109 protein-coding genes, 4 tRNA genes and 6 pseudogenes (2 of these 119 cut by a window edge) are annotated in these 115,343 nt (G+C 35.1%); 60 read left to right on the top strand and 59 right to left on the bottom strand.

The window, feature by feature from the left end; translation table 11 throughout:
* On the bottom strand, positions 1-400 hold the 5' portion of the coding sequence (gltX, locus tag AAGD68_RS05390; RefSeq protein WP_264687925.1) for a glutamate--tRNA ligase. 923 nt of this gene lie to the left of the window's left edge; 400 of the gene's 1,323 nt are visible here — the first part of the coding sequence; its start codon is at positions 398-400; its stop codon lies off the left edge, out of view.
* Between the two features lie 78 nt (positions 401-478).
* Between gltX and AAGD68_RS05385 the strand changes: the two genes are divergently transcribed.
* The 4 genes from AAGD68_RS05385 (at position 479) to AAGD68_RS05370 (ending at position 4,578) form a co-directional block, all read left to right on the top strand.
* Entirely contained in the window at positions 479-625 is a 147-nt protein-coding gene (locus AAGD68_RS05385; RefSeq protein WP_264687924.1) for a hypothetical protein, read from the top strand.
* Between the two features lie 4 nt (positions 626-629).
* Positions 630-2,627 (top strand): NAD-dependent DNA ligase LigA, encoded by a 1,998-nt coding sequence (ligA, locus tag AAGD68_RS05380; RefSeq protein ID WP_265045094.1) that lies wholly within the window; start codon positions 630-632, stop codon positions 2,625-2,627.
* Positions 2,628-2,971: 344 nt separating this feature from the next.
* Positions 2,972-3,865, top strand: coding sequence for an Rpn family recombination-promoting nuclease/putative transposase (locus tag AAGD68_RS05375; protein ID WP_341814168.1), 894 nt, complete (start codon positions 2,972-2,974; stop codon positions 3,863-3,865).
* A gap of 326 nt (positions 3,866-4,191) precedes the next feature.
* Positions 4,192-4,578 carry a hypothetical protein gene (locus AAGD68_RS05370; protein WP_264687921.1) on the top strand — a complete coding sequence of 129 codons (387 nt, stop codon included), beginning with the start codon at positions 4,192-4,194 and terminating at the stop codon, positions 4,576-4,578.
* Here the strand turns inward: AAGD68_RS05370 and dapA are convergent.
* From dapA to AAGD68_RS05315, 11 genes are all read right to left on the bottom strand, one after another.
* Positions 4,568-5,500, bottom strand: a complete 933-nt coding sequence (dapA, locus tag AAGD68_RS05365; protein WP_253309202.1) for a 4-hydroxy-tetrahydrodipicolinate synthase — start codon at positions 5,498-5,500, stop codon at positions 4,568-4,570. The two genes, AAGD68_RS05370 and dapA, sit on opposite strands and share 11 nt — an antisense overlap.
* A 9-nt stretch (positions 5,501-5,509) precedes the next feature.
* Complete coding sequence (gene ssb, locus AAGD68_RS05360) at positions 5,510-5,983, bottom strand: single-stranded DNA-binding protein (protein ID WP_341814167.1); 474 nt, start codon at positions 5,981-5,983, stop codon at positions 5,510-5,512.
* 67 nt (positions 5,984-6,050) lie between these two features.
* A tRNA-Arg gene (locus AAGD68_RS05355) sits at positions 6,051-6,124 on the bottom strand.
* A 110-nt stretch (positions 6,125-6,234) separates the two neighbouring features.
* A complete protein-coding gene (locus tag AAGD68_RS05350; RefSeq protein WP_253309204.1) occupies positions 6,235-7,050 on the bottom strand; it encodes a hypothetical protein in 816 nt (271 codons plus the stop codon).
* Positions 7,051-7,054: 4 nt separating this feature from the next.
* Entirely contained in the window at positions 7,055-7,663 is a 609-nt protein-coding gene (locus tag AAGD68_RS05345; RefSeq protein ID WP_265045088.1) for a hypothetical protein, read from the bottom strand.
* A 4-nt stretch (positions 7,664-7,667) separates the two neighbouring features.
* Positions 7,668-9,107 (bottom strand): hypothetical protein, encoded by a 1,440-nt coding sequence (locus AAGD68_RS05340; protein ID WP_253309206.1) that lies wholly within the window; start codon positions 9,105-9,107, stop codon positions 7,668-7,670.
* A 205-nt stretch (positions 9,108-9,312) separates the two neighbouring features.
* Positions 9,313-9,438: a hypothetical protein gene (locus AAGD68_RS05335; protein WP_264687919.1), complete on the bottom strand. Its 126-nt coding sequence runs from the start codon at positions 9,436-9,438 to the stop codon at positions 9,313-9,315.
* Positions 9,431-11,176, bottom strand: a complete 1,746-nt coding sequence (locus AAGD68_RS05330; RefSeq protein WP_264735926.1) for a type I secretion system permease/ATPase — start codon at positions 11,174-11,176, stop codon at positions 9,431-9,433. Before AAGD68_RS05330 ends, AAGD68_RS05335 begins: the two co-directional genes overlap by 8 nt.
* 558 nt (positions 11,177-11,734) lie before the next feature.
* A complete protein-coding gene (gene tsaD / locus AAGD68_RS05325) occupies positions 11,735-12,742 on the bottom strand; it encodes a tRNA (adenosine(37)-N6)-threonylcarbamoyltransferase complex transferase subunit TsaD (protein WP_341814166.1) in 1,008 nt (335 codons plus the stop codon).
* Between the two features lie 234 nt (positions 12,743-12,976).
* The gene (locus AAGD68_RS05320) at positions 12,977-13,267 is read right to left on the bottom strand and encodes a GIY-YIG nuclease family protein (RefSeq protein WP_253309210.1); all 291 of its coding nucleotides are present in this window, start codon (positions 13,265-13,267) and stop codon (positions 12,977-12,979) included.
* A 191-nt stretch (positions 13,268-13,458) separates the two neighbouring features.
* On the bottom strand, positions 13,459-14,196 hold the full coding sequence (locus AAGD68_RS05315; protein ID WP_264735927.1) for a hypothetical protein: 738 nt from the start codon (positions 14,194-14,196) through the stop codon (positions 13,459-13,461).
* Between the two features lie 858 nt (positions 14,197-15,054).
* Between AAGD68_RS05315 and AAGD68_RS05310 the strand changes: the two genes are divergently transcribed.
* Positions 15,055-15,663, top strand: coding sequence for a superoxide dismutase (locus AAGD68_RS05310; RefSeq protein ID WP_264687915.1), 609 nt, complete (start codon positions 15,055-15,057; stop codon positions 15,661-15,663).
* Between the two features lies 1 nt (position 15,664).
* On the top strand, positions 15,665-16,948 hold the full coding sequence (locus AAGD68_RS05305; protein WP_253309213.1) for a M16 family metallopeptidase: 1,284 nt from the start codon (positions 15,665-15,667) through the stop codon (positions 16,946-16,948).
* Between the two features lie 19 nt (positions 16,949-16,967).
* Here AAGD68_RS05305 and AAGD68_RS05300 read toward each other — a convergent pair.
* Positions 16,968-17,513, bottom strand: a pseudogene (locus tag AAGD68_RS05300) (IS256-like element ISWpi15 family transposase); the annotation flags it as partial.
* Between the two features lie 223 nt (positions 17,514-17,736).
* On the opposite strand from AAGD68_RS05300, the pseudogene AAGD68_RS05295 reads away from it, so the two are divergent.
* Positions 17,737-18,752, top strand: a pseudogene (locus tag AAGD68_RS05295) (IS110 family transposase).
* 530 nt (positions 18,753-19,282) lie between these two features.
* On the opposite strand, the gene AAGD68_RS05290 reads toward AAGD68_RS05295, so the two are convergent.
* Positions 19,283-19,501 (bottom strand): hypothetical protein, encoded by a 219-nt coding sequence (locus AAGD68_RS05290; RefSeq protein ID WP_309166896.1) that lies wholly within the window; start codon positions 19,499-19,501, stop codon positions 19,283-19,285.
* A gap of 513 nt (positions 19,502-20,014) precedes the next feature.
* Between AAGD68_RS05290 and AAGD68_RS05285 the strand changes: the two genes are divergently transcribed.
* From AAGD68_RS05285 to uvrC, 10 genes are all read left to right on the top strand, one after another.
* On the top strand, positions 20,015-20,665 hold the full coding sequence (locus AAGD68_RS05285; RefSeq protein ID WP_341814387.1) for a protocatechuate 3,4-dioxygenase: 651 nt from the start codon (positions 20,015-20,017) through the stop codon (positions 20,663-20,665).
* 96 nt (positions 20,666-20,761) lie between these two features.
* Positions 20,762-22,264 (top strand): leucyl aminopeptidase, encoded by a 1,503-nt coding sequence (locus AAGD68_RS05280; RefSeq protein WP_264732578.1) that lies wholly within the window; start codon positions 20,762-20,764, stop codon positions 22,262-22,264.
* A 245-nt stretch (positions 22,265-22,509) separates the two neighbouring features.
* Positions 22,510-22,722 (top strand): hypothetical protein, encoded by a 213-nt coding sequence (locus AAGD68_RS05275; protein WP_265045004.1) that lies wholly within the window; start codon positions 22,510-22,512, stop codon positions 22,720-22,722.
* Positions 22,723-22,727: 5 nt separating this feature from the next.
* A complete protein-coding gene (nuoG, locus tag AAGD68_RS05270; RefSeq protein ID WP_265016757.1) occupies positions 22,728-24,776 on the top strand; it encodes an NADH-quinone oxidoreductase subunit NuoG in 2,049 nt (682 codons plus the stop codon).
* Positions 24,760-25,785 carry an NADH-quinone oxidoreductase subunit NuoH gene (gene nuoH / locus AAGD68_RS05265; RefSeq protein WP_264687804.1) on the top strand — a complete coding sequence of 342 codons (1,026 nt, stop codon included), beginning with the start codon at positions 24,760-24,762 and terminating at the stop codon, positions 25,783-25,785. Before nuoG ends, nuoH begins: the two co-directional genes overlap by 17 nt.
* On the top strand, positions 25,778-26,776 hold the full coding sequence (gene hemB, locus AAGD68_RS05260) for a porphobilinogen synthase (RefSeq protein ID WP_265045006.1): 999 nt from the start codon (positions 25,778-25,780) through the stop codon (positions 26,774-26,776). Before nuoH ends, hemB begins: the two co-directional genes overlap by 8 nt.
* 683 nt (positions 26,777-27,459) lie before the next feature.
* The gene (locus AAGD68_RS05255) at positions 27,460-28,218 is read left to right on the top strand and encodes a phosphatidylglycerophosphatase (RefSeq protein ID WP_253307312.1); all 759 of its coding nucleotides are present in this window, start codon (positions 27,460-27,462) and stop codon (positions 28,216-28,218) included.
* Between the two features lie 44 nt (positions 28,219-28,262).
* On the top strand, positions 28,263-29,102 hold the full coding sequence (locus AAGD68_RS05250; protein WP_341814165.1) for a glycine--tRNA ligase subunit alpha: 840 nt from the start codon (positions 28,263-28,265) through the stop codon (positions 29,100-29,102).
* Between the two features lie 3 nt (positions 29,103-29,105).
* Entirely contained in the window at positions 29,106-31,199 is a 2,094-nt protein-coding gene (gene glyS, locus AAGD68_RS05245) for a glycine--tRNA ligase subunit beta (RefSeq protein ID WP_253307314.1), read from the top strand.
* A gap of 7 nt (positions 31,200-31,206) precedes the next feature.
* On the top strand, positions 31,207-33,027 hold the full coding sequence (gene uvrC / locus AAGD68_RS05240; RefSeq protein WP_253307315.1) for an excinuclease ABC subunit UvrC: 1,821 nt from the start codon (positions 31,207-31,209) through the stop codon (positions 33,025-33,027).
* 50 nt (positions 33,028-33,077) lie between these two features.
* Here uvrC and AAGD68_RS05235 read toward each other — a convergent pair whose 3' ends face one another.
* The 3 genes from AAGD68_RS05235 to AAGD68_RS05225 all read right to left on the bottom strand — a co-directional run bounded on the left by AAGD68_RS05235 (position 33,078) and on the right by AAGD68_RS05225 (position 36,365).
* A complete protein-coding gene (locus AAGD68_RS05235; protein ID WP_253307316.1) occupies positions 33,078-33,683 on the bottom strand; it encodes a CvpA family protein in 606 nt (201 codons plus the stop codon).
* 57 nt (positions 33,684-33,740) lie between these two features.
* The gene (locus AAGD68_RS05230; protein WP_264687809.1) at positions 33,741-34,337 is read right to left on the bottom strand and encodes a riboflavin synthase; all 597 of its coding nucleotides are present in this window, start codon (positions 34,335-34,337) and stop codon (positions 33,741-33,743) included.
* A 240-nt stretch (positions 34,338-34,577) separates the two neighbouring features.
* Complete coding sequence (locus tag AAGD68_RS05225; RefSeq protein WP_264687810.1) at positions 34,578-36,365, bottom strand: hypothetical protein; 1,788 nt, start codon at positions 36,363-36,365, stop codon at positions 34,578-34,580.
* Between the two features lie 145 nt (positions 36,366-36,510).
* Between AAGD68_RS05225 and pheS the strand changes: the two genes are divergently transcribed.
* The 12 genes from pheS (at position 36,511) to ruvC (ending at position 44,484) form a co-directional block, all read left to right on the top strand.
* Positions 36,511-37,554, top strand: coding sequence for a phenylalanine--tRNA ligase subunit alpha (gene pheS, locus AAGD68_RS05220; RefSeq protein WP_265017357.1), 1,044 nt, complete (start codon positions 36,511-36,513; stop codon positions 37,552-37,554).
* Positions 37,555-38,847 (top strand): bifunctional UDP-N-acetylglucosamine diphosphorylase/glucosamine-1-phosphate N-acetyltransferase GlmU, encoded by a 1,293-nt coding sequence (gene glmU / locus AAGD68_RS05215; RefSeq protein ID WP_253307320.1) that lies wholly within the window; start codon positions 37,555-37,557, stop codon positions 38,845-38,847.
* 71 nt (positions 38,848-38,918) lie between these two features.
* The gene (locus tag AAGD68_RS05210; RefSeq protein WP_264687812.1) at positions 38,919-39,386 is read left to right on the top strand and encodes a P44/Msp2 family outer membrane protein; all 468 of its coding nucleotides are present in this window, start codon (positions 38,919-38,921) and stop codon (positions 39,384-39,386) included.
* A gap of 330 nt (positions 39,387-39,716) precedes the next feature.
* Positions 39,717-40,019, top strand: a complete 303-nt coding sequence (gene rplU, locus AAGD68_RS05205; protein WP_096617066.1) for a 50S ribosomal protein L21 — start codon at positions 39,717-39,719, stop codon at positions 40,017-40,019.
* A gap of 10 nt (positions 40,020-40,029) precedes the next feature.
* Positions 40,030-40,299, top strand: coding sequence for a 50S ribosomal protein L27 (rpmA, locus tag AAGD68_RS05200; RefSeq protein WP_096617064.1), 270 nt, complete (start codon positions 40,030-40,032; stop codon positions 40,297-40,299).
* Between the two features lie 9 nt (positions 40,300-40,308).
* Positions 40,309-40,385, top strand: a tRNA-Ile gene (locus tag AAGD68_RS05195).
* 63 nt (positions 40,386-40,448) lie between these two features.
* Positions 40,449-41,621 (top strand): methionine adenosyltransferase, encoded by a 1,173-nt coding sequence (metK, locus tag AAGD68_RS05190; protein WP_265045015.1) that lies wholly within the window; start codon positions 40,449-40,451, stop codon positions 41,619-41,621.
* A 125-nt stretch (positions 41,622-41,746) separates the two neighbouring features.
* Complete coding sequence (locus tag AAGD68_RS05185) at positions 41,747-42,100, top strand: hypothetical protein (RefSeq protein WP_341814164.1); 354 nt, start codon at positions 41,747-41,749, stop codon at positions 42,098-42,100.
* Positions 42,097-42,420 carry a hypothetical protein gene (locus AAGD68_RS05180; RefSeq protein ID WP_265045020.1) on the top strand — a complete coding sequence of 108 codons (324 nt, stop codon included), beginning with the start codon at positions 42,097-42,099 and terminating at the stop codon, positions 42,418-42,420. Before AAGD68_RS05185 ends, AAGD68_RS05180 begins: the two co-directional genes overlap by 4 nt.
* A 40-nt stretch (positions 42,421-42,460) precedes the next feature.
* Entirely contained in the window at positions 42,461-43,120 is a 660-nt protein-coding gene (locus AAGD68_RS05175) for a TenA family transcriptional regulator (RefSeq protein ID WP_341816373.1), read from the top strand.
* Positions 43,121-43,167: 47 nt separating this feature from the next.
* A complete protein-coding gene (locus AAGD68_RS05170; RefSeq protein ID WP_341814163.1) occupies positions 43,168-43,995 on the top strand; it encodes a cytochrome c oxidase subunit 3 in 828 nt (275 codons plus the stop codon).
* Complete coding sequence (gene ruvC / locus AAGD68_RS05165; protein WP_253309367.1) at positions 43,996-44,484, top strand: crossover junction endodeoxyribonuclease RuvC; 489 nt, start codon at positions 43,996-43,998, stop codon at positions 44,482-44,484.
* A gap of 44 nt (positions 44,485-44,528) precedes the next feature.
* Here ruvC and ruvX read toward each other — a convergent pair whose 3' ends face one another.
* Positions 44,529-44,996, bottom strand: a complete 468-nt coding sequence (gene ruvX / locus AAGD68_RS05160) for a Holliday junction resolvase RuvX (protein ID WP_341814162.1) — start codon at positions 44,994-44,996, stop codon at positions 44,529-44,531.
* Between the two features lie 374 nt (positions 44,997-45,370).
* Between ruvX and gatB the strand changes: the two genes are divergently transcribed.
* Together gatB and AAGD68_RS05150 are read left to right on the top strand one after the other, a co-directional pair.
* On the top strand, positions 45,371-46,795 hold the full coding sequence (gene gatB / locus AAGD68_RS05155; RefSeq protein WP_264687817.1) for an Asp-tRNA(Asn)/Glu-tRNA(Gln) amidotransferase subunit GatB: 1,425 nt from the start codon (positions 45,371-45,373) through the stop codon (positions 46,793-46,795).
* 132 nt (positions 46,796-46,927) lie between these two features.
* The gene (locus AAGD68_RS05150) at positions 46,928-48,454 is read left to right on the top strand and encodes a hypothetical protein (protein ID WP_341814161.1); all 1,527 of its coding nucleotides are present in this window, start codon (positions 46,928-46,930) and stop codon (positions 48,452-48,454) included.
* Positions 48,455-48,643: 189 nt separating this feature from the next.
* Here AAGD68_RS05150 and AAGD68_RS05145 read toward each other — a convergent pair.
* A pseudogene (locus AAGD68_RS05145) lies at positions 48,644-49,659 on the bottom strand (IS110 family transposase).
* Between the two features lie 361 nt (positions 49,660-50,020).
* Positions 50,021-50,848, bottom strand: coding sequence for a hypothetical protein (locus AAGD68_RS05140; RefSeq protein WP_253309896.1), 828 nt, complete (start codon positions 50,846-50,848; stop codon positions 50,021-50,023).
* A gap of 160 nt (positions 50,849-51,008) precedes the next feature.
* Here AAGD68_RS05140 and AAGD68_RS05135 point away from each other — a divergent pair, with 160 nt between their 5' ends.
* From AAGD68_RS05135 to AAGD68_RS05120, 4 genes are read left to right on the top strand one after another with little or no spacing between them, the layout of a single operon-like run.
* A complete protein-coding gene (locus AAGD68_RS05135) occupies positions 51,009-51,647 on the top strand; it encodes an HAD family hydrolase (protein ID WP_253309895.1) in 639 nt (212 codons plus the stop codon).
* Complete coding sequence (locus tag AAGD68_RS05130; RefSeq protein WP_253309894.1) at positions 51,647-52,141, top strand: RDD family protein; 495 nt, start codon at positions 51,647-51,649, stop codon at positions 52,139-52,141. Before AAGD68_RS05135 ends, AAGD68_RS05130 begins: the two co-directional genes overlap by 1 nt.
* A gap of 59 nt (positions 52,142-52,200) precedes the next feature.
* Positions 52,201-52,677: a bacterioferritin gene (gene bfr / locus AAGD68_RS05125; RefSeq protein ID WP_253309893.1), complete on the top strand. Its 477-nt coding sequence runs from the start codon at positions 52,201-52,203 to the stop codon at positions 52,675-52,677.
* A gap of 1 nt (position 52,678) precedes the next feature.
* Complete coding sequence (locus AAGD68_RS05120) at positions 52,679-53,296, top strand: SURF1 family protein (RefSeq protein WP_341814160.1); 618 nt, start codon at positions 52,679-52,681, stop codon at positions 53,294-53,296.
* Between the two features lie 30 nt (positions 53,297-53,326).
* Here AAGD68_RS05120 and AAGD68_RS05115 read toward each other — a convergent pair whose 3' ends face one another.
* Positions 53,327-55,045 carry a monovalent cation:proton antiporter-2 (CPA2) family protein gene (locus AAGD68_RS05115; RefSeq protein ID WP_264688048.1) on the bottom strand — a complete coding sequence of 573 codons (1,719 nt, stop codon included), beginning with the start codon at positions 55,043-55,045 and terminating at the stop codon, positions 53,327-53,329.
* 5 nt (positions 55,046-55,050) lie between these two features.
* Positions 55,051-55,623 (bottom strand): thioredoxin family protein, encoded by a 573-nt coding sequence (locus AAGD68_RS05110; protein WP_182367219.1) that lies wholly within the window; start codon positions 55,621-55,623, stop codon positions 55,051-55,053.
* Between the two features lie 108 nt (positions 55,624-55,731).
* Between AAGD68_RS05110 and tmk the strand changes: the two genes are divergently transcribed.
* Complete coding sequence (gene tmk, locus AAGD68_RS05105; protein WP_253302246.1) at positions 55,732-56,334, top strand: dTMP kinase; 603 nt, start codon at positions 55,732-55,734, stop codon at positions 56,332-56,334.
* Positions 56,335-56,359: 25 nt separating this feature from the next.
* Here tmk and AAGD68_RS05100 read toward each other — a convergent pair whose 3' ends face one another.
* From AAGD68_RS05100 to AAGD68_RS05075, 6 genes and pseudogenes are all read right to left on the bottom strand, one after another.
* A complete protein-coding gene (locus AAGD68_RS05100; protein ID WP_264688046.1) occupies positions 56,360-57,037 on the bottom strand; it encodes a hypothetical protein in 678 nt (225 codons plus the stop codon).
* 159 nt (positions 57,038-57,196) lie between these two features.
* Positions 57,197-59,029, bottom strand: coding sequence for an ATP-dependent zinc metalloprotease FtsH (ftsH, locus tag AAGD68_RS05095; protein ID WP_264731997.1), 1,833 nt, complete (start codon positions 59,027-59,029; stop codon positions 57,197-57,199).
* Between the two features lie 12 nt (positions 59,030-59,041).
* Positions 59,042-59,212, bottom strand: a pseudogene (locus AAGD68_RS05090) (tRNA(Ile)-lysidine synthetase); the annotation flags it as partial.
* Between the two features lie 82 nt (positions 59,213-59,294).
* Entirely contained in the window at positions 59,295-60,254 is a 960-nt protein-coding gene (locus AAGD68_RS05085; protein WP_341814159.1) for an ATP-binding protein, read from the bottom strand.
* A gap of 208 nt (positions 60,255-60,462) precedes the next feature.
* A complete protein-coding gene (gene tilS, locus AAGD68_RS05080) occupies positions 60,463-61,749 on the bottom strand; it encodes a tRNA lysidine(34) synthetase TilS (RefSeq protein WP_264688043.1) in 1,287 nt (428 codons plus the stop codon).
* 142 nt (positions 61,750-61,891) lie between these two features.
* The gene (locus AAGD68_RS05075) at positions 61,892-62,371 is read right to left on the bottom strand and encodes an OmpA family protein (protein ID WP_265016724.1); all 480 of its coding nucleotides are present in this window, start codon (positions 62,369-62,371) and stop codon (positions 61,892-61,894) included.
* A 270-nt stretch (positions 62,372-62,641) separates the two neighbouring features.
* Here AAGD68_RS05075 and AAGD68_RS05070 point away from each other — a divergent pair, with 270 nt between their 5' ends.
* The 5 genes from AAGD68_RS05070 to ppa all read left to right on the top strand — a co-directional run bounded on the left by AAGD68_RS05070 (position 62,642) and on the right by ppa (position 68,489).
* Positions 62,642-64,057 (top strand): carboxypeptidase, encoded by a 1,416-nt coding sequence (locus AAGD68_RS05070; RefSeq protein WP_341814158.1) that lies wholly within the window; start codon positions 62,642-62,644, stop codon positions 64,055-64,057.
* A 20-nt stretch (positions 64,058-64,077) separates the two neighbouring features.
* On the top strand, positions 64,078-65,154 hold the full coding sequence (locus tag AAGD68_RS05065; RefSeq protein WP_253309829.1) for a rod shape-determining protein: 1,077 nt from the start codon (positions 64,078-64,080) through the stop codon (positions 65,152-65,154).
* A 317-nt stretch (positions 65,155-65,471) separates the two neighbouring features.
* Positions 65,472-66,584, top strand: a complete 1,113-nt coding sequence (gene mnmA, locus AAGD68_RS05060; protein WP_253309830.1) for a tRNA 2-thiouridine(34) synthase MnmA — start codon at positions 65,472-65,474, stop codon at positions 66,582-66,584.
* A gap of 107 nt (positions 66,585-66,691) precedes the next feature.
* The gene (locus AAGD68_RS05055) at positions 66,692-67,912 is read left to right on the top strand and encodes a hypothetical protein (RefSeq protein ID WP_265016722.1); all 1,221 of its coding nucleotides are present in this window, start codon (positions 66,692-66,694) and stop codon (positions 67,910-67,912) included.
* 70 nt (positions 67,913-67,982) lie between these two features.
* On the top strand, positions 67,983-68,489 hold the full coding sequence (gene ppa / locus AAGD68_RS05050) for an inorganic diphosphatase (RefSeq protein ID WP_182183735.1): 507 nt from the start codon (positions 67,983-67,985) through the stop codon (positions 68,487-68,489).
* 71 nt (positions 68,490-68,560) lie between these two features.
* Here ppa and AAGD68_RS05045 read toward each other — a convergent pair whose 3' ends face one another.
* A complete protein-coding gene (locus tag AAGD68_RS05045) occupies positions 68,561-68,692 on the bottom strand; it encodes a hypothetical protein (protein WP_264688037.1) in 132 nt (43 codons plus the stop codon).
* Positions 68,693-68,753: 61 nt separating this feature from the next.
* Complete coding sequence (locus tag AAGD68_RS05040; protein ID WP_264688036.1) at positions 68,754-68,897, bottom strand: hypothetical protein; 144 nt, start codon at positions 68,895-68,897, stop codon at positions 68,754-68,756.
* Between the two features lie 99 nt (positions 68,898-68,996).
* Here AAGD68_RS05040 and AAGD68_RS05035 point away from each other — a divergent pair.
* The 4 genes from AAGD68_RS05035 (at position 68,997) to AAGD68_RS05020 (ending at position 71,651) form a co-directional block, all read left to right on the top strand.
* Positions 68,997-69,087: transfer RNA gene (locus tag AAGD68_RS05035), tRNA-Ser, on the top strand.
* Between the two features lie 167 nt (positions 69,088-69,254).
* Positions 69,255-70,400 (top strand): SurA N-terminal domain-containing protein, encoded by a 1,146-nt coding sequence (locus AAGD68_RS05030; protein WP_264688035.1) that lies wholly within the window; start codon positions 69,255-69,257, stop codon positions 70,398-70,400.
* A 95-nt stretch (positions 70,401-70,495) separates the two neighbouring features.
* Positions 70,496-71,116, top strand: coding sequence for an oxidoreductase (locus AAGD68_RS05025; RefSeq protein WP_253309835.1), 621 nt, complete (start codon positions 70,496-70,498; stop codon positions 71,114-71,116).
* Complete coding sequence (locus AAGD68_RS05020) at positions 71,100-71,651, top strand: 5-formyltetrahydrofolate cyclo-ligase (RefSeq protein WP_253309836.1); 552 nt, start codon at positions 71,100-71,102, stop codon at positions 71,649-71,651. The genes AAGD68_RS05025 and AAGD68_RS05020 overlap by 17 nt, the downstream gene beginning before the upstream one ends.
* 53 nt (positions 71,652-71,704) lie before the next feature.
* On the opposite strand, the gene AAGD68_RS05015 is transcribed toward AAGD68_RS05020, so the two are convergent.
* Positions 71,705-72,601, bottom strand: coding sequence for a hypothetical protein (locus AAGD68_RS05015; RefSeq protein ID WP_373457559.1), 897 nt, complete (start codon positions 72,599-72,601; stop codon positions 71,705-71,707).
* Positions 72,602-72,875: 274 nt separating this feature from the next.
* Here AAGD68_RS05015 and elbB point away from each other — a divergent pair, with 274 nt between their 5' ends.
* Both elbB and AAGD68_RS05005 read left to right on the top strand, forming a co-directional pair.
* Positions 72,876-73,583: an isoprenoid biosynthesis glyoxalase ElbB gene (gene elbB / locus AAGD68_RS05010; RefSeq protein ID WP_253307279.1), complete on the top strand. Its 708-nt coding sequence runs from the start codon at positions 72,876-72,878 to the stop codon at positions 73,581-73,583.
* A gap of 178 nt (positions 73,584-73,761) precedes the next feature.
* The gene (locus tag AAGD68_RS05005; protein ID WP_253307278.1) at positions 73,762-74,070 is read left to right on the top strand and encodes a hypothetical protein; all 309 of its coding nucleotides are present in this window, start codon (positions 73,762-73,764) and stop codon (positions 74,068-74,070) included.
* Positions 74,071-74,072: 2 nt separating this feature from the next.
* Here AAGD68_RS05005 and AAGD68_RS05000 read toward each other — a convergent pair whose 3' ends face one another.
* Entirely contained in the window at positions 74,073-75,698 is a 1,626-nt protein-coding gene (locus AAGD68_RS05000) for a peptidoglycan D,D-transpeptidase FtsI family protein (protein ID WP_253307277.1), read from the bottom strand.
* A gap of 20 nt (positions 75,699-75,718) precedes the next feature.
* Here AAGD68_RS05000 and ispH point away from each other — a divergent pair, with 20 nt between their 5' ends.
* Positions 75,719-76,648, top strand: coding sequence for a 4-hydroxy-3-methylbut-2-enyl diphosphate reductase (ispH, locus tag AAGD68_RS04995; RefSeq protein WP_253310009.1), 930 nt, complete (start codon positions 75,719-75,721; stop codon positions 76,646-76,648).
* A gap of 1,246 nt (positions 76,649-77,894) precedes the next feature.
* Here the strand turns inward: ispH and AAGD68_RS04990 are convergent.
* From AAGD68_RS04990 to rlmB, 5 genes are all read right to left on the bottom strand, one after another.
* Positions 77,895-78,872, bottom strand: a complete 978-nt coding sequence (locus AAGD68_RS04990; RefSeq protein ID WP_265016719.1) for a quinone oxidoreductase family protein — start codon at positions 78,870-78,872, stop codon at positions 77,895-77,897.
* A 99-nt stretch (positions 78,873-78,971) separates the two neighbouring features.
* Positions 78,972-79,286, bottom strand: coding sequence for a GIY-YIG nuclease family protein (locus AAGD68_RS04985; RefSeq protein ID WP_253307275.1), 315 nt, complete (start codon positions 79,284-79,286; stop codon positions 78,972-78,974).
* 143 nt (positions 79,287-79,429) lie between these two features.
* Entirely contained in the window at positions 79,430-79,966 is a 537-nt protein-coding gene (locus AAGD68_RS04980; RefSeq protein WP_253307274.1) for a cytochrome c oxidase assembly protein, read from the bottom strand.
* A complete protein-coding gene (locus AAGD68_RS04975; protein ID WP_264688029.1) occupies positions 79,967-80,689 on the bottom strand; it encodes a Bax inhibitor-1/YccA family protein in 723 nt (240 codons plus the stop codon).
* An 80-nt stretch (positions 80,690-80,769) separates the two neighbouring features.
* Positions 80,770-81,534 carry a 23S rRNA (guanosine(2251)-2'-O)-methyltransferase RlmB gene (gene rlmB / locus AAGD68_RS04970; protein ID WP_253307272.1) on the bottom strand — a complete coding sequence of 255 codons (765 nt, stop codon included), beginning with the start codon at positions 81,532-81,534 and terminating at the stop codon, positions 80,770-80,772.
* A gap of 92 nt (positions 81,535-81,626) precedes the next feature.
* Here rlmB and AAGD68_RS04965 point away from each other — a divergent pair, with 92 nt between their 5' ends.
* Positions 81,627-82,121, top strand: a complete 495-nt coding sequence (locus tag AAGD68_RS04965) for a Smr/MutS family protein (RefSeq protein ID WP_264688028.1) — start codon at positions 81,627-81,629, stop codon at positions 82,119-82,121.
* A gap of 890 nt (positions 82,122-83,011) precedes the next feature.
* Here the strand turns inward: AAGD68_RS04965 and AAGD68_RS04960 are convergent.
* The 3 genes from AAGD68_RS04960 to rpmF are packed head-to-tail and all read right to left on the bottom strand — an operon-like array spanning position 83,012 to position 85,191.
* Positions 83,012-83,968, bottom strand: coding sequence for a beta-ketoacyl-ACP synthase III (locus AAGD68_RS04960; RefSeq protein ID WP_264688027.1), 957 nt, complete (start codon positions 83,966-83,968; stop codon positions 83,012-83,014).
* The gene (plsX, locus tag AAGD68_RS04955; protein ID WP_253310008.1) at positions 83,961-84,998 is read right to left on the bottom strand and encodes a phosphate acyltransferase PlsX; all 1,038 of its coding nucleotides are present in this window, start codon (positions 84,996-84,998) and stop codon (positions 83,961-83,963) included. The genes AAGD68_RS04960 and plsX overlap by 8 nt, the downstream gene beginning before the upstream one ends.
* A 10-nt stretch (positions 84,999-85,008) precedes the next feature.
* Entirely contained in the window at positions 85,009-85,191 is a 183-nt protein-coding gene (rpmF, locus tag AAGD68_RS04950) for a 50S ribosomal protein L32 (RefSeq protein ID WP_010962967.1), read from the bottom strand.
* A gap of 330 nt (positions 85,192-85,521) precedes the next feature.
* Between rpmF and AAGD68_RS04945 the strand changes: the two genes are divergently transcribed.
* From AAGD68_RS04945 to AAGD68_RS04925, 5 genes and pseudogenes are all read left to right on the top strand, one after another.
* Positions 85,522-86,304 (top strand): MlaE family ABC transporter permease, encoded by a 783-nt coding sequence (locus tag AAGD68_RS04945; RefSeq protein ID WP_264731954.1) that lies wholly within the window; start codon positions 85,522-85,524, stop codon positions 86,302-86,304.
* Positions 86,297-87,001 carry an ABC transporter ATP-binding protein gene (locus AAGD68_RS04940; RefSeq protein WP_264688025.1) on the top strand — a complete coding sequence of 235 codons (705 nt, stop codon included), beginning with the start codon at positions 86,297-86,299 and terminating at the stop codon, positions 86,999-87,001. The genes AAGD68_RS04945 and AAGD68_RS04940 overlap by 8 nt, the downstream gene beginning before the upstream one ends.
* 266 nt (positions 87,002-87,267) lie before the next feature.
* Positions 87,268-87,765 (top strand): hypothetical protein, encoded by a 498-nt coding sequence (locus AAGD68_RS04935; protein WP_264688024.1) that lies wholly within the window; start codon positions 87,268-87,270, stop codon positions 87,763-87,765.
* Between the two features lie 73 nt (positions 87,766-87,838).
* A complete protein-coding gene (gene dxr, locus AAGD68_RS04930; protein ID WP_264688023.1) occupies positions 87,839-89,011 on the top strand; it encodes a 1-deoxy-D-xylulose-5-phosphate reductoisomerase in 1,173 nt (390 codons plus the stop codon).
* 243 nt (positions 89,012-89,254) lie between these two features.
* Positions 89,255-90,362, top strand: a pseudogene (locus tag AAGD68_RS04925) (transposase).
* A 410-nt stretch (positions 90,363-90,772) separates the two neighbouring features.
* Here the strand turns inward: AAGD68_RS04925 and AAGD68_RS04920 are convergent.
* From AAGD68_RS04920 to AAGD68_RS04910, 3 genes are all read right to left on the bottom strand, one after another.
* Complete coding sequence (locus AAGD68_RS04920) at positions 90,773-90,895, bottom strand: hypothetical protein (protein ID WP_264688022.1); 123 nt, start codon at positions 90,893-90,895, stop codon at positions 90,773-90,775.
* 43 nt (positions 90,896-90,938) lie between these two features.
* Positions 90,939-91,778, bottom strand: coding sequence for a hypothetical protein (locus AAGD68_RS04915; protein ID WP_265045063.1), 840 nt, complete (start codon positions 91,776-91,778; stop codon positions 90,939-90,941).
* 80 nt (positions 91,779-91,858) lie between these two features.
* Positions 91,859-93,262: an NAD(P)H-dependent flavin oxidoreductase gene (locus AAGD68_RS04910; protein ID WP_341814157.1), complete on the bottom strand. Its 1,404-nt coding sequence runs from the start codon at positions 93,260-93,262 to the stop codon at positions 91,859-91,861.
* A 166-nt stretch (positions 93,263-93,428) separates the two neighbouring features.
* Here AAGD68_RS04910 and coaE point away from each other — a divergent pair, with 166 nt between their 5' ends.
* A complete protein-coding gene (gene coaE, locus AAGD68_RS04905) occupies positions 93,429-94,016 on the top strand; it encodes a dephospho-CoA kinase (RefSeq protein WP_253307192.1) in 588 nt (195 codons plus the stop codon).
* A 353-nt stretch (positions 94,017-94,369) separates the two neighbouring features.
* On the opposite strand, the gene AAGD68_RS04900 is transcribed toward coaE, so the two are convergent.
* The 5 genes from AAGD68_RS04900 to AAGD68_RS04885 all read right to left on the bottom strand — a co-directional run bounded on the left by AAGD68_RS04900 (position 94,370) and on the right by AAGD68_RS04885 (position 97,552).
* Positions 94,370-95,548: a ribonuclease D gene (locus AAGD68_RS04900; protein WP_253307194.1), complete on the bottom strand. Its 1,179-nt coding sequence runs from the start codon at positions 95,546-95,548 to the stop codon at positions 94,370-94,372.
* A 74-nt stretch (positions 95,549-95,622) separates the two neighbouring features.
* Complete coding sequence (locus AAGD68_RS06780; RefSeq protein ID WP_353270857.1) at positions 95,623-95,751, bottom strand: IS3 family transposase; 129 nt, start codon at positions 95,749-95,751, stop codon at positions 95,623-95,625.
* A complete protein-coding gene (locus AAGD68_RS04895; RefSeq protein WP_253307195.1) occupies positions 95,748-95,981 on the bottom strand; it encodes a DDE-type integrase/transposase/recombinase in 234 nt (77 codons plus the stop codon). Before AAGD68_RS04895 ends, AAGD68_RS06780 begins: the two co-directional genes overlap by 4 nt.
* 3 nt (positions 95,982-95,984) lie before the next feature.
* Positions 95,985-96,182: a transposase gene (locus tag AAGD68_RS04890; RefSeq protein ID WP_264688017.1), complete on the bottom strand. Its 198-nt coding sequence runs from the start codon at positions 96,180-96,182 to the stop codon at positions 95,985-95,987.
* A 659-nt stretch (positions 96,183-96,841) separates the two neighbouring features.
* Positions 96,842-97,552 (bottom strand): class II aldolase/adducin family protein, encoded by a 711-nt coding sequence (locus AAGD68_RS04885; protein WP_265045065.1) that lies wholly within the window; start codon positions 97,550-97,552, stop codon positions 96,842-96,844.
* 280 nt (positions 97,553-97,832) lie between these two features.
* Between AAGD68_RS04885 and AAGD68_RS04880 the strand changes: the two genes are divergently transcribed.
* Positions 97,833-98,456 (top strand): AAA family ATPase, encoded by a 624-nt coding sequence (locus tag AAGD68_RS04880; protein WP_341814156.1) that lies wholly within the window; start codon positions 97,833-97,835, stop codon positions 98,454-98,456.
* Here the strand turns inward: AAGD68_RS04880 and tsaB are convergent.
* Positions 98,451-99,053 (bottom strand): tRNA (adenosine(37)-N6)-threonylcarbamoyltransferase complex dimerization subunit type 1 TsaB, encoded by a 603-nt coding sequence (gene tsaB, locus AAGD68_RS04875; RefSeq protein WP_264688015.1) that lies wholly within the window; start codon positions 99,051-99,053, stop codon positions 98,451-98,453. The genes AAGD68_RS04880 and tsaB overlap by 6 nt on opposite strands.
* Positions 99,053-100,183, bottom strand: a complete 1,131-nt coding sequence (locus AAGD68_RS04870) for a cation:dicarboxylate symporter family transporter (RefSeq protein ID WP_320109612.1) — start codon at positions 100,181-100,183, stop codon at positions 99,053-99,055. Before AAGD68_RS04870 ends, tsaB begins: the two co-directional genes overlap by 1 nt.
* A gap of 33 nt (positions 100,184-100,216) precedes the next feature.
* Between AAGD68_RS04870 and AAGD68_RS04865 the strand changes: the two genes are divergently transcribed.
* Positions 100,217-100,498 carry a hypothetical protein gene (locus tag AAGD68_RS04865; protein WP_341814155.1) on the top strand — a complete coding sequence of 94 codons (282 nt, stop codon included), beginning with the start codon at positions 100,217-100,219 and terminating at the stop codon, positions 100,496-100,498.
* Here AAGD68_RS04865 and AAGD68_RS04860 read toward each other — a convergent pair.
* Complete coding sequence (locus tag AAGD68_RS04860) at positions 100,447-101,436, bottom strand: ribonucleotide-diphosphate reductase subunit beta (protein ID WP_253307200.1); 990 nt, start codon at positions 101,434-101,436, stop codon at positions 100,447-100,449. The two genes, AAGD68_RS04865 and AAGD68_RS04860, sit on opposite strands and share 52 nt — an antisense overlap.
* Before the next feature lie 130 nt (positions 101,437-101,566).
* Here AAGD68_RS04860 and AAGD68_RS04855 point away from each other — a divergent pair, with 130 nt between their 5' ends.
* Complete coding sequence (locus AAGD68_RS04855) at positions 101,567-101,905, top strand: outer membrane protein assembly factor BamE (protein WP_341814154.1); 339 nt, start codon at positions 101,567-101,569, stop codon at positions 101,903-101,905.
* A 54-nt stretch (positions 101,906-101,959) separates the two neighbouring features.
* Here the strand turns inward: AAGD68_RS04855 and AAGD68_RS04850 are convergent, their stop codons facing one another.
* On the bottom strand, positions 101,960-102,082 hold the full coding sequence (locus AAGD68_RS04850; RefSeq protein ID WP_264688014.1) for a hypothetical protein: 123 nt from the start codon (positions 102,080-102,082) through the stop codon (positions 101,960-101,962).
* Between the two features lie 54 nt (positions 102,083-102,136).
* Positions 102,137-102,763 carry a hypothetical protein gene (locus AAGD68_RS04845; RefSeq protein ID WP_265045069.1) on the bottom strand — a complete coding sequence of 209 codons (627 nt, stop codon included), beginning with the start codon at positions 102,761-102,763 and terminating at the stop codon, positions 102,137-102,139.
* 142 nt (positions 102,764-102,905) lie between these two features.
* Here AAGD68_RS04845 and recO point away from each other — a divergent pair, with 142 nt between their 5' ends.
* Positions 102,906-103,628 carry a DNA repair protein RecO gene (gene recO, locus AAGD68_RS04840; RefSeq protein WP_253307186.1) on the top strand — a complete coding sequence of 241 codons (723 nt, stop codon included), beginning with the start codon at positions 102,906-102,908 and terminating at the stop codon, positions 103,626-103,628.
* Positions 103,629-103,772: 144 nt separating this feature from the next.
* Here recO and AAGD68_RS04835 read toward each other — a convergent pair whose 3' ends face one another.
* The 5 genes and pseudogenes from AAGD68_RS04835 to AAGD68_RS04815 form a co-directional block, all read right to left on the bottom strand.
* Complete coding sequence (locus tag AAGD68_RS04835; protein ID WP_264688012.1) at positions 103,773-105,155, bottom strand: PleD family two-component system response regulator; 1,383 nt, start codon at positions 105,153-105,155, stop codon at positions 103,773-103,775.
* Positions 105,127-105,423 (bottom strand): hypothetical protein, encoded by a 297-nt coding sequence (locus AAGD68_RS04830; RefSeq protein WP_253307184.1) that lies wholly within the window; start codon positions 105,421-105,423, stop codon positions 105,127-105,129. Before AAGD68_RS04830 ends, AAGD68_RS04835 begins: the two co-directional genes overlap by 29 nt.
* A 5-nt stretch (positions 105,424-105,428) precedes the next feature.
* Complete coding sequence (locus AAGD68_RS04825) at positions 105,429-110,135, bottom strand: NAD-glutamate dehydrogenase (RefSeq protein ID WP_341814153.1); 4,707 nt, start codon at positions 110,133-110,135, stop codon at positions 105,429-105,431.
* Between the two features lie 26 nt (positions 110,136-110,161).
* Positions 110,162-112,825 carry an ATP-dependent chaperone ClpB gene (gene clpB, locus AAGD68_RS04820; protein ID WP_341814152.1) on the bottom strand — a complete coding sequence of 888 codons (2,664 nt, stop codon included), beginning with the start codon at positions 112,823-112,825 and terminating at the stop codon, positions 110,162-110,164.
* A 119-nt stretch (positions 112,826-112,944) separates the two neighbouring features.
* A pseudogene (locus tag AAGD68_RS04815) lies at positions 112,945-113,100 on the bottom strand (transposase); the annotation flags it as partial.
* 1,310 nt (positions 113,101-114,410) lie between these two features.
* Between AAGD68_RS04815 and AAGD68_RS04810 the strand changes: the two are divergent.
* Positions 114,411-114,484: transfer RNA gene (locus AAGD68_RS04810), tRNA-Arg, on the top strand.
* An 8-nt stretch (positions 114,485-114,492) separates the two neighbouring features.
* Here AAGD68_RS04810 and AAGD68_RS04805 read toward each other — a convergent pair.
* Positions 114,493-115,343 carry the 3' portion of a complex I NDUFA9 subunit family protein gene (locus AAGD68_RS04805; RefSeq protein ID WP_265045072.1) on the bottom strand. 100 nt of this gene lie beyond the right edge of the window, so only the last 851 of its 951 coding nucleotides appear in the window; its start codon lies off the right edge, out of view — the gene reads right to left on this strand; it ends in the stop codon at positions 114,493-114,495.

Genomic DNA, 115,343 nt, shown 5'->3' with positions numbered 1-115,343 from the left:
CATAATGAATTTTCTCTTGCTCAGTTAGAAGTAACGCGCTTCTGTCATATACCGGGGGAAGTCCTTGTTTTAACTGCAATTTTCGTTTAATGTCTAACTCTTCTCTTGTTTCATAGCATGCATAAACATGCCCTTCTTTTATTAACTGCAAAAACACCTCATTGTAACGCTCAAAGCGCTCTGATTGCTTAAAACTTGCATCCCAATCTATGCCAATCCATTTTAGGTCTTCTATGATATTATTTATATATTTGACATCTGAACGCTGAAGGTCAGTATCATCAAAACGGAGTAGAAATTTTCCATTTTGATTACGTGTGTACATCCAACAAACCAAAGCAGTCCGTACGTTTCCTACGTGGAGATAGCCAGTTGGGCTTGGAGCGAATCTTGTTAGCATTTAAATAGCAATATTGTAAAATAATAACTTATTTACTCTAATTTATTTTAATTTTATATAAATATACGGCTAAAGCAAGTGAGATCTGCTAATACAATTGAGCAAGAGAAGAATAAGTATGGCTATAGCATTGTGGCACCTTTGATATTTGATGGATTAAGACCATATGATAAATTCAAGAAAATTCACAACTTGACGACAAAGGCTAATGTAGCATCATATTGATATCATGACTAACTTAGAAAAGATGAGAGAAAAACTGCAAGATCAAATAAATTATCATAATGTTTTGTATCACCAAAAAAATAAGCCAGAAATAAGTGATGCTGAATATGATGAACTGAAGAAAAAGTTAGCTGAAATAGAGGCACAATTTCCAGAAATTTATGCAACACAAGATAGTGTTGGTGCTCCACCTGATGAGAGGTTTTCTAAGGTGGAACATCAAGAACCTATGCTTTCTCTTGAGAATGCTTATGATGAACAAGATGTAGAGAAATTTTTGTCTAAAATAAAGAGGTTTTTAATTGAGGACAAAATAGAGATATTATGTGAGCCAAAAATTGATGGGTTGTCGTTTTCTGCAATTTATGAGGATGGGAGATTTGTTAAAGCTGCAACTCGAGGTGACGGTTTTTTAGGGGAAGATGTCACTCACAATGTTGCAACAATAAAAGGCTTTCCTAAGTTTTTGCAAGGCGTGCAAGGAAGACTAGAAGTAAGAGGTGAAATATACATCAGTAACAGCGACTTTTTAAAGTTAAATGAAAACGATGAATTTGCCAATCCTCGAAATGCAGCTGCTGGTTCTCTAAAGCAATTGGATGCAAACATTACAGCAAGTAGACCACTTAGATATTTTGCTTATTCTTTGATTGGTGGAGCAGAGAAAAGTCAAAGTGAAATACTAAATAAGCTTGAGGCACTTGGTTTTTGCGTAAATGAGCATCAGTCCTTAACGAGTAGTTTGGATGGAATGCTGAAGTTCTATAACGAGGTCTATAATTGTCGCTATAACTTGGATTATGATATTGATGGAATAGTCTATAAAGTAAATGATTTGGTACTACAAAATCGTCTAGGGAATACTCACAAAGCACCGCGCTCAGCACTTGCATACAAGTTTTCTGCGGTTTATGCAAAAACAAAGTTAAATAAGATATTTATACAGGTGGGCAGAACAGGGGTTTTAACTCCAGTTGCAGATTTAGTGCCAGTCAATATTGGTGGGGTGCTAGTTAGTAGAGCAAGTCTGCATAACCAAGATGAGATAAAACGTAAAGACATAAGAGAGGGAGATATTGTAACAATCAAAAGGGCAGGAGATGTAATTCCCCAGATCGTTGAAGTAAGCAGAGATTCTCGTCTTCCAAATACACCTGAATTTGTGTTTCCTGGAGTATGCCCTGAATGTGGTAGTAAAGTACGTCAGGTTGAGGGAGAGGCGGCAGTAAGATGTCCTGAGGAATTTGCCTGTAAAGCTCAAATAATAGAAAAACTAAAGCATTTTGTATCGAAAGATGCATTTGACATTGTTGGCCTTGGTGATAAGCAGATAGAGTTTTTTTACGACCTTGATCTGATAAAACAAATCCATGATATTTTTACTTTAGAAGAAAAATTGGATGAATTTAATCTGGAAGGACAGTCTGGCTGGGGCGAGAAATCTATAGCTAATTTGTTAAATTCTATACAAAGCAGAAGGGTAATAACTCTAGATAGGTTTATATTTTCTTTAGGTATTAGATTTATTGGCCAAGTTGCAGCAGAATTGCTTGCAGATTATTATGTTTCTTATTATAATTGGTATAATTCGATGATTGAACTGTCATCAGATAATACTGAGCTAGTCGGTATAGACGGCATAGGAAAAAAAGGGGCTGAATCTTTGGAATCATTTTTTTCTAAGGAACATAACATCAAAATGTTAAATGATCTTACTGCTTGTCTTCAAATTCTTCCTGTGAACTCCAACTCTAGTGACTCTGTTTTAAATAATAAAATTATAGTGTTTACTGGTAAGCTACTTGCTATGAGTAGAGGAGAGGCAAAAGTAAGAGCCAAAACTCTAGGAGCAAAGGTCAGCTCACATCTTTCTGCTAAAACTGACTACCTAATTGCAGGAGAAAAACCAGGATCCAAATATAAAAAGGCAGTGGAATTAGGTGTAGAAATTTTAGATGAAGACCAGTGGCATAAAGTGATAAGTTTGGGAGTGTTCAAATAACATTTGGATTGTATATTAAATCAAAGTTGCAAGACTATAATGAGCAAGCTGTTAATTGGATTGATTGGATTACCACAAAAAAACTCCTTTCTTTCTCTCCATTTTTTCTGGGTAAGGTCATGGTGCTGGTACAGGTCCTATAGCTGACCCAAGCAACACGTCATACCGCGATTTATTCGCAGTATCTCAGCATAGATTCCGCTAACAAGTAGCGGAATGACGAATTTTTGTTTTTCAAATTATCGGTAAACCTAAGTCACTTTAGCTATAGCTATCTTCAAAAATATGGTTGAATAATTGTTAATAATAGTGTATAATTATTAATATTTTCAAGCATTTTTGCCATGGCTCTTTCAAAATTTCTCGATCCTCGCAATGATTTGTGTTTCAAAAAAATCTTTGGAACGGAAAAAAATAAGAATATCCTGATCCACTTTTTGAACGATATTTTAGGGTTTACTGAGATAAATGCAATACAAGAAGTTGAGTTTCTTAGCACTATTATGGATCCCGAAGTTGCCTCTGATAAACAAAGTATTGTTGATGTTCTCTGCAAGGATTCTCATGGAAATAGATATATAGCAGAAATGCAGCTCGCTAGAGACAAGGGCTTCGAAAAACGCGCTCAATTATATGCCGCTAAAGCCTACTCAAGACAATTAGATAAATCTGGCAACTACATTGATTTAAAGAAAGTCTTCTTTATTGCTATTTCCAATTGTAACTTACTTCCTGAAGAAGTTGGTTATATCTCTACTCATAATATACGTGATATAAAAACCAACGGCCATTACTTAAAAGATTTTCAATTTGTCTTTATTGAGTTACCTAAATTTACAAAAAGCAAAGTAGAACAGCTAGAAAGCATAGTAGATCGTTGGCTATTTTTCTTTAAATATGCTGAAGAAACGACAGATGAAGATCTAAAGAAAATTGCAGAAAAAGCGCCAATAATAAAGCTAGCATATGATGAATTAGACAAGTTTCGTTGGAACGAAAAAGATTTAGTAGCTTACGAAGAAAGAATAATGGATCTACGGAAAGAAGAAGCCATTCTTGAATACAGACTTGATCTTGCTGAAGAGAAAGGTATACAAAAAGGTATAGAGAAAGGAAAAATTGAAGGGAAAATTGAAGTCGCAAAAGCAATGCTGGCTAATAATGTTGATGTCAACACTATTGTCAAGTTTACTGGCCTTTCTATTAGTGAGATTGAAGAATTAAGTGGAAATCTGTGAACGGTTACGGATTGATTGGATTACCACAAAAAAACTCCTTTCTTTCTCTCCATTTTTTCTGGGTAAGGTCATGGTGCTGGTACAGGTCCTATAGCTGACCCAAGCAACACGTCATACCGCGATTCATTCGCGGTATCTCGGCATAGATTCCACTAACTAGTAGCGGAATGACGAATTTGTCGTTTTTCAAATCGTCGGTAAACCTAAAAAAGTTTGCATCATATGCAGCAATAGCCATAGGGTCTGTAGGGCTTATAGCTAGTATCACAGCTCTTAAATATTGTCCTAGTTTACCGCCTTTGATCGCAGGGGGGATGATTGGCTCTATGCTCCCGCTAGTTGCGTGTACGCTTGTTGGCATTTTATTGCTTATAGATAGAAGCTCTCTCGATAAAATATACGGTAATATATATGACCAAAAAAAGATAAATGAAAAAGCTGAATTGTTTGATAAATTGAGTAAGTGTGTTTTACCTCTTATAGCAGGGGCTGTTGTTTCTTTTGGAGTTGGAGCAGGTTTAGCTGCCCTTGGCCTTGAATCGCCCCTAGCTATAGCCGTCTTAGCTGCAGTAGCATGCAAAGTTATTATGTCACTTTTTAGTGCAATAACTGAACGCTCTTCTTCTCCACCAACACCACCAGGTAGCTCGGTTGACAGCGGTGTGAAAGTTAATGGTGCTAGTGCAGGTTGTGTTCCTAGCCCTAGTCATTAGTCAGTTCTTTCCATCCAAGAATCATTTTATTGGCTTGCCTCAATTTTTCAACAGAAGGCAAGTCTTCTGTGCTGAGTGGTAGGCGGACAGTTTGATGTTCTATAAGACCAATATCATGCAAAAGTGCTTTAGTGGGTATTGGGTTGCTGGCAATAAATAGAGCTTTGCAAGCTTGTTGCCAGATATCTGTTGAACTTTTCATGTCATTTCCTGTCATTTGAGGAGTTGTTTTTTTTCTAGTTACGTGCTGGAATGACAGTAGGCATTGCTTAACATATTCATGTGCTACATGTGGCCAAACATTGGAAGCAACGGAAACCAGACCAGCCGCACCATAAGCGGCCATATCGGATATCATATTATCATCTCCGTAAAAGACCTCAATATTTGGAGCAACTTTCTTATACTGAGCTAAAGTATCAACGGTGCCACTTGAATCTTTGATAGCCCAAAATTTTTCGTGGCTGGATAAGTTGCGTACAGTTTCAGCGTGAAGACTCACTCCTGCTCTCGATGGAATATTGTAAAACATAGCCGGCACATGTGCTTTCTCAAGCAGCTTTTCAAACCATAAAGTCTGCCCCATAATTCCGGGCTTTGCATAAATGGGAGTTGTCATTAGATAGCCATGAATAGGCATACCCTTGCAAAAATCAAGCCATTCAAGAGTTTGATATAGATTCACTCCTGGTACACCAATTATAATTTTCGTATTTAATTTTAGCTTACATACAAATTCAACTAATGTACGCTTTTCAGAATCAGTAAGCGATAGGCCTTCACCTGTGCTACCCAGTAACACTACGCCATTTTCAGCTTCAGCTTGTATTGTAAGTAAACGCTGCAAACTGCGGTAATCTATGTCATCCCCATTGCAATTAAAAGGAGTAACACAAGCAGTCCATAAAAATATAAATTTCAATTTAAATTGTTAAAATGGTATTTCATCGTCGATTAGTTCATCTTTTATATCGTTGTTAAAACTTTCGTGCTTATTTTTTTGTTCTGTTTCATTTTGCTTGTATTCACTTGGCTTGTAATCGGAATTTGGTCGCGAATCCAAGAGAGTAAGAGCGCTATTAAAATTATATAGAACCACCTCTGTTGTGTATCTTTCACTACCGTTTTGGTCAGTCCATTTTCTAGTTCTCAAAGAACCTTCAACATAAACTTTACTGCCTTTGCGTGCAAAATCTTTGACGATTTTTACTAATCCTTCACTAAAAATTACAATATTATGCCATTCTGTCTTTTCAGAGCGCATACCGGAAAGTTTGTCAGTCCAACTTTCAGACGTGGCTATTGAAAAACTTGCCATCTCTTTTCCATTTTGTGTAGTCCTAATTTCAGGATCTTTTCCTAAATTACCAACTAATATGACTTTGTTTATGGTACCACCAGACATAATTATGCTCTAAATAAATCCCTTTATTATCTTATGTGAAAGTACTATTGTCAAATTTAATTAAAAGTGCGCTTGGAGGGATTCGAACCCACGGCCTTTGCCTCCGGAGGGCAACGCTCTATCCAACTGAGCTACAAGCGCATATATAGCTACCCACCCGCGGTATCTATGTTGAGATCCCGCTAACGAGCAGCGGGATGACGGTTTTTCAAATTGTCGGTAAACCTAAGTCACTTTGGCTATATACTAAATTATTTAATAGATAAGCTATCCAAGTCAAATTTTTGTTTTGGATAAAGCGTAAACATAACACTCCCATGTCCAAGATATACATTTTGAGAATCATTCGCATGCTTTTTTATTGCTTTTTGATCTACGGCCCATACAAAAGTCACACAATTTTCAGTGACTGAGTGCACCTTTAAGTCCTTAGTATTTATAAACAGCTTTCCATTTACCCATATTTTCCATGTATCGGAAGAAAGATATAAAATTGAGTCTAAACTCACTACCTTACAGTTGAAATTATCTGATACCTCCTCTTTTGCAGCTCTTGAAGACCGTAAATTGAACTTTTCCATTTCATTGACCATTCTATTAACTGGCTCTTCATCAAAAAAAATGCTTTTTACGTTACTATATTGTGACAAAACGTCAAAGTCACTTTCCACTGCTTCTCTTATTATATCGTCCCGATCTGTATAGCTTAGTTTTTGATTGTTAATAAAGAAACACTCTTTTGCACGCAAATTTGCTATATCAATAAAATCATCGATTTCTTGATTGCCAACTTTAAGAATACTTTCAAAATATCTTTTTTCTATCATCATTCCATACTGAGAATGATGACAAACCATTTCATCATCACCTTGTTTTTCTATATATACGCATAAATTTCCACTATTTAATCCTAATATTTTATGCTCAATAAAATCTTCATTGCCAATATATTGTCGGCAAGAATACTCCTTACAAATTTCTATGCTTTCTATGATATCTTCACAACTGCAATATGCATTAACATTGGAAATGAGTAGCGTAAAAATAAAAAACAGCTTTATGTTCATCACCTTATCTACTTAATATAGTATACCAATCAAAGACTATATTAACTCTCACTATCTCTATCATATTACCATTCAAAATTTGATTCATAGTTGCAGCATCAATATTTCTCTGCTTGTTTAAAATAAGAGATTTGATCATAACATAACCGGGCAGATTTGGAATAGACTGTAGAAATAAAAAAATATGCTTATCGCTGATTGAACTTAAATTTAGGACCACTTCACTTTTTATTACTTTTGTGCGTTCACTTTTGTTGTGGAGCTCAACTTCTTCGGGTATAGAAATTGATATTTCAGGTTCTAATATATAGTACTTTTTATATAACCTGCTAAGCTCGAAATTTAAATTTGCAATGTATCTGCTACTGTGTAAATTTGAAGAAGAAATTTTTTTCCATAAATCTAGGTTTTTATTTAGAACAACTTCCTTTTTTTGAATTCCAGTAATCTGTAAATTAATAGAACGTATTTTATCAATCGCAATTTGGTTTTTATTATAAACCTTTTTGTTATAGATAACAACATATGTTAATAACCCTATTAATCCAACAGATAATAACAAACACGATATAAACTGAATTGTAGCTTTTCTTTTTAATTGAGAGATAGTCATTAATCTACATTGCCTCTCCTATTTCAACATCAATAGATAGATTTTGCCCTTTAGCAGCAGGTAAGTTAGAAATATTAATGTCATAGGTACGAAAATTATCGTTTAAATTTTTTCGTAGTTTCTCGTATTGATAGGAAATATTTTTACCGGATCGAAAATTAAACCTTAAAGTTGTGGTAATATAACTTTTTGCCTCATTATAATTCCATTCAAATGATCGAAGCTCTATACCTGGTACTTTTAACTTTTCTACATACTTAACTTGTGTAAGAGGAGAGTATTCTATTTTTGATAAAATATTATTGATATTAATAAAATCATAAATTTCATCTATTTTTTTTACATTATAGCTTTGGCTAAGTTTTGTTAATTGGTTATTTAAGGTGCTCTGCTTTGCGGATAAATTATCAGCGACACTGAAGTTTGAATACAAATTTAGCAAACAAAGGGCGTTAATTACGACTAAAACCAAAGCGAAGTATAGAAAAATTTGAGGAGAGTTTAAATAAAGATAATTGAATAGATAAAATTCTTTAGTTTCCTTTGTATTAAAAATAGCTGCTAATTTATTCTTAAAGCTGTGAAACAAAATTATGGTATCGCAAAAGTTATCTTTTTCACTTATAGCTAGTTCTGCTCCTAATAGTTTGCCTAACTCATATGGAGTTAATATGTTCACACTGTTCTCTGAAAAATTTATGACTGATAAACTAGCTTTAATATCTTCTGACACTATGATGCAAAGGTCGATAGGGTTATTTTTTTCAAACCCAAACTTAGTTAAGGATCGAATAGTATCTTGCACTTCCTGATATATTCCACCAGCAATAATTCCTGGTAAATTATCATTAGTAAATGGTACTAAACGCGTAAATATCATTTTATTCTCTTTAAGAACCACTTGTCTATAGCCTCCCGTTTTAGTTGCAGCAACTATAATTTTCCAATTATTAGGATCTTTATGTAGAATCTTTTTTGTTATATTACTTATTTCTATAGGAAACATTAATATTCCCTTAAAGTTGGAGCCTATCTCAATAAACACATTCAACCAATATTCTACTAAATGCTTTGCTTTTGATGAAACAAGAAGATAGCACCAGTTTTGATTGAATTTGTTTGGCTTCTCAACCAAAAAAACTGAACTTATGTCATTATTACGAGAAAAATGCTCCATCTTTGTTTTTGCTGATAGATAGGCACTAATCTTGTTTGCCCTTGTAATAAACTGTAGCGAGTAATTTTGATCTGCATGATTAAGCACCAGGTATAAAGGTGCTTTTTTGTCTGATGAAAGACATGAAATTAAATCGGAAACTGCTTTATCGTTTTTGCCCTTAACAAAATACCTTTTATTTAAAGTATTATTTTTAAAATATAGTAACATTATGCCTTCTTCTCCAATAGAAAGCATAAACTTACTTTTGGATTTTGAACTAAACATATTAACAAAGCATATACTTATCTAGAATTAAAAAGGCAATTTATTGAAATTCATTAAACGTTAGAGGGAAATATTGTTATAAATTTTCGCAGCAACATTATTTATATTATAATTTTTTTATAAAATCACTACTAATATTAAGCTATTTAATTAATAAATTAAGAAAACTCATTAATTAGAAATATACACTATCTGCCGATTAACTTTAATTAATAGGAGTTATTAATCTATTTACTATTCTTGTAATATTATTTCTAATGGTAAACATTTCTAGTAATACTGGAACAGTTGTTATTTCAGATACAGAATTTAGTGTAAGTAAACTAACCATTTGCTGAAGAGCGCTCATCTTCTTTGGTATTTGATGATGGAGCAACTAATTTGCTCAAAATCTCATCTTTTGGTCCCATAGCGTAAATGACACCATCTGACATGAGGATCACCTTATCAACTACGGACAATAACGGTAGCTTGTGAGTGATGATAACAGTAGTAGTATTTTGCTTTCTTGCAATGCCAATTGCATTAATTAAGCATGCCTCTCCATTGCTATCTAAGTTAGCGTTTGGTTCATCAAGTACTAAAAGTTTTGTGTGACCATAAAAAGCTCTGGCAAGTCCAAGAAGCTGTTTTTGGCCGCCAGAGAGCGTTACTCCTCCAGGACCTCCTATTGTTGTATCATATCCATTTGGTAAGCTTAGTATTAGTTCATGTATTCCTGCAATTTTTGCTGCTTTGATTATTTCTTCAGGATTTGGATCTGGTCTCATGCGAGCAATATTAGCTTTGACACTAGTGTTAAATAACTCAATATCTTGAGGTAAGTAGCCAACATAATTACCAAAATTTTCTCGATTCCAAGTATATACATCAGCGCCATCTAGTCTGACTACACCAGATATTGGCTTCCATACACCAACAGTTAATTTTGCGATAGTGGATTTACCAGAAGCACTTGCACCAATCACACCTACTACGTCCCCTGGTTCTATAATAAATGATATTCCTTTTACTGTTGGCTTATTGCTTCCATAAGGAGTAAAAAATACTCTATCAAATTCCAATTTTCCTTCAGGTTCTGGTAGAGCCATCGTTTGCTCTCTTTTTGGTGATGTTAATATAAGTCTTTGTAGCCTTCCATATGACATTCTAGCCTGATTTAAAAACTTCCAAGTATGAACCGCAGCGTCAAATGGTGCTAATACTCTACCCATTAAAATTGAAGCAGCGATGATGCTACCAGCAGTTTTATGAGCTGTAATTGCAAGTAATGCACCTGTTCCAATTACTGATATTTGCAGAGTTGAGCGCAAAAACTTAGTGATTCCAGTAATTACATTAGAGCGATTTTGTGCTTTAATTTGCATTGCTCGATTCTGATCATTTCGTTTACACCAATCAGAGACTATGAATTCTGACATGCCCATAGCTTCAACTACTTCTGCATTTCTTGTTGCAACATCTATAGCATTGATATTCCGTATAGTTTCTTCGTTGGTTTCTTGTAATATTCGTTTAGTGGCAAGTTCATTCCATATTGCCATAGAGACTAATATAATGATTCCAGCAATAGCTATAAACCCCGTGGAGGTGTGTATCATGAAAATCACAACAAGGTAAATTAACGACCATGGAGTATCAAACAGTGAGAATATACCATTTCCTGTAATGAAATTTTTTATTACCCCGAGATCTCGTATTGCTTCACCACTTGAAGTTGAGCTCTGCACTGACGTTAGCCTGATTGACCTTACTATCAGATCTGGTGTTGCAGTTTTATCGATCCAATCACCTATTTTTGCCATGGCTAAATATCGACAAGTTTCAAGCATTGCAGAACATGCAAATGCAGATAAAGTGATAATTGTCAGCATAGTTAGTGTTGATACACTTTCGCTTGATATCACCCGATCAAGCACTTGAGAGGTATAAAGTGGTAGAAATAACATTAATAAATTGATTCCCGCACTAAACCAAAAGATAAACCAAAATGCACTTTTGCATTTTTCTAGGCAAATATATAGAGTACTTTGCTTCAATTCTTTTTTTATTGATGGCGTAATTTCCACAATCTTCCTCTTAATTTAATTACATGCACCATATACAATTTTTATTACAAAAATATTAATAACGGCAGTTAGCCTGCTTTAAGTGAGTAAAATATTAATATATGTGAATAGGAAATATAAACAATGGTAAAAAGAAGTATAGTTAATATTTCCTTCATTGCCTATAGCTGAGCTACGTCATACCGCCGCGGCGCTAACAAGAGATCCCGCTAACAAGCAGCGGGATGACGAGGTATAAACCATCGTCATGCAGCCGCAAACCGTCATACCGCGATTTATTCGCGGTATCTCATCCGCTAACAAGCAGCGGAATGACAGCAATCCTACGTCATACCGCCACGGCGCTAACAAGAGATCCCGCTAACACGTAGCGGGATGACGGTTGTCAGGGTAGCTGTCATCCCTTGTGGAAATTGTTCTCAAATCACAATGTTCGTACAGCTATAGATTCATTCGCGGCGTAGATTCCGCTAACACGTAGCGGAATGACGAATTTGTCGTTTTTCAAATCGTCGGTAAACCTAAGTCACTTTAGCTATAATTCAGAATTGAGAGTTTTTAATAACTTTCTAACTCCCACTTAGGTCTTGGTGCAAAATTAAGTGGATCTATATAATTCTTCTGTAACCTTTCAATTCCTGCCCATCCAACCATTACTGCATTGTCTGTACATAGATTATTAGGGGGGAAAAATATGTTTAAGTTTATGTGTTCTTTCAGTTTTTCTCTCAAAAAATTATTTGCTGCAACTCCGCCGGTAATCACAAAGTCATTGATTTTGATATTTAAAGATTCGGCCATAATAATCGCATTACTAACCCTGTCCAGCAGTATGTCACTAATACACTCTTGAAACGAAGCACACACATCACACACATCTTGCTCGCTCATTTCGAGTTTCTGCACTAAGTTTTTTACTGCTGTCTTGATTCCAGAAAACGAAAAGTTACATCCAGAACGTTTTATCATCGCCCTTGGCAGTTTAAATCTTGCACCATTGCCTTTTTTAGCTAACTTTTCAATTAATGGCCCTCCGGGATAGCTTAAACCCAGCATCTTAGCAACTTTATCAAATGCTTCTCCTAACGAGTCATCAAGTGTCCCCCCGAGTTTAATATATTTACCTACATCCTGTGCAATTAAAAATTGACAGTGACCACCTGACATTAATAGAACTAAAAACGGAAATTTCACCTCATGCAGTAACCTAATAACTAATGCATGCGCTTCTAAGTGATTCACTGCAATGAACGGTTTTTGTGCTACATGCGCAATTGCTTTAGCCATCATTGTACCAACTATTAATCCACCTATGAGTCCTGGTCCTGATGTTGCTGCAATTGCATTGAGATCACAAAAGTTAAGGTTAGATTTTTCCACGGCGCTTTTTATTAGACCACTTAAATGCTCCATATGAGCACGTGAGGCTATTTCAGGGATCACCCCACCGCGTTTTTTGTGTTCTGCTTGGGAGAGAATTTCGTGAGCAAGGACTTGCTTGTCACTATTTACAATCGCTACTGCAGTTTCATCGCAGCTTGTTTCAACAGCTAAAATGGTTTTCATGTATATTCGAGCACTTTATTATAAAAACTATACCTTGAAACGCTGTAGAAGTTAACTGCAAAGTTAACTTCTATAGCTAAAAGATTTACCGACAACCGTCATTCCGCTGCTTGTTAGCTGATGAGATACCGCGAATGAATCTACAATCGTATGAACATTGTGCTATTGAGATGGAGCACTTTCTTGTTATTCCAGGTCTCCTCTCTCGTCATCCCAGTGCGTGACACTGGGATCTCACTTAGTAATTTCGTAATATAAATCATACCAATTTGGGTTTTTTCTTGCAACTAAATTGATTTTCCATTCCCTTCTCCAACTTTTTAGAAGTTTTTCTCTATCAAGAGCCGAATCTACGTCTTGAAATTCTTCAAAATAAACTAATTTTTGTACATTATATTTCGACGTAAAACCGGGAATAACCTTGTTCTTATGCTCCCAAATTCGTTTAATTAAATTCGACGTAACACCTATACATAGAGCCTTATTGTGTCTACTTGCAAGTATATAAATATAATAGTTTTTCATAAAATTTAGATCCCAGTGTCACGCACTGGGATGACAGGAAGAGGAGACTGAGATGACAAATGTGAGTGCTGATGTAACAAATGTAAATGCTTGAATGACATCAATAATTATATACATTTTATCACTAAACTAGACGTTCGTACAGTCGTGGAATGAATTGCGGTATGACGTAGGAAAACCTGCACTATAAGCTAATCATCATCTCCAAATATGGAGCTAATTTTTTTGCCCCCAGGAGAAAATTTATTAGTCCAACTGCTTTGCACTTTGGTTACGTCTTTAGTGGCGGTTTTATTGCTGTATTCCTTGATTTCCTTATCTATTCTATCCATCATTTGTGGATCCAGGCAGCTCTTTTTCCATTGATCAGTAGCAAGGAACACTTTGTTTAAATCTTGAGTGCGAATTAAGTATTCTTTATCCTTAGGATAAACCTCTTGTGCCCAAGCAAATAGCTCAAAATAGCGTGCAAACAATTCAGATGCGCGTGACTTTGCAGTTTGATAAGCTTGTATCTCCTTAAATATAACTTGGCTAATAATTTTCTGCACAAGAACATTTGCTTGCCTTAAATTCTGCTCAATATCCTGGTAAACCTTATGGAGAAATTCCTGCTCTAGGCTCAAGTTAAGCTCATTTTCAACCATATGTGAAAGTTCATGCACTATAATGTATGGATTTGACCTTCTCAGCACAATAACATACCTATTTACACCGGAAGACCTGATTGTCTTACACACCCCTTCTTCCATATCCACTAATCCCTCTTGGTATATTTCAAACGAAAGCTTATTTTGCTTTATTAGTGATAAAGTGAGGTTTAATGTGTTTCTAAACTTCTCAAATTGATAGAGATACTCAATATATCGTATTGCATTTTCACTGCTTCCTACTTTAGTCGCTTGTTTGATTAAATTCCTGATTAGCATGCCTTATTATTAAAGGAATTTTTTTTTATACTCAAGAGCTATAAAGTGTTTTTTAGGAAATCTCATTGCATAGCTAAAGTAATTCAGGTTTACTGACAACCGTCATACCGCTAACAAGTAGCGGTATGACGAGATGCCACCGCGAACCGTCATACCGTCACGAACCGTCATACCGCGATTCATTCGCGGTATCTCTTAGCATAGATCCCGCTAACAAGTAGCGGGATGACGATTGTCGATGAACCTAAGTTACTTTAGCTATAAACATTAAGAAATTTACTAAACGAAGAAAAAAGGCAAAAGAAGCCCTGGTCATTATCTATTTTCAGTATTTGGCGTTTTTTAAGTCTTAAACACTGCAATTTAGCTGCTTTTAAATGCAACTCACATTAGTTTAAATGTTTAAGAAATTTACTAAGCAGAAAAAAAGGCAAAAGAAACCCCGCGTTAGCTAGTTGTCACTCTCTAATCCTGCAAATTGGCGTACTATACTGTCTTAAACGACTTATAAGCGCGTTTCAGCTTGTGTAGGTAAAAACCTAGAAATATTGTGAAGACATAAGGTGCACATAGTGCGAAAAATTAAAAATAAGACGCCAAGTACGTTGTTTTTTTGCTGTTTAATCTGCACAGATGAAGATAACTGAATACCTTCAATACCATGATAAGGGGGCTGGCGGAGTTTGTCAAGGAAGTTTTTGTATTTAATCCGTTTCTATGGCTTATATAATAATCATTATTGTGATATAAAACTTAGAATAATGCAATAGATACCTAATGTTTTAGCTATTAATTATATGTTGCACAAGAGCACATATTACAATACCATCCAAGTAGGTCAAAAATAAGGAGATTGTCATGAGTTTTACTTTACCTGAATTACCATATGATAAAACAGCTTTGGAGCCTTACATATCTGCAAAAACCTTAGATTTTCATTATGATAAGCACCATAAAGGATATTTAAATAAACTCAACGAGCTAGTTGAAAATACAGATTATCAACATGTGAAAATTGAGGAATTAATAACAAAAGTGCATGGTAATAGCGATAAAGTTCCCATATTTAATAACGCAGCGCAAGTTTGGAACCACACTTTTTATTGGAATTCAATGAAGAAGAATGGTGGTGGTAAACCTAAAGATGATGGTTTTCTGGCAAAAAAAATTCAAGATGATATCGGTGGTTTTGATAAGTTTTGTGGGGAATTTGCCAATCATGGAGTAAGCCAATTTGGTAGTGGATGGGTATGGTTAGTGCTCGAAAAAGGAAAGCTCAAAATCACCAAAACTCCAAATGCAGATTTGCCATTAATTTATGGCCAAGTTCCATTACTCACTATGGATGTCTGGGAGCACGCCTATTATTTAGATTGTCAAAACCGTAGAATTGACTACATAAAAGTTTTCCTTGACCATTTGATTAATTGGGATTTTGCAGAAGAAAATTTAAAAAAGAATACATAAGATGAATACACCTCAGGTAACAAAATTAGATAATGGTCTGCGCATAATAACTGAGCAGGTGCGTGATGTTGATTCCGTAGCTTTAAGCATACGAGTTGGTGTTGGCAGTAGAGCGGAAAGTGCAAATCAAAATGGAATATCCCATTTTCTAGAACACATGGCTTTCAAAGGAACGAAGACAAGAACTGCGTTTGAAATTGCAAAAGCTTTTGACGACATAGGTGGGGTTTTCAACGCCAGCACCGGTAGGGAAAGCACCACCTATTATGCAAAAGTCCTCAAGAAAGACATAAAAACTGGTATTGATATATTAATAGATATATTGATGAATTCAACATTTCCAGAAGATGAATTGGAACGTGAGAAGGGCGTTGTAATACAAGAGATTTTTCAAACTAATGATTCACCAAGTGACATTGTTTTCGATAAATATTTTGAGGCAGCTTATGAAGATCAACCTTTCGGCAGGTCAATCTTAGGCACGCAAGATACTGTAAAATCTTTTACTCGAGAAGATCTAAATAACTACATAAATGAGCATTACTTTGGCGAGAATATGCTATTTGCCGTTGCAGGAAATGTTGAACATGAAGAAGTTGTTGCATTAACCAAAGATTTTCTCTCAAAGATTCATTCTAAAAAGCTGAAAAAAAGCCAAAATGCGACGAGCTACACTGGTGGTGAGTATTTAGAACATCGTAAATTAGATCAGGTGCACTTGCTAATTGGTCTACCTAGCGTTTCTCGTTATGACGATAAATATCACACGTTTCAAGTGCTTGATTCTATATTAGGGAGCGGAATGTCATCACGTCTGTTCCAGGAAGTAAGGGAAAAGCAGGGATTAGCTTACTCTGTTTATTCATTTAATTCCAGCTACACTGATACAGGGATGTTTTCCATTTTTGCTGGCACAGATAGTAGTAACTTAGATAAGCTTTTAAAATCTATGACGACAGAGTTGAAGAAGCTGTCTACAGATAATCTGAGGGAAGAAGAAGTAAATAGAGTGAAAGAGCGAATAAAATCCCAAATTTTAATGTCACGCGAAAGTGTTAGCTCACGCGCTGAAACATTGGGGCACTACTATGGTAACTATAATAGGTACATCAGTAAAAATGAATTAATAGAAAAAATTAGTGCAGTTACCACTGCTAACGTAAAAAAAGCAGCAAAAGAATTGTTATCTCAGCATGAAAAAACCACTCTAGCTGCAATTGGAGAAATTAAATCATTGCCAAGTTACGATAAAGTGGTTTCTATGCTTAAAGGGAGTGTTAAATAAACTGTGTCAAACCGCATTTTTAGTTCAACTCAATTTTCAATCTGCCAGGAAAGAAAACATCAAGTTGAGAGATAGTTAATGCCCAATCATGTACAGGCATCGTCCACTTTTCCTCTGCCTTCTTTATAGCACAATATACCTGCTTATGCAAGGCATTTATGCTGGTAAATGAGCCTTTGGTCTTAGTGAATTTCCTAATTTGCCTATGTAGCCCCTCTATGGGATTGGTGGTGTAGATTATCCTCCTAACTGGACCAGAATACTTAAAATAACCAGACAAGTTTTCCCAATTATTCTGCCAAGATTTTATAACCATAGGGTACTTTGTGCCCCATTTTTCATCCAATTCCAACAGATAATTCTCGGCAATTTCCTTGCTTGAAGCTTGATATACCTTCTTTAAATCGCTCAAAAAACTCTTCGCATCTTTACTGGCCACATACTTCAGTGAGTTGCGTATCTGATGCACTATACACATCTGCACTTCCGCATTAGGAAAGACACTGTTTATAGCTGCAGGAAAGCTTTTCAGCCCATCAACGCAGGCAATAAGGATATCTTCTACTTGTATCTTGTCAAAAGCATCTAATGTTTTAAGCTTAAGCATTAGGTGGAGAAGGGAGGAACTCTGTGCTTCTTCTTAGATATAAAATCTGTAGAGGAGATAAGAATTCCCTTCTCAAAAGTATAGGCTGGACGGTATCGTAGAAAGACCTGAATGGTTCTAATTCTGTATTCACAAGGTTAGCCTTACTTTTCATTTTTAATGGTAACGTATGGGGTTATATATGATCAACAACTTTTTGGGCATAGATATATCAAAAGATCGCTTTGATGTTTTTCTCTCATTTATAAGCAAAAAAGGAAAGCGTGAAACTAGAAAAAGAAGCTTTAAGAACGATGGTTTCAAAGTCTACTGAATTTTCTACACAAACATAATGTAGAAAAAGTAAAAACCTGCATGGAATCTACTGGTTGTTATAGCGAAGCACTGGCTGAATTTCTACACAATGCTGGACATTTTGTAAGTGTTGTAAATCCTTATTGCATAAAATCTTATGCAAGGAGTAAGCTGATACGACAAAAGAATGATCAGACCGATGCAGAAGTTATTGCTGGTTATTGCCAAAGACAGGAACCTTCTAGTTGGACACCACCTTCTCCTGAAATGAAAAAATTAAAACATCTTTATCGTTGCTCAGTTGCGTTAAAAGATGAGTTAACATTAGTAAATAACCACTTAGAAAAAAAAGAGAGACTGCCTAAAGAAGTTGCAAATGCTTGGGAAGACCTTGCAATGAATATAGCTCAAAAAATAGAAACAATAAAAAACTCCGTACGTGAACTATTAAATCAACACAAAGAATTGTTGGAAAATTTTCAACTTCTATTGACTATTCCAGGCATAGGAGAAGAATCAGCAATAGCTATTTTAGCTGAAGTTTCTGATATAGAGGTTTTTAGAGATGCCAGGCAATTGGCAGCATATACAGGAGTTATACCACGAAATATGACGTCAGGTTCCTCTGTATATGCCAAACCCAGATTAAGTAAATCCGGTTCACAAACATTACGTAAGGCACTTTTCTTTCCTGCCATAGTAGCTAAGAATCACAATCCTATCATTATGAGCTTTTGCCAAAGATTAAAGGAAAAGGGTAAGCATAATATGGCCATCGTTGGTGCTGCAATGCGTAAGCTACTCCATATCATTTTCGGTATTCTGACATCCAAAAGTGCTTTTGATCCTAACCATATCAAAAACTACAGGGCTAGGAGGTTGACTGAAGGTTTAGTACTTTAAAATCAAAAATGCTTCCTATCTATCTTATGTAAAGTGGTATCTTACACAAATTTATTGAATGTTGTTGGTTAGTGGATATGTTGATAAGTAAACTTCATCTGTTTTGTGCGTATAAAACTAATTTACTTATCAACATATCCACTAACTATAATCTGTGTACTGTTACACAATTGGAAGTATTTTTTGATTTTATGATGCAACTTGGGAAATTTTTATAATTTTTTTGTTGACTAACAAGACGGTATCTCCTGTCATCCAGCCCTTCCATCCAAGACGGTGTCATTCCAGTGCCCAGACACTGGAATGGCTTTGTTGCATCGCTAGCTATGATGGATTAAAGATAAAAAAGATGGAGAATATCAGTAGCTTATTATTCTGGTATTTATAACAAGAACGGTCAGTGAATACCTAAATTTGAGTAAAAGAAATTTCACTACCACTCACTAATCCGGCTAAAATTCAAGAATTTCAATGCTTTAGCTATTTTCAATAGAATTAAGTTTATTAATATAAATAATAAATTACTATTCTTAAATTTGATCAGATTGATTGCAAAAAAACAAGATTTTCAATAGGTTGCTTATAATCCTAGCTATAGTTAGCCTTTCATAAGTAGCGATGCAACAAAGCCCACTGGAATCCAGAAAACTTAACTTTATACCAGGTAATAAGAACTGGATCCCAGTGTCTGGGCACTGGGATGACAAGAGAAGGTACTGGAATGACGGTTGTCGTTTAGCTATAAACATTAAGAAATTTACCAAATGAAAAAAAAGGCAAAAGAAGCCCCGTGGTTGGCTAATTACTTACATTATACTTTCAAGTATGGCGTTTTTTTATTCTAAACGCTTAATAACCGCGATTCAGCTGCTTTTAAACCGCAACTAATCTAAATTATAAACGTTAAGAAATTTACTAAACAGAAAAAAAGGCAAAAGAAACCCTAGGGTAGCTAGTTATTCACTATCCATTTTTTAAGTTGGCGTTTTTTGATGTTTTAAATGCTTTATAAGCGTATTTCAGCTTGTGTAGGTAAAAACCTAGAAATTTGATAAAGACATAAGGTGCACATAGTGCAAAAAATTAAACATGAGACGCCAAATACGTTGAGTTTTTTTGTCATTTAATCTGTACAGAGAAGATAAATAAATAGCTTCATTTTCATGATAAGGGGGCTGGCGAAGCTTGTAAAGTAATTTTTTCGTTTCTATTCCCAATAAAAGTTTGTTATATGGTTATGCAAGAAGTCTATTGTGAATGAAATGAATGTGAAAAATATCTTATTAGCGTTTTTAGTACAAACGGTATTCAGTTTGCCGCTATTTGCAGCTGATCCTGTTTTGCTCAACTGCATTGAAACTCCAGAAATATATGACCTTGATGCAAGGCCAAAAAATTTTAGCTCTTCAAACAATTTAAGAAGGAAAGCTGGTTCTCCAAATAGTGCAATAGGAGAATTAATACACATAGTGGGTAGAATTACTGATATAAACTGTTTACCAATACAAAATGCTGTAGTTTCTATATGGCACGCGAATTCACGCGGCGTGAACCATTACGATGAGAATATAGAGGATAATCAACTCGATCCGAATTTTGCTGGATCAGGAAGGTTTGTAGTGAATAATCTTGGCTATTATAATTTTATTACGATAGCACCTGGTAAAATTGGTGAGAGAGCTCCACATATTAACTTTCTAGTTCAACATCCAGATTTTCCAGAATTCACAACGCAAATGTTTTTTGCTGACCATAATTGCGATAATTGTGCTGATCCTGTTCTTGGAGATTTTGTTAGGAATGGGCTTGCAAGCCTTCTCATAACACCATTTACTTACAGTGATCAGGTCATAAAAACCTATACGTTTAACATTACCTTGGGTGGATATAATAAGTTCTCTAATAAAAGATAAAAACCCTTGCATGTAAGGTAGTCCATAGTAAACTTGAATGTTATTGTACTTAGGATGTATATGAAAAATATCTTACTGATGTTTTTGCTATGTTTTATGTACAGTTTACAATTATTTGCAACGGAGATGCCAGCAATGAAAATAACAATTTCTAAAATTTCGCCCGATTTTAAAACAATAGTAATGGGTTTATTTGAGGACAACGAAACCGTAAATGATGGCGGAGTTTTGCAAGGAAAACAGATCATAGATAATATAAAGCAATTTAGCGATTTTAATGGAAGCTTTGGTGAATTTTCTTCTACCATTTTACCAGAAGGAAAAAACGTTGTAGTTGTTGGACTTGGTAAGAAGGATGAATGGAATGAAAATAAAGAATTAAATATTGGTGGTAAAATATATTGTGAGCTAAGCAGATTAAAAATTAAGAAAGCAGCGATTTTAATCGAAGGTAGTGCAGCAAATGTTGCATATGGTGCGTTTCTGCGTAGTTTTAAGTTTGATAAGTATAAAACTAAAAAGGATGAGAAAATTACAGAGGTAGAGGAAATTACCGTATTAGTAAAAGATGAGCAATTAAGTAATGCTGAAAGATCATTTGAGCACTTAAGGCAAGAAGGTGAGAGTATATTCCTTGCGCGCTCTTTTATAACAGAGCCTCCTAACATTCTATATCCAGAATCCTATGCTGATCATATAAAAAAAGAGCTTACTAAGCTTGGTCTTGAAATCGAAGTGCTTGATAAAAAGCAGATGGAAGAGAAAAAAATGGGAGCCTTGCTTGGAGTCGCACAAGGAAGTAGTAAAGAACCAAAATTAGTAGTGATAAAATGGAATGGGGCTTCTAAAGAACAAAAGCCAATAGCTTTTGTTGGTAAAGGTATAACGTTTGACACTGGTGGAGTATCACTCAAACCTTCACGTGGTATGGAGTCGATGAAATATGACATGGCAGGCTCTGCTGCTGTAGTTGGGGTGATGCATGCTTTAGCAGGACGAAAAGCAAAAGTAAATGCAATCGGCGTGGTTGCACTTGCAGAGAATGCAGTGGGTGGTAATGCTCAAAGGCCGAGTGATGTAGTAACTTCAATGTCTGGACAGACGATAGAAGTGTTGAACACCGATGCAGAAGGAAGGCTCATACTTGCAGATGCTTTATGGTATACGCAAGACAGATTCTCACCAAAATTTATGATTGATCTTGCAACTTTAACTGGTGCTATAGTGGTTGCACTTGGAAATAACGAATATGCTGGTCTTTTTTCAAATAATGATGAATTAGCAAACCGTCTGATTGATGCAGGAAATGAAGTAAGTGAGAAGTTATGGCGTTTTCCTATGAATGAAACTTATGACAAAATTATTGATTCACCGATTGCTGATGTTCAAAACATCGCTCCTGCAGGCTCTGGTGGAGATAGCATAATGGCTGCACAGTTTTTACAGCGTTTTGTGAATGAAACTTGCTGGGCACATTTAGATATCGCAGGCACTGCTTGGTACGAAAAAGGTACTGACATTTGTCCAAGAGGAGCAGTAGGTTTTGGTGTAAGGTTACTTAATAAGTTGGTTAAAAAGTACTACGAAGCCAATGATTAAAGGTCTTTATACTGGATTTATGGCTTGACTCACAGCTACATGAACGTTTATTTTCGAGGCGCAGCAAATGAAAGTAGCTGATGCATATTTCTTTTTTTCTGGTCAAGCACTGGAATGATATCAAGGAGTAACTTTTTATTTAAACAGTGATTATAATAAGAGATCTATTGAAATTTTAAAGTTATTAAATATTGACGCTATATACTTAAGTGTTAAAATAGAATGAAAAGTTTTTAGGAGTTTATATGGCAGTAGGTGGGAAAGCAAAGACAGCTAGTAAAAATAACCCTACTCAGCGTAAGAAGGCCGAGCAAAAAATTTATAAAGATAAACCGGTAAAACCTGTTAGATATATAGATCGTGACTCGCGCATGAATTATATGTCTGCTCAATATGATAACGGCAATCTGGTTGAAGATGAGGTAAGCGGCAATCCTATAAAGTGGGAAGCTGTATAATAGTTGTGGTTAAAGTTACTATTAATTCTAAGGAATGTGAAGTAGAGCATGGGCTCACTATAATTCAAGCTTGTGAAGTCGTGGGCGTTGAAATTCCACGTTTTTGCTATCATGAGCGTTTAGCAATTGCTGGTAACTGCAGAATGTGTTTGGTTGAAGTTGAGGGTGGGCCTCCAAAACCAGTAGCCTCTTGTGCAATGCCAGTTGCAGAAGGGATGGTTATTCACACTGATACCCCTAAGGTTAAAAAAGCACGTGAAGGTGTGCTTGAGTTTTTGCTAATTAACCACCCGCTTGATTGCCCAATTTGCGATCAAGGTGGTGAATGCGATTTGCAAGATATCACGATGGCTTATGGGAAAGGAACCAGCAGACTTGATGAGCATAAGAGGGCTGTGCCAAAAAAACACTTCGGACCACTGATTGAGACTGCGATGAATCGATGCATTCATTGCACTCGGTGTGTTAGATTTTTGTCTGATGTTGCAGGTACAAATGAACTTGGAGGAATCGGAAGGGGAGAAAATGTAGAGATTAGCACTTACATAAAAAGGCATATTAGTTCTGAATTATCTGGAAATATCATAGATCTCTGCCCGGTAGGGGCTTTAACTTCAAAGCCTTACTCCTTTACAGCGCGTCCATGGGAGCTATCACATTGTGAGACTATAGATGTGCTAGATGCTGTGGGAAGTAGCATTAGAGTTGATTATCGTGGCCTGGAAGTTATGCGAATATTACCAAGACTGAGCGAAGAGGTAAATGAAGAATGGATATCAGATAAAACCCGCTTTGCCTATGATGGACTAAAAGTTCAGCGTCTTGATCAACCTTATGTAAAAAAAGATGGTAAATTAGCCCCAGTTGATTGGAATGAAGCATTAACTATTGCTGCAAAGAAATTAAAGAATACAAAATCAAATAAAATAGCTGCAATTGCAGGTGATTTAGCAGATTGTGAGTCTATGCTTCTACTCAAAGAAGTGATGCAGAAGCTCGGCTCGGGGAATATAGACTGCAGGCAAGATGGTGCAAAGCTTATACCAAGTAATCGCGGATCTTATGTGTTCAATACCACTACCCAGGGTATAGAGAATGCAGATTTGTGTCTGCTTATAAATACAAATCCAAGGATAGAAGCACCGATCATTAATGTAAGATTGAGAAAGAGATATTTACAGGGCAACTTTCCTATTGCAAGTGTTGGTCCTAACATTGAATATTTGTATCATGTTGAGAAATTGGGCGATAATCCTGATATTTTGAGTGAAATAGCAAATGGAAATCATAAATTCTGTGAGCTGCTGGTAGCCGCCCAAAACCCTATGCTGATCATTGGTCAAGATGCATTAATAAGAGATGATTCTGAATCAATTCTAATTCTAGCTGGCAAAATTGCAGAAAAATTTAACATGATCAGAGATGATTGGAATGGCTTTAATGTGCTGCATAAAGCTGCAGCAAGAGTCGGTGGTCTGGACGTTGAGTTTGTTCCTGAAAAAGGTGGAAAAGACACTAATCAGATACTGGAAAATGCAGAAAGTGGTGACATAGAAGTGGTTTATCTTCTTGGTGCAGATGAAATTGATACATCAAAATTAGAAAATACATTTGTAATTTATCAAGGTCATCACGGTGATAAGGGTGCACATGTGGCAGATGTTATCTTGCCTGGTGCTGCATATACAGAAAAATATGCAACTTATGTAAACACTGAAGGTCGAGTGCAAAGAACAAATTTAGCTGTATTCCCACCTGGTGAAGCAAAGGAGGATTGGTTAATTATTAAAAATCTTTCACAATATTTAGACCTTTCTTTACCGTATGATAGTTTATTTGATGTGAGAAAAAAATTAGATACTATCGGTCCACAGTTTAGAAATGCCGATCAAGTGGTAAAAAACACATGGGTGCCAATTAGCAATGATGGGATAAGCTTAAGTAATACACCTTTCACTTTAAAGGAGTGTAATTTTTATATGACGGATTCAATAAGTCGCGCTTCAAAAATAATGGCAGATTGTACTAAAGCTTTTTATGAACACGCTAGTTAATATTTTATTTATTTTAGTACCGCTACTACTTTCAGTTGCGTACTTGGTATACTTTGAGCGTAAGGTTATTGGTGCAATTCAACTGAGACACGGCCCAAGTGTAGTTGGACCTTTTGGGCTATTGCAGCCATTTGCAGATGCTATTAAGCTACTGATTAAAGAGCCGATAATACCATTTAGAGCGAGCACCATACTGTTCATTATGGCTCCAATGCTTACCTTTATCTTGGCATTAATTGCCTGGGCAGTTATACCGTTTGGTGCTGAAGTAATTGTAGAAAATGGCCAGCAAGTAGTGATTCCTAAGGTTATAGCAAATATTAATGTTGGAGTGCTTTATGTGCTAGCTATATCGTCGCTGGGAGTATACGGCGTAATTATTGCAGGCTGGTCAAGCAATTCTAATTATGCATTTCTTGGCGCTATACGGTCGGCTGCTCAGATGATTTCATATGAAGTTTCAATAGGCTTAATAGTTGCTACAGTTGTTGTTACAACTGGTACGTTGAACCTTGGAGAGATGGTGGTAGCGAAACACAACATGCCATTTTGGGTTGATTTGCTACTAATGCCTATAGGAATAATATTTTTTATTTCTTTGCTTGCAGAAACTAATCGTCACCCATTTGATTTACCAGAAGCTGAAGCAGAGCTTGTCTCTGGATATAACGTTGAATATTCATCCATGCCTTTTGCCCTCTTTTTTCTTGGAGAATATGCAAATATGATTCTAGCAAGTGCTATGATGACGATATTCTTTCTAGGAGGATGGTATCCGCCGCTGGAGTTCAGTTTACTTTACAAAATTCCAGGTTTGATTTGGTTCGTTTTGAAGATAGTTATACTTTTGTTCGTATTTATTTGGATTAGAGCAACAATACCTCGTTATCGATATGATCAGCTAATGCGTCTTGGTTGGAAAGTGTTTCTGCCAATATCGGTGCTTTGGGTGGTACTCATTTCAGGAGTGTTGCTCTTTACTGGGAATTTACCTGGGTCCAATGTTTAATTTTCCAAATACAAGATTAAGGCGCAGGCGCTCGAGCAAATGGGTTCGCAATTTAACAAGTGAAAATAGTCTATCAGTAAATGATCTGGTTCTTCCTCTGTTTGTTCACGACAGAAAAGAAACAACTGAACCAATTTCTGGCTTACCAGGCGTAAAGTGTTATTCAATAGATGGATTAGTTTCTATAGTTAAGGAAGCTAAAGATTTAGGAATTAATGCTGTTGCAATTTTTCCTGTAGTTGATAGTAAACTAAAATCTGAAAACGCTGAGGGAGCATATAATTCTGACAACTTAATCTGCAAAGCAATCCGTGCTGTAAAATTAAAGGTACCTGAAATTGGTATTATTGCAGACGTTGCACTGGATCCATACACTATTCATGGCCATGACGGCATTTTAAAAGATAATCAGATGGATGTAGAAAACGATGAAACTATATCAGTACTGTGTAAGCAAGCACTTGCTTTAGCGAAGGCAGGATGTGATATAGTTGCTCCTTCTGATATGATGGATGGTAGAATAGGAAGAATCAGAAAATCATTAGATGATAATAACTTTCAAGACGTATTAATATTATCTTATGCGGTGAAATATTGCTCTAGCTTCTATGCTCCATTCAGGCAAGTCGTTGGTTCATGTGGGCTATCACATTCTATAGACAAAAGTGGTTATCAAATGGATTATAAAAATGCGCACGAAGCAATTTGCGAAATTGAAATGGATATAAATGAAGGTGCAGATTTTATTATGATTAAACCAGGTATGCCATATTTGGATATTATCAAAACAGCAAGTGATAAGTTTAATTTTCCGATTTTTGCTTACCAAGTAAGCGGTGAGTACGCAATGATAAAAGCTGCTGCAAATAATGGCTGGCTAGATTATGACAAGGTGATTTATGAATCTTTGATTGGTTTCAAACGTGCGGGTGCAAGTGCAATATTCACTTACGCTGCACTTGATGTTGCAAAAAATTTGGTATCCGTTTAGCAGTGTGGCTAAAAGGCACGTCTGTGCAAACATTATGATTTAGAAAAATCCAAGTAGCATGAAAATGCAAAACCTACTTGACAAACTCCGCCAGCCCCCTTATCATGAAACTGAAGGTATTTTATTATCTTCAATCTGTGCAGATTAAACGACAACAGTATTACGTGATTGGCGTCTTATTTTTAATTTTTTGCACTATGTGCACCTTATGTCTTCACAACCTTTCTGGGTTTTTACCCATATAAGCTGAAACGCGCTTACAAAGCGTTTAAGACAGTATAGAACGCCGATTTGCAGGATTAGAGAGTGACAACTAGCTAACACGGGATATCTTTTGCCTTTTTTTCTGCTTAGTAAATTTCTTAAATATTAAAGCTAAGGTTAGTTGCACTTAAAAGCAGCTAAATTGCAGTGTTTAAGACTTAAAAAAACGCCAATACTGAAAATAAACAGTGACCGGGGTTTCTTTTGCCTTTTTTTTATTTGCTTGATATTTATAATAGACTCACACCATCACACTCTGGGACCATACAAGAGAAGGCTACTCGGATGACAGGGAGGAACGGTTGTCGGTAAACTTAGAGCTATAATAACTATTTGCCTTTTTTCTATGCAAGAAGTCTATTGATAAGTCCGTTACAATACAGTATTATAAATAATATAAACCAAGTGTTACTTAGAGCATGGGGATTTTTTTTGAATTTTTGGGAAAGATGCTAGGTAAGGTTTTTCCTGCCAAAACAGTAAGCTCTTTTTTGGGAATAGGATATTTACCAGGTTGGCAGAACTATTGGTCTTCTTTTTTAATATTATTTATTGTCGATGTTATATTGATTTTTACATATGGAGGCGAATATTTACTATATAAAATGCCAAATTCAGGAATAGTTGTAGCTGCTGTTTTTACAAAATTGGCAATAGTTATGTTAGTAATACAATTAATTGGAATATTTATTTTTCATGCTCAGGACCCTTCAGCAAACAGTGGTGAAGAAATAGTAATACAAATAGCGTCAGGGCAAGTATTGACTGTAGCACTTTCAATGCCAGCAATAATGTCAATTTATTATACTGTAAGTAAACTCTATGGGAGTATATGTAAGCAGATGTTTCAATGCCCATTTTGGTTTAATGATTTTATGCACTTTTTCTTTTTTCTTATGATACCTTACGTATTTTTTAATGTCGTAGAAGTGATAAAACCATGGCCAATAAGTTCAATACAACTCAGCTATAATAATGCAATTTCAATTACATTTGAGGGGATTTTTCACACATTTTATGCGGTGATTTTACTGTATTTAACAGCATTTATATTCTGCGATTTAACTATGCATGATGCAATTGTCCTAAATAAAAGCATAATTCAGTATGTGAGGGAAAGTTCAGCAGTTTTAGGTGATTATTTACATAGTGCTGCAAAAAAAATAAATATTGAATAGTACTTATTTATTTATATATTTAGTATAAAAAGTGTGCAATTTGTGTGAATTTACAAAGTATAATAAAAGAGTTGCAAGATTTTTGGGCTGGTGAAGGGTGCGTTATACTTCACCCATACACATCTGAAGTTGGTGCTGGTACATTACATCCTGCAACAATTATGTCTGCAATTGATATAAAACCGACAAAAATTGCATATCTACAACCAGTAATTAGGCCAGCAGATGGACGCTATAGTGATAATCCTAATCGCTTGTATCAACATCACCAATATCAAGTTATAATAAAGCCATCTGGTAATAATTTACAAAACGTCTATTTAGATAGCTTAAAAGCTCTTGGCATATCTACAGAAAAATATGATATTAAGTTTGTTGAAGATGATTGGGAAAACCCAAGTGTTGGTGCATCAGGACTTGGATGGGAAGTTACATGCAATGGAATGGAAGTAACACAGCTTACTTATATACAGCAAGTTGGAGGGATTGACTGCAAGATGATTCCTGGTGAGGTGGCATATGGGTTGGAACGTTTAGCAATGTGCATACAAGGTGTAGATAATGTTTACGATATAACTTGGAACGATAACGGTGTAACTTACGGAGATATTTTTAAACAAAGAGAATATGAATTTTCTTATTTAGCGTTAGATTATTATGATACTAAAGTGGTACAGCAGCAATTTGAAGATACGGAAAAATTATGTAAGTTCCTTATTGAAAAGGAGCTACCAATTGCAGCTTATGACCAATGTATTAAAACTAGTCACCTACTTAATCTGCTTGATGCAAGAGGTGTGCTTGGTGTCAATGAACGTACAGCGCATATTGGTAGAGTTAGAGAGCTGACAAAAAAATGTTGCGAATTGTACATGAGTAAATAGCGTATGTCGTTGCAGTTGTTATTTGAGTGCCTTTCAGAAGAAATACCATCGAGAATGCAGAATGTAGCTGCAACTCAAGTTAAGAGCTGTATTGCCAATGTTTTTAACAAAAATAATGTAAAATTTACATCAATGGAGGTTTTTGTAACGGCACGTCGCATTACCCTATTTGTTGACAACATAAATGCTTTGGAGCTAAAGGATTCCAATAACGAAGTTAAGGGACCAAACATTAACGCACCAAAAAGTGCTATCGAAGGTTTTTTAAGAAAATATCAGAAAAATGAAGAAGATTTGCTCGTTCGAAAAGTAAATAATGAGGATTTTTACTTCATTAAAAGAGAAAGCTGCTCATTTAACATCAGAGAATTCCTCAAAAATCAACTGGAGGAAATGCTCAAAAACTTTTCTTGGTTGAAGAGCATGAGATGGGGCGAAGGAAAAGAAAGGTGGGTTAGGCCAATTAAAAACATTTTATGCATTTTAAATGACGAAATAATACCTGTGTCTTTTGCAGGGATCACAGCATCTAACACAACATATGGCCATCGATTTCTCTCAAGTGATGCGACGTTAACTATTAAAGCACCTAAAGACTATTTTGAATTGCTAGAAAAAAACAGCGTAATTCTCCAGCTGGACAAAAGAAAGCAATTTATACTAGATCAGATTAATAAATTCACAAAAGAGCAGAATTTACAACTTGAGAAAAATGATTATTTACTAAATGAATTGACAGGGCTTATAGAGTGGCCAATCGTACTGTTTGGTGAAGTGAATCAAGAAAAGTCATTTGGATTACCGAAGGAAGTAATTCTTAGTATAATTAATACGCAGCAAAAATATCTTGCTTTAAGTAATGGAAAGAGAATTTCACACTTTGTCACTGTTGTCAACGTCAACAATGGTGAAGTTGTTAAAGGACACGAAAGAATATTAGAAGCACGTCTTGCTGATGCACAATTTTTGATATCTCAGGACAAAAAGGAAGATCTGGATCATTATGTCAAAAAATTGGGTTCGATATTATTTCATGCTTTTCTTGGCAGCGTGGGGGAAAAGGTGAAGCGTATTACGTCTCTGTCAAAGTATATAGCTATATTTATTCCACATGCTTCGCTGATAAAAGTTGAACGTGCTGCATATTTGGCAAAAGCTGATTTGGCAACATCGATAGTAAGAGAATTTCCAGAATTACAAGGAGTAATGGGTGGATATTATGCTTCTTATTTTCAAGAAGATAGAGAAATAGTGGAAGCTATAACTGAACACTATAAGCCAATCGGGCCAGAGCAGGAGTGTCCTAAATCCCCTTCAGCAATTGCTGTGTCAATTGCAGACAAAGTGGATAGCTTAGTTGGTTTAATTGCAGCAGGTGAGAAAATCTCTGGTTCGTATGATCAGTTTGGTTTGCGGAGAATGACAATTAGTATAATTAGAACAATACTTGAAAATAATTTGCATATTCCAATTAGGCTATTGATAGATAAGTCAGTATCTTTATATTCAAGGCTTCTATTTAATGAAAATACAACGTCAGTTGATAAGCCAAATAGAAAACAAATTTCAGAACTAGTATTTAGATTCTGCTTAGAAAGATTCAAGGTTATTTTAAAAAATAGAGATATAAGGCAAGATGTCGTAGATTCAATACTATATAAAATCGATATTAATGATCTGCTGACAGCAGAAAAGCAAACTGTTATATTGGATCGTTATCTTAGTACGCCAGAAGGTGAACAGATTCTAAGCACTTACAAAAGAGTCAGTAACATGATGAGCAAAGTAAGGAAAAGTGATGGCACTACTTATAGTGCATCTTACGGTAAGAGATTTTTGATTGAAAATGAAGAAATTGCGCTATCAAATTGTGCTATAACTGCTTGTAAAAACATAAAACAAGCGATAAAAAATAACCACTTTAATGCAGCGCTTGATGAACTTGCTGGTTTTGCTCCGTTTATCAATCAGTTTATGGACAGTGTAAAGATTAACTGTGATTCTGATAAGCTGAGAAGAAACAGATTATCTTTGCTTGAAAATGTAGTTTCCGTCTTTCATTTAGTAGCAGATTTTAACCTCATACAAGTCAAGTAATGGATAAATGTTCAAGCAATATAAAGAACAGATAAAATTATCTCCGCAGTCTTGTGGTGTGTATAAGATGATTGGAGATAAGGATAAAGTTTTATACATTGGTAAAGCAAAAAACTTGAAATCGAGATTATCTGACTACCTTCAATTCGAAAACCTTTCTGAACGAATTAGAGTTATGCTCTCACAGGTTGTTAAGGTTGAAATATTCATCACTGAGAATGAAATCGAAGCACTGCTTCTTGAAGCACAGTTAATAAAATCATTGAAACCACTTTATAATATTGTGCTCAAGGATGGAAAATTTTATCCTTATATAACAATTTCCAAGCACGATTATCCAAGAATAGCAAAATATAGAGGCAAATTTAAGAAGAATGAGTTTCATTATTATGGTCCCTTTACATCTGCCGCTGCTGTTAAGCAAACTATATTGTCATTGCAAAAAGCTTTTCTCCTAAGAGTATGTTCAGATCAATACTTTTCCTCAACAAAAAGACCATGTATTGAATATCAAATTAAGCGCTGCTCAGCACCATGCATAAACAAAATCACAAAAGACGACTACTGCCAATCAGTAAAACAGGCACGAAATACATTGCTTGGAAGAAATAAGGAAGTGAAAGAACAGTTACTTTTCACAATGAGAAAGTGCAGCAGTGAAGAAAACTATGAGCTTGCTGCTATATATAGAGATCGGGTAAAGTTTCTTGAGCAAATTCAAATACAGCACACGGATTTTTCTTTTGAAAAAGATGCAGATTTCTTCAGTATTGTACGTGAAGAGGATCTAGCATGTATTAGTGTGTTATCGTTCAGAAATAAAGACAACTACGGCAGCACTCCTTACTTTGCCGAGAACTGTGGTGATCACTCAAATGATGAAATTTTATCCACCTTTTTGGTCAATTTTTATAATTCAGCTAACATACCTCCAATACAAATTTACGTTCCAGATTCTATTGTGGATAAGGAAATTATAGAACAAGCACTATATAAGGTTGCTCAAAAGCCAGTAAAAGTTCTGCATGCAAAGAATAAAAAAGAGCGTGATTTATTGAAATTTGTTTATGATAACTCTCAGCATAGCTTAGAGCAGAAGCTTATCGATTATAGAAATAACCTAGAAAAGCTTGAGGAGCTTAGCAAAATCTTCTTGTTACCAAACATTCCAAAGCGTATTGAGGTTTATGACAATAGCCATATATTTGGAAATCAACAAATTGGTGTAATGGTTGTTGCAGGGCAGGAGGGTTTTTTAAAAAGTGAGTACAGAAAATTTACTATAAAGGAAAAATTTTCAGGCGATGACTATAAAATGATGAGGGAAGTGCTAACCAGACGTTTCTCCGGCAATATAAAAGGCATAATACCTGATTTTTTACTGATTGATGGTGGACCAGGACATGTTTCCATAGTACAGAATGTACTGGAAGTATTGAATATAAACGTTCCTTTTGCTTGTATGGCAAAAGGTCCTGATCGTAACGCAGGAAATGAAACATTTTATATGCTGGGCAGGGAAGAATTCAGTCTGGCAAATGACAGCAAAGTCATGCTTTACTTACAATTGCTGCGTAATGAAGCCCACCGTTTTGCGATAACTTCACATAGAAAAAAACGCGATAAACAGTTTATAGTTTCACAATTAAGCAAAATACCCGGCATTGGCAACAAAAGGAAAAAGGCGTTGATGTCTTATTTTGGTTCAGTGAAAAATATAAGCAAAGCTTCTCTGGCTGAAATTCAAAACGTACATGGAATTAGTAAAGGTTTAGCAGAAGTCATTCTTAAATACGTGAATTATAAGAGAGGAGTGCTCTTAACCTGACACATATGGCTTTTTGAATACTCCTAATGAACATATTTATAAATAAATATTTACTCTTCTTTTTTATTGTTTTTGGGTTTTTCTTGATCAACCATTTCTCCACCGATCTCTTTTATTTTTAGTATCAACGACTCTGGTACATACATGTCAATTACTTCTTCTGCTGTCACAAATAAAGCCTGATAAGAGTGTGAATTTATTATCCAATTAGGCAATATGTCTTCTGCTTTTATTTCAGAATGTTCCTCTTTTTTGCCATATTCTTTTTTGTCATATACTGTGTAGCAATATAAGTGCACAGCAAAAAATAATACATAAGAGAGCAATATTCCTTTAAGCACTCCGAGAAAGATTCCAGTAACTCTATCGATAAACCCCAACCTTATGGGTGATAATATGTACATTAGCCAGTTGTTTATTATCATGAATATAAGATTAAGTATAATAAATACAGAGATTGTAGAAAGTATGTTTAGTATAACTTTAGAATCAAAATATTTACTATAATTTGGAGTGAAAAAATCATAGTGATTAGCTGTCAGAAAAATTGATAAAAATAGAAACATCAATGCGCATAGCTCTTTTATAAAACCTCTAGTTACCGAGATTATTACGCATAGAACAACAATGAAGATAATTAGGCTATCGAAAAGCATATTTTATATCTATATGGTTTTCAAGATATAATAGTTGTAAATAACAAGGTTGTAAAATTAATTGTATTTATGCTGCATCAATTGATCTAAATACCTAGCGATCATGTCAATTTCTAAATTCAGATAATCATTTATTTTGTTGTACTGAAAAGTTGTATTTTCCCATGTATAGGGAATTATATTTACTATAAATTCCTGATTAATAACTGAATTCACTGTAAGGGAAACCCCGTCTAGTGTAACGGAGCCTTTTTTTGCAACAAATTTAATTAATTCTTGTGGGCACGATAGTTTGATTTCATGAGAATCTAAATTTCGCTCAATTGTTAAAATTTTTACTATCCCATCAACATGACCCTGAACCAAGTGGCCATCGATTCTGTCGCTTAGCCGCATTGCTTGTTCTAGGTTTATTTTTTTTCCTATTCTCCACGTATTTAAGTTAGCAACCTTCATAGTTTCTTGAGACACTTGAACTGTGAATACATCGTTCAGTATGTTCACAACAGTTAAACATACACCAGAGCAAGCTATTGAATCTCCTTTGTTTATAGAGGGTAAATTTTGTGTTTTGATATGGAAAATTTGATCAGAGTTGGAGTGAGTGGTAGTATCAGTTATAGTCCCGATATCCGTGATAATTCCTTTAAACATATGGTGAAAATAAATAATTTTACCATGAAAATTTTTTTACAACAACTTACTTCTATTTTGTTATAGCTAAAGTAATTCTGGTTTACCAACGATTTAAAAAATGACAAATTCGTCATTCCGCTGCTTGCTAGTGGGATCTATGTGAGATACCGTGACGGTATGACGTAGGACTGCTGTCATCCCGCTGCTTGTTAGCGGGATCTATCCGCGGCGGTATGACGTAGGAAAACTGAGCCTGCACTAGCTATAGGCGCGAGAAAGGGGATCGTTTTCACTTACTTGCTTAACAGATTCTATAGAATATTCAGAATATATAAAGTAAGCTAAACTCAAAACACATAATGTAATCAATGTCGGTAACCCTATGTTCAATGCTAACCCAATATTTTCTCTTTTTTCTGGTGGCACTAATTCTTTTAACATTGACACTTTTCCTAATGGAAAATGCCATAAGCAAAGTGTTGATGCAGATGCTACTATTATAAATAGACAAAAATAAGCCTTTTTTGAGGAAAATACAGTTTTTAACGGTGATTTGAGTGTAATGTTAGTAGGTGGTAGAGTTTTAGCTTCATTTGTTGCTGGTGAAGGATCTTTAGATTTATTTATTGGTAAAGGGTTTGTAGATTTATGAGGAGTATTTTCATGTTGCGTAGGAGGTTGTTGTATATAAACACCTGAAACTAATTTGAGCAATTGCTCTTTTTTTTTATATACTTGCTTATGTAAATACTCTTTTGGAAAAGAAGACTTGCCAGCTGGTTGTGGTATTTCTAGTATTTCTAATACTTCTGATATCTCACCTGACTCCAATATTTCATGTAATTGTTTATCTTGAAAATAAACAATATTGAATATTGAGTTAAAAACATTGCGAAATGTTTCTGGATCTTGATTTTTGTATCCATTCATCACTTCAATAAATATTTCATCGAGTTTTTTTCCCCTGCGCTCAATCTGGTTATCTAACATAGCTACTCTAGCATCATTTTGTGCTTGTTTTATGGCTAATTGTTTTTCTTTCTCTGATAGTTCTTTGGTCTGCTTTTTTGACTTCTTTTTTCTGTTAGCCTTAAAATACTCTGTGTGCGAAGTAGTTTGACCTACATTCTGTTCTGCTCCTTGAGGTATTGGATTTCCTATACTACTTGTCATCCAAGTAGCTGACACTGGGGTCCATTTTTCTTTTTTTTTCTGGATTCCAGCGTCAAGCGCTGGAATGACACCAAATGGTATATTGTTGCTCTGTATAGAAGGTTTTGGTGTTCTTAAAAGGGATAACCTTATTACATCATTAAAAAAATTGGATAAGGGAAGGAAGATTCTATATTTTGGTATATTAGCTTTTATTGCAGCAGTAACCACTGGAGCTTTACAATTTACTTTGCTTGCTACGTTAAAGCCAAACGAGCCTGTAAATGGTACAATTTGTCTATTTTGTGCGTTTTTTTGCTTAGTTTCACTCTGTTCTTGTCTGTCTTTATTTTCTGCTTCTTTTACTTGTAGTGTAACTTGACTCTGTTCCTCATTTTCAGTTTTTTCTGCATGTTTTAGCCTTTCATTTAAAAATGACCCTATTTGGTGCAAATTATCTAAGTTAATGTCTTTAACATTTGTTTGTAGTATGATTGTTATTCCTTGCAGAAGGATTTGAGGCGGAGCATTATTTACGAATTCTTCTACAGTTTTATCACTACTAGTTTTACAGTAGTTATTATATAATTCACTGCTTTCTTTTGGTACTTTTATGTTGACTGTAAAATTTTTTTCCCGAGAAAGGCAGATTTTAAAAAAATCAATTAAAGATTTTATTTGAAATGGTCTTGTATTAAAGGTGTCTTTACCTGTTGCTGTTAGCTCAAATGAAAATTCTTGTATATTACTTTCAATACTTCTCGAGCGAATGGTACTGATCTTAATTATTTTGCTAGAAAATGCTTTACTTATGTTTTTGGATCTTTCCTTAAAGAACTTAGGTAAATCCTCTATTTTGTACTTATTATCAGTTTCAGTGTCACTGTTGTGCATGGTTGATACAGCAAATTCATCAACGCAAAGGTAAATAAAAAAAACTAATTGGTCAATAAATTAATAATCAAAATGGGACAGTTTTTAGATTGTTGATGCTATTCAAGATTTTACTATAATTAAAGTTTAAGCCAGCGTTTCTAAGATGAATAAAGAGCTACTGAATGAAATACCTTCACTTGAAGATAAAGCGGTCTCTGAAATTGAGAATGCTTCTTCTTTACAAGATTTAGAAAAAGTCAGGCTATCATATTTGGGAAAAAAGGGTGTAATTAAAGCTTATTTTGACAACTTAAAAGAGATAGAAGACGCAGGAAAAAAGCGCAATTTAGGCGAAGTTATCAACGTTTTACGTAATAAGCTAGATCAGCTTATAATGAATAAGGAAAATGCACTAAAAGCCGAAGAAGTTAACTTTAAATTGCAGAACGAGGCGGTTGATATCACGTTGCCCGTTAGACCAGAAAAAATGGGCAAGGTCCATCCACTCAGTAAGGTTCTAAATGAAGTAAAGCTTATTTTTGCACATATGGGTTTTAAAGCAGTTGATGGCCCTGACATTGAAGATGAATTTCATGTATTTGATGCACTGAATACTCCAAGTCACCACCCTGCGCGGGAGGAGCAAGATACCTTCTACTTAAAGAATAAAATAAACGACAAAAGAATGGTGCTGCGCACTCATACCTCATCTGTGGAGATCAGAACTATGGAAAAAGCGAAAACTTTTCCGATTAAAATCGTATCTCCTGGTAGAGTATACAGAAACGACTTTGATGCAACTCACACTCCTATGTTCCATCAAATAGAGGGGTTATATGTCAATGAGAATGTCAATATGGGCCAGTTAAAATTTACTATTCATCACTTCCTTAATAAGTTTTTTGGAGATAAAGGGCTGAAGATACGTTTTCGTAATAGTTTTTTCCCTTTTACCGAGCCTTCTGCAGAAGTGGACATAAGTTATAAAGGTAGTAAATGGATAGAAGTACTGGGATGCGGTATGACGCATCCAAATGTATTTCAAAATGTTGGAATAGATCACACTAAATACAGCGGTTTTGCGTTTGGCATTGGTATAGAAAGGCTTGCAATGCTAAAATATCAAATTAGCGACTTAAGGAGCTTTTATGACAACAAAATCAGATGGCTTGATCATTACGGTTTTCATTTTTCATCTTTAAGATAAGTGATAAGTAAAACTCATACGTTCGTTATACTTGCTGCAGGGCATGGCAGGCGGATGAATTCAGATTTGCCTAAGGTCCTACACAAAATAGGCAGTTTTTCCATGCTCCAGCATGTCATTTACAATGCAAAACAGTTAAATCCTGAAAATATTGCTGTTGTAGTTGATCTGCCTTTAATTGAAAGACTAAAGTGCTTTAAGGATATACAGTTAATTACACAAGAATTAACACTTGGCACGGGAGATGCAGTCAAAACTGCGATGAGAAACCTGAAAGAATTGCCAGATTCGAGCATAATTATTGTGCAGTATGGAGATACCCCACTCATAAAAAGCAGCACAATAACTAAAATGGTTAGTTGCTTAGAAGGCAAGGCTCTAGTTTGCCTAGGTTTTAGGACAAGCAATAAAGAATACGGTAGGTTAATTATTGAGAATGGTTCCTTAAGAGAAATCGTAGAAGCAAAGAGTGATAAAAATAATCATGAAGAGTTTCTTGCAAATGCTGGAATAATGGTTGCATGTGCAAAGAATTTACGTGAATTGGTGGAGAAAATAGAGTGCAATAGCTCAACTCATGAATATTATTTGACCGATATAGTTTCCATTGCAGTGAAGAGTAATTTAAATGTCGGTTACGTTATTACCGGTGGAGAAGAGGCAACGGGAATAAATAACAGAAATGACCTTATAAAAGCTGAATTTTACTTTCAAGAAAACAAAAGAAAATTTTTTACCAACTCTGGAGTAACGCTTGTTGCTCCAGAGACTGTTTTCTTTTCTCTTGATACGCAAATTGCCAGAGATTCAGTTATTTACCCATATGTTTTTTTCGGTACTGGAGTGAAAATAGAGTCTGGTGCGAAAATACTGCCATTTTCGCATTTAAAAAACTGCTTAATTAAAAGTAATGCTGAGGTCGGTCCATTTACCAGAATACGCGGAAACACAACAATTGGTAATAAGGCAAAAATAGGAAATTTTGTGGAAGTGAAAACAAGTGAAGTTGGTCAAAACACTAGAATAAAACACTTAAGTTATATAGGAAATGCTAAAGTAGGGCAGAGGAGTAATATAGGAGCAGGTACTATTGTTTGTAATTATGATGGGAAAAAGAAACATAAAACGAACATAGGAAGCAATTGCTTTATTGGTGCCAATAGCTCACTCATTGCACCGCTTAATGTTCATGATGACTCTGTAATTGCGGCAGGTAGTGTTATAGTGGAAGATGTACCAGAAAAAAGCCTTGCAATAGCAAGAGAAAAGCAGGTGATTAAGAGAATAAAGTAATTCGCTGTAATTATATTATTTTTAATGCTTATATTTGTATACATGCGTATATCAATATTTGGAGGGTAAAAATGAAAAAATTACTTACCTTAGTAGCTATATTGCCTGCTGTTTCTTTGTCAGTACCATGTTTTGGAGTTGATTGGGTTAGAGATAGGATCTATACTTCTTCGTCATACAGTTCTGGCAATTTTAGTCATAGTATCGGTTATCACTACACAAACAGCGTAAAAATTTCAGTTGAGCCTATGATTTCAGTTGCAAATATTTTTAAATACAGACTGCAAGGAGGAATTTTAGCAAATTTACGTTATCATTACGAGTTTACAAACACGGATATCACTCCGTATGTCAATGTTGGTATAGGTGCTGCTATCGATTTTATTGGACAGTCAAAGTTTGGTTTCTCATATAAAATAAGCTCTGGTCTTGATTTTCCGCTTTCTTCAAGGACAAGTGCTTTTGCTGGTTATAGTCTATTGAAAGCATTTGAAGATTATAATCATGGATTTGAGCTTGGAATAAATTATAACTTATAAAACCCCAGCTGAATAGCAACAGGTTGTACTTTTTTCAAATTGAAGCTGAATTTTTGCTAGATAATTAATAAGCCATATTATGGAGTTTTAATTAGAGACCTACCGCAAAAGCAAAGTGAGGGAGATTAAAAATGATCAAGTTTTGCTTCTGTTCAAAACAAGATTTTTTGAGAATTAATTATTGTCTGAGAAAAAGCAGATAACAAGGTGAAAAAAGATAGAAGTATTTAAGTAGCTCAGAAGGAGCATTAAGTCATGTTTTTTATTTATATTGACAGCATATATGACATCGTTTACGATTAAAGTTAATAACAATAATTTATATTTATCATGTTTGCAGTAATTGAGACTGGTGGAAAACAATATTTAGTAAAAGAAGGCAGTATAATAAAAGTAGAGAAGTTAGAAGTTGAAGAAAAAAAAGAGGTAGAAATCAATAAGGTGATTTGTATTTCAAATAATGGCTTATCTTATTCATCTAATGCTACTGTTAAAGCTGAAGTATTGGAGCAGTGTAGAGGAGAAAAAATTATAATCTTTAAGAAGAAAAGAAGAAAAAATTACCGTAGAAAGACTGGTCATAGGCAGTATATAACTGTTCTTCGTATCAATGAAATTAATCTTCAAAAGTAAGAGGTAAGATATGGCAACTAAAAAATCAGGTGGTAGTTCCTGTAATGGTAGAGATTCAGCAGGTCGTAGGTTAGGAATAAAGAAGAATGGGAAGGTTATTCCTGGTAACATAATTGTGCGCCAAAGAGGCACAAAATTCCATCCTGGGAAGAATGTTGGTATAGGTAAAGATCATACGATTTTTGCCAAAGTAGAAGGCTGGGTCAGCTTTAGAAGGTCAGCAAATAAAAAGACTTTTATTGATATCTTGCCTACAGATAATATGAAAGCTTCAGCTTGAATAAATCAGGGGTCTGTAGCTCAGGTGGTTAGAGCGCACGCCTGATAAGCGTGAGGTCGGAGGTTCAACTCTTCCCAGGCCCACCAGTTAGTAATTACTAACTGTGTTTTTATAGCGGTTTTGGTATTGTATAAGCAGAAACCTAAAGCATGAGTTTATATAAAAATTTAGTAACCAGTGAGTCAGTGGCGGCTGGTCATCCAGATAAAGTAGCAGATCAAATTTCAGATGCAATACTTGATGAATACCTTTTCACTGATCCTTTTGCGCGAGCTGCAATAGAGACTTTAGTCACCAAAGATAACGTTATTATAGCTGGGGAAGTATTCGGACCTAACATCAAAAATAGCAGGATTGAAAGTATTGTACGGAATACAATAAAAGATATTGGTTATGAGCATGATGGTTTCCACTGGAGAAAAGTGAAGGTAAATATACTGCTGCATGAGCAATCAAATGACATTGCAATAGGGTTGGATCAAGGTGCTGGCGATCAGGGCATAATGTATGGCTATGCAACAACAGAGACAGAAAACCTTATGCCATCACCCATTTTTTATGCACACTCGATTCTGAAAAATATCATGAGCGCAGTTAAAGAAGCAAAGCTTGGTCCGGATGCAAAATCACAAATCACTTTGGCATATGAGAATAACCTCCCGGTACGTGCTGAAAGTATCATTGTCTCAATACAGCACCCTGAGGATTTGGATCAATCAAAAGTAAAAGAAATAATTTATCCTTACATAGTTTCATCTTTACCTAAAGGGTGGATATGTCCTGAGGAAAATCTCTTAGTCAATCCAACTGGTAGATTTGTTATTGGTGGACCGGTTAGTGATTGTGGATTAACCGGACGAAAAATTATGGTTGATACCTATGGAGGTTATATTCCACACGGTGGAGGGGCATTTTCCGGAAAAGATGCAACCAAAGTTGATAGATCTGCAGCTTATATGGCAAGATACCTTGCTAAAAATATTGTCTTTGCAGGTTTAGCTGAACGTTGTCTTGTGCAGCTTTCTTATGCAATTGGTGTATCAAAACCTACTTCATTCTATATTGATACATTTGGTACGAATGCGGTGGAGGAAAGAGTAATTAAAGAGTTTATCGAGAATAGTATAGATTTATCAACAAAAGGCATAATCAAGCATTTATCGCTTAATCGCCCTATATATAAACGTACAGCCTGTTATGGACATTTTGGTAAAGAGTCAGAAAATGACGGTGGATTTTCTTGGGAAAGCATGAACTTGTCTGCTGATCTTTGTAGAGAATTCAATATAGAAGGTAATAGTAAAATTTCTTTAGATTGCTAAAATTTTTGATTTACAGCCTCATATTTATATACTAGCTTATTGTTGAAGTATAATTGCTTTTTCATAATAATTATACTATATTAGTGATAATTATTATATTCAGTTTTTATTATGAGGCTCATAAAGTGTATAACGAAATAGAAGGAGAACTGTACAACGTAATTGTAAAAGAGCTTTCCGATCTTATTGATAGGATGAAAGAACATCCTTTTTATGTTGAATTGATGAATGGTACTTTAGATTATAAAAGATTTAAATTTTACCTTCAGCAGGATTTTCTAGGTTCTGTAGATTGTACTCGTGCTCATTTAGTTGTTGCAGCTAAAGTTAATGATGTTGAAACAATAAGTAGGTTAATTGATATAGCAAAAGGAGCATTTGATTTTCGAGAACAATATAAAAAATATTTGAGGATTGTGATCTATCTGATAATCATAAAAAGTCAAGAGCTTGTTCTGCCTGTGTTGACCTTTTCATGAGTACTGCGTATCACAATTCTGTTACTGAGACCTTAGTATTGTCTTATTCTTCCTTTAATGTATACCAAATTGTTATATGCCATATGGCAAATGAGATAACAACTAAGGGGATTAAAAATAACAAATACAAAAAGTGGATTGGTATCTGTAATAGCAAAGGAATGGACGCGGTGGTTGAGGAGGTTAGTGATATTACAAGTAGGCTATACAAAAGAGCTAGTGACTGTGAAAAGGAAAAGATATATGAGCTTTGTAGGAAAGGACTGGAGCTAGAGATAATGTTTTTGGATGAGGCATATTGCTCTAATATACCTCAATAAAAACGCATTAGCACAAGTTGTTTACGTTGGCAGTATTGTAGTGTTCAGTGGTATAATTAAGAGTTGTTATGGATCAAATCTTTTAAAGGATATAATTAAGCATCCTTTTAATGTTGAATTGGAGAATAACACTCTAAGTATAGAAAGTTTCAGATTCTATATTCAACAAGGTACATTACTCTTGAGTGATTATATTCGTACCGTCTTAATTACTGCATCCAGGGTAGAAGGCTGTAACAATGTTGTTTCACTTATTAGGGTGGCTCGAGGGGCAATTGCTATTGAGAGAATTTTGCATAACCACTACTTTGCTATATATGCTATAAGTCGTGGAGAGAAATCTCTTGAGTGCTTAAATTTTACTAATTTTCTTTTGTCTACCTCATATAGCAACACTTATGAAGCCATAACAGTTTTGTATTCTTATATGTTTATATACAAGACTATCGTTGATAGTATGAAAAATAGATTCAAGAAAAATAATAGATATAAGGATTGGTTTGATTATTATAGCGGTAGTTTTATAGAATCTGGATGCATTATTTTGGAAAATATTGTTGATGAATATTGCAGCAGGGCAAGAGAAAATGAAAAGAGCAGGATGCTTAAGTTATTTAGAATAAGCGCCCAATTCATGTTAGATTTTTTGAATGGTGCATATAATTTTTCAAGATTCAATCAATTTCCTAAGGAACATTGACAATTTTAAGCTAATTTGTATCCTTAGTAAGTATTTTTTAAAATGCTATGAAAAGTAAAAAACATGATTTTCATTTAGTGGACCCAAGTCCTTGGCCAATTGCTATATCAGCAGCAATTCTTATTCTTGCACTTGGATTAGTTGGCGCGCTTCATAAACAAATTTTCGGAATGTTTTGTTTAGTTCTGGGAATCTCCGCAGTATCAGGGGTGCTGTTCTATTGGTGGAGAGATGTAATAAGGGAGGCCATTTATGATAAATGTCATACTACCATTGTAAAACATGGACTCAAATTTGCAATGTACTTATTTATTCTCTCGGAGGTCGTATTTTTTATAGTGTTCTTTTGTTCATTCTTTAAAGCCTGGCTTGATCCAGTTTTTTTATTTGAGGCGTTTTCTCCTGCAAAAAAAGTTGAATGGCCCCCTGAGGGAATTTTGCCACCTGATCCGTGGTCACTACCATTCATGAATACATTAATATTATTGCTTTCTGGTACAACAATTACTTGGGCAAATCACTCTTTACTTGAAAATGATAAAAAGAGCACGATTAAAATGCTGTCCATAACTATATTGCTTGGGGTTTTTTTTATAATAGTGCAAGCAATAGAGTATCATGAAGCGAGTTTTTCTCTACAAGAAACAGGAGAAAAGCTTATTTATACATCCAATTTTTATATGATTACCGGTTTTCACTGCGCACACGTTATAATAGGAATAATATTTTTATCAGTGTGTTTATTTAGAGCGCGGAAAGGCCAGTTTACACCTCAGGACCATTTGTGCTTTGAGTTTGCCTCCTGGTATTGGCACTTTGTAGATGTAGTCTGGATGTTTTTATTTTTGTTTGTCTATTGGTTAAGCGTTTATTAAGTGGTTAAAATAATAGGTCTAGATCCAGGGATAAGCAAGACTGGTTGGGCCATTATCAGCCTGAACGAGAAAAATAATATTGAATTTTTGGGCGGCGGTACCATATCAACTGATGGAAAATTGGGTACAGGTGAACGCTTACATATAATTTTTGAACAATTAAAGAAAGTAATATTTCAATATTCTCCGAATGAAGCTGCAGTAGAAAAAATTTTTGTTAATAAAAATCCTAAATCTTCACTAACTTTAGGATATGCAAGAGGGGTTGTAATTTTAGCGTTAAAAATAACAAAGCTAACTATGAATGAATATGATGCAAACTATGTAAAAAAAAGCATTACCGGAAATGGCCATGCTGATAAGGATCAGATTATATTTATGGTGAAGCAAATAGTTAAAAATTTGAGTATAAAATGTCACCATGCTGCTGATGCTCTTGCTGTAGCAATTTGTCATGCTTATACGAAAGGTTCTTGTTTTGTTGAGTAACTTTTATATGAGATTCAGTTTGAAGATTTCCAGATCTGAAAAAACTATTTGATTGTATTTATTTTGTCTAACGTTCGTTGCAAAATAATACATGCGGAGATTTTATCATCTATTTTTTTTGATTTTGTGATTGATATTCCAGTGATTTTTAGTGTACGAGTTGCGATAGATGTTGAGAAGCTTTCGTCTTGTAAGTATATATGTACTTTATATTTTTTTATTGTTTTATTTGCGAATTGGATTATGGTTTTACACCATTTAGTTTCTTGCTCGTCCATTTTTAATGGTAGTCCTATTACCATTGATCCAGCTTCATTTTCTTTGAATATTCTATGCAGATAACCTAAATCTTTGCTCATATTTTTCCTATAATATACACTATGAGCTGTGGCTATAAGCTGTGTTTTATCGCTAAATGCTATACCTATTTGCTTTTCTCCCATGTCAAGGCACATTATGCGCTTATCTTTTGGAATAGACTTTAGAAACTCATCTGGATTTCTATGTAGCATCTATTAGACTTCCTTTAAAGTGACCTTACCCAGAAAAAGTAGAGAGAAAGTCAAGAAAATTTTTTACAAAAAGAATAATGAATCAAATTGCTCAGGAATGCAATAATTAATAGCAGAATGTCTACGCTGTTTAATACACAGCTTCTAATTAAAACTCAACTGTATATTCTCTTCTTTTTGTCATTACTACTCCTTTTGAAAAAACATTTTTATTATAAAAAAACGCCTTTTCTTTCTCTTCACTCTTTCTGGGTAAGGTCATATTTTAATTACTATAGGTTAAAAAGTTAAGACAAAAAATAAAAATGTGGGTTTTGTTTTGACTTTTTGTGTTAATTTTGCAGAATATTAAGATTATCATTTAAATAAAATACATGACGAAAGAGGATTGGGAAGCGGTAATTGGGCTTGAGGTGCACGCTCAAGTTTCTTCTAATACGAAGCTATTTTCTAGCTCATCAACGGAGTTTGGTGCTGAGCATAACACTCAAGTTTCTCTAGTTGATGCAGCAATGCCAGGTACGCTGCCAATACTAAATTATTACTGCATAGAGCAAGCAATACGCACCGGTCTTGCAATTTCTGCAGAAATTAATAAGTGTTCTTACTTTGATCGGAAAAATTATTTTTATCCTGATTTACCGCAAGGTTACCAGATAACCCAGTTTTTTGAGCCAATAGTTAAAAATGGTAGAGTATTTATCAACGACAATGAAAAGGAAATAAGAATTGCGAGAATTCATTTAGAGCAAGACGCAGGAAAGAGCGTTCATGAGGAAAGCAAAACTTATGTGGATTTAAATCGTGCAGGGGTTGCTTTAATGGAAATTGTTTCAGAACCAGATCTCCGTTCATCTGCGGAAGCTGCAGAATGCATGAAAAAATTGAGGCAGATTTTGCGTTACATTGGTTCATGTGATGGTGATATGGAAAAGGGATCACTTCGTTGTGATGCAAATGTTTCTGTCCGCCTAAAAGGCAGTAGCACATTTGGCACTCGTTGTGAGATAAAAAATCTGAACTCGATACGTTATATTGTGCAAGCTATAGACTATGAAATACAAAGACAAATTGAAATTTTAGAAGGTGGGGAAGAAATAAGTCAAGATACCTTATTGTTTGACGTTGCTTCGGGAAAAACAAAAGTGATGCGAAACAAAGAAGATGCAAGCGACTATAGATACTTCCCTGAGCCTGATTTATTACCTGTTGAGGTAAGCCAGGAGAAAATTGATTTAATTCAATCATCTTTGCCTGAGTTGCCAGAGCAGAAAAAGCAGCGATACATTGAAAAATTAGGTATCAACGAATACGATGCAAATGTCATTACTTCCGATAAGGCGATTGCTGATTACTTTGAGGAATTGATAAAAAAACATGATTCAAAGCTCGCGGTCACCTGGTTAACTGTAGAGCTTTTCGGTCGTTTAAATAAAGCAAATATTGATATTGTGAGCTCCCCAATCAAAGCAAATGCTTTGTCAGAACTCTTAGATTTTATCGTTGATGGAACGATCTCTGCTAAACTTGGTAAACAAGTTTTTGATATTATGTTTGAAACTGGAAAGCCTGCATCCCTTATTATAGAAGAGCAGGATCTCAAGCAAATAACTGACAAATGTCAAATTTCAGAGGTAATAGATAAAATCATCAATGACAACCAAGATAAAGTTCAAGAATACAAAAGCGGTAAAACAAAATTATATGGTTTCTTTGTTGGTGAAGTCATGAAATTCACCAAGGGAAAAGCCAGCCCTGATGTTGTGAATTCAATTTTGAGTGAAAGATTAAGTAATTAGTCACATTTTTTTATTTACATAACAGCACATCTCGTAGATATTCCAAGGTCTTTGTTACGATATCTGTATATCATGACATATAACTTTTTTACCATTTATGGGTACTATTTATAAAATTATGTGAGGTTGAGGATGCCTGAAACTTATCCTGCTGGAGGGAGAAAACGCTCTTTTCATGGTGATATTTACCAATTGAAGTGGCTAATGCTGTTTCTCAAACGTGCAGTAGATAGAGAATATTCTTTCTGCTTAGCCACAGAAATGGAATCAGCTGCAGGTTTTGATGATATTGTTTTTCGATATAGGCAAAATGGAACAACAGTACATAGGTTTGTACAAATCAAACACAAGCAAAATGAATGCGAAAAAATCGGTGTAGGCAAATTGCTTTCAAAAGATAAAAGTGGTGAATTTAGCTTGGCAAAATATTTTGTTCCCTACCTAAAGACTAAAAATAATCAAGATTTTGCAGATGGTGACCTAGAGGACTTTATTATCTGTACTAATATCGGTTTCGATCTAGCTCAAAGTACAACACAAAATACAATAAAAAAGTTGAAAGTAAAAACTTCGGGACCAAACAAGGGAATAGAAATTGCAGTTGAAGTAATAAGCACTAGTGATATTTTTTTTAAATACGGCGGTACGAGATACAAGTTCTCTTATACTCACGATAACATGATTTCAATAGTGCAACCGGCATTTAAGAGTGCTGTAAAAGAAGCAATAGAAGAATTGGAAAAGGAGATAAAAGAACTTCAAGGTAAATCAGATCAAAACTCAAAAAGAAAATTGGAAAGAAATCAGGTATGGCAACGTGAGTTTGAGCGAATGACAAATGAAGGCAAGTTAGAAGAGAATATAAGGGAATTTTTTGATAAATTAGTATTTGCAGTAAATCAACCTAACGAGATAAAACTAGCGGAAATCATTGAGAATGAGTTAGGCAAAGAATTTAATAATATCGATAAAAAGAACGTTTATGGTCGCTTTCTGGTAGAAGTTCTGGATTGGATGAAAGCAAGAGAGGGAAAGTTTCTATCACATGAAGAAATAAATGAGTTTTTTGAAAAAATAAGAGAGGAAATTTTAGGAGCGATTTGGTTTGGCATAATAGAGCCAGTGGCATCTTTTACTGGTAGAAGTATTGAATTAAAAGCCTTACATGACGCACTACAAAGGAGCACGGGCAGGCAAGCGGTGATATCGCAGGTTGCTACTATTAGTGGTCTTGGAGGAGTGGGAAAAAGTGAGTTAACTAGGAAATATGCTTACAAGTATGGAAAGTATTATGGTGGCAATGTTATATGGATAAGTGCTGAAAACTCTAAGACTATGGAAAGTTCTTTTCTGGACTTAGCTAAAGATGATAAACTAGGCATTTCTCCCCAGGATAAGTACGGAAATGACAAGATGATAGAAACTATTGTTAAAGAAACATATGCTTTTTTTGCAAGAAGGGGAAGGAGAAGCCTGTTCATTTTTGATAATGCTGAGGGATATAAAGGTATTAAAAGGTTTTTACCTTCATCTTTACATCCTAGGCATAAAAAACCTTATGTTTTAATTACTTCTCGTGACTGTAAGTGGAATGTGAGAGGAGATACCGTCTTGTTAGTCAACAAAAAAATTATAAAAATTTCCCAAGTTGCATCATAAAATCAAAAAATACTTCCAATTGTGTAACAGTACACAGATTATAGTTAGTGGATATGTTGATAAGTAAATTAGTTTTATACGCACAAAACAGATGAAGTTTACTTATCAACATATCCACTAACCAACAACATTCAATAAATTTGTGTAAGATACCACTTTACATAAGATAGATAGGAAGCATTTTTGATTTTAAAGTACTAAACCTTCAGTCAACCTCCTAGCCCTGTAGTTTTTGATATGGTTAGGATCAAAAGCACTTTTGGATGTCAGAATACCGAAAATGATATGGAGTAGCTTACGCATTGCAGCACCAACGATGGCCATATTATGCTTACCCTTTTCCTTTAATCTTTGGCAAAAGCTCATAATGATAGGATTGTGATTCTTAGCTACTATGGCAGGAAAGAAAAGTGCCTTACGTAATGTTTGTGAACCGGATTTACTTAATCTGGGTTTGGCATATACAGAGGAACCTGACGTCATATTTCGTGGTATAACTCCTGTATATGCTGCCAATTGCCTGGCATCTCTAAAAACCTCTATATCAGAAACTTCAGCTAAAATAGCTATTGCTGATTCTTCTCCTATGCCTGGAATAGTCAATAGAAGTTGAAAATTTTCCAACAATTCTTTGTGTTGATTTAATAGTTCACGTACGGAGTTTTTTATTGTTTCTATTTTTTGAGCTATATTCATTGCAAGGTCTTCCCAAGCATTTGCAACTTCTTTAGGCAGTCTCTCTTTTTTTTCTAAGTGGTTATTTACTAATGTTAACTCATCTTTTAACGCAACTGAGCAACGATAAAGATGTTTTAATTTTTTCATTTCAGGAGAAGGTGGTGTCCAACTAGAAGGTTCCTGTCTTTGGCAATAATCAGCAATAACTTCTGCATCGGTCTGATCATTCTTTTGTCGTATCAGCTTACTCCTTGCATAAGATTTTATGCAATAAGGATTTACAACACTTACAAAATGTCCAGCATTGTGTAGAAATTCAGCCAGTGCTTCGCTATAACAACCAGTAGATTCCATGCAGGTTTTTACTTTTTCTACATTATGTTTGTGTAGAAAATTCAGTAGACTTTGAAACCATCGTTCTTAAAGCTTCTTTTTCTAGTTTCACGCTTTCCTTTTTTGCTTATAAATGAGAGAAAAACATCAAAGCGATCTTTTGATATATCTATGCCCAAAAAGTTGTTGATCATATATAACCCCATACGTTACCATTAAAAATGAAAAGTAAGGCTAACCTTGTGAATACAGAATTAGAACCATTCAGGTCTTTCTACGATACCGTCCAGCCTATACTTTTGAGAAGGGAATTCTTATCTCCTCTACAGATTTTATATCTAAGAAGAAGCACAGAGTTCCTTCCTTCTCCACCTAATGCTTAAGCTTAAAACATTAGATGCTTTTGACAAGATACAAGAAGGAGGCACTGGGATGACATCATAGAGGCGCTGGGATGACACCCGGACAATCGTCATCCCGCTGCTTGTTAGCGGGATCTAGAGATACCGCGGCGGTATGATGGTTCGTGGCGGTATAATGAAGCTTGAAAGCGGATCACCTTTCACGACCTGTATTTACTTCAGGAGTATTAACAGGTGTTATCGTTGGGTTTTCAAGCTTTGTTGCCTGCTTCAAACCCTCGCTTATACTTTGGTCCTGATTTAAAATTTTATCAAAGTGCTTACTCTTTTGTTGCTCTTCGTTATTTGACGTATCTCTTTGAGCATCTTCTTTTATGCCACGAGCATTTTCCACACTCTTTTCATCCTCACCTAAAAGTTTTTCTAATATTTTCTTAACAAAGCGCTTCAGAAGACTCAAAAACCCTTCTTCTTTTTGATTTTCTTGTGGTTGAGGTGTGGTATCTTTTTTGCCTGGCTCAGTGTTGGGCTTCTCTTTTACAGAACTCTTGCTCACTGAGGGACTAACGATGTGCTCTGATGGCTGTGTATCTGTTTGTACAGAAGCCTCAGAAGTCTTTTTTTGTCCACTCTGTTCAACGCTTTTACCTTCTGCTGTAGTTTCTCTAAGAGTGTTGGCTGCTTCTTGAAATTTTTTGTCATTTTTTGATTCTGCAACTTTTTCACTTGTGAAGATGCCCTTCCCTTTATATTGTTGGTCAAGCTCAGCAATTCTTTCAAAATCTTGACGTATTTTTTCATCTGTACGCCTTTTTTGACTTTCAAATTTCTGATTCAATTCTGCAACGCTTTTCATTTTGTTTTCGAGCTCTTTACTTTTCATAGCCTTTAGAGCCTTTGTTCCTTTTGCAATATAATTAACCTTCTCTTCTAACGGAGTACCTTCTGGAAAAGCACCTGGAGAACGTTCAAAGACACCTTTAAACTTTTTTTCAACACTTTCTTTAGATGTCTGGGCCATACCTGTTACCTATTAAAACATATCATATAACCAGTATATTAGCTAATTATATAAAAAACAGTTAACATAACTTGTGGTAAAGAGTAAGAGCGTCCTATTTATATTTTTTTTATTAAAATGCTATTTACTTATTAAGTTGAAATGTATAACCATATAAGAGATGAAGGATAGTCAATTAGCAGTAGTATTCGATTGGGATAATACCTTAGTTGACACTCAAGATAACATTTTTAATGCTATTAAGCATACCATAAACTCAATGGGGTATAGTAATAAAGCTGCTGATAGAAATTCCCATGAGTCGAGAAAGAGCTATATGGTCAATTTATTTGGCGATCAGTGGAAAAAAGCGAACCAGATATATCAACAATATTTAGACGATGCACTATTGCAAAACATTGCTCTGAATCAAGGAGTAGAGAAAATGTTGCAGACACTGAAAAGCCACAATATTTATCTAGCAATAGTAAGTAATAAGAAAAATACTAATTTACGTAAAGAAGTTGCCTATTTTAAACTAGATTCTTACTTTGAAAGAGTAGTTGGGTCATGCGATACCGCGGAAGATAAACCATCTGCAACCCCACTGCTATTTGCACTAGAAGAGAGTACGTTGCCTATAAATAGAGAAAATGTGTTTTTCGTTGGTGATAGCATCACAGATGTTCTGTGTGCACAAAATGCCAATTGTTTACCTATTATATACGGTCAATCAATAAGCGGTTATGAAGATTTGTCATGTTTTCAACATTTTGATAAACTTACAGATTTTATAATAAAGTATTTAGAAGATAGGTAATGACCGCTGTTACAGAGATTGCCAGTATACAAAGGCGCTTTTGCGCATATTTAATAGATGTAGCAATTTTATTAATTCCAACTTTATTAATTATACTGCTATTAGAGGATTCTCCGTTGATCTTACATCTATCATACATGTGTGTAAATTGTAGTTACTTCACATATTTTATATCTTCAAAGGCCCAAGCAACTCCAGGTCAACAGTTAATGAATATATGTACTATCAATTTAGATAATTCTAAAATAGACTTGAATTTAGCGTTTGACAGAAGCACTTCCCAGTTTTTTCTTCCTTTGTTAAACAGTGTAGTAGTTGTCCTTACTGAATTTTTGCAAGATCAGGAGGTATTAGTGAATGTCTTGAGTGCATTGAAAGTAATTATAATGCTGCTCACTCTCTGCTGGTATCTAGTTGCTTGTTTTTCTAAAAAGAAACAGACATACCACGACATGCTATTTAATACGGTTGTTATCAAAGGAACTATTAAATGAGTTGCTATAATCATCGTTATCATATAAATTATGCTGATAAATTGAACTAAGGGAAGATTATGAATGAAGAGATAGTAAAACATTTGAACAAATTATTGACCAATGAGCTGACTTCTGTACGTCAGTATCTTTTGCATTTTGCGGTTCTCAAAAACAATGGAATTAATAGACTTGCAGAAAAGGTAAAAAATGAGCTTAACGAAGAACTTGAACATGCAAACAAGTTGGCAGAAAGAATTTTATTGCTTAAAGGCGTACCAAATTTTCAAGATACAAATGAAATATCAAAGTATGATGGAAAGTTTGCAAAAGACACAATACAGAAAATCTTAGAGGCTAATTTAAAATTAGAGGGAAAAGGTATTAAGGATATCAAAGAAACGATTTCTATCGCTGAGAAAGAAAAAGATTTTGTTAGTGTAATGTTATTAGAAGAGATGTTAAAAAATGAAGAAGAGCACTTCCATTGGATTGAGAAACAGATAGACCTTATTGAACTAATGGGTGTTGAAAACTATTTAAGAACACAAATATAGAGTGTTAAAAAAAACAGTATTTATTTTAATTATACCTTGCTTGCTTCTTTTTTTATTAGGATTATGGCAAGTATTCAGATTGAACTGGAAGAATAATATTATTAAAAGTATGAGTCTTCCAGTTGTTCATCTATTGCCCAATAACGACCTTGAAAAATTTAACTATAGGCATGTCAAGATCGATGGGATTCTAAGTGACATAGAACTATATGTTTTTGCAGGGCAACACGGCTATCACGTGCTGTCTCCTATGTTGCTCACCACTGGACGTTACATGTTGGTGAATAAAGGAATAGTCAGAAAAAAAAAGGAGAAAAAAGTAAAAATTGAAAAAGTAGTTGCAGATGGAACTTTATATTGCGATAGCAATAAAAGCAAAAATTGGTTCATCAAAAACGATACTGCTTCGAATACATGGTTTACCCTGAGTACAGAGGAAATTTCCAATGAGTTAGGTATTAAGCTAGAGAAGTGTGTATTGTGGCCGAACAATTTTGGCAGCAAAGTAGCTATACAGCCAATGAAGCATTTGGAATATGCAATCACTTGGTTTGCACTTTCCTTAACTTGGTTGATTATGTGCGTAATTTACTATAGGCAAAACCTCAATAAAGCTTGAAGCTTTCTGTACATAAAATTAGAAAAGTAGTTATTCATCTTTATCACTACCAAGGTCTTTTAACATACTGTAATTGCCTTTTCTAAATCTACTTTTTAAAGACGTAACTCCACTTTCGCTAATACCACTGAGGCTCAGTGCAGCTCCACCTAGCTGCAATCCTATCTCAGATGTTTCAGGAATAATTTTACTAGCTCCTAGATCTCTATAAACCTCCACATTACTCAGATCTGGTAAGCGTATTACAATATTTACATGCGGAAAATTTGCAGCAACTAAGGAAACAACTTTTTTTATAGTAACTTCATTCTTTATTGAAATAACGAGAGCTTGAGCTCTTTCTATTCCTACTGATTTTAAAATTTCACATCTTGTAACATCTCCAAGATATATAGGAAAACTATCACTTTTTCCTTCTTTGACTATTTTTGATTGAATATCTACAACAACGTAACTTAAATGCTCTGCAGTAAGCATTTTTGTTACCATATATCCCACTCTACCAAATCCAGCAACTATTACATGGTTATAAAGATCTTGTGTATCTGTTTCAACAGCTTCATCATCTAATATTATTTTCTCAGTGCTAAATGAGTTTGCTATCCAATCTCCAAGCCCCGATAAAAGAGGAGTGAAAGCCATGGTTACTGTAGTTACCATCATAAGTACTTGAGCGATTTCACTTGGTAGCACATTTAGTTCATTTGCTAAGCGAAATAAAATAAACGCAAATTCACCGCCTTGTGAAAGTAGTAACCCAGCTTGTATAGCAGGTGCACTCTTAAACCCAAAAAATCTACACAATATATATATGATAGATGTTTTTAAAACGATAAGGATAATCGATAATAAAGTAATTAGTGGTAACTTGTTGAGTAAAAGTTCGGTATTGATAGACATACCAACAGTCATGAAAAATAAGCCAAGAAACAAATCTTTAAATGGCAATACTGCGTGTTCTACTGAGTGTCTGTATTCTGTTTCTGCAACTAACAATCCAGCGACAAATGCACCTAATGCCAACGATAAATGGAATTGCTCAGTAATAAATGCTGCTCCTAATACTATTAAAAGCGTTGTTGATATAAAGACCTCATTACTTTCCATTTTAGCAATAACCGAAAATAAAGGTCTAAGCAATAATCTACCAGTTATAAATATCAGCACTAATGCAATAGCTGCTTGCACCAATGAACCTGCCAATGAGCTTATCAGGCTGTGCTCAGAATTGCCAGCAAGTAAAGGTACCAATACTATTAATGGTACCACTGCAAAATCTTGCATTAATAGTACTGCTATTGACAACCTACCAACCTGACTTGCTTGAGAACCTTTTTCTTGCAGAACCTGCAACACTATTGCTGTTGAGGATAGCGCAAGCCCACCACCAATAACTGTTGCTATATTCGTATTCACTCCGAAAGCAAGAGCGATGCACCATATTGCTACCATGGTAACTATAACTTGAAGAGAACCGAACCCAAATACATGAATACGCATAGCGATCAGGCGTTCAAATGTCAATTCAAGGCCTATAATGAATAATAGGAAAACTACACCAAATTCTGCAAGATTATCCATTGCTTCAGCTGAGTGTATCAGATTAAATCCATGAGAACCAATAACTGCACCTGCAACGAAGTAACCGAGCACTGGACTAATATTCATTTTCCAGAACGCTATGACTATAAACACAGCAGCAGAAAGTAAAATTATAATATCAAACAAATGCTGAGAGCCACTGTGCATGATATTTAACCTGTAGAATTAGACCATTTAATTGAGCAGCCAATACTTGATTTTTGGTCAATTGGAGAATTACCAGTTTCTGCAATAAATTTCATAGCTTGAAATAAGTCACTACTTCCTACTTCATAGCTTTGAACCTTTTCTTTTTTTGTGTCATTAAAACGTCCACGATAGCAAAGGTTTAAATTGGAATTAAAGCCAAAAAAGTCAGGAGTGCAAACAGCCCCGTATTCTTTAGCTATTTTCTGTGTACTATCAATTAAATATGGAAATGTAAACTTATTTTCCTTGGCAAAATTAATCATATTTTCAAAGGAATCTTCTGGATATTCATTTACATCATTTGACATTATTGCAACGGTGTTTACCTGATAATCTTTTTTCAATTGATCAACATCGCTTACCAGATTGCTAATAATTGACTGAACGTAAGGACAGTGATTGCATATAAACATTACAATAAGACCATTTTTTCCACAACAGTCACTTAATGTATAGTATTTATTGTCTACTCCCAAAAGATTAAAATCTTTTGCAGTAAAACTAAAATCGACTTTAGGAGTATTCAGAGCAACCATAGACTATTATTATACCATATGTAATTTACGGTCTTATTATTTAAATGTCAAACGGTTTCTATGTATACTGTTTGCATATTCTTTTTTAGTATTATAATTATAAAACTTATGTTCATAACTTTCGAAGGAATAGACGGCTCTGGTAAAACAACACAATCTAAGCTACTTGCAAATCATTTTAAGCAAATTCACGGCGAAAATAATGTAGTGTCGACTCGAGAACCAGGTGGCACTGATTTTGCAGAAAAGATAAGAGGAGTGTTGTTAACAAATAATATTGATCCTATTTCTGAACTCTTGCTACTTATCTCGATGAGGCACGAACATATGAAAAAATTAATATTACCAGCTCTTGCAGAAGGGAAAATAGTGATTTGTGATCGGTTTATTGATTCAACCATTGCATACCAAGGATATGGGTTTGGAGTTGATTTAAAACTAATAGAAGATTTGCACAGGTTGGCTGGAGTTAGATATCCAGATATTACATTTATTCTAGATATTGATGTTAAAGTTGGGTTAAGTAGAGCGAAAGACAAGAATAAATATGAAGAAATGGATGTTAATTTTTATAATAAAGTTGGAAAAGGGTTTAAAGAAATCGCCATAAAAGAGCCCGTTAGGTGCCATGTCATCACTGAAATTGAAACAAAAAATGATAATCAAGTACACACTAAGATTATTGATAAAATCACTATTGCAAAGACTTAACTATATTTATTTAACCTCTACTAATTTAAACCGAACCTTTAACTTGTGATAGAAAATTATTAATTTTAGGTAACATTATTTCACATGAATAACTTTTTGTTTGAGTAGCTAAAAAATCCTGTATTTTGTCTGGATCTTCTTCACTTATTATCTTATATGCCCTTGTGAGGTTCATTAATTCACTTCTATTTTTTTTATTACTTACTTCAGTAATAGTAAAAAATTGATCAAAATGGTCTAAGAGGTCTTTATTTTTTATTGAAGACACAATATCGTCAATTTCTTTCACAGATAATGCAAGTTCGTGTGCTTTACTACGATCTTCAAAACAAAGATTAACAAGCGCGTTGCAAAACCTATCTCTCGTAGTACTTCTCACTTCTGCTAATAAGGATTTAATATTTTCTTGGCAATACACTCTCTTTACTGATTCAGCTGGTTCAACCATACCAAGAACATTCTTTACCAAAGATTTTTTTTCACAACTAAATATGAACATGTAATAACCCATAGATAGAGTAAAGAACAAGAATACGGCTGGGAGCAAAAATGGCACTAGTACATTTTGTGATACAGGAAAGAGAAACCAGACAGCAGTTGCTGCTGATACAACAAGAAATAGCCCTAATAAAGTTAATTGCGCTCTTTTTTTATACTTATGATCAATGACTGCATTTACACCAATAGAAGCTACGTCAACCATTACTCATACCTCATTAAACAGTAATACTAACTGAATGATAGCATTATCGTGATGAAAATGCAACATTATGAATATTCTAATACAATTTATATTGACAGTTACAATTCTGAATGTTTTATTGCAGCGTTAGCTGATTAGCATTTTAAGCTAGGGTCAGATCTAATAGAGAGAGGATTTTTTTATTTTCTCATTCTTCTCATTTTCCTCTCTAACAATTTTTTTTCCGCTTAATATGTCCTTTATTTCATCTCCTGTTAAAGTTTCAAACTCCAGTAGATTTTCGGCAATGAGATCTAAGCCTTTCTTATGCTTGGTCAAAATGTCTTTCGCTTTTTCATAGCAAGAAGACACAACTTTCTTCACTTCTTCATCTATAAGTTTTAACGTATCTTCAGAAATTATCTCAGAACCATGCATAGTTTGTTCGCGATTGTGATAGATCGGACCTATTTTGTCGCTCATTCCCCATTTTGTTACCATAGAACGTGATAAATCTGATGCTAGTTTTATATCTGAAGATGCGCCGCTTGTGACTTTATCATAGCCAAAAATTAGCTCTTCTGCCACACGTCCACCCATTGCAACAGTTATATCTGCTAGTATCTTTTCTCTTGTGAGGGACACTCTATCTGTTTCTGGTAGTCTCATAACTAAACCGAGTGCCCTACCGCGTGGAATAATTGTTGCTTTGTGTATAGGATCAGAAGCAGGCATATTAACAGCAATCATCGCATGGCCAGCTTCATGGTATGCAGTCAGTCTCTTTTCCTCTTCTGTCATAATGAGAGATCGCCTTTCCACACCCATCATCACTTTATCACGTGCATATTCGAAATCATCCATGGTAACAATCTTCTTGTTTCTTCTTGCAGCAATAAGCGCAGATTCGTTCACTAAATTTGCTAAATCAGCCCCTGAAAAACCAGGTGTTCCTCTTGCAACTGTTTTCACATTTACATCAGGGGCCATTGATATTTTCTTTATATGCGTATTTAATATTTTCTCGCGCCCATTTATATCGGGTAAAGAAATAGTAATCTGCCGGTCAAAACGACCAGGCCTAAGCAGTGCTGGATCTAAGACATCCGGACGGTTAGTCGCAGCAATTATTATTACGCCCTCATTAGACTCAAAGCCATCCATCTCAACTAATAACTGATTTAATGTTTGTTCTCTTTCGTCATTACCACCACCAAGACCAATGCCACGATGTCTACCCACCGCATCTATCTCATCTATAAAAATTATACAAGGAGCATTTTTCTTGCCTTGATCAAACATATCACGAACACGGCTCGCACCAACACCAACAAACATCTCAACAAAATCAGATCCAGAAATGCTAAAGAATGGCACATTAGCTTCTCCTGCAATTGCACGAGCAAGTAAAGTTTTACCAGTTCCAGGAGAGCCAATTAAAAGGCACCCTTTTGGTATTTTTCCACCTAATATTTGAAATTTTTGCCTTTGTTTAAGGAAATCAACGATTTCTACTAGCTCTTCTTTTGCTTCATCAATTCCGGCAACATCATCAAATGTTACTTTTTTCCCACTAGTCATGAGTCTAGCCCTTGACTTGCCAAAGCTTATAGTTCTGTTGCCCCCCGCTTGTGTTTGTTTAAGAAAGAATAGCAAAAAGCCAATAAAGATAAATGTTGGGACCCATGAGATAAGTAATCCACCAATTACGCTCATGGCAGAATCTCCAGTTGAAAAGGAGAATCTCACTTTTCTATCATGTAAATTTTTTATTAGGTCGCTATATATAACACCGCTTGAGTTGAAACTTGAACCATCCCTAAACTTGCCCTCAATGCTCTGGTTTTTTATGACAATATTTTCTACATCATTGTCTTCTAGTCTAGTTAAAAATTCCGAAAAAGGTATGGTTGTTTTACTTCTACCTACATTTCCGCTGAACTGAATATAAACAACTGAAATAAGAACAATAATTACTAACCAGATCAATAAGCCTTCTAAAAATTTTTTCATTTCTATTTCTAACTAAGTACTAATCAAGCTTACCAAATTTTGTTTTATCGTGCTATTAATAATGCATTGAACCTTATCGTCATTGGTATTTTTTTCGTTATAATTTACATCAGGATAAGCAAGCACCTTTCCATCTTTTTGTACTGTAGGCAAAGAATAAAAGACTTCAGGGCAGCAGTTGTAAATTTAAAAGGTGTATTTAATTGTGACCACCACTCAGTGTGTTTTTTTTCATGAACAATAATTAACTTCATCTGCTATAAATTCACGTACTAGTAAGTCCATTAGAATTCCTTGGAGCTATACTAAAAAGAGTCTGTAACACATTTCCTACATTTGCTTCTTCATTCTCAGGCTTTTGAAATTCATCCTTAAGCTTTTCAAGTGCATTACTAACATCATTCATGGTAATAACGATTTCTTCTGTGTCCTCTTTTACAATACGATTTCTGGCAAAATCTTTTACAGAATTTACTAAATTAAATAAATCAGCTCCTGAAAAACCTTTAGTTCTACCTGCAAGTTCTGTAAGATCTAGATCTTCTGTTCTTGGTGTGTCCTTCATATAAAGATTTAATATTTTCTCACGTAGGTTTTCGTCTGGTAAAGGAATATTAATGTGCTTGGACAAACGACCACTCCTAGTGAGTGCAGAATCTAAAACACCCATACGATTAGTTGCAGCAATTACTATCACACCCTCTCTAGATTTGAAGCCATCCAATTCAGTCAATAACTGATTTAAAGTTTCTGTATACGCTTGATGACCATAACTGCTACCATCACAGCGCTTTTCACCAACAGAATCAATTTCATCTATAAAAACTATACAAGGAGCATTTTTTCTTGCTTTCTCAAAAAGCTTACGTATATTTCCTGGACCAGTGCCAACATACCGCTGAATAAACTCAGATGCAGAAACACTTATAAATGAAGATTTAGTTTCATTTGCAATTGCTTTAGCAAGCAAAGTTTTGCCAGTCCCCGGTGGACCATAAAAAATGTATCCTGTGTCTTGCGCATAATTTAGCTTTTCGTCTATTTCTATTTCCCTTTTTGACTGAAGTTTACAAATCTTTCTTAACTCTCGTCTTACATCGTCTGAAACTGCAACATCATCAAGTGTTACTTTTTGTTCATTCGTTACTTTAGGTGATGTCATTAGTTCATAAAAAACAACACATATTGCCCCAAACACAAAAAGTACAGCTGCAGTACCTGCCACTACACAAGTTACTACAGCGGATTTTATAATGATAGGCACAAAAAGTATAGTGTCCGTAGCAGTCTTAATTCTAAGAAACAGAATATACATAAGATAAATAAAAGCAGCAATTGCTAAACATAACAAAGGGAAAATGAATTTAAAGAACTCTCGCCAAGTTATTTTCATTATAATCCCTCACTAAGATAAATTTTCATCATCGATCATACTATATCGATAATATAAGATTTTTTTGTATTATGCAACTAATAATGAATTGAACCTTATTACTATTGATGTCTTTTGTATCATGAATTACATCAGGATAAGCAAGTACCTTTCCATCTTTTTGTACTGTAGGCAAAGAATAAAAGACTTCAGGGCAGCAGTTGTAATCCTTCAGAAATTCAGGAACTTTTTGTGTTTTTTTTAATGGAGCGATGATAACTGAACACTCTTGATTTCCGAGTATTGTGCAGCTAAATCTGTTATCCCATTGAGTAGGTTCATTTAAAGGTAGGTTTACGGTAATTTCTTGTATCTTTGACGATTCTCTAATTATTAAGATATTTTCTCCATATTTTCTTATTTTGCACCCAGAAAGTGTACAGTTAACATTACTATCCTTTTGCAATATTTTATTAAATATCGCAATAAGGCTATTGTACCTTGGTTTATAATGTTTACTGGCAATTGCCATTATAGAGTAAAGAAGAAGCCTCAAGGCTATTTCCTCTGGCAATTGATAAAATTCACTTAGTTTAATTTCAATATAACCAAGATCATGAACATTAACACAGTCATTAAATGCAAGGCGTGTGTAGTGCATCAACGCTTTTGCAGCTCTTTTCATATGAAGGGCTGTGAGGCATATTCGCTCTGTTAAAATCTCTTGATTGTCACTTGCTTTAAGTAAGCTACGGTATAAAGTTCGCCTGTATTTTAAGTTATAGTTGCTTCTATCTTCGATCCATTTTAACCGGTGAAGCTTAGCGTACTTTTCTATTTCACTACGACTAAAATTTAACAATGGCCTAAATATATAAATACCATTTAAGAAAGATTTGTAATCCATTGATGATAATCCATCTACGCCACTACCTCGCTCCAATCTTAATAAGAACGTTTCTGCTTGATCATCTTTGTGATGAGCAACGAGCAAACATTTAACATTATTGTTTTTACAACACTCTGCTAGTAACTTATATCGTGCTTTTCGTGCCTGTAATTGAATATTACCTTTAATATTTTGCTTCTCCCAATTTAATATGAACGATTCCTTTGCTCCAAGTTCTTTTGCATAACTTGTAACAAAATCAGCTTCTTTTTGAGACTCTGAACGTAACCCATGATTTACTGTTAATGCTATAGGAAGTGAAAGCTTGTTTTTTTTTGCCCAGTTAGTCATTAAGTGCAGTAAGACTATACTATCTACACCACCTGATACTGCAACTGCGATTTGGTTATAGAAAGCAAAGCTATTAGCTATATTTTGAAATAATAACTCTAATTTCATTATGTTTCTTGATGGCAAGATAGTCTCTACGTCATACAGCGACTTATTTGTGGTATATATAGATCCCGCTAACAAGCAGCGGAATTGCTCTCTTTTGTCATCCCAGTGCTTGACACTGGGATCCAGGTTTTAATGCAAGAAACTATTTCTTTATTCCAGAAAATGAAAATTCCACTCTACGATTTTTAGCATGCTCTTTTTCATATTTAGAATTTCTAGAATCATCTTTTACATTAACCAAAGGCTCAGTTTCACCCTTAGAAGCAGTTTTTATTCTGTTTTCTATGTAGGGTGCACAACTAACCATAAATTTTTTAGCTGCATCTGCCCTTCTAGCGCCTAGCGCAAGATTATATTCATGAGAACCACGGTTGTCAGTATGACCAGTTAAAGTAACCTTCGCGTCAGGGTTATCTTGTAACACCTCCATTACGTTAAGTAATGCATCTGCGCTTACTTCAGTAATACTAGATTCATCATAACCAAAGAAAACTCTTTTATCACCTATCTGCTTAACAACAGAATTCATTTTATTTGTTGTATTTGCTCCTTTTTTTGGGCAAGAACTTACACCAGTAAGTAGCAAACAAAAACAGCACATTATAACCAGTCTACTCCACATTACTAAACCTCCATAAATTTTAAAATAGTGCGTAACTTTAATTTCAGTAGCTAATAATCTCTCCATATTGTAATATAGTCAAGAGAAATAAAATACTAAATACTTTTTCTACACCCTTACAATTAATTTTCTTATAATATGCTGGACTCTGAGTAGAAAAATCCAATAAAGGAATAAAAAGTACAATTTTTTATGTACTTTAAGCAAATATACTTTATTATTAATCTATTACGATATTAAAGAGATGTTTTCTAAAACAATGAACAAATTATGAAATCTTATAAGTTTTTAGAGGAAGTATTATATAGGGTAAAGAATATCGAAAATACGCTAAAAGTACTAAACCAAAGCCAATTGAATATAGAGGACAAAGTTGAACAAATGAGTCTTCTAGAAGAAATCAGACATGAAATTATCTCTCATGATGCAATAAAGGAATCATTAGCAGATGCTCTTGGTAACAAAAAAAGTGCAAATACTCAGCAGCTAAAGTTAATAGAGAGAATACATAAAAGCAACAGTGCTGTTCCTATTGATTTAGTAAAGTCTTTATCCAAAGCTAAGGTTGAATGCCAAAATTTATGGAAACTATCTCATTCTGAAACCAGTAACTTAGAAAAACTAAAAGAACGTTTTACTGATTTAATCACACTCATTTGCGAAGTAGCTTCTATAAAATCGCAGCAATTAAAATGCTCAAAATACGACTCACTGCTTGCTGACTATGACTCTGATATCACAGAAAAGAATATAAGGGAAGTATTCCCCAAGGTAGGCAAATTTTTTAGCGAAAATGTGGATGAAATAATTGAAAAGCAGAAAAAGGATAAGGTTACTAATATACAAAGAGTTGCTACTCAGAAGCAGATTGAACTTGGCTCGTTATGTTTACAGCAAATGGGTATTGCACTAAATGAGATTCGTACTTCTTATTACTACCCTATAGATTATGATGAATCTGATTTTTGTTATGGTTTATTTTCACTTTTACGGCATAGTGGTTATGCGATTTATCAAAAATGTTTAGCGCAAAATTCTATAAGTAGCCCAATTACGAGACATGTTATGTATGAAACTCAAGGGTTATTCATGGAAAGGATGATTGGAACATCCAGAGAATTTATTGAGTTCATTCAACCACACATAAAAGAGAAATTTGCTATAAAAGGCAAAACTAATAGCAGTGTTGAAAATTTGCACTTGGTTTTCAATGAAATAAACCTTTCCTCTTCTTTAAAGAACGCAGATGAATTTAGTCTGTTAGCTCATATTATGTTGAGAACTAGGTTAGAACAGGATATAATAAATGGTACACTGGAAGTTAAGGATCTGCACGATGCGTGGCTGGAAGGTATGAAGCACTATAAAATTCCAGTAAAAGCTAAAAATGAGCTGGACACTTATTTTCAAGATGAATATTGGGCAAGCGGTGTTATGGGCTACTTTCCTATAAAAATTATTGCTTTAATTGCTGCTGTGCAGATTTTCTCTTTCGTTAAAAAGAATCATTACGAATCATTAAGTGCTATAATAAAAGGAGATTTTAGTTTACTTATCAGTTGGTTATCTCAAAATATATACAGTGCAAAGTGTGGCCTGGAACTGCTAAAAAAAGTAACAGGCAAGGGTTTAGACGTTGAGTGTGTTACTTACTACCTATCTGAAAAGTATAATTTGTCTCAATAAATGGTTTTCTTGAGTTATGTATGAATTTTGTTCGAAAATTGACCGGAAAGTTTTATAGCCTTTTTACTTTCAAAGGTTTGTTTGCTAGCGATATTGCCATAGACCTTGGTACTGCAAACACTTTAGTTTATCAGAAAAATCAGGGAATAGTGCTTGATGAGCCTTCAGTTGTAGCAAGAGTAAAAGAAAAAGGAAGCTACGTTCCTTATGCTTTTGGTAAAAAAGCTAAAATGATGCTTGGAAAAACGCCTGGAGAAATAGAGGCGATAAGGCCCTTAAAGGATGGAGTTATTGCTGATTTTAAAAGTGCGGAAGAAATGCTAAAATATTTCATACGCAGTGCAAACACAAAATTCACTGTTAATAAACCTAATATTATCATATGCGTTCCATCTGGATCCACGCCAGTTGAAAGGCGTGCTATACAAGATGCAGCAGAAAGTGCTGGTGCAAATGAAGTATTTTTGATTGAAGAACCAATGGCTGCAGCAATCGGAGCTGGGCTCCCAGTTACTGAACCTGAGGGTTCTATGATCGTTGATATAGGAGGCGGTACAACTGAAGTTGCAATTATTTCTTTAGGCGGAATTGTTTATTCACGTTCTGCCAGAGTAGGTGGCGATATTATGGATGAAGCAATAAAATCGTATATTCGTGAAAATCATAAGTTATTAATCGGTGAAACAACTGCTGAAAAAATTAAGAAAAACGTAGGTTCAGCCAGTCTGCCAGGTGAAAATAACAAAGAGGGAATGATAATTAAAGGCAGGGATTTAGTGAGTGGCATGCCAAAAGAAATGCTTTTATCAGAATATCAAGTTGCAGAGAGTTTAATAGAGCCTGTACATCAGATAATTTCTGCTATTAGGACTGCACTGGAGAGCACTCCACCTGAACTTTCTTCTGATATAGTCGATAGAGGAATAATTTTATCCGGTGGTGGTGGATTATTGCGTAACTTGGGCAAAGTTATCAGTGAAACAACAAAATTACCAGTTCGTGTTGCAGATGACCCACTTTGTTGTGTTGCCTTGGGTAGTGGAAAAGTGCTTGAAAACATGGATTATTTTGGCCATGTTTTATTCAAGCAAGATTAAATTGTTTTTGAAGGTAGTTTATCGAATTGTTTTGATGGAATTATGTAATATAAATGAGATCCCAGTGTCACGCACCAAGTAATTTGAAGGCAACTTCCAGCAGGAAAGGGTGTCATCCGAGTAGCTGACACTGGGATCCAGGAAACTTAATTACAAATAAATATGCTGTTTTAATGAATTTGCATAAATAGACACTAGATTCCAGTGTCAGCTACTTTCATGACATCATCTACTATGTAAATTGCCCCCAAATCAAAACGTTTGCACAGTTGTATGTTGGAATGACACAAAATTTGCGTTTATAAATTAAGGCGATTATGCTAAAAGAATTTAAAATTGAACCTCTGCTAAAAGATAGAGCTCCGCACCAGACCAAGGCTATTGTTGCAATGTCCGGGGGAGTTGATAGCTCCGTTGCTGCAGCACTGCTATATAACTTTGGGTACCAGGTGATAGGTGTGACTCTTCAACTCTATGGCACCGACGGTAATGCTAACGCAAGAAAAGGTGCATGTTGTGCTGGACAGGATATTTACGACGCTAAGCGCGTGGCTGAAAGTGTTGGCTTTCCTCACTATATTTTAAACTACGAGGAAATATTCAAAAAGGAAGTAATAGAGGATTTTGCAAGTACCTATATGCGTGGGGAAACTCCCATACCATGCGTAAGATGTAACCAAACGGTAAAATTTCGTGATCTATTGCAAGTTACAAAAAATCTTGGTGCGGATGTGCTTGTAACAGGACATTACGTGAGAAGATTAGAAAAAAATGGTGAGGTAAAGTTGTGCAGAAGCATTGATAAAAGTAAAGATCAAAGCTATTTTCTATTTGCTACAACAAAGGAGCAGTTGAAGCTTTTGCGATTTCCACTAGGTGGGTTCTATAAAAGTGATATAAGAAAATTAGCAAAGTATTTCAGCTTACAAATTTCTGAAAAGCCGGACAGTCAAGATATATGCTTTGTTTCCGAAAGCTATAGTAAAACAATAGCTAAATTAGCTCCACAATCTGTACAGAAAGGTAAAATAGTGGATGTTAATGGAAAAGTGCTAGGCGAGCACAGTGGCATAGTAAATTTTACAGTGGGGCAAAGAAAGGGCTTGGGTATCGCACACAATGAACCTCTTTATGTGATAAAAATTAATACAGAAAATAATGAGGTTATAGTAGGTCCGATCAACGCATTAATGCAAAAAAAAATATTGATCAAGGAGTTAAATTGGTTAGAACAACCAAAGGAAGGTATGGAAGTAACTGTGAAGCTGAGATCATCACATGCGGGAAGTTTAGCAACAATACATTCAACTGACGAAAAAAATAAAGCCTGTGTCATTTTAAACGACGATTACTTTGGCATCAGTCCAGGTCAAGCCTGTGTGGCATATAAAGGTGAACAAGTTATCGGTGGAGGATGGATATGCTCTTAACTGGGTGGCTTAATTTTTTTATGCAGAATGTAAACGTACAATAATATTTATTGCTATTTTACCCTATATCGCTTATACTATAAAGTAGAACATTATAGGTTTTAGCAATGGTTAAGGAAGTTGAAGAACTAATAAAAATTGTTGGTAAGGGTAATTTATTAGAGACTTTGTTTATTTTTTTAGGTGGCTTTCAACATGCCGACTTAGATCGTAGTATGGACTGCAGAAATCATTTTGGTTTGTCTGCATTCATTAAAAAAGAGGGGGAGCCATTAGATGAATATTTTAACTTAAAGTTTAGTCTACAAGGGCTGTTTTTAATTTATGCTCAAGCTTATAAGATACTTAGTGAAAACAACAACCTGAATACTAAAGATGTCATAGATAAAATATATGAAGTTATTAAAGGGTCTGAGTTAAATAGAGATATAAATGAAGTAGTAGAAGTAGATGGAAGTAAATTAGATTTACTTAACATCTTAGCAAATCCAAAGAGAGAAGCAATATTTAAAACAGAAAAAGATTTTGAAAATAAAGTACTTATTGGTGTTAGAAAGTTACTAAATGAAAAAACTACATTAAACAAATATGACAGAGAATTTGCATTAAATAAGTGCATTATCAGCAGCTATTATTCCATTCATGACATAAAAGCAGATAAAGATATAGCATTGTTCTTTTCTTTGGGTGGTCACTATAAAGAACTTTCGTCATCTAACAAAACAGTAAAAAGAGAAGTATTAGAGATATGTGAGAATCAGTTAATAGCGCATTATACAATGTTCTTAGCTAAAGCACTACATATGATCAAGTTATCAAGTAGAGATAAATATACAATCGACCATGAGAATGTGGATCGACAAGAGAAAGAATTAAAAATGGATGGATTAATATATCCTATAAATACAAAAAACACCCTAGAGCAACTGTTAAAAAACCAAAATAGTGATGAATTTGAACAATTAGTAACGAGCCCTAAAAATATATACTACTCAGTGCCACAAGAAGAGAATAAATGTAGGCCAAATTTCATTGTCAGCAAGAAAAAAGAAAAAGACCATAAAAACACAGTCTGTAAACTTATTTTGGGTATGTTTGTATTATCTGTTGGGTTATATGTTGCTGATTATTTCCTTATGGAGCAAAAATTGTTCAACTCAATAAAAAATGTTTTGCCACAAGACAACCTTACTAACTTGATAGTTGGTGCGGTGCTTACTATTGTAATAGTATATGCTTTATTTCAATTATCACAGAAACCACCACTTTCAACAGTCAATGGAATGACGAATGAAAATTTAGAATCGCTCCATGCAAAACAAGCTTAGAACTACATAAATGTAGCAACTTAAAAGTACATATTGTATAATGCTTATTCTTAAGTTAAGAAGGTAATTTATGGATTTAAGTAAAATAACAGCGGTACCAAATGCGGTGAATGTGGTAATTGAAATAAGTGCAAATGCTGAGCCTGTAAAGTATGAATTTAATAAAGAGCTTGGGTTGTTACAAGTTGACAGATTTTTGTCTACCTCAATGACTTATCCTTGCAATTATGGGTTTATACCAAATACCTGCGCAGGTGATGGTGATCCTGTGGATGTTTTGGTGCTAACTCAATTTCCCTTAGCATCTAGTGTTTTAATATCGGTGCGTCCAATAGGCGCATTACTCACTAAAGATGAAAAAGGAGAAGATGAAAAGATATTAGCTGTGCCTGTTTCCAGTGTTGATAGCTATTATGACAATATAAAGGACTATTCTGACTTATCTAAAAACCTACTAGATAAAATTGCTCATTTCTTTTCTCATTATAAAGATCTAGAAAAGGGAAAAACGGTAGCAGTTGGAGAATGGGTTGGTGTAGAAGAAGCAAAGAAAATCATTGAAAAAAGCAGAAATTAGTTTTTGTTGATTTATAGCTAAAGTGGCTTAGGTTTGCCTACAATTTGAAAAACAACAAATTCGTCATTCCGCTACTTGTTAGCGGAATCTATGCTGAGATACCGCGCACAACTGTACGAACATTCATTCTTGAAGGTAAACTGCACAGCAAATGGTGTCATTCCAGTGCTTGACACTGGAATCCAACCTTGCCGTAATCTCATCAAGAACGTTGTGTTTTAACATAAGACCAGCCACTTTTATGCTTACCAACTTAGTGCCCAATCAAAATTCCTGGATCCCAGTGTCTGGGCACTGGGATGACATTCTTCTGGTAGGCTCAAATTGTAATGTTCGTACAGTTGTGGAATGAATTGCGGTATGACGTAGGGAAACCTTTCTTGGGTTAGCTATAGATTTTTGTACCACAGATCTAAAAATTACAGTTGTTCGGAAAAATGTTGCTGTTAAAAGCATTAGACAGGCGGTAGAGGTCTTGGTATTATATAATCTTTAGGTTCTAAATTTGGAAGGGTGGCCGAGCGGCTGAAGGCGGCGGTTTGCTAAACCGTTATACGATTGAAAAGTCGTATCGAGGGTTCGAATCCCTCTCCTTCCGTATACTGTTTTAGCACGGTCTGAATTCGCTATATTGGCATGTTTTTAGCCTGTTTACCTGATCTTGTTGCAATGGTTTTTATTTCCGTCTTTGCTTAGATAGCTATTAAAAAGTTGGCTAGCGTTGACTCAGTATTTATTATAGAATTGGTTGTTAACCTTACTTATATGCATAAAATACTAATTTTACTGTTGATAGTGTTGCCACTTAGGTTGCTTGCAACCGAGATTGAAATTGTTGCAGATGTAAATGGTGAGCCAATTTCAAATTTAGATATCGAAAAACGCATCAACTTTATAAATTCATTGTTTGGCACTCAAAGTGTTAATCAAAAAGAAGCAAAACCTCAAATTCTTAGGGAGCTAATAGACGAAATTATCATTATCAATGAAGCACAGAGGCTGAATATAAAATTGAGCAACGAGGAGTTAGATAATGCTATCATATTATTTTTAACCCAAAGTTTTAAACTTAAGGCTAATGAAGTTGATCAATACATAAAAAAGCATAATATAGATCTTAGTATTTTAAGAAAACAAATAAAATGTCAGTTACTATGGAGCAAAATTATTGAAGTAAGAATTGTGCCATTTATTAATATAAGCGATAAAGAAGTAGATGATGTAAAAAGGCAAACAGAAAAGCCGGATTATCTTATCACGTTCCAAGAGTTTATAATTCCTGATCAAAAAGACAAGGATGTTTATGGCATAGCTGAAGATTTAGTAAAAAAATTACGTAATAGTAATAACCCGGAATCTCCAATAAAGATGCGTAAAGCAACAGTTAATTTAAGTCAGCTCAAAGATAAACTTAAGAGCGTTTTAGAAAGACTAGAAACCGGCGATATAGCAGGTCCATTCAGTTTCAGTGAAGGTTACTCTATTATAAAAGTCATAGACAAGGTACAACTTAATTATGCACTGCTGGAAAGCACTTTAAAATTAAAACAGATTGTGGTTGAGGGTTCAGAAAGTTTATTGGATAATTTTCAAGAGCAAAAGGTCAATTGTTTAAATTTTGACAAATTAGCAGATGATTTTAAGTTGCCAAACGCAAAAGAGTTTGAAATAAAAATGCGAGATTTAAATCCTGATTTACAGATTTTATTTAGTAAAACAAGTGTGAATGAAATAGTAGAATTAAGAGAAAATGGCACTGCAAAGTTAATGATGTTGTGTGATATCAAGAGTAATGCAGCGGATATAGAAGCAATTAAACAGCAGATGTACCAACAAAAGATTATGATACAAAGCAACTTGTTATTAGATGATATGCGTAAAAATTCAGCTGTCAGTTATCGGTATAGTTGAAGTCAGAGAGTGTCCTTGTCTCTGTCTTTGTGTACGAAAATTACTTTGTTCTATAAAATTTCAAAAAATTTGAACAAATATAGTTAAAATAGCACATGAAGAATATAATGCTAATTGGTGGTGGAGTTGGAAATGCAGTATTATTTTCGATAGGGAAGGCGTGTCTTGAAAATAATAATAAGGTTTTGTACTTTGCTGGCTATAAGAAATTAAGTGATGTATTTAAACGAGCACTGATAGAGCGTGCATCAAATGCAGTAGTTTGGGCATGTGAAGAAGGATTGATAGAAACAAGCAGAGATCAAGATAAATCCTTTCATGGTAATATAGTTGATGCAATAGTCTCTTATCAACAAGGAAGATTAGGTATTAATTTAAACACTATAGATAAAATTATCACTATTGGTTCTGATAAAATGATGAAAGCTGTGAATGAAGCTAGAAAAACAATTTTAAAGCCATATCTGAAGTCAAGTCACATAGCAATATCGTCAGTTAATTCTCCTATGCAGTGTATGATGAAAGAAATCTGCGCTCAGTGTGTTCAGCAACATATAAATACGGAAACAGGAGAAAGGAGTTTTGTTTATAGTTGCAGTAATCAAGACCAGGATATGGAATTTATTGACTTTGATTTTTTAAGTGAGCGCTTAAAGCAAAATAGTTTACAAGAAAAACTCACTGCGAAATGGATAGATCATGTTCAAAGATATTAAACAGCACAAAAAGGAAATAAGAGAGCAATATAGAGCTATAAGAAAAGATATTGATGAAAGTTATTCCAGTTATGCGGCAAGTTCCCTTATTAATCTCTTTAATCAGAACTTAAGTTACGTTAAAGGCAAAACAATTGCGGCTTACGTTCCAATGGATGGGGAAATAAATGTTGTCCCTTTGATGTGTCGTTTGCTCTATTTAGGTTATAAAGTAGCAATTCCTGATAAAAATCAGTTGCTAAGATTTGAGGGATGGAACGAAACAAATGAAGATGTAATTCCCGACACAATCATTACTCCTGTTGTTGCTTTTGATGATCATTTTAATAGATTAGGTTTTGGCGGTGGTTGGTATGATACAATGATAAAAAAATTACGGCCGCTTGGAAAAATATTTATAGGTGTAGCCTATGAGAAACAATATTGTAAAGATTTACCTGTAGAAAAACATGATCAAAAATTGGATATTATAATCACTGAGATGTGTGTTAGATGTGGAGGTGGATTGCTCAAAAAAGTGGATAGAAAGGAGTAGCGTAACCCCACTTTCTGATAGTAATTTTTGCGTCAAAACGCTCCTCAAATGCATCAACCCGGTCCTGTGATTCCTTCTTCACTCACTCGTTCAGCACTTGAACTACCTAATTGAGAATCTGGCTTCATTTCCTGAGCTTTCTCATTAACTTTTTGTTCTACATCTTCTATTTTACCGTTACCAATAGCCATAATTGCAGGTTGAAATTTATTTATAAGATCATTAAGTGCTTTCATATCTGCTACATGAGTACTGAGGCCCTTTTCCAGAAGTCTGCTCATATCATCTTCTGAAAAATTTTGAATGGTTCCATTCTTTACTAACTCTTGTATAGCAGATCGCTGCCTTTCATTTTGAAGCATTTCTAATATTTTTTTCCCATCATCAAGACCTTTTTTAGCGTCAACGCCTTCGTTATCTTTAAGACTAATGTTTGCAATAGTTTCAAGCACGTTTGTTCTTAATCTACTAAAGTTATTCTCTCTTGCTTGAACTGTAGGTAATTTATCTATTAAATCCTTATATGAACTTTTCACTGCTTTTCCTGCTTCAATCGCTCCTTCTTTTATTTTTTCCCCTGCCTTTCCTATACCTATTCCTACATAACGCGCTCCAATAGCTACAAGCGCTATTAATGTAGCAAGCACAATAAGCGGAGAAAATGCTACTCCCAATACTATTGCTGTAGAAGCTATTCCAATTTTTTTATTTGCAGATGCTGATTTAAAATAATTGACTAGATTGTCCAGCGGACCTTTATTATTATTTATAACATTACTTATTGCTTGCTGATTAACAGATTTTAACGCCTCTTCTATTATTTTTGAGTCAACGTTTTCAGAAGTTAACCCTTTAAGTGCTTCTTCAATGAATTTTATAAATAATTCTTTGTTTACCTCCTTTTGCAAGCCTTGGTCATTAATCGCTAAACCTAAATCTTTGAGATTCATCCCTTTAACTTGTTCTGATAGGGCTTCAAACAACTTCCCTTTTTCTTCCTGTGGGAATTGTGCGATGCTTTCTATTATATCTGAAATAGCTTTTCTTAGTTCTTGGTAGTCAGTTTCATTATCAAAGAACTCAGCCACATTTTACTCCATTGACTGTAAATATGCCTAATTATACATACTAATTATTAATTATATCATAATTAATATAACATACCCCTTTCCAAATATAGAATTTGTATTAAAATATCTAGATTATATGAAATCAAGGTACTTTATGGGTGAAAAAAAATTAAAAGCTGCTGTGATTTTATCAGGGTGTGGTCACCTTGACGGTGCAGAGGTAAGAGAAGCGGTTTTAAGTCTGCTTGTGCTTGATCAGCAGGAAGTGGATGTTAAATGCTTTGCACCTGACATCAATATCACACAAGTTATGAATCATAAAACAAAGGAGGCAGTGAAAGAAAAAAGGAATGTACTTGTAGAAGCAGCAAGAATCGCAAGAGGCGAAATATATGACTTAAAAGAAGCCAAAGCTGAAAATTTTGACATGCTAGTCGTACCTGGTGGATACGGGGTTGCGAAAAATTTATCTGACTTAGCTGAAAATAAAGACATGGTGACAGTAATGCCTGAATTTGAAAGATTAGTTTCAGAATTTTTTGTCACAAAAAAGCCAATAGGAGCAATATGCATATCTCCAGCCGTAATTGTTTCAATTTTAAGTAGCAAGATAGGTAAAGAAGAAAGTGAGATTAAGGTAACTATAGGAGATGACAAAGAACAGTTGATAGAGAAGCTTGGCGGCAAACACATAAAGTGCGATACAGGGTTATCAATAGAAGACGAAGAGTATAATGTATTTTCCTGTTCTGCTTATATGCGTAGCGACGAAAGTACATACTCTGTATATCAAGGGATAAAGCATATGATTGACAGTATGGTAAAAAAGATTAACAAAAAAACTAAACAACCATTCCTCTAAGATGTAGTAATTTAGACTTCCTTACACAATTAACTGTTGAACTTTACATTCCTAGCTGTATTATGGTTATATAGCTAAGAGACCTAGGTTTACTGACTATTACTTGTTAGTGGTATGGCGTAGGGCTGCACTAGCTATATATATTTAGCTCTTTTTTTATAAACGTAAGGTATTTTATATGTCAGACCTTTTCTATATTGAAACTACGTGTTGTATGGACGGTCAGTGTGATGTCTATACAGGGGAAGTGAGTTTTAATGATGTTATGTTAGGCAAGTTCAGTCTAAATTCGTGCAGCGGGAAAGAAGCTATGATAAATCTAGACGTTATTACATTCGATATTAATATCGCTATTGATGGTCAAAATGGAAAGACAATAGAAAGAGACCTTAAAGGTCTTGAATTTGTAACTAAAGATGATGGTTCTTGGTATATTAATAAGAATTTTGGTAATGATAGATTTGAAGTTATAGTAAAGCAATCATAATTTTACATCTCAGGTGTAACATTTAGTATAGGTGCTATTCTATTTATAATGTTCTTTACTATAGGCGCAGCAATTATTCCCCCGGTATGGTGTATCCCTTGAGGTTCATCAATAGCAATTAGCACTATATACCTTGGGTCAAGCATGGTTAGCACTCCTATAAATGACGCTATGTTTGCATCTTTGCTATATTTACCATCTACAACTTTTTCCGCCGATCCAGTCTTTCCCCCTATTGAATATGCCTTTATTTTTGCTCTGCTGCCAGTGCCATCCGTTACTGCTGCGCGTAATAATTTTCTCATTTCCCTGGAAGTTCTTCTTGAGATAATTTGCTCTCCTATACTTCTCTTATTCAACATCAAGGTTGCGTTATGAAATACCCCATTGTTGATTAATGCTGCTGCAGTTTGTGCAAGATGTATAGGAGTTACAGCTATGCCATAACCATAAGATGCTGTTATTAAAGTGTTTTCACTCCATTTATCCGGGATTATCGGTGTAGATTTTTCTGGTATTTCTATTTTCAAAGGAGAAAATAGCTTCATAGCTTTAAAGTATTCTACTTGTTTTTCAATACCTAATTTAACTGCAATTTTTGCTGCACCAATGTTGGATGATTTCACAAATATATCTCGCACAGTGATTTCCGGAATCTTAAATTCATGAAGATCATAAATTTTATATTTCCCAATAGTGATTGGCTTTGACACGTCATATAAATCATCAATTTTTACAACGTTTGCATCAAGCGCTGCGGCTATTGTAAAGAATTTTAATACCGACCCCATCTCATACACCCCAAGACTGGCGCGATTAAACTTTTGTACGTCTTCTGCCTTATTCTGTAGGTTGGGGTTAAAATCAGGCAGACTGACCATTGAGATGACTTCACTATTTCTCACATTTAAAACAATTCCTACTCCGCCGAGTGCCTGATATCTGCTTACAGCTTTAGTTAGCTCTTCATGCACTATGCTTTGCACTCGTGTATCTAAGGATAGTTGAATACCCTGGTAAGGTGTTATTCCAGCGCGTAATGCTGGAATCCACGTATTTTTTTTCTGGACCCCAGTGTCAGCTACTTGGATAACAGAATGTTGTTTGTTTTTACTTATATATGCCTCAACTCCTGCAATACCGTTGCCATCTATGTCAGTGTAACCAAGCACGTGTGAAAATAAATTACTGTGAGGATATATACGTTTTACATCGTTATAGAAGTTTATTCCTGGCACGCCGGCATTTTTTATTGCTAACAGTTCTTTTGGAGTCAAGTGCCGCTTTACCCAAGCAAATTTCTTTTTTGAAGTAAGTACTCTATATGAATTCTCGTATTCAAGATCATTCAAAATAGAACACAGTTGTGCTGCTATACTTTCCGGATTCTTTACTTTGGTTGCATCTGTATATAGTGATGTTGTGGGCACATTTGTTGCTATTACCACTCCATTTCTATCTAAAATATCAGGTTGTTTATATACTGTATTATCTTTTCTAAAATTTTCTGAAGTAGTAGGTTGATCAAATGTTAAAGAGAATATGCGAAAAATAATTATTATATAAAACGTAAATAATGGTACTATAAAACACAGTGAGCGGAGCTTATTTTTAAGTAATGCTTGCATATTTACTTGATTTGACAAAAATGGAAATTATCTTAGCTGAGCCGCGAGGTTTTTGTGCCGGGGTAAAAAGAGCTGTGGACATATTAGCTATTACTTTAGAAAAATACAAAAACAAGTGCCAAGTTTATGTGCTACACGAAATTGTTCACAATAAATATATAGTAGAGGACTTTAAGAGACAAGGAGTGGTTTTTGTGAACAGTATCGAGGAAATTGAAGATAATGGAGGAATACTGATCTTCAGCGCGCACGGAGTGTCAAAAAATATAGAAGATGAGGCAAAAAGAAAGGGTATTCAAGTGATTGATGCAACATGTCCTTTAGTCAGCAAAGTGCATAAAGAGGCAAAAAGGTATGAAAACGGTGGTAAAGAACTAATTCTCATTGGGCATGAAAACCATCCAGAAGTTAAGGGAATTAGAGGAAGAGTAAATAATCCTATCATTTTAGTGCAAACTGTGCAGGACGTACGCAATTTAAAAGTTAAAGATCCAGATAATTTATCTTATGTTACACAAACCACGTTAAGCATCGACGATACCCGTGAAATTATTGTTGCCCTGAAGCTCAGGTTTCCAAGCATAACAGGTCCAGATTTAAAGGACATATGCTATGCAACGCAAAACAGACAAAATGCTGTTAAAAAGCTAGCTGAAATTGTAGACATGGTGTTAGTTGTAGGAAGTAAAAATAGCTCAAATTCAAACCGCTTATTAGATCTGTGCACTGCCAGAGGAAAAAGAGCCTACTTAATTGATAATTACAGCTGTGTGAATAAAAGCTGGTTTCATGGCGTAGAAAAGATAGGAATCACTGCAGGTGCTTCTGCTCCTGACATATTGGTTGATGAATTAATGGACTACCTAAAAGTAAACCTGAGTGTAAAAATTTCAGTGATGCCAGGTGGTATTATTGAAAATGTTCAGTTTAAAATACCGAATTTGGTTTAAAACACAACTTATCTACTAAGCTTCTCTTGAAATCACACAAATCAGCATCTATAGCTAAGACGTCATACCGCGATTCATTAGACTTCTTGCATAACCTTATAACAAACTTTTATTGGGAATAGAAACGAAAAACTTACTTGACAAACTCCGCCAGCCCCCTTATCATGAAACTGAAGGTATTCAGTTATCTTCATCTGTGCAGATTAAACAGCAAAAAAACAACGTAGTTGGCGTCTTATTTTTAATTTTTTGCACTATGTGCACCTTATGTCTTCACAATATTCTGGTTTTTACCTATATAAGCTGAAACGCGCTTATAAGTCGTTTAAGACAGTATAGTACGCCAATTTGAAGGATTAGAGAGTGAACACTAATTACCACGGGATTTCTTTTGCCTTTTTTTCTACTTAGTAAATTTCTTAAACATTTGAGATAAGGTGAGTTGCATTTAAAAGCAGCCAAATTGCAGTGTTTAAGACTTAAAAAACGCCAATACTGAAAATAGATATTAACCGGGGCTTCTTTTGCCTTTTTTTCCGTTTGGTAAATTTCTTAAATATTTATAGCTAAACGACAATCGTCATCCCGCTGCTTGTTAGCGGGATCTAGAGATACCGTGACGGTATGACGAGGGAGAACAGTTAGCGGCTGAGATACCGCGAATGAATCGCGGTATGACGTAGGACTGCTGTCATTCCAGTACTCCTTTTTTTGTCATCCCAGTGCTTGACACTGGGATCCAGTTTTCCATATAATCTCATCGAAAACGTTGTATTTTAACGTAAAACATCTATTTTTATGCTTACCAACTTAATAAAATTCCTGGATCCCAGTGTCTGGGCACTGGGATGACACCATTCTTTTTTCTGGATTCCAGACTGGAATGACACCGTCTTGGATGGAAACCAGTGTCAGCTACTTTCATGACACCATCATAAGGTGAAACTGGATCCCAAGTATCTGGGCACTGGGATGACAGGAGAAGGGGCTACTGCCGTCATAAAGGAACCAGTGTCAGCTACTCGGATGATACCTTTTTCTACTTAATTTGGGTTATGCAAGAAGTCTATTCGCGGTATCTCAGCATAGATTCCGCTAACGAGTAGCGGAATGATGGTTTTTTAAATCGTCGGTAAGCCTAAGTCAGTTTAGCTATATGCTTTTAATTTCCCCAAAAGGAGAATTAAATATGTGAAATTCTAGTTGATATGATTTAATGAATGGTTAGTTTAAATTACTAATTTATTTAAGAGATTTTAATAATATTTAACCCACTTACTTTTCTATTTTCCATATCACGATGGGCTTGAATTATTTCATCAAATTTATATTTTTTATTGATCCGTACAGTTAAAAGTTTTTTTCTTATCATCTCGAAGATTTCCATTGTGGTAAGCACTAATGTGAATCTATCATGCTTATAATGGTATATTGAGGTTCCAGTTGCAAATAACGAACGTGAACTAAGTAAAGAAAAACTAATAGGAGCGTTACCTGATATCTGCCCATAGGAAACGTATATGCCGAACCTGCCTAAAGATTCAAAAGAGAGCTTGCTTGTAGCATAACCTATGGGGTCATACACTGCACCTACTCCTCTGTTTTGCGTAATCTCCATAATTTTAGAAACGAAGTCTTTATCATTGTAGTTTATTGCGTATGTACAGCCACTTTGTAAAGCTGTCTTCATTTTTTCATCAGAGCTTACAGAGCCTATCACTACACCTTTTTTATCCTTTGCCCATTGGCATATTATTTGTCCTAAACCACCATTAGCCCCATGAACTAGCACGAAAGCACCAGGCCTAACTTTATAAGATTGATTAACTAAATAGTGAGCTGTCATACCTTTAAACAGCACTGCAGCAGCAACTTCATCAGATATGTCATCTGGAATTTTTATCAGATATTTCTGGTGTATAATGCGCTTTTCACAATATGCCCCTGGAGGAGCTGTGCAATATCCAACTCTGTCTCCAACTTTGAATCCATCACTGATTTTTTTACCAAGTTTTTCAATAACCCCAACTGCTTCCACTCCAAGCACTGATGGTAAATTTTTAATTTTGCGTGTACCTTTTCTGTGCTCTAAATCATAACGATTTAAGCCGATAGTTGTGTGACGTACTAAAACTTCCTCGCCTTTTGGCTCACTTATATTCTTATCTACAAATTCTAATACTTCTGGCCCCCCAGTTTTTTTAATTTGTATAGCTCTAACCATGATGAATGTAAGATAAAAACTTTGATTATGTTATCTAATAATTAATATTTTGCAAAGTTATTGTTTTCACAATCAATAGACTTCTTGCGTTACCTCCTGTCATTCCAGCGCGTGACGCTGGAATCCAGATACGATTTCATCATATAAATCTTTCCATTCTTGATTTGTTTTTTCAATTAAGTTTATTTTCCATTTTCTCTGCCAGCTTTTTAGAAGCTTTTCTTTACTAATTGCTAAATTTATGTCTTGAAACTCCTCAAAGTAGACTAATTTACTAACATTGTACTTTGACGTGAAACCGGAAATGGCTTTGCTTTTATGCTCCCAAATTCGTTTAATTAAATTTGATGTTATACCTATATACAGGGTTCCATTTCGTTCACTTGCAAGTATATAAACATAATAACTTTTCATATATAGTAACCTGGATCCCAGTGTCAAGCACTGGGATGACACCATTTGTTGTAAACTCACTTTTACTCTATGGTTATACTACCTTGCCGCTATCCTGAACGGATACCTTCTTTCAGCTTTGGATGACAATAGGAAAAAGTTTGTTACTTAAGCTTAAAAAACGTGTATGATAGTGTTATTTCGCTCAAATCTTTTGTATTACTATCAAGCATTATCTCAGGATCTATATAGAAAGATACGGGCATAGCAGCTTTTTGTTTTGGTAGCAACATTTGTTCTTCAAAACAAAAGCATGCAACTTTATTAAAATACTTACCTGCTTTGAAAGGCGTAACGTTATATACTGCCATACCAAATGAAAGATGATCAGATAGATTTTTTGCGTAATAAAATGCTAAACTTTGTTCTCCTATGTTTACGTCAACGTAGTTAGTTTCTGATTTAAATTCCCAAGGTAGATCGGACATTATATCAGCATTGAAGTGGACCCTGATTTTTTGGTCAGTTGCACTTATTGTTGCATTAGTTACTTTTCTTGTTGTGCCACCATACCCGGTAGCTTTACAGAAAATGCTATATAGTGGCACCGATGCATATGCAAGACATAGCATCAACACGACTAAAGATATTAAAAAGAAAACTATAGAATTCTTACTACCTTTCCTTAAAAAGGAAAACATCTAGTCCCTATTATTGAACAAGTTAAGTAACCTGAGTAGATTGAGAAATATGTTAATAAAGTTAAAATAAAGATCAGTTGCACCCAGTATTGCCAATTTAGTAGTAGCGACTTCTGATCCGTCGTTATATTTATAATAAACGTCCTTGATTCTTTGAGCATCATACGCAGTCATTAAGGTAAAGACTATTACTGATATGAACGATATTGCAAAGTAGAGAGGACTACTTCCAAGGAATAAATTTACTATGGATGCTATAATTATCCCCAAGACTCCCATAATCAAGAAAGAGCCCATACTTGTAAGATCTCTTTTTGTGGTATTACCATATAAAGCCATAGAGCCAAACATAATTGATGTAATGAAAAACGCTCTTGCTATATTTTCTGCAGTATAAACTATAAAAATATAAGATAAGGAAAGCCCCATTAACACTGAGAACGAGAAAAATATAGTAACGGCAGACTGAGCACTTAGGTGTTGAATTCTATACCGCATATAGATCACCAATGCAGCTGGAGAGAATATTATCACAAGCGACAGAACAGGATTAGAATGAATTACCTGAAAAAGACCAGAAAATACCGTTAGAAACGCAACAAGCCCTGTAACGCCTAAAGCTAAAGCCATGTAATTATATACTTTAGTTAGGTAACTTCTGAGCCCAGCGCTATAATAAACGCCCTGAGAGCGGATATCCTGTTCATTTCTCATGTAAGACATAAATACAACTCCTTTTGTCCATTATTTAACACATTATAATATAAAACCACATTTTTATCAAGTATTTTTATTATAAACAGTTATGCGCTGGCATTTGTTTTAATATAAATAGAATATAGGCCTATTGCTGCTGCATTTGAAACATTTAAGCTGTCAATTACGTTTGACATTGGGATTTTTAAAAGATAATCACAATTTTCTTTAACTAACCTCCGCATTCCTTTCTCTTCAGAACCAAAAATGATTACTCTTTTTTTCTCAAAGCTCTTTATTTCATCTATATTTTCTTTAGCATTGCAATCAAACCCGTAACACCAGTAGCCGACCTTTTTTAAATACTGCATAGTTTTTACTATATTTGTAACGTATATTAGCGGAACAATATCTAAAGCTCCACTTGCTGCTTTTGCAATAGATGCATTTTCACTCGGTGAGTGGTTATGTGGTAAAACCAATGCGTTGACATTAAAACAAGCTGAAGTTCTTAAAATTGACCCAATATTGTGCGTGTCAGTGACTTGATCTAAAATGACTATAGTAGAGCTGTCGTTTGAGCTTTCAGCTACTTCTTCGATGCTTAAGTTACAAAGAATAGGGGCAACATTTAAAGCAATTCCTTGATGGTTAGCACCTTTAGATAAAACGTCATTAAGTATTTTGTTTTCTACTAATCGAACTTTAATGCCCTTACTATTTGCACATTGCCTAATTTCTTTTTCGTGTTCTCTATAGAAATTTTCTGTTGCTAATAGTTCTATACACCGCCTATTTTTATTCTTCAGTGCTGACATGCAGGTGTGCTTTCCATACAGCCAAAAATTCTCATTAGTTTTTGACGATTTCATCGTATTATCGAAAATCTGATTTTTATAGAATAAGCAACATTTTACTATGTTTGGATATTGTTGTAAAATTATACAATTCGATTAATGCGTTTATGTCGGACGATGAGTTGGATTGGCAAAAAAATGTTAAGCCAATAGAATGTGGAAAAGTTACTTTAAAAGTTAATCATAAAGTAAATATAAAGTCTATGGTTGATAAAGGTACCTCCGACTTACAAAGGAATTTTCTTAATACCAATAATGGTAACTCATCATTTTGTCTTGACCAAAACACAAAATCAAAAGTTGATAGGGGTAAATATTTTATAAGCGATAAGCTCGATTTGCACGGCTATAGTATAGAGGATGCTTACTGTAAATTGATAGATTTTATTATCAAAAATTATCGAGCAGGAAATAGATGTTTATTGGTAATTACGGGATACGGCAGTGCAACAAATAAAACAGACACTATAAAGAATAACTTAAATAAGTGGTTAAATGATACTAAAATCCAGCATATGGTTCTATACTACCAGCAAGCTACGAAAAAACATGGTGGTAAAGGGGCTTTTTATGTTTTATTAAAAAGGCTTAGGCCCTATTAGCTGCTTAAGTTTCCTTTTAAGCCTTAATTTTTCTTATATAGCCATATAAAAACCAGTGTTCGGCAGCGCGTTACGCACAATTGTACAAACATTGTAGCCGTTATTCAAGTAGCCCGCAGAAACGAAAAAACTTCCTTGACAAACTCCGCCAGCCCCCTTATTATGACAATAAGGGTATTTATGACTCAAAACTTGTTTTTGACCTGCAGGCTCAATGACAAAATTCAGTAAAAAACTTAGGGTATTTTTTGGCGGATTACATAAAATTATAGCGGCTGCATGTCTTTTAAATTTTTTCTACATTCAGCCAAAACGCGCTTAAACTAAGCGTCAGCACATTATTACAGCGCCACTTACAGTAATATAGAGTCAAAACTCGCACCACGGGAGTTCTTTGCCTTTTTTTTCATTTGGTAAATTTCTTAATGTTTGTAGCTAAAAGAGCCCAAGAGAGGTGTCATCCCGCTGCTTGTTAGCGGGATCTATGTTAAGAGATACCGCGAATGAATCGCGGTATGACGTAGGACTGCTGTCATCCCAGTGCCCAGACACTGGGATCCAGTTTTCCATATAATCTCATCAAAAATGTTTATTTTCTAGCTACTTTTATACTTATCAACTCAGTATGCTTACTTACAATTAAAATTCCTGGATCCAAGTAGTCAAGCTACTCGGATGACACCCTCCTGATGGGACCAAATCACAATGTTCGTACAGTTGTGGGCGGTATGACAGCGTTAGCTATACTTTTATACTCACCAACTCAGCATCCAATCAAGTAGTCAAGCTACTTAGATCTGGTGGACTCAAATCACAATGTTCATACAGTTATGCTGTGCCCTATGGTGTGATGTTCTACGAGTTGGGTAACAGGAGGTAATGCAAGAAGTCTAATAGCGCAGCAACACGGAACCCCATGTGAGACCTGCACCTATTGCAATCAGCAGTACCAGATTTCCTGATTTTATTTTTGATTCTTGTATTGCATAGTCTAAGGCCAGTGGAATTGACGCTGCTGAGGTGTTTGCATGCTTATCAACGGTATTAATCACTTTCTCTATAGGAAAATCTAATTTCTTTACTACTGCTTCAATAATACGAATGTTTGCTTGATGGGGAATTAACCAGTCAATATCAGTGATTTTCAAATTATTGCATCTTAGTGTTTCCTCTACTGAGGCTGTTAACTTATCCACTGCATGTTTAAACACTTCTCTTCCATTCATGCATATTTTTCCAGAATCATCAGTAGAGGATACCCCTCCGTTCGTACATAATATGTCCACATTGCCATCAGAGTGTAAGTTTGTTGATATGATGACGCTGCTACCCATTTCCGATTTTATTATCACTGCACCAGCACCATCACCAAAGAGTACACAAGTTGACCTATCTTCCCAGTCAACAATCCTAGACATTATTTCAGCACCAATAACGAGCGCATATTTAATTCTATTGTTAGATTTTATGAGCGAATCAGCAACTGTAACTGCATATATAAAACCAGAGCATGCTGCTTGTACATCAAAAGAAAATGCGTTTTTACATTTTAACTTACTTTGTACAATCGTTGCACAGCTAGGCAAAGTTTTATCAGGCGTTGTTGTTGCAACTATAATCAAGTCAATTTCATCTACTGAAATTTTAGCTTTTTCTATAGCACTTTTTGCTGCATTTACAGCTAGATCTGACGTTAATTCTCCTTCATCTGCTATATGCCTTTGAACTATTCCTGTTCTCTGCCTTATCCATTTATCGCTTGTCTCAACTATCGATGCAATTTCGTTGTTACTCAACGTTTTTCTTGGTAGATAAGATCCAGTGCTTAATATGAAACTTTTATTCAATATGACTTACCCCGTTAATTATCTTTTGATTTAAATTTTCACTAATTGCATTTACTGCAAATTTTATAGCATGGGCAAAAGAAATAGCATCAGAATTTCCATGACTTTTAATGATGATACCATTCAGCCCTAAAAACATAGCTCCACTTCTAATTTTGGGATTAAAACGCGTTAATGCTTTATTTAGTTTAGATTTTAACAATATACCAATAAGCATTTTCGCTATCCACGAGTTGAATACTTCCTGCTTTATTAGATTGATAAAAGTACTAGCGGTTGCCTCAGCTGTTTTGAGCATTACATTGCCAACAAAACCATCAGCAACAATCACATCTATATTACCCTCTAAAAATTCACTTGCCTCTATATACCCTTTGAAATTAATGCCTGGAGCGTTTTTAAGCAACTCAAAAGCGCCGCGCACTGAGTCATTACCTTTAACTTCTTCTGTACCGATATTTAGCAAAGCAACCTCAGGATTGTCAATTTTTAGCGCTACTTTTGCAAATATACTTCCCATTAATGCAAATTGGAATAACGAATCGGCATTACAATCGACATTTGCACCAAGGTCAAGCAAAGCGAAGCTTTTTGTCTTAGTTGGACAGATAGAGACAATAGCAGGACGATAAATATTTGGTAATGTTCCTAAAATAAATCTGGAAATTGCCATCAACGCCCCGGTGTTGCCTGAAGATACCACTCCGAAAGCTTTACCTTCTTTCACTGCAACAATTGCAGCTTTCATACTTGAGTCTTTACGATGTCTCAGCGCAAAAGATGGCTTATCATTTGCAAGGACATTGTCAGAACAATGAGTAAACTCAGAATTGTTACTTACTTTTTTATATTTCAAAAGCAAAGGAGATACTTTTTCCTTATCTCCATAAATATGAAAAAGAACTTTAATGCCTGGGTCAACAAGATTATCCAAAAAAAAACCAGCACCCTGAATTACGGAAAGAGGCGCAAAATCGCCCCCCATAGCGTCAAGTGCAATAACTATGTGATTATTGACCGTAGGTAACATACCATAATAGTCATTCTGCCTGTTGCTTAATGAAAACTCGTTTTCCTTTGTAACTGCCATCTACTGCTACATTGTGAGGCAACATGAATTCTCCAGTTGTTGAACATACCACAACATTCTTAGGCTCAATAGCATGATGAGAACGATGCATATTACGCCTTGACTTCGACTTTTTTCTTTTTGGAACTGCCAAAACTTCCTCCATTCTACTACAAAATTCAATTCATTAATAACATGTTTTTTACAAGAAGTAAACAGGGATAATAAAATAAGTAAGGTTTGCTTATGTAATTGAGTCCTATAGCTAAAGTGGCTTAGGTTTACCTACAATTTGAAAAACCGTCATTCCGCTACTAGTTAGCGCCGCGGCGGTATGACGTAGGGAAACCTTTCTTGGGTTAAGCTTTAAATTAAAACATCAAGTATGTTGAACTTAAAACATATCTAAGCTATACTTTGCGATAAAGTTAATAAAAATTTTAATAAAATCAGTAAGACTAACCTCTAGCAAAATGAATACAAAGTGAGCTTTTTTGATATAAATAGTGTTAGAATAATTGGTAGGTACTTTATCAATTTTTTGTTAAGGCTTGGTAGTGCATTCATATTTTTTATTCAATCTCTATACCACTGCTTTGTGCCACCATATTATTTTAGCAACGTAGCAAAACAAATTATAGAGATAGGCTTTTTCTCTCTGCCAATTGTTGGGCTCACTGGAGTTTTTATAGGAGCGGCGATAGTTTTACAAAGCAGCTTGAGTGACTCATTAATTAACCAAGAGCAGATAATACCCAAACTTGTTACGATCACTATCATTAAAGAGTTAGGACCAGTTTTGATCAGCTTAATAATGGTAGGGAAGGTTGGATCATCAATTGCAGCAGAAATTGGTACAATGCGCATCACCGAGCAAATAGATGCCCTTACAACTTTGAACATCAACCCTTTCAAGTATTTAATTGCACCAAGGATTTTAGCGTCAATCATAGTATTTCCCATACTTACAGTATGTGCAGATCTAATAGGAATATTTGGAGGATGTATCACTGCAGTCTTCGAATTTAACCACAATTTAAATATATACATTAAATACACAGCTCAGTTCTTTAATATGTACGATTTTATTGTTGGGCTAATAAAAGCAATTGCTTTTGGCGCCATAATTTCTGTCTCAAGTTGCTATTACGGTTATCATTGCAAAGAAGGTGCACGAGGAGTAGGTGTTGCTACAACATCAACTGTTGTTTTATCGTCCATACTGATCATTTTAGCAAACTACATGATTACTTTGATACATGCGTAACCCCATAATATCAATATTGAACTTAAGCTTATCTTTTGATGATAGGACAGTACTAAAAGATCTAAGTTTCGATATATTAAAAGGGGAATCATTAGTCATACTTGGCGGCTCAGGAAGCGGCAAATCTGTACTAACAAAAACAATTATCGGCTTGCTTGCTCCAGACTCAGGGTCTGTTAAAATAAATAGTAAAAGCAAAAATAAATTTGGGGTTTTATTTCAAAATTCCGCTTTATTTGACTACGTTACAGTGTGGGAAAATATATCTTTTAATTATAAAAAGCGCTTTAATATCAGCAAAAAGGAGGCAAAACAGCTAGCAATCGAGAAGTTAAATGATGTTGGACTGGAGGAAAGCATAGCAGATATGTTTCCAATAGAGCTATCAGGTGGAATGAAAAAAAGAGTAGCACTTGCAAGGGCGATTGCACACAATCCAGAAATCATCGTATTAGATGAGCCAACTTCAGGATTGGACCCAATTATGTCAGATATAGTAAACGAGATAATAATAAAATTATCTAAAGATCTTAACACTACAATTATCACGATTACACATGATATTCATAGCGCATTTAAAATAGCTGATAAAATAGCAGTATTACATGAAGGGGAGATCATTTCCCATGGAACTGTTCAGGAAATACAAAATACTAATAACGAATATATAAAGAAATTCATTCGTTATATAAGGTAGCAGACATTGGAATTCGGATTTTTTCAAACTGGATCCTATAGCTGACCCAAGCAACACGTCATACCGCGATTCATTCGCGGTATCTCGGCATAGATTCCGCTAACTAGTAGCGGAATGACGAATTTGTCGTTTTTCAAATTGTCGTAAGTCAGTTTAGCTATATATAGGATGACAGAAATTGTTTGTATTAGCTATATTCAAAAGCTCTATTGATATTTTGCAATATTTGTGATAAAATAATAGCTTAAGGTTGAGAGTAAAAATTTATGAGTGAAGCTCAAGGTCCAAATATTGCAGAATGGCAAGCGCAGCAGCAACACCAAGAGGCTGCTGGTGAGAAAAGTGGTTTTGGTCTTGGTCATAGCGACTCTGTTTCAACAGTCGTGGATGGAATGAAATGGTTGTTCAACTTTCATGAAGGAGCAATTGCTGCTTATAGTAACGTGTTTGAAAGTTTGGTAAGTGGCAGTAGTTTAGTAACACTGTTTGGAAAATCAGGTAATATGTTTGGCATAAAATTTCTTGAAAGCCTTGGAGAACATTTTTCAGGTGGAGGTGGGGAAGATATGCCATCAGAAGGAATGGATATGGCTCATGGTGATGAGGGACCTCACTCAGATGATTACCCTCATGCCAATAATGAAATAGCTCATAATGCTGATGGTTTGCAAGACATGCATGATGCAGGTGATCACCATGGTCAATCTTTTTCACCTGGTCCTTCACCATCTGTTGGCGATGACCACGGACATGAACTTGGTTAAACGCTTAAAAACTGCTGAATAGTATGCGAGAAGACCTAATAAGAAAAGTTGCTATTGTTGTGAGTTTGTCTTAGTGAAAAAGGTTTCAGTTTTAGGATCAACAGGAAGTGTTGGAAAAAAGACTGTAGATTTGCTCTCAAGGAGAAAAGAAGAATACCAAGTGGAAGCACTAAGTGCCCACTCAGACTTTGCTCTACTGGCACACCAAGCAAAACTGCTGAATGCAAAATACGTTGCTATCTCCGATGAAAGGTTTTACAAAGATTTAAGAGAAAACCTACTTGGTACAGATGTAAAAATAGCAATTGGCGCTGAAGGTCTAGTAAATGTTGCTTCCCTACCCGTTGATCTTTCAGTTATTGCAATAGTTGGTATCGCAGGCCTTGGGCCAGTTATAGAAGTCATAGAAAGTGGCACTAAAGTCATTGCACTAGCGAACAAAGAAAGCATTGTTTGCGGTGGAAAGTTATTACTTAAAAAAGCTAAAGAAAAAAACGTACAAATAATCCCTATTGACTCTGAACACAACGCAATTTTTCAAGTTTTGCAAAATGACGACAAATGCGTAGAAAAGATCATACTTACTGTTTCTGGTGGACCATTCTTAAACTATAGTTCTGAGCAATTAAGAAATGTCACGGTAGATCAGGCGCTTAGTCACCCCACTTGGAATATGGGAAGGAAAATCTCAGTTGATAGTGCAACAATGATGAATAAGGCACTAGAGATAATAGAAGCACATAACTTGTTTAACATCAGCCCGGATAAAATTGAAGCAATAGTGCATCCTGAGTCAATAGTACATGGAATTGTAACTTATAAGGATGGGTTCAACTTTGCTGTGCTTGCAGAAACTGACATGGCAATTCCTATTTCATATGCTTTGTCTTGGCCGGAAAGATCAGCTTTAAATCGTAAATTAGATTTAACAAAGCAAGGAAAATTGACCTTTCAAGAACCAGACCATAAGCGTTTTCCTGCGCTAAAGCTTAGCATGGCAGTGTTAAACTCTTCTGCTCCACAAACAAACAGTATTGTGCTCAATACTGCAAATGAAATAGCTGTTAATGAATTTTTGAAGTCACGAATTGGCTTTTTAAAAATAGTAGAGGTAGTGGAATCAACAATGGAAAGTTTTGATAGTTACACTGATATTAATTCACTATCTGATATAATAAATATTGATTGTGAAAGTCGTATTATTGCTAATAAAATTGTTGAAAGTAAAGTTGTTGCGTATAGCTAGAGTAATGTAACCAGACTGCATTCTGTGATTTTAGCAAAACACGATCTTTCATTTGAGCTTTCTTCAATTTAAAATAAATACAGAAACTAGCTATCTTCAAAAATATGGTTGAATAATTGTATCCGTTCAGGCAATGGCATCAACTTAAGGGATGTTAAGGAGTAAAATACTACAAGAGACAGCACTTTTGTTTCTATTTTATTGCAACAAAAAAGTTTAAAATGTGTCATTTTTAGGTGAGGCATGCAAAAAGGAAAAGATCTTATCTTACAAATTAAAAATGCAATATACTCGAAAACTTTTCAGAAAATCCATTGTGTTGAGTTTTACACGAACAAGAAAACTTCTTTTTTCGACAGTATTTTCTATAGTTAGTTAAAAAAAGTTTGGGAATAGAATGTGAACTTATGGAGCCATTGACATGTACCCTCAAAGCAAGCTTTTTCTAAAGCAAGGTATAAGATTTGCCATACAGGCTTTCAAGAATTTAAGCATCCAAACAGCCTATCAGGATGAACCTGAGTTGGAGAGGCTATAGACTTATTGCAGCAGATGATTCTGGTATTCAGCTCTGAGGAAATTGTATCCGAGTTTGAACCAAATGGAACAACAGGCACCATTGGCAATTTGTTTGTTGATTTGTGTACTTCGCTGATTTGTAGTGCTCGTTTTACGGCTTGGAATATAGGTGAACAAACGTTGGCGGAAGAGCAATTACCCGAAGTTATCACTCAAATGCGTTCATTAAATCAAGAGAAATTATTATTTATCTATGATCGTCTTCAGTAAAATTCATTCAGCAGCATGATGATTTGGAAGTAGATTTTATTTTTCGCTTGCAAAAAAGAAATTATAGCAAGCTATGGGAACGCTGGCGAATTAGATTTTGATTTTATATTGGAAAATGAAAAGCTAAAAAATAAAATGAAAGGACAGAAAGTAAGAGCTAACATTAGCCAACGGAGAAACAGAGTTTTTGATCGAGACTTTGGAGTAAAGCTTATGTATTAAGGTGGCACATAGAGGAGTGCTATAAACGACTCAAAGTAGGAGCAGAGTTAGAGAATTTTTCTGGAGAGGCTGTATTACAAGAATTTTGGGCAAACTTGGTCATGTGCAATATATTATCGCTTCATATGTATGATGCACAAGGGCCTTCCCAGATCAAATTGCTGAGAAATTTTTCAGTTTTATTTGGTGTGATGAGGCAATCAAGTGCTTGTTGCACCAAAAAACTTTCAAGCCCTTTTTAAGTATACGCACTAAAGTTAAGATCCGACCGGGAAGATTGTATAGCCGCGATAAAGTAGATAAGCCTAAACGCCATCATGTCTTTAGGAGAGTTTGCTAATGTATGCTCTTAAGTTGACGCCATTGACTGTTCTCCCTCGTCATACCGCCGCGGTATCTCTAGATCCCGCTAACAAGTAGCGGGATGACGAGGTTATCGTCATGCCACCGCAGACCGTCATACCGCCGCGGTATCTCATCAGCTAACAAGCAGCGGGACGACAGCAGTACTACTTCATACTACCGCAAACCGTCATACCGCCGCGGTATTTCATCAGCTAACAAGCAGCGGGACGACAGCAGTACTACTTCATACTACCGCAAACCGTCATACCACCGCGGTATCTCTAGATCCCGCTAACAAGTAGCGGGATGACGGTTGTCAGGCTAGCTGTCATCCCAGTGCCCAGACACTGGGATCTCATTTTACTCTATAATGGCAGTGCCTCTATGATGTAAGGAATCCAGTTTTTATGCAATCTCATCAAGAACGTTGTGTTTTAACGTAAGGTTGGCTACTTTTACACTCACTAACTTAGCTGGATCCCAGTGTCTGGGCACTGGGATGACGAGAAAGGAGCACTGGAATGACACCCTCCTGATGGGCCCAAATCACAATGTTCGTACAGTTGTGGGTTTAGTACGCCTTATAATTCTCAAACTGCTGTTCCGAATTAGAATTATTAAATTCACTATAAGGAGGAGAGTAAGGAGGAGGTGGTCCATAATTCCTAACTGCTTCTTTAGCCTTCTCAATATTATCTGATTCTTTCTCATGCTTCATATGAAAAGCTAAACCACCAGCAAAACATACGAGAGAATTAACGCCAAGGATAACTAAACCCCACACTGGTAACACTGGATAAACAGCACAAGCTACCAAAGCCGCTAAAGAAACAGCGCCAACCGCAAATTCTATATTCCTAAGCATCTTAAGCTTATTATCAAGATAATCTATTTTTTCTTCTTTTCTAGCCGCTTTTCTGCTGCTGTTATACCAAAAACACATACCAGCATGGAAAGCAACACACACAACTGCAGCTACCATACCTAAAGCTAATAGCTTTCTACTGTCTTCCGAGTCTTTTTTCTTATCTTCTCTGCTTTGATGGCTACCACTACTGAAACCAGGGTTATTTATAACTGTAGTATGACCACCAAACAGGCTGCGAAGTAGTAAATAATCCCAAAAATCTAAACCTCTATCATTGTGTACATGTACGTGTGTAACCTGAGGGCCTGTAGGTTGCCTGTTATTCCCTGCGTTATATTGATTATTTCTGCTTCCTGTATCGTGCCTATTGCTTGAATTTGGATGTGTAAATTTTTCATACGCATTTTTAAAATTCTCCTCACTCCAATTTGTGGTGTTTTGCGTATTACAAAATTGTAAAAACTCTTTAACATTACTGTTACTACCAGATTTTTTTATATAGGCTAACGCATACCTTTTTAAAACACTATCACTTGCTACCATAAATACCCTCTTAAGTTAAGACTAAATTAATAAATACTTATTATAACAAAGTAACGTCTTCTTGTCAAATCAACCATAACTTAATACCCAGTTAATATCCTTTCCACCAGCTCTTTTACTGTCGGTACGTAGCCATTCTCATAAAACGGATCTTGCTTAAATTTGTACACATTGTGCCCGGAAAACATGAGTTCATTTTCAATATCGCCGTCATGTATAATGTTTTGCAGTGTTTTTTGTATACAAAAACTCCGTGGATCTGGCTTTCGTCCTGTTGAATGGTCGCCGTGATCCTTCCAATTGCTAAACAAACAATGACTTAAGCATCCCATACAATTGATTTGATCTTGTCTTATCTCTGCAAATTTGCCTGGCGTCACAAAAATAACAGTTGTATCTGGAGTTTTCATTGCTTCTGTATACCCTGCTTTAGTCCATGTATTTGCCAGCTCTTTGTCTTTTGAAGTAAGGTAGATCTTCCTACCTCTGCTACCCATTGCAAATTCACTACTAAATTCTTCGCTGGCATTTTCTGAAAACTTTATTTGACGTGAATTCCGTTTCTGCAACTCACGTATGAAGTTATTTTTTACTGCAGATGAGTAAAACCCTGTTGGACTGAATTTATTTAAAAATACATCACCTTCTTCTAAAGTGAGTAGCTTCTTTTTCCACTCTGCAGAAATTGGGCTTTCTTTCGTCAAAAGTGGACGAGTGCCAAACTGAAAAGCTATTGGTCCAATTTGCAGATTGTCAAACCAATGTTCCCAATCTTTCAAATGCCACACTCCTCCTGCCATAACAATTGGTGTTTCTGAAAGACCGATCTCGTTCATGAAAGATCTAAGCTCTGCAACTCTTTCAAATGGAGCCTGTGGTAGCTCTGGGTCTTCACTGTTACTGAGTCCATTGTGCCCTCCAGCAAGCCATGGATCTTCATACACTACTCCACCAAGCAAATAGGAAGATATTCTTTGGTAAGTACGCTTCCATAATGCTTTAAAAGCACGCACCGATGAGACAATAGGGTAATAATAAACCTGATATTTAGCTGCAATTTCTCCAAGCCTATAAGGCATACCAGCACCGCAGGTAATACCATGAACTAAGCCTTTTGCTTTTTCTAATATGCCATGAAGCACGCGTTCTGCTGCTCCCATCTCCCAAAGCACATTCATATGTATTCTTCCATGACCTTTTGATATTTCATTCGCTATTTTTGCCTGACTGATTCCAGCTTTAATACTATACTCAATCAATTCACTGTGTTTTTCATTTCTTGTTTTGCCTTTGTAAATCAGCGGCACTAACTCACCATTATCATCAATAAGCTTAGCATTTGCACCAGAAAACGTACCCACAGCATCTGCTGCAGCAAATGCTCCACTTGACCTTCCATCACTGATTGCGATGCCTTTGCCGCCCTCAATGATTGGCCACACTTCCTTTCCTGAAATTACTATCTTTTTTATCTTATTTTTCAAAACTTCCTCGCAATCTTTCACTCTATTTTACTTAATTACTAAAAAAATAATAGCTGTTTATTTTTTCTTTTATCATCAGAGCCTCTGCATAGCCAAATTTGGGTTTTGAGTAGACACAGCAGCTACTGTAATATAGTTTCGAAAGAAGTCTAATGTATTTTGCTATATGATCATAGGTCTAACAGGCGGAATTGGGGTAGGAAAGAGCTTTGTAGCTAATTGCTTTCAAGAGTTTGGTGCTGCTGTGTTTGATGCTGATTCTGTTGTACACCAACTTTATAAAGTGGATAAAAGCATAATAAGTTATGCAGAAAAAAATTTTCCTGGAGTGGTAGTAAATGGTGAAATAGGTAGAACAGTACTGTCTAAATATTTCTTAGCCTACGATGAAAATTGGAAACAATTTCAATCTTTGGTTCACTCTGCTGTGCTGCGTGAATTAGAATTTTTTATTGCCAAGGAAAAAAAGATCGATAGAAAGCTTTTAGTTTTAGATGTGCCACTTCTATTAGAAACAAAATTTCATTCATACTGTGACCTTATTATTTTTATCTATGCAGATAGCGTTGTGCAAGCTCAAAGACTTAACGAACGCAACATAGATAAAGAAAAGCTAAATTTAATCTTCAATGTTCAGTTATCTATTGAGGAGAAAAGGAAGATGAGTGACTTTATTATCGACACCAGTGTAAGCAAAGAGTATGTTTTTTCTCAAATAAAAAAAATAGTGGATTCATTAAACCTCAACACGTAGCTCTACGTCATACCGTCACGTTATCTCTTATACCAAACTTCATTATTGGGAAGACAAATAGAATATACGATAAATTCACTTAAACCTCCAGTTATAGGCGGAAAGCACTCTTTTTCATTTGTCTCATTATTATTGAGAATTGGTATTAGCATAGATCCCGCTAACAAGCAGCGGGATGACGAAGTTATCTTCATACTGCCGCGAACCGTCATACCGCGATTCATTCGCGGTATCTCTAGATCCCGCTAACAAGCAGCGGGATGACGAGGTTATCTTCATACTGCCGCGAACCGTCATACCGCCGCGGCGCTAACAAGCAGCGGAATGACGATTGTCGATAAATCTAAGTTACTTTAGCAACAGTTATTCTCCACTAAATTACTCTGAATTTTGGTTATATTATTTGCGGATTTCACTGCTGAAATCTCAAATTTTGAGCTTGTGTTCAAAAATGATTCAACTGACCTGCCAAAAAAATCGTATCTCCACCCCTTGAATAGTTTATCTATCTGCCCAGATATTGACCCGGTTAACTCATCTTTTGAAGAAACTAATTTCCTTGATATGTTACTTTCTTTACATTTACTATCTAAAATAATTGAGAGTATATCGAATACAGATTTGTCATAATTATTCGGTAAGATGTTGTTTTGCTGCATCCAATTTTTTTCATTTTCATTAAAAATATTCACAAACTCTAGTAAATCTGCATCTTTTATATTTTTTGCATTCCTCTTGAGATCATCTAAAATCTCATCAACATGCTCTACATTTTTTTCAATAAAACCAGCTATTACAGCATTATTAATTACTTTATTACGATTCATATTATAGCGCTGTGCTAAGGTCTCTTGCCATTCACTAACTGCTTTAACAGTTAATACCAATCTTGGATTTGCTTCATAATTAAATTTAATTCTCTTCCATGCATCTTTTGGACTATGTAAATACTTATTTATATTAACTATTGATTCCATCTCTTCTTGAAACCAACACATCCTATTATTTTCTTCAAGTTTATTGCACAATATTTGGTATAAGTCATATAGGTGTACCACGTCGTTTATTGCATAGTCTAACTGATCCTCGGACAACGGACGCCTTAACCAATCTGAATTTTTAGCTTTAATTTTATCCAGCACTACTCCTTGATATTGCTCTACTACTTTTGAGTAACCAATAAAGTCATGATAATAATGACAAAACATAGCGGCAACTTGGGTATCAAAAATGGGAGTGGGAATACATTTAAACACAGTGAGTAAGGATTCTATATCCTGCCGGCAGCTATGAAACACTTTGGTTATCCCCTGATTTAGCATTATTTTCTTAATGAATGATAAATCAATTTCTGGCACTAATGCGTCTACAATAAAACTCTTCTCTCCGTAAGAAATTTGAATTAACGATAATTTTGGGTAGTAGGTTAAATTATTTCTAATGAACTCCGTGTCAACTGCTATAAATTTCGGCTTTTTTGCTATTAATTCTTCACACGTATCTTCCAGCTCTGATGTTGTACTAATTAGCATATATTTTTCACTTGGTGGTTCTACTTTATCTGACCTTACCCAGAAAAAGTAGAGAGAAAGTTAAGACGTTTTTGTCATGAGAATGATGCATCAAATTGTGCAGGAATGCAATAATTAATAGTAGAATGCCTACGTTGTTTGTTATAAAAGATTTCTATGTATTCAAATATGGCAGTTCTGGTTTGTTGAGCGAGAAGTATCAATAAGCAGCTCCCTTTTGAGTGAACTTTTCTGCAACAGAGTTATCGTAACAACATCCCTTATGGCTCATGCTGGAAATGATGTTTTTTGTATTCAATAGAAATTGGTAATTTTGAGAGGTATACTGTGACCCTTGATCGCTATGTAACAGCAGATTTTTATCGGGTTTGCGCTTATTAACGGCCATCAATAAAGAGTCAACAACCAATTGTTTATTTATTGAACTGCTCATTAACTACCATGCGTGAATATAGATCCTGCCAAATATAGTCATCCTTCTTTGGTTTTTATATAAGTAATCCCATATTTTATTTGGTTGATCGACAATAAAGTTTTGGTCTAATATATTGAGAGCTACGACTCTATTGTCCGTTTGTTGCTTCTTAGTTTTAAATTTTCTTCTCAATATAGCCCGAATACCATTTTTCTGCATAACACTTTGTACTGTTTTAATTTTTGCCTAAAGCTTTTAATTCAGCGTGAATTTTAGGGATCTGCATTTGGATGCTTTTTTTGAATATCTGCTAGAAGCCCATCTCTTGCTAATTCCTTACTGCTTTTTCCCTTAGCAACCCATTTATAATAACCACCAGCAGATATGTCTAAAACCCTACATAGTTCCTGTATTTTATAGCAATTTCTATATAAAAGAATACTTTACTCTTTTTGTTTGGTCAGGGCTTTTTTTTAAATGTCTCTTTCTCTTGTTACTCTTGCTAGTTCTTTTTTTAGATCAAATCTTTCTTTGTCATAAGGAGCCTTTGTCTGGAAATGCGTATGCTTCTGACATTTTTCCATCATATTTTCTTACCCATTTACTTAACATACTGCCATCTATGCCTAGATCTTTTGCTATTTTTTTACTTCTGTTTCTTTAACCAGCTTAACAGCTTCTAATTTGAATCCTGCTGCTTCTATTTGCCATATTTTGAAAAAACGTTTTATTTTACTCCAAAAACGTCTTAACTTTCTCTCTACTTTTTCTGGGTAAGGTCAGAGTATCCACTTTAACCTCTCTAAATTTGCTCATAACCTCTTAACTTGACGCGTATGACTCCCTACTTGGATGACAGATAGTAGTGCGAAAGCCTCTTACAACTTACTTTTAATTAGTCTAACCCATGCGTGCCAATCCCTCTCACCAAGATTGCTTTCAAAAGATAGGAGATCCTTTACAGCTTTTGAGCAAATTTCTTCACTTGGAATTGATAACTCCCTATTCATTGCTAACGTTAAACATTGAGTTTTGCACGCTCGTTCTAAATGATACGTGTAAAACATTGCTTCTTGTATAGTCCGACCACACGTTATAGATCCATGATTGCGCATTAACATGACAAAATTTTCTTTCAGATCAGCTATTAACCTCTTTCCTTCTGTATTGCTAAGTGCTAGGGAATTATAATTATGGTAAGAGATTTTATTGTAAAAGTGCAGTGCCCATTGACTTATTGGAAGTAGTCCATCTTTTAGAGAAGAAACTGCTACAATAGAAGGTGTATGCAGGTGAAAAATTGCTTGAATGTCTTTCCTTGCTTGATAAACAAAACCATGAATTATATAGCCAGTTTTATTATATTGATATTCTGTACCCTCAATCACATTTCCATCTAGTGATACTCTCATCAATGAATTTTCATTCACTTCGTCAAAGCGTATACCAAATGGGTAAATATAAAACGACTTTTGATCTTCAGAACATACCGAGAGGTGAGTATATGTATGATCATCCAGTTTAAGGTAAGACAAAATCTGATAGGCATAGACTAGATCCCTTTTTACTCTGCTCTTTATTAACAACACAATCCTCTGTTAGAATCTTCTGAAGATTTATACACGAAAAAAGGCTTGTAGTAAACTAATAAGTCTATGCCACTCTGTCTTGCTTTCTGAATATCAAACACTTTTGTGTTGTAGCTTGCTTAAAAATAGTTATCGTTATTATAGAGTTTATATACAGAATTTATGTTTCTAAATTACATAATATCTTAACTATAAAAATAATTTTCTATGTAATATTTCATATGTTTTAAAGCTTTGTTTTTATGTTATTATAAATGTAAGTTTCAAGATTGAAAATAATATGGTAAGTATTAACACAAAAAAACAGCCAGCAGGATTTTTCATATATCTCTCTGGTCTTTCAGGAAGTGGTAAACTTTCCACAGCAATAGAATTGTCCAATATGATAGACGCATTAATTGTAAATAGTAAGTTCTATAACAATGTTCAAGTTTGCTCTATATACAATGGTGTCTTTGAACGTGATCAAATACCTAAAGAAGTTCAAGATAGAATATATGACATTATGCAAGTTATGCTTCAGGTAATAGAAAATTATCCGATTCACTCAAAAAATTACATATTTATTGATGAGTTGATGGAAAATAATGACCAGAACATGAGGATGTATGATTCAATAGTAAGGCTTAGTAAAAAAATGAACACAGAAATCCTTCCTGTGGTACTTAGGTGTGATCTACCGACATTACAAAAGCGTATTGCATTAAAAAGGCAAAGAAAAAATAGGAAGGTGACTAATGTAAATAGCATGATAGAGCAATTTAGGATTAACAATTTATTTATACCACCGAGTGCCATAGAGATAGAAAATTCAGATATGAGTATAAAAGAAGTAGCTCAAGAGATAGTAAACCAGATGCACAGGCTTAGCCACATTGTATGTACGCGAAAGAATAGTCTATAATGATTTCATATACTGAGGCTCATTTAAATATAGAGCCTCAACTTCATTTAATTTTTGCTTGTTCTTCAGTCTATAATGAACCAATAGTCCTGCATGGCTAGCATTTAAATTGCAATCCATATGTGTAATGCAGTCACTGCTTGTAGCGTGACACTTGGATCCAGGTTCACGTGCTGCAGTTGGACCAGATAGCGGCAATAAATTGAAATCAAATAACTGCGTATAAAACCCTTGAGCATTTTTGATTATAGCTCTGATATTTTTTTTGCTATTCGTACAAAGCAAAGATATTGTGTAAGCTTGAACTTCCAGCGCATTAACTCCGTATAATGGCTTATTTGTAGCAAGATTTATACCTTGTGCTGCTGATATACCAACTCTAATTCCAGTGAAACTTCCTGGTCCAACTACTACCGCTAAATGATCTATTTTATCATAATTATAATTGTGCTTATCAAACAAAGTATTCAGAATTTGAAAAAATGATTCTACATGATTGTTGCTGGCGGAATTGCGCTCTACAAAACAATTACCATCATAATCAACTATTGCTATTGAACTACCAGTACCTACAGTATCAATCGCTAAAATAGACATTACTTAAGCTTATCATAGAGTTTTGTAAACATCATAGTAAAGGCACCATTACCCATAACATTTGCTGAAGTGATTATTGGATCAAACACTATATACAAGGCTGTGATTAACGAAAGCATTTCTGGAGAAAATTTGAGGTATTTCTCAAGAATAGGTAGCATTACCATAATTCCTCCTGCCAGCACTGCAACGATAGCAAACTTAAATAACAAAAAATAGAGAAGAAAAGTTACATAGTCCGTTGTGGACAATAAATAACCAGAAGTAATTACCATTGATAATATTATAACAAAAAAGCAATCACCTACTAAATGGAAGCTAGCAGTTATTGGTATAACAGACGATGCTATATCAGGTTGCTTTACATTTTTTTTGCTTCCTTCAAGAGTAAGCGGCATAGTTGCATTACTAGACATTGTGCTCATCGCAGTAATAAATGCCGGTATCATATTGCCTATACTAGCTATCCAGCTTGTGATCTTGAATGAATTTGCTGCTCCATATAAGAGGAAAACATAAAGGTAGGTTGCAGATGCTATAATAATGAAAATTATTGAGTAATCCTTAAATATTATAGATAAAACTTGATCATGCTGCATTTTTAAAGCAAGCCCAAGTACAAATATTGGAATAATCGGCGTCAAAAACGTCTTCAAAATAAAGAGAGTTAAATCTAACATTTTGTTCGAAAGCTCTTTGCTTTTCTTGGGTAGCAGTGTGGACACTACTATGCTGGACACAAATCCACAGGCAAGGGCATAAAAATTAGAAAGCAATGCAGGCAGCCTAAACGACCATAAAGGAACAATTGTTTCTTCATACGTTATATCTTGTATTGAATAAGTGTTTTGTATGATAAAATGCCCAACAGAATAAGCTATTAAACTTGAAGCCAGATTCGATAAGAAGATCATTATAATAAGTAACAATATAAACTTTATAGCTGACTGCTTAAGATTGTTAACACTGCTAAAGATTAACGCAAAAATAATAAAAGGCATTATAAATAGCAAAACCTCTTTTATACTCAGGCTCGTTGAGTACAAGAAGGTTTTTGCTTCCATTGGAACTAAATGACCAAAGAATGCAACTGAAGTGATGACCGTGAGTAAGATTAATAGTTGTAGCACGTTCTTATATACCAATGTCCTATGGACATATATATGGTAAGTTGGTTGTTAAGTAAAGCAAAACTGCCTATTGCTACGAAACATTATGAAAGACAAGCAGCTTTTGTTACTCCCGCGCGTACTGCACGAATATTATCTATTAGATCCCAGTGCCTTGACTACTTCGATCCAGGAAAATTGATTATGCACTATACAACATTCTCGATCAAAAAACTGATTCCAGTGTCAGCTACTTGCATGACAAAGAAGAGTGAAATTAGCACTCACCTATTATTCGTGTCGTTTTCAGTAAAAGCCTCCTCCCATGTGCCTTGAGTTGCTGCACGACTATACTCTGTTACTCTATTTTCAAAGAAATTCGTATGTTCAACGCCATTTAGTATTTCATCGAGCCATGGAATAGGATTATCATTGACATCATATATGGACTCAAGACCTAATTGCATTAACCGTCTGTTTGCTACGTAGCGTATGTAATTGCGCACTTCTTCTGCGGATAGTCCTTCAACATCTCCTAAATCAAAGGCAAGCTTTATGAATTCGTCCTCAAGCTCAACAATAGTGCGGCATGCAGAATATAATTCCTCTTTAAACTCGTTGTCCCAAATTTCATTATTCTCTTTAATAAATGTATTAAATAACATAATAATTGAATTGGTGTGCAAAGTTTCATCACGGGCTGACCAGGCGATTATCTGCCCCATGCCTTTCATTTTTCCAAAGCGTTGGAAATTGAGCAAAATTGCAAACGATGCGAATAACTGCAACCCCTCGGTAAATGCACCAAACACTGCTAGAGTTTTAGCTACATGTTTTTTATCGTGTTTTTTGCTTTCCTCAAATTCCAGCATGTATTCATATTTCTTTCTCATAGCATCATACTTTAAAAATGCTTGATACTCGCTTTCTGGCATGCCAATTGTGTCTAAAAGATAAGAATAAGCTGCAATGTGTATGGTTTCCATATTGGAAAAACTTGCAAGCATCATGCATATCTCTGTTGGCTTAAATATATTTGAATAATGCCTCATATAGCAGTTATTTACTTCAATGTCCGCTTGAGTAAAGAATCTAAAAATCTGAGTTAGTAGATTTTTCTCTACGTTTGAAAGTTTAGTTTTCCAATCCTTCACGTCATCAGCAAGCGGAACTTCCTCAGGTATCCAATGGATTCTTTGTTGCTGCAGCCACGCATCATACGCCCAAGGGTAATTAAAAGGTTTGTATATTGGATCTGCTTCTAACAATGACATAAGACACCTATTATTTTCTAAAGTAAATATTATATTAAGTGATATTGAGAATCAGTCAATTTAACTTTTTGAAATTTGACGGCAGGTAATTTATTAGTGTATTATAGCTTCAAGTAATTTATCAACAGAAATGCGAGTATTAATATCTTTTATTTTATTATTTACAGTGAGCTGCACACACACTATTCACAACCACGGAGCTCCTGGCATTAGTGTTGAATTGTGGAGCAAGATAAAAGCAGGTGACGATAAAGAAAAAGTGGTTCACACTTTAGGATCACCAATATTAGTATCAAAGCTCGATGACAATGTTTGGTACTATGTCTCATATAAAATTAAACAAGCTAACTTCTTAGGAAAAAGGAAGTATAGCAGTAAGTCCCTGCAAATTTCATTCGATCAGGACGGTAAAGTTGCAGATACAAAAGAAACTGACATCTTAGAGAGATCTTTGGCTGTTCCTGATTGAAAATCTGCTGACTACAGAGTTTTTCCCGCCCTTCTTTGTCATCCAAGAACCGTATTACGTCATCCCAGTGCCCAGACACTGGGATCTATTTTTTTTCTGGATGCCAGTGTCACGCACTGGCATGACAAGAAAGGAGCGCTGGAATGATAATGTGAAGTGTCTACTTCTGTCATCCAAGTAGCCTGACTACTTGGATGACAGAAGGTAATATAAGAGGTCTATTGTAAGATTTTACCCATTTAGAATAAAGTCTAGTGTTACTTCACGCCAAATGTGGTGGTGCTGAGTAGGCAAGCCAGTCAATGGGCTACATTTATATACTGCACGCATTGCATTATCTGCTATCGACCTGAAAAGTGGATTATTTCGATAGGAATCACTGTCTGCTACATCGGCCATAATTATCTCGCCTTGACTGGATAATAATAAGTTAATTTTTATATTAAAATTTTCTTTGTAAGCTATGCTTTCAGGAATGCTCCAGCATTTTGTAAGTTTGTCTCTTATAGAGTTAATAATTTCTGTTACAACTAATTCATCCTTTTTATTCTCAACGCTTTTTTCGTTTCCTATTTCATTTTTTGCCTCTCTAACATCCCTTCTTAGTTTCTTCCCTACACTTTTTTTTCTTTTTGGAACTGGAATGAATTCTTTACCCTCGTTAATAATGACTTCTTCTTGCATTTCGATAATTTGCCTCGGTTGTGCTACAACAGTGTGCTCAACTGTTTCTTTTTTCCTTTGTGGTATAGGAACAACTGACGTATCATTCGTTTGGGCTTTTGTTGAAGGTAACGAAAAAAGCAGAAAACAACATAAAGATAAAAAAAGAATGTAATTAGAATAGAAAAAACTCATATGTTAAGCAGTTTGTTTTACTGGTTTAAAGCTAATATTGCACATAAAGTCAATATATTTTAGTTGATTTAAGCTCAAAGACGTAGTTTTTGCTGTACTAATTTTACTATTTCTATAATATCATACGGTCAATATACTCTAAATGAGATGGAAAGATGAAGGCATCATTATAGCTGCTAAAAAATACGGCGATAAAAACTTAATTCTTTCTCTGTTTACAAAAAATCATGGAAAGCGCAGGGGATTAACTAAGCTAACAAACAATAGCAATTATAAGTTTCAGATAAGTAATCTATTACATGCAGAATGGAGTGCTAAGTTACCTGAAAATCTGGGTTTTTTAAAGTGCGAATTAATCGAATCTCCATTCCATCATTTCTTTCAAGATAGGTTAAAAAGCATTACTATTGTCTCTTTCTCCTCTATTTTAGAAAAAGTGCTTCCAGAAAGTGAACCCTGTGCCATGCTGTATGACAATTTTCGATATTTCATCGATGTAATTAAACACAACAATCAGTCTTGGCAAAGCCATTATCTTAACTTAGAGCTTCTGCTTCTTACGCAATTGGGATTCAAGTTAGACTTATCCAAATGTGCTGTAACAGGTGTTAAGGAAAACTTACAATTTATTTCTCCAAAAACTGGTAGAGCAGTGTCAAAAAAAGCAGGAGATTATTATGCAGATAAACTCCTACCTTTTCCACAAATGTTGCATGATGTATACAATAATAACCTACAAAACAGCTACTCATTCCAAGAATTTCAGTTAGGACTGAAAGTCACAGGATATTTTTTAAATAAGTATCTATTTTTGCAGTTAAACATGAAATTTCCAGAGCTGAGAAACCTCATGTTGTCGCTTTAACCTTAGTTATCATTTTTTTGAAATCATTTCAGAAATCTATAGCTAACCCAAGCAACACGTCATACCGCGATTCATTCGCGGTATCTCAGCATAGATTCCGCTAACGAGTAGCGGAATGACGGTTGTCGGTAAACTTAAGCCACTTTAGCTATAGCCAGTAACCACTCTATTTCTACCACTGTTTTTTGCCTTATATAAATATTTGTCAGCACGTACTATAAATTTTTTAATATCGTCAAGGTCAGATCCTTGCATTTCTGCAATTCCAATGCTAACAGTTATGTTATGGGTTGTATTTTTGTCCGCAAGTATAAAAGGTTCTTTAGCAATAATTTTTCGTATTCTCTCCGCAATAGTGTACGCATCTGATACATTGGTATCTGGCATTACAACAACAAACTCCTCACCACCAAACCTAGCTAGTAAATCTGTCACTCTGATATTTTCAGAAATTCTTTTCTGTACTTGCTTTAAAAGTTCATCTCCAGCACTATGCCCAAAACTGTCATTCACCATCTTAAAATAGTCTATATCAAGTATCATAAGAGACAACCTTCTATCCTTTTCCACAGAGTCCTTAACAATGTTTCTTAAGTGTGCATCAAAATATCTTCTATTATAACAGTTAGTTAATGGGTCCTTTATAGACATTTCCGCATTATTAAATAAATTCATTCTCAAGGCATCTTGATATCTTTTGCGTTTTACTTGCGAATTAACCCTTGCTATTAACTCACCCTCATCCAAAGGTACTGTTAAATAATCATTAGCACCTACATCAAGTGCTTTTACTAAATTGTTTTTATCATAATCCTCAGAAAGAATCAGAATTGGTGTATAGCGTGTTTCCACTTTACTACGAAACTCAGAACACAAACGCAGGCCGTCAGTTTTTGAAAACTGCATATCAGAAATGATCAGGTCGTAATTATTCTTAATACCAACCTTTAATGCCTCCACTGGATCACTCAGTATTTTAATTGACCTAAAGCGGTGCTTTAGTACATTATATATCTGCTCTGCTTGAAAGACATCTTCATCTACAACAAGTATGTTAGCATCAAAAATCTGATTAGAATAATCCATAATACTGTTTCCTGCTACTCCGCCAATCTCAGCGTTGGTTTCTCCTCTCAAACGCAATTCGTCGATAATCATCTTTAAGCGTGTGAGAGACTTAATTCTCGCAGATAAAGCAGTTTCGTTTATTGGTTTAGTCAGAAAGTCATCTGCACCAGCATTAATGCCTTGTACTCTATTGTGAGTATCATGCAGTGCAGTTACCATAATTATTGGAATATGGGTTGTCAAGGGATCACTCTTTAGCTCCTTACAAACTTGAAAGCCATTCATCTTTGGCATCATGATATCAAGTAATATAATATCAGGCTGCTGCTTTGCTACTAAATCTATAGCTTCTTCACCATCATGAGCTACGATAACCGTATAGTACTCTGCTTTTAGTCGAGCTTCTAAAAGCTTGACATTAGATAGTACATCATCTACTACTAGAATCTTCGCTGTCATTATCTTTAGATGTATTATCTATATCGTAAGTAGGATAAAGCTTACCATTTTTACCAACTATGTAATTTACTTTCTCAGTATTACACTCTTTATATAAGTCTTCAATTCCTGCGTCTTTCAATAACCTCCTAGCTTTTGATTTTATAATCATAAGATACCTATATGTATTCCTAATAAGATCAATAAATACAGGCACCTTATTTCTATCAAGAACAATTATGCTCACTAAAGCAACGACCAAAATTTCTGAAAGACCTATATTAAACATTTTTCCTATGAAGCAAGTACTTTAATCCTCCTGATTATAAATATTAATTTGCTTAAATCAAGTTTAGAAGCAACTATCTCATCTAAAAAACTATTATAACGTTCTATGTAGTCCTTATCATTACAAGCCCAGGTTTGAACCTTATCTTCGGGGTTATCAGTAGCTTTTATGACTTTAACAGCTAGCTTGTGATGGTAATTGCTTAAATCGTCCAATAAATCATTAACTAAGCTGCGATCCCAATAAGAAGAGCGGCTTTTCATCTTGATGGCAATTGTTCTAATCAGATCGAATCTTAACAGCGACTTTAACTCAAAGTATATTTTACCAGCATCAAGAATGGACAAAGATGTCTGTTCAGCAACAGATATAATGTCCAGTGCATAAGCAAGAACGTATAGATCAGCAACTTTTTTTGCTAGATCTTTATTTATATTAAGTTCTACTAAAGAAGTTGATCCATGGCTACAGACCTTTAATAGGTGTTCATCTAAAACATCAGTTAAGTTCTGGCCTAAAGTTTCAATTGCATCTTTAAATTTTGTAACATCATCCAACTCTACAAAGCTAAGCTTGCCAAGATTTTTCACTAACCAAAACGATACTCTGCCAATAAATTTCTGCACGTTCCTCACTATTTGTAAGTATGAGTTAACATCAATTTTTCCATCCAATTCATCAATTTTCTGCCACAGGCTGTTTAAATCATACAGGTGGTTAACAACAATATATATGTTAACCGCTTCTTGTACCTTAATTCCAGTGTTCTCAGCCAAATTATTGATGAATATACAGCCCATTCTATTCACTACATCATTTGCAATGCAAGTAGAGATAATTTCTCTACGAAGTTGGTGTTTTAATATGAAATCCTTAAACTTTGTTATCATCTTTTTAGGAAAATAACCTAGCAAGTAGTCATTAGATATAAGATCTTTTTCAGGCAGATCGGAATGTATAATGTCATTTTTTATTGCCGTTCTAGCATAAGACATTAGAATAGAAAGATGAGGAGAACTGAAACCTTCTGCACCAGTTAACATCCTTGCTATCTCTTCTTCAGTTGGAAGAAATTCTACGCTTCGGTTTAACAGCCCAGATTTTTCTAAACTGAGCAGTAACCTGTGGTGCTGCTCCAATCTCTCTTTAGCTTGCAAACACTCAAGAAGTAATGCTTTTGTTTCAATTCTGTTGTGGTTCTCAAGCACTTTGGATGCAACTTCGTCCACCATACTTGCCAGTATTTCATTCCTTTTTTCTAAAGAAACACCCCCTGCTTTCATAGCTGAAACAAATGCAATCTTGATGTTAACTTCAAGGTCCGAACATATCACTCCGGCTGAATTATCAACAAAATCTGCATTTATATATCCACCTCTTTCAGCATATTCTATTCTTCCAAGCTGTGTGCATCCCAAATTTCCGCCTTCTATAAACATAGAAGCTCTAATATCTTTACCATTTACTCTTAACTCATCGTTTGCTTTGTCACCGACCATGCTATGATTTTCACTCTTTGCCTTAACAAACGTGCCAATTCCTCCATTCCATATGAAGTCCACTTCTGCTTTGAGTAGATATCTAATCAAATCACTTGGAGGTAGCATATCTTCTGTTATATCAAAGCATTTTTTTATTTCTTGAGAAATGTTTACTTGCTTGCTGCTACGCTCAAATACTCCTCCACCCTTAGAAATCAAATCTTTGTTATAATCCATCCAAGTTGAAAATGGTAACTCAAAGAGACGTTTACGCTCTGTGAAACTCTTTTCTGCACTAGGATTTGGATCAATAAAAATATGCATATGGTTAAATGCGCCGATTAAATGTATATTTTTTGAAAGCAGCATACCGTTTCCAAATAGATCGCCAGCCATATCTCCAATTCCAATAACAGTTGCATCTTGGTAAATATCCTTATTCATTTTCCAAAAATGCCTCTGCGCTGCAATCCATGCACCTCTGGCTGTAATACCCATTTTTTTGTGATCATAACCTGCTGATCCACCAGATGCAAATGCATCGCCAAGCCAAAAATTGTATTCAGAGGCTATTTGGTTTGCATAGTCAGAAAAAGAAGCAGTGCCTTTATCTGCTGCAACTACCAAGTATGGATCATCCTCATCATACCTAATCACATTCTCTGGTGGAATTATTTTGCCATTAACTACATTATCAGTAATGTCAAGCATTCCCCTGATAAAACTCTTATAGCATTCAACACCTTTCTCTCTTAAAATATCTTTGTCTTTATAAACTTGCTTAATTACAAACCCACCCTTTGCGCCAACAGGTACAATAACCGCATTTTTTGTCATCTGAGCTTTCATGAGCCCCAAAACTTCAGTGCGAAAATCTTCCGTCCTATCCGACCACCTTAAGCCACCACGGGCCAATTTCCCTCCTCTTAGATGTATTCCCTCAAAAAGATTTGAATAAATATACAATTCACGATATGGACGAGGATCAGGCAAACCATTTATTTTATTTGAGTCAAATTTTGTAGATAAATATGGTTTATCGTCTTGATAATAACTGGTCCTTAAAATAGCCATTATCAAGTTAAATATCGAGCGCAAAACGTAATCATGTGAAACATTGCTGATCTCTTTTAGAAGTTCCTCAATTTTTTCTATGAAAATGTCCGTGGTTTCTGCTCTATCAATGTCTATGCTAGGATCAAATCTTGCATGAAATAGTTGTATCAAATACTTTACTATTTTTGGATACTCTGAGACTACCTTTTGGATATATTCTGGATTGTAGTTAAATGACGTCTGCTTTAGGTAAGCACTGAGCGCTCTAACCAGAAGCACTTCTTTCCACTCCAGTCCAGCAATAATGACCAAACTATTGAAATAATCATTTTTAATTTCCTTTCTAAACACTTTCGCAAGTGTTATTTCAAATTGCTCTTTTAGAGTAATGTTGTCTATTAATTCATCGACTCTTGACAACACAAAATGGTGTATCCATATTCCGCCGTTAATTTCTATGTAATAGCCATTATGAGATAGAATCTTAGCTCCCAAATTCTTAGTGATCCTTAATATCTTCGATAATTCAAGGCCTCTATTGCTTGGAGTATAAACCTTTAATTGATAATTAAGATTATCACAAGTAAGTCTTAAATCGACCTCGCTAACTCCTTTTTTCCTCACTATCTCCAATTTTTTCATATCGTAATATGCGTCATGAGGTTCGAAACTCTCTTGATAGCTTATTGGAAATGCCTTGCAATAACGGATGAATATATCCTCAACAGTACTAAAAGTATTATATAAATTGTCTATAAAACGATCTTCCCACTTTTCCGTAATGTTCCTCAATTTGTTTTCGATACGCAAAACTTCGTCATCAGGAACACTAGCATTTTTGGTCTTTAGCATTACATGCAATTTCATCAAATCATATTCATTGATAATGTGATTGTTATAAATATCTGAACTTTCTGCACTTGTCTCATCCTTCAATATGTCACGTATCTTGAACATTAGCCTAGCGCTAGCATAACGCATTGGTATCAGCACTATGCAACTAATAAAATCCCTTACTCTTCTTAAAAATAATCTGACCCTTGGCCTAATCGCAAGAGACATGATCGAAATGCAAATTTTAAATAATTCGTCTTCATTTGATTGGAATAATTCATCACAAGAGAATGCTTGTAAAATAGAAATTAAAGCTTTGTTATTGTGGCCCCCGGTTACAAACCCTGCATTTTTTTCTATAACTTTAACTTTATCTCTTATTATTGGAATAGTTCGAATATCTTGGACCTCCGCTACAGAAGTAAATAGCCCGAAAAAACGCCGTTCCTTTACTACATTACCCTGGTCATCAAATTCTTTTACTCCTATACAATTCATGTATGTACGCCGATGGACTATTGAGATTAGATCTGATCTCAATATGTATAGGGAATCAAGGTTTGCAGAAGGAATCAACGTACTTTGACCTACTCTTATCAGGCCAAGGTCCTTTTTGCTATCACAGACGAGTTTTTCATCTTTACCAGCAATATATTCTTGATAACCTAGAAATACAAAATTATTGTTTTTTAGCCAATCTAAGAAATCTTTTCCTGGTGTCACTCCAGCGTTCGACGCTGGCTGCTCGATGGCAAAAAGAAGACTTTTTGCTTCATCAAGTTTCTTGAGCATTAAGTGCCAATCTTTCACAACGCAATTAACTGCTTTCAGCGTTTTTTGTAGAGATTCTTTTAATGTATCAACAAAACTGTCACTTATACCTTTGATAATTACATATATAACTGATTCTTTGACTCCATTGCTTTCTTCCAAGGAGTAAATCTCATCTATTAGGCCATCTTTTCTTTTAATGTTAATTATGCTGTTGCTGTAATAGCATATGGTTAAATTGTGCGATTTAATAGTTGCAATAACAGAATCAACCAAAAATGGCATATCATCGTTTGTTATCTTAATCGTGGTAAAATCGCCTTCTATTCCTGGTATATCATCTATATTGCTTACTACTAACTTACTTTCATCTTTCTCTTTTTGAGAAACAAAATTGTAAGCATCGTTTACAATATATAGCAAAAACTTATCGTTGGCTTTTAGGTCGCTTTTATAAACAAAACTATAAAAATACTTAATAAATTTTTTAATTTTTTCTTTATCTTGCTGATTTTCTTGATCAACTAACTCAAATAAAGACTCAGTGTCAACATTATGATCTATACACATTTTTTTAACAAAAATACACAGTGAACTTAAACCTTTTTAACTAAGATTTCATTATCAAGAGCGTACACTATTAGCTCATCATTTTCTACTACTTCCCCTGATAAAACTAATTTAGCTAAATTATTTTGAATACACTCTTGTATAACCCTTTTTAGGGGCCTTGCTCCATATTCAGGGTCATAGCCAGTTTGTGCTATTAGTTCTTTAGCTTCCTGCGACAAACTTATACTCAGTTTACGCTTAGCAAGTGTTTTTTGTAAATAAGAAAATTGAACATCTATAATTTTATAGATGTCATCTCTGGTTAAACTGTGGAATATAATAATTTCATCCAGCCTGTTTAAAAATTCTGGACGAAATGCTGATTTAACTATTTGCATCACTTCGCTTTTTACAGAGTTAGCAACTCCTCCTTCCGATGTCATTCCAGCGCGTGAAGCTGGAATCTGCATCTGGATCCCAGTGTCAGCTACTTGGATGACAGGAGGTAGAGTCTCATTTTCTGTAACTCCCTTAAGCATTATCTCTGCACCAAGGTTAGAAGTTAAGATCAGTATGGTGTTGCGAAAATCAACTAATTTGCCATGACTATCAGTGAGTCTACCCTCATCCAAGATTTGCAGCAATAGATTAAATATATCTGGATTTGCCTTCTCTATTTCATCAAACAGAATAACCTGATATGGCCTTCTTCTTACTGCTTCGGTTAATCTGCCACCTTGCTCATAGCCAACATACCCTGGAGGCGCGCCAATTAGCTTTGAAACAGAATGTTTTTCCATATATTCTGACATATCAAAACGCAAAAGCGCTGATTGATCGTCAAACAGAAATTCAGCAAGGGCTTTTGCCAGTTCTGTTTTTCCAACCCCGGTTGGGCCTAAGAATAAAAATGAACCGAAAGGTCGATTAGTATCTTGCACACCAGAGCGAGAGCGCCTAACTGCATTACTTATTGCTTCTATCGCGCCTTTTTGCCCTATTACTCTTCTTCCTATTTCATTCTCCATGTTAAGAAGTTTTTCCTTTTCGCTGTGCATCATGTTATCAACTGGAATTCCTGTCCACTTTGAAACAATGTTTGCAATATCATCTCCAGTCACTTCTTTCTTTAAGAAACTATCAGTAACCTTTTCCTGATTTTTTAATTCATTCTCAAGCTGAGGGATCACACCATACATCAGCTCTCCTGCTTTTCCTAAATTTCCACTCCGCTGAGCCAATTCCAGCTCTTTTCTGGCGTTATCTAATTTTTCAACTGTTTCTTGTATTCTAGCTATTTTATTCTTTTCCATCTGCCATTTGCTGTTCAAGTCAGCAAATTTACTGTTTAGATTTTCGATCTCTTCATTTATCTTTTTTAAACGCTGTTTAGAATTTTCATCACTTTCTTTTTTTAGAGCTTCTACTTCAATCTTTAGCTGTATAACCTTTCTCTCAAGTTCATCAATAACTTCAGGCTTGCTATCCATTTCAATTCTCACCCTACTTGCTGCTTCATCAATCAAATCAATTGCTTTATCAGGTAAAAACCTATCTGTTATATATCTATTGGACAACGTTGCAGCAGCAATTATTGCACCGTCTGTAATTCTTATACCATGATGCACTTCATATCTTTCCTTCAAACCCCTGAGTATTGAAATGGTATCAGTTTCAGTTGGTTGAGAGATAAACACAGGCTGAAAACGCCTTGCAAGTGCAGGATCTTTTTCTATATGCTGACGATATTCATCTAAAGTTGTGGCTCCTATACAGCGAATTTCTCCACGCGCAAGAGCAGGCTTTAGCAAATTTGAAGCATCCATTGCACCACTTATTGCTCCTGCTCCAACTAAAGTATGAAGCTCATCTATAAACAAGATAACTTTTCCCTCCGCTTTCGAAAGCTCATTAATAACTGCTTTTAACCTTTCTTCAAATTCTCCTCTAAATTTTGTTCCAGCAATTAATGCGCCAAGATCGAGGGCTAAAACTTTTGCATCACGCAAACCAAGTGGCACGTCATTTGCAACGATTCTATTTGCAAGCCCCTCAACTATTGCAGTTTTTCCAACACCAGGTTCACCGATCAGCACTGGATTATTTTTTGTCCGCCTCAGTGATACCTGCATAGTTCTTCTGATCTCTTCATCACGACCAATTACAGGATCAAGCTTGCCTTGCATAGCAAGCTCTGTAATATCCTTTGTATATCTCTTAGCCGCGTTCAATTTTTCCTCACTGTTTGGCGAGTCTGCACTGCTACCTTTCCTCATGTCTGTAACAACTGAATTTAATTTTTGCGGTGTAACACCATTCTCTGCCAGAATTTTGCCTACAGTATCATCTTTTTGTGCAGTGAGGCCCTGCAGTAAACGCTCAACAGCAACAAATGAATCTTTATTTCTCTTTGCAATACCAATTGAATCTTCAAAAACTTTTGCTATTTCTCTTGAAAGTTGAAGGCCCCCACTTCCTGGACCTTCAATTACTGGCAACTTTTTTATTGCGCTATCCACAGCATCAGAAATACTTTGCACATTTCCACCACAAGCGTTTATCAAATCCTGAACTAAACCTAATTCATCCTCAAGCATCACTTTGAGTAAATGCTCAGGCATAAAAATCTGATGCCCAGCTCCCAACGCTTTCATCTGAGCACTTTGAATTAGACTTTTTGCTTTTTCGGTAAATTTATTTAAGTCCATAACACCAGTTAAATTCGTATTTGCTGATATATATAACAACTGATTTCATAAATTTAAACCTAAAGTTGTTTATTGTTAGGTATGGTCTGCAAAAATTTAAAACTTTCTTAAGAACCTGTTTAAAATCTTCGTAATAGGAGAGAAATGAAGGAAAGGACAATCATTTGCAAGCTGGTATTGAGTTTACGTTCGCAATTTTTCCACAACTGCCTACACTTTTCCAACCAAGCAAAAGAGCGCTCAACGACCCATCTCTTTGGCAATACAACAAAGGTCACTGGGATCCAGAAAAGTTTGCTTGTTTATAAGCAAACTAGCATGGAAAGTAGCTGATCTTATACTAAATGAATGTTTTTGATGAGGTTGCATAGAAGCTGGATTCCAGTGTCAAGCACTGGAATGACAGCAGTCCTACGTCATACCACCGCGAACCGTCATACCGCCGCGGTATTTCTAGATCCCGCTAACAAGTAGCGGGATGACGATTGTCAGGGTGTCATTCCAGCGCCCCTATGATGTCATCCAAGTAGCCAACACTGGGATCCAGGAAACTTAACTCTACACCAAGTAAATGTACAATAAGAACTAGATTCCAGACTGGAATGACAGCAGTCCTACGTCATACCACCGCGAACCGTCATACCGCCGCGGTATTTCTAGATCCCGCTAACAAGTAGCGGGATGACGATTGTCAGGGTGTCATTCCAGCGCCCCTATGATGTCATCCAAGTAGCCAACACTGGGATCCAGGAAACTTAACTCTACACCAAGTAAATGTACAATAAGAACTAGATTCCAGACTGGAATGACAGCAGTCCTACGTCATACCATCGCGAACCGTCATACCGTCACGGTATCTCTTGACATAGATCCCGCTGCGGGATGACGAATTACTATACCACCGCGAACCGTCATACCGTGATTCATTCACGGTATCTCTTAGCCGCTAACAAGCAGCGGGACGACGATTCTTCAAATCGTCAAGGTGTCATCCGAGTAGCTTGACTACTTGGATCCAGAAAACTTAACTTTAAACAAGTGGCTGCATAATAAAGACTAGATTCCAGCGTCACGCGCTGGAATGACACCATTTTCGGTCTCTTAAATTGCTTTAGCTAGAAACATTAAGAAATTTACCAAATAAAAAAAAGGCAAAAGAAGCCCCGTGGTGCGAGTTTTGACTCTATATTACTGTAAGTGGCGCTGTAATAATGTGCTAACGCTTAAAATAAGCGCGATTTGGCTGAATGTAGAAAAAATAAAAAAGACATGCAGCCGCTATAATTTTATGTAATCCGCCAAAAAATACCCTGAGTTTTTTACTGAATTTTGTCATTGAGCCTGCAGGTCAAAAACAAGTTTTGAGTCACAAATACCCTTATTGTCATAATAAGGGGGCTGGCGGAGTTTGTCAAGCAACTTTCTATATAATATTTTCTAAAATAAATGGACTTCTCGCATCCAATTTCGGCAGCGCATGACACACAACTGCAATGACAAGGTGTTGTAAGATATTACCACAAACATCATATTCACACGAAATACTTGACTTCACTTGTACTAAGAAGCATTTTATATATATTGTGTGCCCGTAGCTCAGCTGGATAGAGCAACAGCCTTCTAAGCTGTGGGTCGTAGGTTCGAATCCTACCGGGCACACTCTTCTATCAATACTTTCTATAAATCTTCAAGTATTCTGGCACCACATTTTCAATTGCTAATGGTCGAACCTTCATTGTTTCAAGGTCAGCTGACTTTTCGATTGAGCTATTCATCATAACTTTCACCTGATCTTGAGTAAGCACAGGGTTCGTATCTCCAGTTATTGGTTTTAGCAGCATAAAAATAATTTTATTTTCTAAAAAGAAAGCTATTAACTTTGCCATTGGAAAAGATACATTGATCAACAAACACTTTCTGTTAGTAACATTCAGAATAAACTTCAATAAGCTTTTGAAAGAGTAAACCTTTGGTCCACCCATGTTATAAATTTTCTTGTCTTGCTTATTAAAACTGATAATACGATATACCACTTCAGCTAAGTCTGTTACACATATTGGCTGAAATTTAGTCGTTCCATTGCCAATTAGCGGCAAAAAAGGAAGAACAGTTGCTAATCTTGCAAATTTATTAAAGAAGTTATCTTCTTTACCAAATACAAGGCTTGGCCTAATTATTATTGCTTCTTGAAATGCTGAAGTTACAGCTTTTTCACCTTCCAATTTACTTTTGGCATATTTTGACAACTTGCTATTTTCTATTCCCATAGCGGAAAAATGTATCATCATAGGTACATTTTTCATTTTTGCAGCTTTTGCTATCCTTTCAGCTATTTTAACGTGAACAGCGTAAAAATCGTGCTTTTTTGCTTCATATAATATTCCCACTAAGTTTATGGCTACATCACATTCTTCCATACCCTCTAGAACTGATTTTTCATCAAAAAAATCGCCTTTAAATATTGATATTTGTCCCAAATTGCCACACAATTTTAAACAAGCAGCTTTTTCCTGATTAC

This window comes from Wolbachia endosymbiont (group A) of Machimus atricapillus (assembly GCF_964027095.1).
In the GTDB taxonomy this organism is placed as follows: domain Bacteria; phylum Pseudomonadota; class Alphaproteobacteria; order Rickettsiales; family Anaplasmataceae; genus Wolbachia.
The sequence above is the reverse complement of the archived record's forward strand: the minus strand, read 5'-3'. Positions and strand labels throughout refer to the sequence as shown.

Bases quoted from the DNA above. Each gene is read 5' to 3' on its own strand.
- bfr (WP_253309893.1), top strand. From the start codon at position 52,201: ATGAATGAAGAGATAGTAAAACATTTGAACAAATTATTGACCAATGAG.
- tsaD (WP_341814166.1), bottom strand. From the start codon at position 12,742: ATGAAAACCATTTTAGCTGTTGAAACAAGCTGCGATGAAACTGCAGTA.
- clpB (WP_341814152.1), bottom strand. From the start codon at position 112,825: ATGGACTTAAATAAATTTACCGAAAAAGCAAAAAGTCTAATTCAAAGT.
- AAGD68_RS04865 (WP_341814155.1), top strand. From the start codon at position 100,217: ATGGTAAGTTGGTTGTTAAGTAAAGCAAAACTGCCTATTGCTACGAAA.
- AAGD68_RS05305 (WP_253309213.1), top strand. From the start codon at position 15,665: ATGAATACACCTCAGGTAACAAAATTAGATAATGGTCTGCGCATAATA.
- AAGD68_RS05020 (WP_253309836.1), top strand. From the start codon at position 71,100: ATGTTCAAAGATATTAAACAGCACAAAAAGGAAATAAGAGAGCAATAT.
- rplU (WP_096617066.1), top strand. From the start codon at position 39,717: ATGTTTGCAGTAATTGAGACTGGTGGAAAACAATATTTAGTAAAAGAA.
- AAGD68_RS04990 (WP_265016719.1), bottom strand. From the start codon at position 78,872: ATGGTTAGAGCTATACAAATTAAAAAAACTGGGGGGCCAGAAGTATTA.
- AAGD68_RS04830 (WP_253307184.1), bottom strand. From the start codon at position 105,423: ATGTTTAATATAGGTCTTTCAGAAATTTTGGTCGTTGCTTTAGTGAGC.
- uvrC (WP_253307315.1), top strand. From the start codon at position 31,207: ATGTTCAAGCAATATAAAGAACAGATAAAATTATCTCCGCAGTCTTGT.
- AAGD68_RS04900 (WP_253307194.1), bottom strand. From the start codon at position 95,548: ATGCTAATTAGTACAACATCAGAGCTGGAAGATACGTGTGAAGAATTA.
- AAGD68_RS05150 (WP_341814161.1), top strand. From the start codon at position 46,928: ATGCCTGAAACTTATCCTGCTGGAGGGAGAAAACGCTCTTTTCATGGT.
- AAGD68_RS04940 (WP_264688025.1), top strand. From the start codon at position 86,297: ATGCGTAACCCCATAATATCAATATTGAACTTAAGCTTATCTTTTGAT.
- AAGD68_RS04965 (WP_264688028.1), top strand. From the start codon at position 81,627: ATGTCGGACGATGAGTTGGATTGGCAAAAAAATGTTAAGCCAATAGAA.
- tilS (WP_264688043.1), bottom strand. From the start codon at position 61,749: ATGAAATTAGAGTTATTATTTCAAAATATAGCTAATAGCTTTGCTTTC.
- AAGD68_RS05015 (WP_373457559.1), bottom strand. From the start codon at position 72,601: ATGAATCTCAAAGATTTAGGTTTAGCGATTAATGACCAAGGCTTGCAA.
- hemB (WP_265045006.1), top strand. From the start codon at position 25,778: ATGTTTAATTTTCCAAATACAAGATTAAGGCGCAGGCGCTCGAGCAAA.
- AAGD68_RS05225 (WP_264687810.1), bottom strand. From the start codon at position 36,365: ATGCACAACAGTGACACTGAAACTGATAATAAGTACAAAATAGAGGAT.
- AAGD68_RS05350 (WP_253309204.1), bottom strand. From the start codon at position 7,050: ATGAACATAAAGCTGTTTTTTATTTTTACGCTACTCATTTCCAATGTT.
- AAGD68_RS04825 (WP_341814153.1), bottom strand. From the start codon at position 110,135: ATGTGTATAGATCATAATGTTGACACTGAGTCTTTATTTGAGTTAGTT.
- AAGD68_RS05110 (WP_182367219.1), bottom strand. From the start codon at position 55,623: ATGGTTGCTCTGAATACTCCTAAAGTCGATTTTAGTTTTACTGCAAAA.
- ispH (WP_253310009.1), top strand. From the start codon at position 75,719: ATGGAAATTATCTTAGCTGAGCCGCGAGGTTTTTGTGCCGGGGTAAAA.
- AAGD68_RS05115 (WP_264688048.1), bottom strand. From the start codon at position 55,045: ATGCACAGTGGCTCTCAGCATTTGTTTGATATTATAATTTTACTTTCT.
- AAGD68_RS05135 (WP_253309895.1), top strand. From the start codon at position 51,009: ATGAAGGATAGTCAATTAGCAGTAGTATTCGATTGGGATAATACCTTA.
- AAGD68_RS05290 (WP_309166896.1), bottom strand. From the start codon at position 19,501: ATGTTTATAGCTAAACGACAACCGTCATTCCAGTACCTTCTCTTGTCA.
- AAGD68_RS05315 (WP_264735927.1), bottom strand. From the start codon at position 14,196: ATGCTAATCAGGAATTTAATCAAACAAGCGACTAAAGTAGGAAGCAGT.
- ftsH (WP_264731997.1), bottom strand. From the start codon at position 59,029: ATGAAAAAATTTTTAGAAGGCTTATTGATCTGGTTAGTAATTATTGTT.
- AAGD68_RS05140 (WP_253309896.1), bottom strand. From the start codon at position 50,848: ATGGCCCAGACATCTAAAGAAAGTGTTGAAAAAAAGTTTAAAGGTGTC.
- AAGD68_RS04845 (WP_265045069.1), bottom strand. From the start codon at position 102,763: ATGAGTTTTTTCTATTCTAATTACATTCTTTTTTTATCTTTATGTTGT.
- AAGD68_RS04915 (WP_265045063.1), bottom strand. From the start codon at position 91,778: ATGGTAGCAAGTGATAGTGTTTTAAAAAGGTATGCGTTAGCCTATATA.
- AAGD68_RS05075 (WP_265016724.1), bottom strand. From the start codon at position 62,371: ATGTGGAGTAGACTGGTTATAATGTGCTGTTTTTGTTTGCTACTTACT.
- AAGD68_RS05210 (WP_264687812.1), top strand. From the start codon at position 38,919: ATGAAAAAATTACTTACCTTAGTAGCTATATTGCCTGCTGTTTCTTTG.
- AAGD68_RS05275 (WP_265045004.1), top strand. From the start codon at position 22,510: ATGGCAGTAGGTGGGAAAGCAAAGACAGCTAGTAAAAATAACCCTACT.
- AAGD68_RS05370 (WP_264687921.1), top strand. From the start codon at position 4,192: ATGCTCCCGCTAGTTGCGTGTACGCTTGTTGGCATTTTATTGCTTATA.
- AAGD68_RS05045 (WP_264688037.1), bottom strand. From the start codon at position 68,692: ATGAGATTACGGCAAGGTTGGATTCCAGTGTCAAGCACTGGAATGACA.
- AAGD68_RS05100 (WP_264688046.1), bottom strand. From the start codon at position 57,037: ATGGTTGACGTAGCTTCTATTGGTGTAAATGCAGTCATTGATCATAAG.
- AAGD68_RS05170 (WP_341814163.1), top strand. From the start codon at position 43,168: ATGAAAAGTAAAAAACATGATTTTCATTTAGTGGACCCAAGTCCTTGG.
- AAGD68_RS05255 (WP_253307312.1), top strand. From the start codon at position 27,460: ATGGGGATTTTTTTTGAATTTTTGGGAAAGATGCTAGGTAAGGTTTTT.
- AAGD68_RS05070 (WP_341814158.1), top strand. From the start codon at position 62,642: ATGAAATCTTATAAGTTTTTAGAGGAAGTATTATATAGGGTAAAGAAT.
- AAGD68_RS04975 (WP_264688029.1), bottom strand. From the start codon at position 80,689: ATGTCTTACATGAGAAATGAACAGGATATCCGCTCTCAGGGCGTTTAT.
- AAGD68_RS04985 (WP_253307275.1), bottom strand. From the start codon at position 79,286: ATGAAAAGTTATTATGTTTATATACTTGCAAGTGAACGAAATGGAACC.
- AAGD68_RS04860 (WP_253307200.1), bottom strand. From the start codon at position 101,436: ATGTCATTGTTAGAAGCAGATCCAATATACAAACCTTTTAATTACCCT.
- nuoH (WP_264687804.1), top strand. From the start codon at position 24,760: ATGAACACGCTAGTTAATATTTTATTTATTTTAGTACCGCTACTACTT.
- AAGD68_RS05335 (WP_264687919.1), bottom strand. From the start codon at position 9,438: ATGGTTAGTTTACTTACACTAAATTCTGTATCTGAAATAACAACTGTT.
- metK (WP_265045015.1), top strand. From the start codon at position 40,449: ATGAGTTTATATAAAAATTTAGTAACCAGTGAGTCAGTGGCGGCTGGT.
- AAGD68_RS05030 (WP_264688035.1), top strand. From the start codon at position 69,255: ATGCATAAAATACTAATTTTACTGTTGATAGTGTTGCCACTTAGGTTG.
- ppa (WP_182183735.1), top strand. From the start codon at position 67,983: ATGGATTTAAGTAAAATAACAGCGGTACCAAATGCGGTGAATGTGGTA.
- tsaB (WP_264688015.1), bottom strand. From the start codon at position 99,053: ATGTCTATTTTAGCGATTGATACTGTAGGTACTGGTAGTTCAATAGCA.
- AAGD68_RS05340 (WP_253309206.1), bottom strand. From the start codon at position 9,107: ATGTTTAGTTCAAAATCCAAAAGTAAGTTTATGCTTTCTATTGGAGAA.
- gatB (WP_264687817.1), top strand. From the start codon at position 45,371: ATGACGAAAGAGGATTGGGAAGCGGTAATTGGGCTTGAGGTGCACGCT.
- AAGD68_RS05345 (WP_265045088.1), bottom strand. From the start codon at position 7,663: ATGACTATCTCTCAATTAAAAAGAAAAGCTACAATTCAGTTTATATCG.
- ssb (WP_341814167.1), bottom strand. From the start codon at position 5,983: ATGTCTGGTGGTACCATAAACAAAGTCATATTAGTTGGTAATTTAGGA.
- rlmB (WP_253307272.1), bottom strand. From the start codon at position 81,534: ATGAAATCGTCAAAAACTAATGAGAATTTTTGGCTGTATGGAAAGCAC.
- elbB (WP_253307279.1), top strand. From the start codon at position 72,876: ATGGGTGAAAAAAAATTAAAAGCTGCTGTGATTTTATCAGGGTGTGGT.
- tmk (WP_253302246.1), top strand. From the start codon at position 55,732: ATGTTCATAACTTTCGAAGGAATAGACGGCTCTGGTAAAACAACACAA.
- AAGD68_RS04835 (WP_264688012.1), bottom strand. From the start codon at position 105,155: ATGACAGCGAAGATTCTAGTAGTAGATGATGTACTATCTAATGTCAAG.
- AAGD68_RS04855 (WP_341814154.1), top strand. From the start codon at position 101,567: ATGCGAGTATTAATATCTTTTATTTTATTATTTACAGTGAGCTGCACA.
- AAGD68_RS05130 (WP_253309894.1), top strand. From the start codon at position 51,647: ATGACCGCTGTTACAGAGATTGCCAGTATACAAAGGCGCTTTTGCGCA.
- AAGD68_RS04980 (WP_253307274.1), bottom strand. From the start codon at position 79,966: ATGTTTTCCTTTTTAAGGAAAGGTAGTAAGAATTCTATAGTTTTCTTT.
- AAGD68_RS05280 (WP_264732578.1), top strand. From the start codon at position 20,762: ATGTACAGTTTACAATTATTTGCAACGGAGATGCCAGCAATGAAAATA.
- AAGD68_RS05065 (WP_253309829.1), top strand. From the start codon at position 64,078: ATGAATTTTGTTCGAAAATTGACCGGAAAGTTTTATAGCCTTTTTACT.
- AAGD68_RS05285 (WP_341814387.1), top strand. From the start codon at position 20,015: ATGAATGTGAAAAATATCTTATTAGCGTTTTTAGTACAAACGGTATTC.
- rpmA (WP_096617064.1), top strand. From the start codon at position 40,030: ATGGCAACTAAAAAATCAGGTGGTAGTTCCTGTAATGGTAGAGATTCA.
- recO (WP_253307186.1), top strand. From the start codon at position 102,906: ATGAGATGGAAAGATGAAGGCATCATTATAGCTGCTAAAAAATACGGC.
- AAGD68_RS05005 (WP_253307278.1), top strand. From the start codon at position 73,762: ATGTCAGACCTTTTCTATATTGAAACTACGTGTTGTATGGACGGTCAG.
- glyS (WP_253307314.1), top strand. From the start codon at position 29,106: ATGTCGTTGCAGTTGTTATTTGAGTGCCTTTCAGAAGAAATACCATCG.
- ligA (WP_265045094.1), top strand. From the start codon at position 630: ATGACTAACTTAGAAAAGATGAGAGAAAAACTGCAAGATCAAATAAAT.
- ruvX (WP_341814162.1), bottom strand. From the start codon at position 44,996: ATGCTACATAGAAATCCAGATGAGTTTCTAAAGTCTATTCCAAAAGAT.
- AAGD68_RS04895 (WP_253307195.1), bottom strand. From the start codon at position 95,981: ATGAGCAGTTCAATAAATAAACAATTGGTTGTTGACTCTTTATTGATG.
- pheS (WP_265017357.1), top strand. From the start codon at position 36,511: ATGAATAAAGAGCTACTGAATGAAATACCTTCACTTGAAGATAAAGCG.
- AAGD68_RS04935 (WP_264688024.1), top strand. From the start codon at position 87,268: ATGAGTGAAGCTCAAGGTCCAAATATTGCAGAATGGCAAGCGCAGCAG.
- AAGD68_RS05180 (WP_265045020.1), top strand. From the start codon at position 42,097: ATGAGTACTGCGTATCACAATTCTGTTACTGAGACCTTAGTATTGTCT.
- AAGD68_RS05375 (WP_341814168.1), top strand. From the start codon at position 2,972: ATGGCTCTTTCAAAATTTCTCGATCCTCGCAATGATTTGTGTTTCAAA.
- mnmA (WP_253309830.1), top strand. From the start codon at position 65,472: ATGCTAAAAGAATTTAAAATTGAACCTCTGCTAAAAGATAGAGCTCCG.
- AAGD68_RS05310 (WP_264687915.1), top strand. From the start codon at position 15,055: ATGAGTTTTACTTTACCTGAATTACCATATGATAAAACAGCTTTGGAG.
- AAGD68_RS05055 (WP_265016722.1), top strand. From the start codon at position 66,692: ATGGTTAAGGAAGTTGAAGAACTAATAAAAATTGTTGGTAAGGGTAAT.
- AAGD68_RS04880 (WP_341814156.1), top strand. From the start codon at position 97,833: ATGGTAAGTATTAACACAAAAAAACAGCCAGCAGGATTTTTCATATAT.
- plsX (WP_253310008.1), bottom strand. From the start codon at position 84,998: ATGTTACCTACGGTCAATAATCACATAGTTATTGCACTTGACGCTATG.
- AAGD68_RS05230 (WP_264687809.1), bottom strand. From the start codon at position 34,337: ATGTTTAAAGGAATTATCACGGATATCGGGACTATAACTGATACTACC.
- AAGD68_RS05000 (WP_253307277.1), bottom strand. From the start codon at position 75,698: ATGCAAGCATTACTTAAAAATAAGCTCCGCTCACTGTGTTTTATAGTA.
- AAGD68_RS05320 (WP_253309210.1), bottom strand. From the start codon at position 13,267: ATGAAAAACTATTATATTTATATACTTGCAAGTAGACACAATAAGGCT.
- AAGD68_RS04890 (WP_264688017.1), bottom strand. From the start codon at position 96,182: ATGCAGAAAAATGGTATTCGGGCTATATTGAGAAGAAAATTTAAAACT.
- AAGD68_RS05235 (WP_253307316.1), bottom strand. From the start codon at position 33,683: ATGCTTTTCGATAGCCTAATTATCTTCATTGTTGTTCTATGCGTAATA.
- coaE (WP_253307192.1), top strand. From the start codon at position 93,429: ATGATCATAGGTCTAACAGGCGGAATTGGGGTAGGAAAGAGCTTTGTA.
- AAGD68_RS05025 (WP_253309835.1), top strand. From the start codon at position 70,496: ATGAAGAATATAATGCTAATTGGTGGTGGAGTTGGAAATGCAGTATTA.